Genomic DNA, 113,432 nt, shown 5'->3' on the forward strand with positions numbered 1-113,432 from the left:
CCCTTCAAGCAGGCCGTGACCCCGACCGGATATCGTTCGTCGCAGCCCTCCGCATCTCCCGCCGGTCCATCGCCCAGCAGGGAGCTTTTCCCCCCTGACGTAACTGACCCCGTCGAACTGCTCTGGTGCCACGCCATCCGTGAACTCGTACGCCGCCTGCTACCCCGACGCCGACCCAGGTCAAACCCCCGCGTCGTCAAACGCAAGTACACCAAATGGCACGTCAAACGATTACGTCACCGCGAATGGCCCCAACCGGATCGGACTCCCGAACAAGCTGTAATGATCTAATTGAACGGTATTGGATCTAGCCCCCCGTCCGCCACCGCGCACCATTAGCGCGCGGATGCACCACGCGCGCATGGCGCATGGGCGCGCAGGTGGCGCGTGCTGCTATTCGAGCGTGGTTCCCTGAGCAAGCGCGAGGATGCCGCGCGCCCGGCCGACCATCGCAGCGTCGACCATCTCGCCGCTGGCAAGCGTCGCCACTCCCCCGGTCGCGGTTGCAGCGAGCACCTCGCGAGCCCACGCTTCCTCAGCGGTGTTCGGCCGGAACACCTCCACGATCACGGACAGCTGACTCGGGTGCACCGCGGTGCGCCCCACCCAGCCGAGCGCACGGCCGCGTTCGGTGTCCGCATGCAGACCGTCCAGGTCACGGATGCCGGTGAACGCCGACAGCATCGGTGCGCCCAGGCCGGCGGCGCGAGCTGCGAACAACACCCGCACCCGCGCATAGTCCATCGCTTCGGGAGCGGAGGTGCCGAGGTCACTGGCGAGATCCGATTCGCCGAGGGCAAGCCTGGTGACCGACGGATGCCGGGCGATGGCGGCAGCGTTCTCGACCCCGAGCGCCGTCTCAAGGAGCGCCGTCACCGGATGCCCCGGTGCGGCATCGACAACCAGATCGACATCGTCAGCCGATTCAACCTTCGGCACCCGCAGTTCGAAGTTCGCACTCACCCGGGCGAGCGCCGCCAGGTCAGCAGCGCCGACTGCGCTCGTTGATTCGGCCGTAGCAGTTGAATCGGCGTGCAGCGGGTTGATCCGCACCTGCACGACCGGTGACCGAGCGCTGACCTCACGCGCGGACAGCCAACGCACCACCTCGTCGCGGGCGAGTTGCTTGTTGTCGCCAGCCACCGCATCCTCGAGATCCAGGATCACCAGGTCAGCGCCAGTCGCCACTGCCTTCTCGAATCGGTCAGGGCGGTCGCCAGGCACATACAAGCCGGTTATCAGCGGGCGTCCGGTGGCCGGAGATGGCCCGGCGGCCGGCCGTCTGGCGTCACTCATATGACACCCTTCTCCCGCAACGCCGCCAGTTGCTTGCGTGTCACGCCGACCTGTTCGAGCACCTCGTCGGTGTCGCGTCCGTGCGGGCGTCCTGCCCAGCGGATGTCACCTGGCGTCCCCGACAGCCGGAAGAGCACGTTCTGCATCTTGATCGCCCCCAGCTCGTCGTCGTCGATGGTGCGCACGGTTTCGAGTGCAGCATATTGCGGGTCGGCGAGAATGCCGCGCACGTCGTAGACCGGAGCCACGGCGGCTTGCGCCTGTTCGAACGCGGTCAGCACCTCGCTCGTCGTACGCGCCCCGATCCAGGTCGAGACGGCGCCATCGAGTTCGTCGGCGTGCTCTGCCCTGGTGTGGCCGGAGGCGAACCACGACTCGTCCACCAGCTCGGGCCTGCCGACCAGTCGCAGCACCCGCTCGGCGATCGACTGCGAGCTTGTCGACACCGCAACCCAGTCGCCGTCTGCCGTTCGATACACGTTGCGCGGGGCGTTATTGACTGACCGGTTGCCGGTGCGCTTCTGCACCGTTCCGAGCTGGTCGTACGCCGTGATCTGGCCGCCGAGCAGCATCAGGATCGGCTCGATGATCGCCATGTCGATCACCTGCCCGGTACCGCCCTGGCCGGTACCGCCCGTTTCAACGGCTCGCAACGCCACCATGATCGCGTAGCTGGTCGCCAAAGCTGCGATACCGTCTGCGAGCCCGAATGGCGGCAGTGTCGGTGGGCCGTCCGGTTCGCCGGTGAGCGCCGCGAAACCGCTCATCGCCTCGGCCAGACTGCCAAATCCCGGTCGCCCGGAGTACGGCCCCACCTGGCCGAACGCGGTCACCCGCGCGATCACCAGACGCGGATTCACCGCGTGCAGTTGTTCGGGCCCGAGCCCCCAGCGTTCGAGGGTGCCAGGCCGGAAATTTTCGATGAGCACGTCGGCCTCTGCGACCAGCGCGAGCAGGAGCTCGGCGCCGGCCGGCGCACCGAGGTTGATGGTCGCTGCGCGCTTGTTGCGCCCGAGGGTCTTCCACCAGAGGTTGACGCCGTTTTTCGCGGGCCCGTGTCCGCGCGATGCGTCTGGCTTCGCCGGGTGCTCGATCTTGATCACATCAGCACCGAAGTCGCCGAGGAACGTCGCTGCCAACGGACCCGCAAAGAGCGTCGAGATATCCAGGACACGGATGCCGGTGAGCGGCCCCGTAGCACCGCTCGCGTCTTCTGCCGGCCGGCTCTGCTCACTCATTGCTGGTCCTCCGCACTGCGCTGGCCTCTCCGTCGCTGCCTTCACCACCGGTCACCGGCGTTTCTTTCAGGTCCCATGCCAGGCGGAACCCGATGCTCGTCGAGCGTTCGATTCCGAGTCCGGCGAGCAGGTACTTCAGGCTGAATTCTGGCGGACGCGCTCCCCCGTCGACGTACCAGTCCGAACCGCGCGACACGTGCTCGCTCCCGCCCTTGAGCATGACGAAACGGGTCACGCCGTCGCTGTGTTCGCTCTCCGTCCAGTTCCAGACGACGGGTTCGAGCCGCCGGAAGTACGGATCACTCGCCGCAGCCTGCCACTCGAACTCCGTGGGAAGCCGCGCACCAGCCCAGGCCGCATACGCCCGGGCATCGTCGAGGCTCACGAGGGTGGCCGGCGCAGAGGTCGGCGCACTTGCCGGCCCGGAGTGAGCTGCAGTGACCGGCGTCGCAGCCGCACCGGAGGCATCCGTCACCCGGAATCGGTTGACGCTCGTCGGAACATACTCGCGCTCCCGCACGAACCCGTCGAACTCGGCAGCGGTCACCTCGGTCGCGGCCACCGCCACCCGGCCGAGCGCCACCTCCACGACCTTCTCCCGATCATCGTGAAGTCGCGGCGGCAGCGGCTTCCACTCCTCGACGTACGGAGCTCCCTGGTAGAGTCCGGTCTCGCGGCGCCGGTAGGTCACCGTCAGCTCGCGCGTGCCAGGCGAGACGTCGATCGCGCCGGGCGGCACAACCTCCACCGGTGCCGGCACGACGGCCAGACGATCGGCGAGCCGTGCCGGAAACGCGGCGTCTGTGATTTCTCCGGAATCGGTGTCAGCGACGGATGCCGCGTCGGCGGCGGCTTCGGAGAGCAGTGCGTCGAGCCAACCAGGACGCGCTCCGCTCACCGCAAGGATGCCCGCGATGCCGCGAGCGGGCACCGTGACCGAAACGGATGCAGCAGCAACGGATGCCGCATCAACGGCGGCACCACCGCGCACGGCAGTGCCCGCCGTGACGTCGAACAGGTCCGCCCTGTCGAGCCCGGCAGCGCCAGCTTCGAGCACCGGCCCGGTGTAGTCGGTGTCGTGCCGGTTGACGATGGTCCAGAGGGTGAGGTCGCCGAGCGAGAAGCGTGAGACGTAGACACCGGCGGCGAGTGCCTCCGGTGCAGCATCGGTCAGCGGGGTCCATTCGCCGTCGACCAGTACCTCGTTGAACGCCCGCTGCACCCGCAGCATCCGTCGCAGTGTTGCCTTGTCTCGTGAGTTCCAGCCGACCCAGACACCGAAGACGGTGTCCCAGACCAGCATCCCGGTGCCGTTCATCCAGGCGGACTGCAGTTCGGCGCTGTGGTCGTGGTTCCAGCGGCGGGTGGAGTGCATCATGTGGCGGCGTTCGTACCAGTGGGCGCGCATCACGCCGGGGGCATCGCTGTCAGAAAACCACTGCGCCCAGCTCAGGTGGTGGTCTTCGATGCGCTGGTTGGGCACGCGCGACTCTCCCTCGAGCACCTGCGGCGGCTCGGCCGTCTGCAGCGCGCGAATAAGCCCGGAATCGCCCTCCTTCATGGTGTCGAGGAAGACGCCGTCAACACCGAGTTCGCCGACGATCATGGCGAGCTCATCCGCGTCGTCGTGCGGAGCGCGGCGGGTGCCGGTATCCCACGGGTTGTAGTCGATGAAGACCTTCAGGCCGTGCTCGTGCAGGCGGGTGACGACGTCGGCAAGGCCGGGTACGTCGCGGTAGAAGTCGAACTGGTTGCGGTCGTCGATGCCGATGATCGGGTAGGCGTGCCAGAGCACGATGCCGTCGAACCCGCCGTGGTCGGCCGTCGCGTCGAGGAATGCGTCGACGGTGAAGCACTGGTTCTTGTGATCGAAGAGGCGTTCGTCCCACAGCCAGACCAGCGCGACGCTGTAGCAGGACCGCGTCCAGCGGGAGCTCTCCGCCTCGTAGGCTGCGCCGCTGTAGCCGAGTCGTTCCTGCGCCTCGGCACGCCACTTTGCCAGCGCCGTGCGCCATGCCGGCCAGTCTTCCGGGTCGTCAGGCGCCGCGAAGATCTTCGCGATATCGCCTGTCGCTGGGTCAATGCGCCCGTGCGGTGGAAGCACCGTCGGCAGGTCGATCGCCCGCGGCACCAGCGGGTTGAACTCGTTGGTGTTTGCTTCGTCAGCATCAATCGGTGCAGCGGACGATGCGGCGGACGGAACGGTTGGCTGGGCGGAAATCGTCTGGCTCCTTGATCGTTCTGGATGATCATCGTTCTGAATGAATCGGATGCGGCTGGTGGGTTCAGATGGTCGCTACCGCCACGGTACGCCGGGCGAGCTCGTCGAAGCCGAGACGGTCGAAGCCAGGCACGCTCGACGCGAGCTGGTTGCCGAGCGGGTCGATCCACCTGGTAGGCAGCGCGGATGCGCCGGCGAGCGCACCGCAGATCGAGCCGGCCGTCGCGCCGGTCGAGTCGGTGTCCCAGCCGCCGGTCACCGCGAGCGTGATCGCGGTTTCGAAATCACCGCGGCTGCGGGTGAGCGCGAAAGCCAGCAGTGCTGAGTTGTTCAGCACGTGCACCCAGTGCAGGTGTCCGTACTCGGCGTAGATCGCGTCGAGTGCGGCCTCGGTGTCCAGGTCGCCACGGCCGAGTTCGACGCCGTAGCGAATCGCCGCCGCGTACCGACTGTTCGACGGAACCACACAGAGCCCGGCCTCGATCACGTCGTCGACCGAGTCGGCGACAACCGCTGCGCTGCTGGCCGCGGCTGCGAACATGCCACCGTAGAGCCCGTTGCGCCCGTGGCTGAGGCGCCCATCGGCCCAGGCCAGCCGTGCAGCCTGGTGCTGGTCGCCTGGGTTCGCCCAGCCGTAGACATCCGTTCGGATCTGCGCGCCGATCCAGTCGCGGAACGGGTTGCCGACCGTGCCGGCGACGTCTGGCTCGTAGCCGTCGAGGAGATTGCGGTAAACGATGCGCTCGGCTGTGAAGACCCGCCCGCCAGGAAGGTTTGCCAGCCAGGACTGCGCAACATCATCTGTGCTGATTTGCGAGTCGGTGCTGAAGCCGTCGCCGACCCGTTCGAGCAGGTCGAGGGCGATCAAGGGAAAGTTGAGGTCGTCGTCTTCCGGCATGCCGTCGATGTTCTCGGCGAGGCTGGTCGGACGGCTCCGCCGATTCCATGGATACGCTGCCGCGACCGCGGGGTCGAGGCCGACGTCGGTGAAATAGCCGCCCAGCGGCCAGTTCCCGGTCGACTGGGCGATCGCGCGAATTCCCTCCCTCGGGATCTTCTCCACCGGCTTGCCCAGCAGGCACCCCGCCGCACGGCCGAGCCAGGCACCGTGCACCCGGTCGACCAAGTCGTCACTCGCCCTGCCATTGCTTGCCGACTGCACAGTGGAGGCCGCTGCGCCGGGGGCCGCCGCAAAGATCGCGTCGAGGTCATCCGGTTCGTTCCGCAACAGCTCCGCCGGAACCGGCACGGTGTCGATGCGCGCGAGCAGCTCCCTGGCCAGCGTGCGCAACTCGGCGGACGCCGGTGTCGGCGTCGCCCCGCTCACCGCGGCCGTTGCGGCGCCGCCGGCCTCGATCCACCGCGCGCGAATTGCAGACACGTCCCGGCCGTCGAGCTCCGCCGCCACCAGTGCGTGCGGAAGCAGGTCTTCCGGCTGGGTCCAGCTCAGGCGAAGCACTAGGCGCGGCTCCCGACTGCCGCGTCACCGACTGCCGCCAGGTCATCGATGGCCGCACTTCGCGCGTCGAATCGCGCGCGGTCCTTGGCCAAGATCTCCCTGGTGACAGTAGCCATGACGGGCCCCGATGCCGTGATGTCCATGCGGCTGCCCTCGTGCACACCAGCGATCCAGTCGGACGGCACGCTCGCGAGACCCCCGAGTGCACCGGCGAGCGACCCGGCCATGACGGCGATCGAGTCGGAGTCGCGGCCGTAGTTGATCGAGCCGAGCACGGCCTCTCGATAGTTGCCGCGGGCGGCGATCAGCATGCCGAGCGCGATCGGCAGTTCTTCGATGGACTTGGTGCGGCTCGGGATGCGTGCATCGCGGGCCGGCGCCCGGTAGTCGGGTCCGACGGTGTCGAACGGTATGACGGCCGACCGCAGGGTCGCCAGGCCGCTTCGCCAGTCGGTGACGGATGCCGCGGCCGTCACCACGGCGTCGATCGCGTCTCTCGTGCCGTCCTTGGCCAGCCGCAGTGTGATGTCGACGATGGAGTCGACGCTCGCACCTGGGCGCATGGCTTCGGCGACGGCGGCCGCGTACACGCCGGCGGCCTCCCGTCCGTAGCTGGACTGGTGGGCACCGGCCACGTCGATCGCCTCGGCGTATGCGCTGTCTGCGGAACCGGCGTTGGCGATGCCGATCGGTGCGGCATACATCGTTGCGCCGCAGTTGACGATGTTGCCGACTCCGGCCTCACGCGGGTCGATGTGGCCGTAGTGCAGCCGGGCGACCAGCCACTTCTCGGCGAGGAAGATGCGGTGCAACAGCAGCGCCTCGCCCTCGAGCTCCGGTATCCAGCGCCGTTCCCCGATCAAGAGCGGCACCAGGTGCTCAGCGATAGCGTAGGCGTCGAGATGATCACGCACCGTGGCATAAACCTCGACGAGCGCGTTCGTCATCAGGGTGTCATCCGTCACATGCCCGTCACCCTTGTGGTACGGCGCAATCGGCCTGGCGTTCTTCCAATCGGCCAGGAACGGGGGAACGATGCCGGTGATGAACCCGTCGTAGCGCTCCTGGATGGCCTCCGGCGTGTTGCCTTCAGCCGCGCCGCCGAGCGCGTCTCCGACGGCAGCGCCGGCCAGGGCGCCGGTCGCCTTATCCTCGAGCAGGTCCATTGGTTCTTCTCCATTCGTTGGTCGAGCGTGTTCGGGGCCCCGGCGGTCGAGCCTGCCTTCGCTGGTCGAGCCTGTCGAGACACGCTCGACCAGCAGTTGCCGTTAGCCGCCGACGGATGCCCAGCCATCGGTGAGCTGCTTCTTCAGGTCCTCGAGCGAGATCGAGTTCGCGAAGTACTGCTGCAGGCCGGGGGTGGCGTACTGGTCTTTCCACTGCGGGTAGTTGGCCGCCTTCTGGAACGGAGCGCCCTTCAGGTCTTCACCGCTGGCCAGGATCTCGGCCCAGCCGTTCTGCCCGTCGGTCTGCGTGGCGACCTCCTCGCGGGCAGCACTCGACGCGGGGATCAGCCAGTCGCCCTGCGCCAGCTTCGCCTGGTTCGACGCACCCATGAAGTAGTCGACGAACTTCGCCGACTGCTCCACGTGCTTGCTCTCCGCCGCGACCGACATGGTCTGCGGGTTTGCGGCCTGCACTGGTCCAGCTGAGCCGGCCAGCGGAGGCAGTACCGCCCAGTTGAAGCCCTCCGGAGCGGACTCCGTCAGCTGCTGGGCGAGGTAGTTGCCGCCGATGTACATTGCGTACTGGCCGCCGAGGAAGCCGGGCATGACGTCGCTGCCGCTCTGGGTCAGCGTGACCGGGTCGAGCGAGCCGTCGTCGAACGCCATCGCGTGGATGCGCTCTGGCACTTCGAGTTCGTTCTCGCCGACGTCGATCGTGGCCTCGGCGCCGGTTCCGTCAAAGAACGTGCCGTCGAACCCGAGCGCCGTGTTCATGATTGCGGCGGTGGGCTGCTTGAGGCCCCAGCCGACGCCGAATTTGCCGTCGGCGGTGAGCTTCTTCGCGGCGTCGGCCAGGTCATCCCAACTGAGTTCTTCACCAGCTGGAACCTCCACGCCTGCCGCGGCGAACGCATCCGTGTTGGCGAAGACGACGTAGGTCTGCAGCAGAGTCGGAGCGGCGATGATCTGGCCGTCGTCTGTGGTGACCGTCTCCCAGACGTCATCGGAGACGGAACTCTTCGTGTCGTCGCTGAGGTACTTTCCGATGTCGGCGAGGTAGCCCTGGTCGGCGAACCCGAGGATGTCGGAGGACTCGTCATGGATCACGTCTGGAGCAGTGCCGCCCTGGAACTGGGTGACCAGTTGGTCGTGCACGTTGTCCCAGCTGCCCTGAGTGAGCTTGACCTGGATGTCGGGGTTGTCGGCGTTCCAACTGTCGACGATCTCCTCGGTGGCGGCGATGGTCGTGTCCTGGAACGCGAGGCTCTGGAAGGTGATGGTGACCGGCCCGTCGTCGCCTCCGCTGTCGTTCGCGGTTCCTCCCCCGCCGAACGCGCAACCGGCCATGAGCCCGACGACGGCGAGTCCGCCGATCGCTAGTGCAGCCTGTCTTTTCATTGTTCTGTCTCCTTCTTGTGATCGCACTGCTGTGTGCTGGGTTCTGTGTGGGTGTGTCTGGATGCCGTGGGCTAGCCCTTGACCGCGCCGCTGAGCAGGCCAGAGGTGAGGCGACGCTGGATGATCGCGAAGAACACCAGGCTGGGGATGGTGGCGAGCAGGGATGCCGCGGCGAGCTGACCGAGTTGCACCTGTCCTTCGGCGCCGACGAACCTCGCCAGGGTGAGCGGGAGCGTCTGCAGAGCCGGGTCCTGGATCAGGACGAGCGCGAAGAAGAACTCGTTCCAGCCGGAGATGAAGGTGAACAGGCTGGTGGCGACCAGACCGGGAGCGAGGAGCGGCAGCACGATCCGGCGCAGGATGAGCAGGCGGCTTCCTCCGTCCATGGCGCCGGCCTCCTCGAGATCGACCGGAATGCCGGCGACATATCCCTGCAGCATCCAGAGCGCGAAGGGCAGTGACCAGACCGTGTAGACCAGAATCAGCCCGATCAGGTTGTTGACGAGGCCGATCTGCTTGAGAACCAGGAACAGCGGAATGATGATCAGGATGAACGGGAACACCTGGCTGAGCAGGATCCAGCCGGTCGCGATTCCCCGCAGCCTGGTGCGGAACCTGGCCAGCGCGTAGGCGGCCGGTAGTGAGATCACGGTGACGATCACTGTGGTGCAGACCGCGACGAACAGGCTGTTGCCCGCCGCCTGGATCAGGTTGGCCTTGTCGATCGCGGCCAGGAAGTTGTCGAAGTTCAGCGTCGACGGCAGGAAAGTCGGGTTCGGGGACTGGAGTTCCTGCTGCGACTTGAATGCCGTCGTGAGCAGGAATAGCAGCGGGAATCCGAGGAAGACGATGTACGCGGCCAGTGCGAGGTACTGCAGGGGGCGCGCGATTCGCCTGGTGCGGGTCGTCGACCCTGCCATCTTTCGCCTGGCCGGCTTCAGGGAGACTGCCTGGGTCATCATCATGACAACCGACTCCTTGACTGGCTGCGGAGGTAGAGGAAGAGGAACACCGCGATCACAATGACCATGACGTTGCCCATCGCCGCCGCGTAGCCGAAGTTGCCGTATCGGAATGCCTCGTTGTAGGCGAAGAGCATCGGGAGCATCGTCTGCCCACCCGGCCCGCCCGCGGTGAGCACAAACACGAGGGCAAACGAGTTGAAGTTCCAGATCAGGTCGAGCGTGGTGATCGCGACGATGATCGGCCGGAGGGCTGGGAGCGTGACGTGCCAGAACCGGTTCCAAACGCCCGCTCCGTCGATCGACGCCGCTTCGTGAAGCTCGGCGGGCACATTCTGGAGGCCGGCCAGCAAAGTGATGGTGGTCTGCGGCATCCCTGCCCAGACTCCGACGACGATCACCGCGGGCAGTGCCGTCGAGAAATCGCCTAGCCAGTTGATGTCACTGGGCAGGCCGAGGAAGCTGAGCGATTCGTTGATGGGGCCGTAGGTGGGGTTCAGCATCAGGCGCCACATGATCGCGATGACGACCGGCGGCATGGCCCACGGCACCAGCGCGAGGGTGCGGGCGAGCCAGCGCATCTTGAGGTCGAGGTTCAGCAGGAGGGCAAGGCCGAGCGAGGCCAGGAACTGCAAGATGGTGACGCCGAACGCCCAGATCAGGCCGATGCGGAACGAGTTCCAGAACAGTTCGTTGCCGGCGAGGCGCACGTAGTTGTCGACCCCGTTGAAGGTGACGACGGCGTTCAGGCCCGCCTTGGCATCCGTGAAGCCCAGCAGGAGGCCCTGCACCAGCGGATAGACGCTGAACAGGACCACCGGGATGAGGGCGGGCAGCACCAGCATCCACGCTTCGCGGCCGCCACCGGTGTGGCCCATGTTGTGCCGCTTGCGCCTGGTCGGGGTGGGCGGGGCGGTCAGGGTTGTGGTGGTCACCGGGCGCCACCTCCTTCGGCATGGCCGGCGGTTGCGGAGGAAGGTGGTGCCGAGGCCCGTTTGGTCTCTGTCGCGTCGTGGGTGACGACCGACGATTCTCGCACGGTCAGCTTCGGTTCGATCACAACCCGTTTCACCGGCGCATCCGGGTCGGCGAGTCTTCTGATGAGCAGCTTCGCGGCGGTGCGTGCGCGCTTGATGGATCCGAGGTTCACGCTGGTGATCGAGGGCGTCGTCAGTTCGGCGATGTCGGTGTCGTCCATACCGACCAGGGCGATGTCTTCTGGAACCTTCAAGCCACGTTTCAACATGACCTTGAGCGCTGCGACGGCGAGCAGGTCGTTGGCGCAGACGATCGCGTCTGGCGTCGCCTGGTCGAGGAGAGTGGTGGTGGCAGTGAGTCCGGCTGCGAAGGTGAAGTCGTCGGCGTTGACCTGCAGGTCGCCGTGCATGGCCATGCCGCGCTTGTGCATGGCACTGGTGTACCCGCTGAGCCTGGCGGCGCCCGGGACGGTGTCGACGGGGCCGTTGATGAAGGCGATGCGCGCTCGCCCGTGCTTGGCGAGGTGCTTGATCGCAAGCCCCATGCCGGCGGCGGAGTCAGCGCGAACGCTGTCGAGTTCCACGTCGGCGGGAAGCGAGCCGATGACCACGATCGGCAGACGGCTGGAACCCAGCTGGTCGATGAGCGGCTCCGTCACGCGCAGGGGGCTGAGGATGAGGCCGTCTGCGTACCCGCGATTGAGGCTCGAAAGCAGTGTGATCTGTTCGTCAGGGTCACTTCCGGTGGAGGACACGACCAGCCGGTAGCCGGCATCCGTCACCACGCGGGAGATCTCGTGCATCATCGCGACGTACACCGGGTTGCCGACGTCGGCGACCGCGAGGGCGATCTGCTCGGTCTTGCCGACCTTGAGGGAGCGGGCAGTGGCATCCGCGACGTAGCCGAGTTCTTCGGCCGCGCGCTGCACCCGTTCGGTGACGCTCACCGACGCGGGGAGCCCGTTCAGAACGCGCGACACCGAGGCGATTGATACGCCGGCGCGTTCGGCAACCAGCACCAGGGTGGACTTCCGGTTCTCGGCCATCGTGCTCCCATGCGTCGTTGGAGGGGTGTTCGGTTGTTCTTGCAGATTTCCTGTAAACGTTTACGAGAACGTTTACAGCGACTGTACTGGCGAGAGTCGCCGCAGCGCAAGTGGCCCGCGAGAATTCGTCGCGCGCCTCCGCCGGCCGCCGCGCACCTCTGCCTCGCCACGCGCCAAATACGCGCGTATGCGCCACGCGCGCAGGGCGCATACGCGCGTTAATGGCGCGTGATGGACAGAGTGGGAGGATGGGGCATGGCACATACGCGACTGACGGATGTCGGCCTCCGGCACTTCGAGGAGCTGCTGCGAGCGCAGCGGGCCGACATCGACACGGAGCTGCTCCAGCTGACCGGCACGCTCGACGACGTGCGTTCGGCGCGTGGCGATACATCGGCCGACGACGAGCACGACCCGGAGGGGCCGACCCTGTCGATGGAATGGTCGAAGATCTCGGGTATCCAGAACGAACTCGCTCGCACGTCCGCCGCCATCGACGCGGCTCTGGCCCGCATCGATGACGGCACCTACGGCATCTGCACCCGTCGCGGCGAGGTCATCGGCCGCGCTCGGCTCGAAGCCCGCCCAGCCGCCGAGCTCTGCATCGATTGTGCCCGCGAACTCGAGTCACAGCGCTAAAGCACCCTCACCACTGAATCTCTCCCGGCGCTGAACCACGGCATCAGGAGCGGCCGTCAGGCCAGGCGAACGGGAAGCCAGCGCGACCTCACCCGCTCGGTGACGCGCCAGGCCAACGGCTCGGCAACGGCATCCGTCATCTGTGCGACATGTCGCCCGATCTGCACCGCGAGTTCGGCGTCGTCCGCGGTGAATCGCACGATCATGCGGGCCATGCCAGACGCCACGGTGACATCGGATGCCTCGACGGTAGTCAGTTCCGCTGCAGCAGCTGCGGCGGCGGGCAGCACCGCATCGGGTGCTACTCCTGGCCGAAGCGCGCCGATGGTCAGCGTGACGCGGTACGAGGGCATGCGGCAAGCATAATCACGGCTGCCGAACGATGGGGAGCGCGGTCTGGCGCTTGAGGCGGCAGGGGCGTACGGTCAGCATCAGGAAGCCGGAAACACGCGTAGCCGCTGATGAGCGGCATCGTTGACAGATGGCGTCGTTGAAATTCGCCGCCGCATGGCGAGGAGGTCCGATATGCCGTACCAGGACGACCCCGATCAACTCCCAGAGCTGCCGGACCCGGGACCTCGCGACGGCCGGCACGGTGTGGACCGTGATGCCGAATTCGATCCATACCCGTCACGGCATATGGGCGAAGACACCGCCGGCGGCGTCCTCCACGTCAGCCTCGAAGACGCCAAGTGGCACCTGGCAAGAATCCTCGACCGGGTCGAGACCGGCGAGGAGATCATCATCACGCGCCACGGGCATCCTGTCGCACGCCTGGTGCCGGCCCTGGTGCCGGCCCACGTGCCGGCCGACGCGCCCGCCGACACTGTCGTCGCCGAGCTGGAGGTCGACACGGTCACCGTGACCGATACGACAGTTTTCGACGGCCGAACGGATGCCGCGGTCACCGTCGAACGCACACTGGTGTCCAGCACGGTCACCACCTATAACGAAGATGATCAGCTCCCCGAACTGCCTGACCCCGGGCCGCGCGACGGCCGTCACGGGGTTGATCGCGACGCGGGCTTCGCTGATCGGTAGGATCGCTCGACGGTGCCGGAAACGCCTGGCGCCGAACCCCGGGCGGCCGAACCCCGGTCAGCCGAACCCGGGTCAGCCGAACCCCGGTCAGCCGATCTCGATCAGCAACGCGCGGCACGCCTTCTGACAGCGGCGGCACGCTTCACCGCAGATGCGGCAGTGCTCGTGCATGTCGGCGTGACTCTCACACTCGTCGGCGCACGTGGAACACGCCGTCACACAGGCGGCCAGCAGTGCGGCTGTGAGGTTGTCGTCTGACGCGCTCTGCCGAGAAAGCACAGCTCCTGTCGCGACGCAGACGTCCGCGCAATCGTGGTCTGTGCCGATGCACCGCACGAGGTCGGCGACCGTGTCTTCGGCCAGGCAGGCGTCGGCGCAGGCCGTGCCCGCCTGCGCGCATTCGTAGCAGGCGTCGATCGCTGTGATCAAAAGGTCGGAGGCCGCGACATCCGCTCCCGGGTGGCTGTTCAGCATCTCCTCTGTAACCGTCATGATCCGCTCCATTCCTTCTGCCATTCGCCGACCGGGTTCCGACGGATGCGGCGCCACCGCCTGCGACGTCGCACGCGGTCATTCCACGCTACGCCGCTCCCCCGCGCACGACCAGTGGCGTCTGCCGCGCGAACGGCGCCGTTGTTCGCCAGGCGTGCCACCCGCGCTCGGGCGTAAGCACGGTGGGAGCGGAGGCGGGAAGGGGGGTGGGAAAGAATTCCTCGCACCGCATAGGGTTGCACGGTGCCTCAACGACCCAGCCTGTCCACCCCATCCGCTCGGGGCTCGTCGCTTTCCGCGCCAACGGTGCGCGCCACCCTGCGCAATCCGAAGGCGCTCAGCATCGAGGTTCTGGCCGGCATCGTCACCACACTGGCGCTGATTCCCGAGGTCATCTCGTTCTCGGTGATCGCGGGAGTCGATCCCAAGGTCAGCCTGATCGCATCCGTCGTTCTGGCGATCTCGATGTCGATTCTCGGTGGCCGTCCGGCGATGATCACCGCCGCCGCAGGAGCCGTCGCGCTCGTGGTCGCCCCGCTGGTGAAGGAGCACGGCGTCGAGTACCTGTTGCCCGCGGTGGTGCTCGCTGGCCTGATCCAGGTGCTGTTCGGCGTGACCGGGCTGGCGCGGTTGATGCGATTCATCCCGCGGTCGGTGATGATCGGTTTCGTCAATGCGCTCGGCATCCTGATCTTCGTCGCGCAGGTGCCGCACCTGCTGGGCGTGCCGTGGCTGGTATACCCGCTGTTTGCGCTGACCGTGCTGATCGTCGTGCTGCTGCCACGCCTGACGACCGCGGTGCCTGCGCCGCTGGTGGCGATCGTCGTCGTCACCGCGATCACCATGATCGCCCACCTGGCCGTGCCGGACGTCGGCGACCAGGGCGACCTCTCCGGTGGCTTGCCCGGCATCACTCCGCTGCTGGTGCCGCTCGACCTGGAGACTCTCGGAATCATCTGGCCCACCGCCCTCAGCGTGGCGTTCGTCGGGCTGATGGAGACGCTGCTCACGGCAAAACTGGTGGACGACATCACCGACACCCGCTCACCGAAGGGCCGAGAGTCCTGGGCGCTCGGCATCGCGAACATCCTCGCCGGGTTCTACGGCGGCATCGCCGGGTGCGCCATGATCGGGCAGACCATCGTCAACGTGAAGCTCGGCCGCGCGCGCACCCGCATCTCGACGTTCATCGCCGGTGCCTTCCTGCTGCTGCTCGTCACCGTGCTGAGCGGAGTGATGGCGCAGATTCCGATGGTGGCACTCGCCGCAGTGATGATGATCGTGGCCATCACCACCGTGAACTGGCACAGCGTTCGCCCGTCAACGCTGAAACGGATGCCCCTGCCGGAGACGATCGTGATGCTCACCACGGTCGCGGTCGTTGTTGCGACCGGCAACCTGGCGATCGGAGTGGCCGGCGGCGCCCTGCTGGCGATGGTGCTCTTCGCACGGCGGGTGGCGCACGTCATCAAGGTTGCCCGGGTGGTAGCGCCCGACGGCGATTCTGTGCGTTACGTCGTCAGCGGACCGCTGTTCTTCGGCAGCAGCAACGACCTGGTCGAGCAGTTCTCGTATGCCCAGGATCCGGCGCAGGTCATCGTCGACTTCAGCGGGTCGCAGATCTGGGATGCCTCGACGGTCGCCGTGCTCGACTCGGTCGAGACGAAGTACCGGGAGCACGGTGCATCCGTGACCTTCGAGGGTCTCGATGCGCGCAGCGCGGAGTTCCACGGGAAGCTGACCGGCCGGCTGTAGCGGGCCGACGCTTCGCCGAGAGTCGCCGTTCGCGCCGACAGTTCCCGCTGCTGCGGCGATTCTCGGTGCAAACGGGGACTGCGGGCGCGAACTCAGTCGCGGTCAGGCCCCGGCGAAGAAGCCCCCGATCGCTGCGGAGAGCGCCACCGGATCGTCAACGTGCACCAGCTCGCGTGCCGAGTGCATCGACAGCAGCGGCACGCCGACGTCGACCACCCGAATGCCGAGCCGCGTCGCCGTCAGCGGTCCGATCGTCGAGCCGCACGGCACCATGTTGTTCGACACGAACTCCTGGTAGTCCACACCTGCAGCAGCGCACAGCCGCGCCCACAGGGCCGCGCCATGGGCATCCGTCGTATAGCGCTGATTCGCATTGATCTTCAGCAGCGGTCCCCCACCGGCCACCGGGTGGTTCACGGGGTCATGCCGCTCCGGGTAGTTCGGGTGCACCGCGTGCCCGGCGTCGGCCGACACGCACCAGGACTCCGCATACGCCTGCAGCCGCTGGCCGACGGATGCCCCGAGCCCGGCCCCGATGCGGGTCAGGATGTCGTCGAGCAGCGGACCACTCGCACCAGAACGGGACTGCGAACCGAGCTCTTCGTGGTCGAATGCGGCGAGAACGCTGATGTGGCCGGCGTCATACGGCGCTTCGAGCAGCGCGCGGAGCCCGGCGTAGACCGACGAGAGGTTGTCCATTCGACCGGCGGCGAACAGCGCGGCGTCGAGACCGAACCGCGCCGGAGCGGCGGTGTCGGCGGTCAGAATATCGTAGCCGGCGACATCCGTCGCCTCGAGGCCGGCTACCGCCGCGAGGTGACCGAGCAGGTCGGCCTCGCTGGCGTCACCGACCCCGAACACCGGGGAGAGGTGCTTCTGGCGGTCGAGTTTCAGCCCGTCGTTGACCTCACGGTCGAGGTGGATGGCGAGCTGCGGAATACGCAGGAACGGTCCTGTGCGCACGAGGTGCTCTGTGCCGTCGACGGTGACGATTCGCCCGGCGAGTTCCAGCTCGCGGTCGAGCCAGGAGTTCAACAGCGGACCGCCGTAGACCTCGACGCCCGCCTGCAGCCAGCCATGCGAACCGGTCGTGGGCTTCGGCTTGAGTTTGAAGCCGGGCGAGTCGGTGTGCGCGCCGAGAATGCGGAACGGCGTGGTCGGCCCCGCGCCCTCCGGCTGGATCCAGGCCACGATCGCACCGTCGCGCACGACGAAGAAGCGACCGGATGCCCCGTCCCACTCCTCGGATTCGCCCCGCCGGGCGAATCCCGCCTCTTCAAGCCGCATGGCCGCCTCAGCGGCTGCGTGATACGAGGAGGGCGAATCGCTGATGTACCGGCCAAAACCGTCGATGTAGTCGTGCGTGTAGTCGCTTGTGGCATCCATCCGTCCATCCAATCACGCATCCAATCACGCGCCGTGCCCGTCAACCGCGTCCGGATGCGGCGCCAAGACATCAAGGATTGTCACCCTCTTGCTGTACTCGCGGCGTCACCCCACACCCGGCGACGAATGCACCTGTTGCTGAAGCACCAATTGCGCTGTACTTGACAGTGGCCTTGCGAATCCGGGGCCGTGCATCGCCTCATCCTCATCCACCAGCAGCCTCATCCACCAGCAGCCTCATCCACCAGCAGAGAAACGAGACGCCATGTCAACGATGATCTTCGTCAACCTTCCGGTCGCAGACCTCCAGCGGTCCGTCGACTTCTGGACCGCCCTCGGCTACTCCTTCAATCCGCAGTTCACCGACGAGAACGCCACCTCGCTCATCATCGAAGAAGACCACATCTACGCAATGCTCCTCACCCGCGACTACTTCAAGACCTTCACCAAGAAGGAGATCGCCGACTCGTCGAGCGCCGAAGTGATCATCGCACTGAGCGCCGACAGCCGCGAAGCCGTCGACAAGCTGGCAGACACCGCCCTGGCCAACGGCGGCAGCGTCGCCAGCGACCCTCAGGAGTTCGGCTTCATGTACGGGCGCAGCTTCCTCGATCCAGACGGCCACCAGTGGGAAGTCTCCTGGATGGACATGTCGCAGATGCCGGAGACCCCGGTCGCCTGAGCACCCCTCGTACTCGCGGCGTGCACAACCGCTGGGATTTTCGTCAATCGGCGCGGAATCAGGCTTTTTCACCCGTCATTGGACAAAATCCCAGCAGTTACGTACACAACCACGACCGTCGTCGACCAGCAGGCGACGGATGCCGCACCACGGCCAGTCGGCTGTCACCGGCACCTGACAAGCTGGGTGGCATGACCGATACCCGCGCATCCGCGCTCGAGATCCTGCGCACGCTGGTCGGGCGCGCCGACGCCGATTTCCACGAGGGCCAGTACGAGGCGATCGAGACCCTCGTCGAGAAGCGGCGGCGTGCGCTGGTCGTGCAGCGCACCGGCTGGGGAAAATCGGCGGTGTACTTCGTTGCCACACTGCTGTTGCGGCAGCAGGGCGCCGGTCCGACGATCCTGGTCTCCCCGCTGCTTGCGCTCATGCGTGACCAGGTCGCGGCCGCCGCCAGAGCCGGAGTGCGCGCCGTGTCGATCAACTCGTCGAACGCGCATGAGTGGGGCGAGGTGCTCGGCAAGCTCCAGCGCGATGAGGTCGACGTGCTCCTGGTCTCTCCGGAGCGCCTGAACAACCCGGCCTTCCGCGACGAACAACTGCCCGCCCTGATTGCCCGCGTCGGCCTGCTTGTGGTCGACGAAGCGCACTGCATCTCCGACTGGGGCCACGACTTCCGTCCCGACTACCGGCGCCTGCGCGACCTGATCGCCGAGATGCCGGCCGGGGTGCCGGTGCTGGCGACAACGGCCACCGCGAACAGCCGGGTGGTGACGGATGTCGCAGAGCAGCTAGCACCGCCACAGCGACCGCGCGAGGTCGGGGAAGGCTCGACCTCCGGGACAGATTCGACCGGCGCGGGCTCGACCAGCGGCGCGGGCTCACCCGGCGAACCCGGCAACACCGACGTCGTCACGATCCGTGGCCCGCTGGCCAGGGCATCCCTTCGCCTCGGCGTGCTCCGGATGCCCGACAACAGCGCCCGCCTCGCCTGGCTGCTCAGTCACCTGGCCGATCTCCCAGGCAGCGGCATCATCTACACGCTGACGGTGTCCGCCGCCCAAGACACCGCCAGACTGCTCCGCGAGGCCGGTCACGAGGTGCGCGCATACACCGGCCAGACCGACACTACCGAGCGGGAAGAATCGGAGCAGTTACTCAAGAACAACAAGGTCAAGGCGCTCATCGCCACGAGCGCGCTCGGCATGGGATTCGACAAGCCAGACCTGGGCTTCGTGTTGCACCTGGGCGCCCCGAGCTCCCCGGTCGCCTACTACCAGCAAGTCGGTCGCGCGGGCCGCGCCACCGACAACGCCGACGTTCTGCTCCTTCCCGGCCAGGAAGACCAAGACATCTGGCAGTACTTCGCGACCTCGTCGATGCCGAAGCAATCCAAAGCGGAGGCCGTCATCGCCGAACTGCAGGCCAACGGCGCTCCGCTGTCGACGCCCGCACTCGAAGCCAGGGTCGACCTGCGCCGCACCCCGCTCGAGCTTCTGCTGAAGGTGCTCGACGTCGACGGTGCCGTTCGCCGGGTGAAAGGTGGCTGGAGTGCAACCGGCACCCCGTGGGTCTACGACGCCGAGCGCTACGACCGAATCGCCGCCGAGCGCGTCACCGAGCAGGAGTCGATGCTCGAGTACGAACGCACCGACGGATGCCGCATGGAGTTTCTACAACGCTCACTCGACGACGAGACTGCCGCGCCCTGCGGCCGCTGCGACAACTGCGCCGGCGTGTGGTACCCGAGCGACGTTGCGACGGATGCCGCTGCTGCGGCAGCAAAGTCGCTCGATCGGGCCGGCGTGGTAATCGAACCGCGCGCGCAATGGCCGACTGGCGTGGCCAGCCTCGGGGTGGATGTGCGCGGCAATATCCCGCCGGCAGAGCGGCTCTCCCCTGGCCGCGCCCTCGCCCGGCTCACCGACCTCGGCTGGGGTGGCCCGCTGCGCGAGGTGTTCGCAACCGCGGCTCCGGATGCGCCCGCAACGCCAGCCATGGTGCAGGCCTGCGTACGCGTGCTCGCCGAGTGGGACTGGGACGAGCGACCTGCTGCCGTCGTGAGCATGCCGAGCCGGCGGCATCCGCTGCTCGTCGACTCGGTCGCGCGGGCGTTCTCCGAGCTCGGAAAACTCCCTTGGCTCGGTGCCCTCGAGCCCGTGAACGGCGGCCCGCAGGGCGATCCAGGCGGCAACAGTGCGTATCGCTTGGCGGCGGTCTGGGATCGGTTCGCGGTCGGCGCAGAGCTCGCAGAGTCAATCGACGGATACCGCGGTCGCCCGATCCTGCTGGTCGACGACATCGCGGACAGCCGCTGGACGCTCACCGTCGCCGGCCGCCTGCTCCGCCGAGCCGGAGCATCCGCTGTGCTGCCGTTCGCCCTCGCACTCCGCTCCTGACTCGGACATCTCGCCGCGCTTCCCCGGGCGCAACGCCACCGCCATCCCGACCCTACAATCGAGAGATGACAACAGGCCGTGCCCGACACCACTCACTGAACTACGTCGAACTCACCGTCACCGACATGGCGAAGGCGATGGCTTTCTACACCGATGCATTCGGTTGGCGGTTCAACAACTATGGGCCGCAGTATTCAGGCATCGCGTCTCCCGACCACGAGGGAGAAGAAGTCGGAGGGCTCCTGTTGGCGGAGACGGCGCGGCCTCAGGGCGGTCCGTTTGTCCTGCTCTACTCAGAGAATCTCGACGATACGGCTCAGTCCATCGTGGCGGCGGGCGGTCGCATTCTCCAGGAGCCATACGAGTTTCCCGGTGGTCGACGACTTCATTTCGCCGACCCGAGCGACAATGAGCTGGGCGTCTGGGCACTCTCGTAAGCGCACCACGTAAGCCCCCTCATAAACGGTCAGCGTGAGTGGCCAGCGGTCGACATCCGCCACCGACTATTGGGCAACCGTGATGACGATCTTGCCGCTCGCGTGTTCTTCGGCAAAGTATCGTATGGCTTCGGGCACCTGGCTCAGGGGGTAGGTCCGGTCGATTGCCGGTGTGACCACGCCGGATTCGATGAGATCGCGCAGTTGATCGAGGCTCTCGCTTCCCACGGAGGGCGTGAACGTCCGCAGGTTCTGGCTGACGAACGGCGACATGAGAAGCGCCCTCATGATGCGTCCCATCGGCCCGATGATGCGGCCCCCGGTGCCGCTGGAGAGAACCAGCGTGCCGGTGCGGGTCAAGACTCGGCGTAGTTTTCCGAGAGAGTGGTTGCCGATCAGGTCGAGGATGACGTCGTACTGTCGACCGCTCGCGGTGAAGTCTTCCCGACCGTAGTCGATGACGTTCGCGGCACCGAGCGTTCGCACGAGAGCAGCATTCCTTCCACTGCTCACCGCGGTGACCTCGGCCCCCATCGACGCGGCGATCTGCACGGCGAACGTGCCGACCCCGCCCGATGCACCGTTGATCAGCACCTTCTGCCCTGGCCGCAGCTTCCCGCCATCACGAAGACCCTGCAACGCAGTTCGCGCCGCCAACGGCACCGTGGCCGCCTGCTCGAAGGTGAGGTTTGCCGGCTTGTGTGCCAACAGCTTCTCGGCTGCGACCGCAAACTCTGCGAAGGTTCCGGCCTCCAACTCTGCGTATACCTCGTCGCCCACCCGGAACCGAGTGACATTCGCTCCGACTGAGGCGACCACACCGGCGACGTCCTTTCCGCGAATGACCTGCTTTGGCTTGCCAAGACCGAAAGCCAGGCGGGCGATAAGCGGGCGACCACTGGTGTAGACCCAGTCGGCGTGATTGACCGACGCAGCGCGAACGCTGATGAGCACCTCATCGGCCGTGATCACCGGGGTGGCGACTTCCGACTCCCTGAGAACGTCGGCTGAGCCGTACGCCTGTTGCACGATCGCCTTCATCGTGGCCGCCCGCGCGTCTGAGCGCCCGTGGGGACCGCCGATAATTGTGCTGCTTGTCGTGTTCATTGTTCTTCCGCCTTCGTGTGAGTGATTTCTGCTGGAAATTCGTGCGACCATACGGTGTAAGGTCGATAAGGCGAAACTACCATACGATGTAAGGTATTGTCTAGAGGGTGCCGCGCACGATGCCGCACAGATCGGAGAACGTTGTGACAGGTGTGAACAGTGCTGCGGTTTCCCGGAAACCCGTCACGCGGGAACGAGCGCTCCAGGTGGCGGTCGGCCTCGCCGATGAAGGCGGGATCGAGGCACTCAGCATGCGAAAGCTCGCCGGCGAACTCGGCATCGAGGCGATGTCGCTCTACTATCACGTCAAGAACAAAAACGAGATACTCGACGGGATGGTCGAGATCGTCGTCAGCGAGATGGCCGTCGCCTCCGCCGATACCGACTGGAAGTCAGCACTTCGGGAGCGCGCCTATTCAGAGCGCGACGTTCTCATCCGGCATCCGTGGGCCATCAGCGAAATGGATGCCCGCACCACGCAGGCGACGCTCAGGTACCACGACGCGATCATCGGAAACCTCCGCGCCGCGGGTTTCTCGATGCCGATGGTCGGCCACGCGCTGTCTGTCGTCGACAGTTACGTGCACGGATTCGCGTTGCAGGAGGCGTCATTGCCGCTCGACCCCACCGGCGATATCAGTGCGGTGACAGAAGAGATCATGGCGCAGCAAGAGATGATGGCCGGCACGTTCCCGCACCTCGCCGAGATGGGATCAACGCTCATCCTGCAGCCGGAGTATGCCTACGGCAACGAATTCGACTTCGGCATCGGCCTGATCCTCGACGGCATCGAGCTCGCCCACGCAGCGGAGGTCGCCACCGCACAAACTGACCGTTAGTGCGTGATCACCTTGTCGATGTTCATGACAAGGATGACGCGCACGTCGCTGTCCGCCGGCGCCTGCTGCCCGGCATTGCCGTACCGCTTCCCGAGGCGAACATAGAACGCGCCGGTCGGGTCGGCGATCGCCTCGGTGAGACGGCCGCGCAATTCGATGTATCGGTGCGGCGCTTCCGGGTCGAACACGACCAGGCTCATCGACGGATTGTGCCGAAGGTTGCGGAACTTGGCGCGCTGCGTGGTGTGAGTGAAACGGAGGCTCGCGCCGTCGAATTCGAACCACATGGGATTCACCTGCACGGTGTTGTCGGGGCGGACGGTGCCGAGAACACCGAAGTTCGGCTCCTCGAGCAGGTGGCTGAAATCGGCGGGAATCATTGTCGTCATTGTCTCATTCAACCCGGTTCTGCCGCGGCTTCGAAACGGTACCCCTTTCTGAAACGGTGATTGGGGACTTCACTGGAAGCAACTGGATTCACTGGAACCTGGATTCACTGGAACCTGGATTCACTCGAACACTGTGGAAAGGAACGATCATGACTACTCCCGAGCACCCAGACAGCAACCGCCGTGCGGGCGACGGCAGGCCGGATCCTGCCGATGGCGCCTCCGATTACCGTGACAACGAGCCACCCGCCGCGGTGCCGGTCGAAGAGCGCCCGTCGCTGCGCGAAGACGTCGTCGCGCGCGAAGAGGAAAGCTTCGGCGGAGTGAAGATCGGCTCGGCATTCTTCGGCTGGCTGACGGCAACAGGAACCGCCGTTCTCCTGACCGCTCTCGTGGCCGCCACCGGCGCTGCCATCGGACTCGGCGTCACGGGCGACATCGATGAGGCAACGGATGCCACGGCCGAGAACGCGACGACGGTCGGCCTGGTTGGCGCCAGTGCTTTGGTCGTCGTCGTATTCATTGCCTACTACTGCGGCGGGTACGTGGCTGGCCGGATGGCCAGGTTCGCCGGAGCGAAGCAGGGTGTCGCCGTGTGGCTCTGGGCCGTAGTGATCGCCATCGTCGTCGCTGTACTCGGCGCCATCGCCGGGTCGCAGTTCAACATCCTGGCGAATCTCAACGGATTCCCGCGGATTCCGATCAACGAAGGCACCCTGACGGCCGGCGGCATCATCACGGCCATCGTCGTTGCACTCGCCAGCCTGGCCGGTGCCGTACTCGGCGGTATCGCAGGGATGCGATACCACCGCAAGGTCGACCGGGCCGGACTGGGTCGCTGACCCGGGGCATCCGTTCACCGTTTCGCAGGCACGACCGTATTGCGCAAACAGTCGTCAGACAGACAGGAGTCAACCATGATTTCCACCACCAACCTCGGTGCCTTGATGGGGGCGCCAGTGCTCGGACCGGACGACGAGAAGATCGGCACCGTCGGCCAGATCTTCGTCGACCCGGACGACGGACACCCCAATTGGATGACCGTGCACACCGGCCTTTTCGGGCGACACGAGACATTTGTGCCGCTCGACAACGCCACCTGGGATCACGAGCGCGTGCACGTCGACATCGACAAGGACGTCATCAAGGGTGCTCCTCGTATCGACGTGGATGCACCGCTCGAACCAAGCGCCGAGGCGGGCCTGTACCGGTACTACGGCCTCAGCGACGAGGATGACGGTGATCGTGCGGGTGGTGGCGTTCGCGAAGACACCGATGCTCGCAATCATTCTGACGAGCAGCCGATCAGCGACAGTTCCGTGGCAGACGAGCGGGCGGTCCCCGACGACGATCTGGCGGCAGGCGGAGCGCAGGAGCGTGAAGTCGAGACCGGGCGCGTGCGGTTGCGCAAGTATGTCGTGACGGAGCAGAAGACGATGACCGTTCCCGTGGCGCACGAGGAGGTGCGGTTGGAGAGCGAGGAAGTTTCGACAGACACCGACCCAGACGCCGACTCCAGCACACACTCCCGATCTGGTGCGGCCGACGAACGTCCGGCCGGTCCCCGCCACGCCCGATAGGTGGCATGGCGATACGCACCCGAAACTCAGTAGAGGAAGATCGGCAACCACTCCGGGTTGTGGGCGTGCACCAGCACGAGGAACACCACGAGGTCGAACAGGAGATGCACGCTCACCACGTAGGTGAGCGACTTCACCTGGGAGAAGATCCACGCCTGCACGAGCGCGAACGGGATCGTCAGCAGCGGCCCCCAGCCGCGGTAGCCGAGTTCCCAGAGGAAAGAGACAAAGATCGTCGCCTGCAGCAGGTTGGCCTGCCACATCGGAAAATGCTTGCGCAGGAGCGTGAACACGATGCAGATGAAGAACAGCTCGTCCCAGATGCCGACCGCGTTCACGCCGACGAACAATCGGGCGAGCTCATCGGGTGCGCTGATCGCCGGCCAGTTCTGGTAGGCGCCGGTGCCGATGAAGTATGGCGGCAGAATCAACCAGCCAAGCACCACAACGATCACCAGATACCAGCGCTCCAGGCGCGACCAGCGATGTCCGGTATTCACCGGAAAACGGATGCTGTGCTCACGATAGATCCCGCGCTCCACCAGGTAGGGCACGGCCACGGCGAGCGCCAGAACGATCCCCATGAGCGCGATGTTGGCGTAGCTGATGTTGGCTTCGAGCGAGATGGTGCTGATGATGCCGAGGCCGAGGCCGATCAGCAGCAGACTGCGAAACAGCGCCCGGTCGATGAAGAATGCCGCGACCAAGCTCAGCACGAGAACGAGATAGCCCGCCAGCGGAATCTGCACCCCGAAGAGCAGAACACCGGATGCCGACATCCCCGCAGCGGGAAGCAGGCCCCACGAGAGTGCAGGCTTCACTTCCGCCGCCATGGTCATATCGGTGCCCGTCACAGCGTCCAGCATGCCATCCCCGCCCGGCATCGGCCGGTAACCGCCCGTAACAGGAATACGCGCCGTCGGGCGGGGTTGTTAGTCTGCGAAGGTCATCGCCAATTCGAATCCACACTCAGCAAAAGGGCACCACCATGAAGGCACGTCTCGTCACTGCAGCACTCTTCTCCGTTATCGCGATCTCGCTGGCGGGCTGCGCGGCGGGTGGCGGTTCGACCGGTTCTGACGACGGCGGCACAGCCACCGGCGGGGCCGACGATTCTCTCACCGCAGTGCAGGATGCCGGTGTGCTGACGGTCGGCACCGAAGGAACGTATCGTCCGTTCTCGTTCCACGAGGGCGGATCCGGTGACATCACCGGCTTCGACGTGGAGATCGCCAAGGCCGTTGCCGACAAGCTCGACGTCGACGTGAAGTTCGAAGAGACACAGTGGGACGGCATCTTCGCCGGCCTCGAAGCCGGCCGATTCGACACCATCGCCAACCAGGTGACGATCAACGACGAGCGCAGCGAGAAGTACGAGCTCTCCGACCCGTACACGATCTCGACCGGTGTGATCGTGGTGCCGGAGGCCAACACCGACATCACCTCGTTCGACTCCCTCGCCGGAAAGCGCACCGCACAATCGCTCACCAGCAACTGGTTCACCCTCGCCGAAGACAGCGGTGCAACGGTAGAAGGGGTCGAGGGCTGGGCGCAGTCGGTCGCGCTCGTCGAGCAGGGGAGGGTGGACGCCACCATTAACGACAAGCTGACCTTCCTCGACTACAAGAAGGAGACCGGCGCCAAGGGCCTCAAGGTCGCCGCCGAGACCGAGGAGAAGTCCGAAAGCGCCTTCGCCTTTGCGAAGGGCAGCACAGCGCTGACGGATGCCGTCAATACCGCGCTCGAGGAGCTGCGGGCCGACGGCACGCTGGCCGAGATCTCCGAGAAGTACTTCGGCGACGACGTCACCGAGTAGTTGGCGGTGCGTGTAGGCGGTGCGAGTAGGCGGTGCGAGTAGGCGACTACGAACGACGCCGGGTCGCCCGTTGTCACCGCGCACTGACGCAGTAGAGTCGCGAATATGAACCAGCCCGCCTGGGAACTCTTCCTCACCTCCCTCTGGCCGATCGCGCAGGGGGCGATCCTCGGAACGATTCCGCTCGCCCTGATCTCGTTCGTGATTGGCCTCCTCCTCGCACTCGGCGTCGCCCTGATGCGGCTCTCTCGCCTGAAATGGGTGTCCGCCATTGCCAGGGTCTACATCTCGATCGTGCGCGGCACTCCCCTGCTCGTGCAGTTGTTCGTGATCTTCTACGGCCTTCCGTCGCTGGGGCTGCTCATCGACCCGTGGCCGAGCGCCATCGTCGCCTTCTCGATCAACGTCGGCGGCTATGCGGCGGAGATCATTCGCGCCGCGATTCTCTCGGTTCCGCGCGGGCAGTGGGAAGCGGCGTACATGGCGGGGATGAGCCACCGGCTGGCGCTTCGCCGGGTGATCCTGCCGCAGGCGGCGCGGGTGTCGGTGCCGCCGCTGTCGAACACCTTCATCAGCCTGGTCAAAGACACCTCCCTGGCGTCGCTGATCCTGGTCACAGAGCTGTTCAGGGAGGCACAGCAGGTGGCGGCGTTCAGCCAGGAGTTCATGCTGCTCTACCTGGAAGCCGCGCTGGTGTACTGGGTGATCTGCCTCGCCCTCTCTGGCGGGCAGGGCATGCTGGAGAAGAGATTGGACCGCTATGTCGCCCACTGACCTGCCTGCCGCGGGCGGCGCTTCTGGCGCTGGTGCCGCATCCGCTCTTCTCACCGTGCGCGGGCTGCAGAAGAGCTTCGGCGACAACCAGGTGCTGCATTCAGTCGACCTGACCGTCGAGCGTGGGCAGGTGCTGGTGCTGATCGGGTCGTCCGGTTCAGGCAAGACGACGGTGCTGCGCTGCCTGAACGGGCTGGAGCACGCCGACGGCGGAACTGTCGACGTGGCCGGTGAGCTGACGCTCGATTTCGCCGCGCGGCCGACCAAGAAGCAGTTCAACGCCCTGCGTGACCGTTCGGCGATGGTCTTCCAGCACTACAACCTGTTTCCGCACATGACGGTGCTCGAGAACGTGATCGAGGGTCCGGTGATGGTGCAGAAACGGCCAAAATCCGAGGCGACGGATGAGGCGGTCGCGATGCTCGAGCGGGTCGGGCTGGCCGAGAAGGCAGATGCCTATCCGTTCGAGCTTTCCGGCGGTCAGCAGCAGCGGGTGGGAATCGTGCGCGCCCTGGCGCTGAAACCGCAACTGCTTCTGTTCGACGAGCCGACGTCGGCCCTCGACCCTGAACTTGTCGGCGACGTGCTCCGCCTCATCAAGGAGCTGGCGGCTGAGGGCTGGACCATGGTGATCGTCACGCACGAGCTCGAGTTCGCCCGGGAGGTGGCGCACGAAGTGGCCTTCGTCGACGGCGGCAGGATCATCGAGCGCGGGCATCCGTCACAGTTGTTGCGCGACCCGCAGCAGGAGCGCACCAGGCAGTTCCTGCACCGCCTGCTGTTCCCGTTCTGATCCGTCACACTTCGCCGGTGGCAGTGTCGTGTCGAAGAATGCCAGCGGCCCACTGGTGGTGCGTCACGATGTCGACGAAGCTGAGGAGATGAGCCCTGATTCTGAGTCGACGCCCGTTCTCACCACGAACGCTGCCCTGGTCATCATCGATGTTCAGCGTGGGTTCGCCGACAAGGGTTACTGGGGCGCCCGCAACAACCCAGGGTTCGAGTGGAATCTCGAGCGCCTGATCAACGTCTGGGAACACACCGGCCGCCCGATTGTTGTGGTGCGACACGACTCGCAGTCAGAGAATTCACCGTTGCGAACCGGCCAGAACGGCAACGAGCTGACGGATGCCGTTGGCGCAGTTTCGCCTGCCCTGGTCGTGACGAAGGTGGTCAACTCCTCCTTTCACGGCACGCCAGACCTGCGGGCGTGGCTTGAGGCCGAAGGCATCCGTCAGCTGGTGCTCGCCGGAATCCAGACGAACATGTGTGTCGAGACCACGGCGAGGGTCGGCGGCAACCTCGGTTTTGACGTGCTGGTCGCGCTCGATGCCACTCACACGTTCGATCTCACGGGCTCGGACGGCACAACAATGACCGCCGATGAGCTCGCCACCGCCACCGCGGTGAACCTTTCGGGCGGTGGTTTCGCCCGCATCGTCACCACGTCGAGCCTTGAGGCAGCGTCGGCGGCGCTGGTCGCTCCCCGCGACTGAGAGGAACGGCGCGGGGCGGATCGAAGTACGCTGAATCCCATGACCGTTCCTCCCATCGCCGCGAAGAAGCCCACCGAGCGCGTGCATCACAACGATGTCTACGTCGACAACTACGAGTGGATGCGCCAGAAGGAGAATCCAGAAGTCGTTGAGCATCTGGAAGCCGAGAACGCCTACACGGATGCGCGAACGTCACACCTGGAACTTCTGCAGGAGCAGCTCTTCGAGGAGATCCGCGACCGAACCCAGGAGACCGACCTCAGCGTGCCGGTTCGCCGCGGCGACTGGTGGTACTACACCCGCACGGTGGAGGGATCCGAATACGGCATCCACTGCCGGGCCCCGATCACCAGGTCTGACGACTGGACTCCGCCGGTGCTTCCGGAGGTCACGACCGACGGAGACTCCTCGGCCGACGTAGCCACCGCCCTCCCGGGCGAGCAGATCCTGCTCGACGACAACGTCGAGGCGGAGGGCAACAACTTCTATTCGCTCGGTAGTTTCGACATCAGCACAGATGGCACCCGACTGCTGTACGCGGTCGACACCGAGGGCGACGAGCGCTACACGATCCGGATTCGCGACCTGGTCTCCGGCGAGAACCTTCCGGACGAGATCGCGGGCACCGCCAGCGGCGCCATGTTCGACACGAGCGGCCGATACCTCTTCTACACCACCGTCGACGAGGCGTGGCGGCCCGACACCGTGTGGCGGCACGAAGTCGGCACACCCAGCGACGCCGCAGGCGACGTCTCGATCTTCCACGAGCCAGACGAGCGCTTCTGGATCGGCGTCGGGCGCACCCGCAGCCGCAAGTACCTGATGATCGAGGCCGGCTCCAACGTGACCTCGGAGATCCACCTGCTCGACGCCGCAGACCCAACCGGTGAGTTCACCGTCGTCTGGCCGCGGCGCGACGGCGTCGAGTACGACGTCGAGCACACCGAAGTCGGCGGCGCCGACCGGCTACTCATCGTGCACAACGACGGTGCCGTCAACTTCGAGCTCATCAGCGTGGCCGCAACCGACCCGCGAGGTGAACGGCAGGTGCTGCTGCCGCACCACGACGAGATCCGGCTGGAGGGCATCGACGCCTTCCGCGATTTTGTCGTCGTGGAATACCGCAAGGAGGGTCTCACCCGGGTTGCGATCGCCCGCAACGGCAACAAGAAGTCCGACGGCCTCACTGAGCTGAAGTTCGACGAACCCCTGTTCGCGGTGGGCACGCTCGGCAATCCGGAGTGGGAGCAGCCGACCGTTCGATTGGCGTACACGAGCTTCGTCACGCCGTCGACGGTGTACGACTACATCGTCGCCAGCGGCGAGCTACGGATGCTGAAGCAGCAGCCGGTTCTCGGCGGGTACGACCCGAAACTCTTCGAACAGCGTCGCGAATGGGCCGTGGCCGCCGACGGCACCCGCATCCCGATCTCGCTGGTGTACCGGCGCGACCTGGTCACGCCGGGAGTGCCGGCACCGACGCTGCTCTACGGGTACGGCTCGTACGAACACAGCATCGACCCGGGGTTCAGCATCGCGAGGCTCAGCCTGCTCGACCGCGGCATGATCTTCGCCGTTGCCCACGTGCGCGGTGGCGGCGAGATGGGCCGACTCTGGTATGAGAACGGCAAGAAGCACCACAAGCGCAACACGTTCACCGACTTCATCGCCTGCGCAGAGCAGCTGATCGATGAAGGCCACACCTCCGCCGACCGGCTCGTCGCCGAGGGGCGCAGCGCCGGCGGTCTCCTGATGGGCGCGGTGGCGAACATGGCACCGAAGCTCTTCTCCGGAATCCTCGCCGGCGTGCCATTCGTTGACCCACTGACGTCGATTCTCGACCCTTCACTGCCGTTGACGGTGATCGAGTGGGACGAATGGGGCGACCCACTGCACGACGCAGAGGCCTACGCGTGCATCAAGTCGTACTCGCCGCTCGAGAACGTGCACGACACGCACTACCCGCGCATCCTGACCGTGACCAGCATCAACGACACCCGCGTGCTCTACGTCGAGCCCGCAAAATGGGTCGCGCGGCTGCGCGAGGTGGGAGCGGATGTTCTGCTCAAGACCGAGATGTCGGCCGGCCATGGTGGCGTGTCAGGCCGGTATGCCGCCTGGCGCGAGCGCGCGTTCGACTACTCCTGGGTGATCGACGTCGCCGGTGCACACCCGTCCGGCGAGGGCACGCACGCCGCCACCCGCTGACCCCTTCTGCGCACCCCGACGTTCTGGCAGAACTCCTGCAGATCGGCTCAACGGAAGACGGAAGACGGAATCCGGGCTTCGACGCTGATGCCACCGCGCCCTGCAGGAGTTATGCATGTCGCACACCGTTCGCCGGTGCTGTCCACGACATTGCCTACAGCCATGGTGCTCTTGCGGGCGCGATGCCAGCGCTCTAGAGTGACTATGTGCTTATGTAATGACATAGTTTGAACCTCAGAGCACCCGCCCACCAGCGAGAGAGTTGTACAGAGCCGTATGACGAGCAGAGCAGCATGACAGACCAGACCGGCGCAGAGACTCTCGACGTGCTGACCATCGGCCGCAGCGGCGTCGACCTCTATCCTCTGCAGGACGGCGTCGGACTCGCCGACGTCACCACCTTCGGCAAATATCTCGGCGGCAGCGCCACCAACGTCGCCATCGCCGCCGCCAGGCATGGCCGGGCGAGCGCCATCATCACCCGCACGGGCGCCGACCCGTTCGGCAGCTTCGTGCACTCCGAACTGCGCAGGCTCGGCGTCAGCGACCGGTTCGTCACCGATGTGCCCGACCTGAAGACCCCGATCACCTTCTGCGAGATCTTCCCGCCAGATCACTTCCCGATCTACTTCTACCGCGACCCGATCGCCCCAGACCTGGTCATCAACCCGGAAGAACTCGACCTGGACGCCATCAGAAATGCGGGCGTCTACTGGTCGACGGTCACCGGTCTCTGCCGCGAACCCAGCCGTTCGGCACACCACGCCGCCTGGCAGGCCCGCGCGCGCCGCCCCCTCACCGTTCTTGACCTTGACTACCGCCCGATGTTCTGGGAGTCGCCGGAAGCAGCCACCCGCGAGGTATCGCGCGCACTCGAACAGGTCACCGTCGCCGTCGGCAATCGCGACGAATGCGAGATCGCGGTCGGCGAGACAGACCCGCACCGCGCAGCCGACGCCCTTCTCGACCGGGGCGTCGAACTCGCCGTCGTGAAGCAGGGACCACGAGGTGTACTCGCGAAGACCAGGCACGAAACCGTCGAAGTCGCCCCCTATGAAGTCGAGGTCGTCAATGGCCTGGGAGCAGGAGACGGATTCGGCGGCGCACTCTGCCACGGCCTGCTGGCCGGCTGGCCCCTCGAACACGTGATCCGGTTCGCCAACGTCGCGGGTGCCATCGTGGCCACGAGGCGTGAGTGCTCGACAGCTATGCCGACAACCGCCGAAGTGGATGCCGTGCTGCAGGAGATCTCACATGCTGGCCGCTGACGACTTCGCCCGCCTTCGCGAGCTGCGGGCGACCGACCCCACGCGGCTTCGCGAACTCGTTACCTCCCGCCGCCGGGCGACGCCACACGACGACGGACGGATTTTCATCATCGCGGCCGATCACCCGGCTCGAGGCGCGCTGGGCGTTCGCGAAGACACGATGGCCATGGCCGACCGTTACGAGCTGCTCGAGCGCCTCGCCCTCGCCCTCTCCCGCCCCGGCGTCGACGGAGTGCTCGGCACACCAGACATCATCGAAGACCTCGCGGCGCTCGGCGCCCTCGACGGCAAGATCGTTGTCGGCTCGATGAACCGCGGCGGCCTCAAGGGCGCGGCCTTCGAGATGGACGATCGCTTCACCGCCTACGACGTGCACAGCATGGTCAGCTGCGGATTCGACTTCGCCAAGGCACTCCTCCGCGTCAACCTCGCCGATTCGGGCAGCGCCGCAACGCTGCAGGCCACCGCCACCGCGGTCAACACCGCAGCCGCCGCCGGTCTGCCGATCATGCTCGAACCGTTCATGAGCGACTGGCACGACGGCCGCATCGTCAACGACCTGACAACGGATGCCGTGATCACGTCGATCGCGATCGCATCCGGTCTCGGGTCGACGTCTGCCTTCACCTGGCTGAAGCTTCCGGTGGTAGCCGAGATGGAGCGCGTGATGGCCTCGACCACACTGCCGACCGTGCTGCTGGGCGGAGACCCGAGCATTTCTCCCGACGAGACGTACGCGTCGTGGGGGCGAGCGCTCGGTCTTCCAGGGGTGCGCGGACTGGTGGTGGGGCGCACCCTTCTCTACCCGCCACACGGCGATGTCACGGCAGCGGTCGACACGGCAGCCGCCCTGGTGCACCCGACTGGATAACGTTTGTGCAAATGTCATAACAAAAGATTGACGGCCCGGGTTCGCGGGGCTAGGTTCAGGACCGATAGCCGGTTCTGCTCGAAGTTTCTCAATGTGGAGGTAAGTCAGTGCGAGTTGTCATTCTCGGTGCCGGTCGGATCGGGCAGGCGCATGTGCGCACACTGCTGGATCAGGAGGCGATCACCGAACTGCTGATCGCCGATCTCGACCCGTCGCGTGCCGAGGCTGTCGCGGCATCCGTCAGCGCCGATTCCAACAGCGCCGATTCCAACAGCGCCGATTCCAACCTCGACCTGTCCGGTCGCACCGTGCGGGCGGGCAGCATCGACGACGCGTTTGCCGCGCGACCCGACGCAATCGTGATCGCAGCGCCCACGTCGGTGCACGCCGAGCTCATCGTGCGCTCTGTGCAAGCCGGAATACCGACGTTCTGCGAGAAGCCGCTCGCCGAATCCCTCGCGTCGAGCCTCGCGGTCGTCGACGAGGTAGAGCGTCATGACGTGCCGGTACAGATCGGTTTCCAGCGCCGCTTCGATGCCGGTTATCGCGCGGCAAGGGAAGCGCTCGAGTCCGGCGCCATCGGTGAGCTGCGACGCCTGCACCTGCTGACCTGCGATCCGACGCCTCCCCCGGCCGAGTACATTCCGACCAGCGGCGGCATCTTCCGCGACTGCCACATCCACGACTTCGACATTCTGCGCTGGGTCACCGGCCGTGAGGTCGCCTCCGTCTACGCGACCGGCGCCAACCGTGGGGCGGCCTTCTTCGGTGAAGCCGGCGACGTCGACGAGTCTGCCGCGCTGCTCACCCTCGACGACGGCACGCTCGCCACCCTGCAGGGCTCCCGCTACAACGGCGCGGGCTACGACGTGCGCATGGAGCTGGCCGGCACCGAAGGCAACCGCACTGTCGGACTCGACGAGCGCGTGCCGCTCACCAGCGCAGAACCCGGCGTGGCATTCCCCTCCGACGCGCCATGGCCGAACTTCCAGGAACGATTCGCCGCCGCCTATTCAGCCGAACTGGCGACGTTCGTGCGGGTCGCCACCGGGGAACTGCCCAGCCCCTGCACCCCGCGCGACGCCCTCGAAGCCCTGTTCATCGCCGAAGCTGCAGACCTCTCACTCCGCGAAGAGCGGGTCGTTCGACTCGATGAGATTCGCCGCGGCGCAGCGGTCGGGAGTTGACCATGACACCGTCAACGCCGCAGGCCACTTCCCTCGCCGACCGCATCGCCTCCGCCCCCATCTCCTGGGGAGTCTGCGAGGTTCCGGGCTGGGGCGTGCAGCTTTCGCCCGAGCGCGTCCTCACGGAGATGCGGGAGCTCGGCGTGGTCGCCACCGAGTTCGGTCCAGACGATTTTCTGCCCGCCGCCCCGTCCGAGAAAGCCGAGACCCTCCGCGCACACGGCCTCAGCGCGGTCGGAGGCTTCGTCCCGGTCATCCTGCACGACGCATCCGTCGACCCGGTGCCGGCCATCGAAGCCGAGCTCGAGTCGTTCGTGGCCGCCGGTGCCACACGCCTGGTTCTCTCTGCTGACACCGGCCAGGTCGGTTACGACTCGCGCCCCACACTCACCGACGAGCAGCGGACGACCCTGTTCGCCAACCTCGACCGCCTGGCCGAGGTCGCTTCCGCCCACGGCATCGTCGCCTCCCTCCACCCACATGTCGGCACCATGATCGAGTCGACGGATGACGTCAATCGCGTTCTCGCCGGCTCGTCGATCGGACTCTGCCTCGACACCGGGCACCTCCTGATCGGCGGCACCGACCCCGTCGACCTGGCCGCGCGCCACGCCGATCGCATCGCTCACGTGCACTTGAAAGACGTGCGCGTCGACGTCGCCAAGCGTGTGCAGGCAGGCGAACTGACGTACACGGATGCCGTTGGCCAGGGCCTGTACGCACCGCTCGGTGACGGCGACATCGATATCGCCGCCATCGTGCGCTCGCTTGAGGCGGCCGGCTACACCGGCTACTACGTGCTCGAACAGGACACTATCCTCACCAGCGAACCGGCGACGGATGCCGGACCACTCACCGACGTTCGCCGCAGCCTCGACTTCATGACGGGCATCGCGCTCCCCTGACCCACGTCACTCCACAGCACTATCCGAAAAGCACCATCGCAGTAAGCACCACCGCAACAGGCACCAATCACCGGTATCCAAAGGAGGAACCACAGATGAAGCTCAACAGACGCTGGCTCGCGGCATTGGTCGTTGTCCCGCTCGCATTGGCCGGTTGCACGGCCACCACGCCAACCGGTACCAGTTCCGATGACGCCGCGGCACCCGCGGGTGGAGACGACATCACCATTGCCGTGGTCACACACGGCACTCCAGGCGACACCTTCTGGGACGTCGTCAAGTCCGGCGCGGAACAGGCCGCCGAAGACCTCGGTGTCACGGTCACCTACCAGGGTGATGGCGACCCGGTGAAGCAGAGCCAGCTGATTGACTCTGCCGTCGCCACCAACCCGGATGGCCTCATCGTCTCCATGGCGAACCCCGAGGGCGTGCAAGGAGCCGTGGAAGCGGCCATCGCCGCCGGCGTCCCCGTCATCACCATCAACTCCGGGCTCGACCAGTCCAAGGAGTTCGGCGCCTCGACCCACGTCGGGCAGAGCGAGTTCATCGCCGGGCAGGGCGCCGGTGAGGAACTGGCGACGGCCGGTGCCACCAACGTCATCTGCGTCATCCACGAGGCAGGCAACACCGGCCTCGAAGAGCGCTGCTCCGGAGCCGCGGACACCCTCGGCGGAACCGTGAGCAACGTGCAGGTCGACATCGCCAACGTGGCGGATGCCCAGAACACCATCAAGTCCAGCCTTCTCGCCGACCCGTCGATCGACGGAGTGCTCACGCTCAACCCGGGGATCGCGGTCGCGGCGAACCAGGCGATCGAGGAGGCAGCCAGCAGCGCGCAACTGGCGACGTTCGACGTCTCCGAAGACGTGACGCAGCTCATCATCGACGGCAAGATCCTGTTCGCCGTCGACCAGCAGCCGTACTCGCAGGGCTACCTCCCCGTCGTCTTCCTCACTCTGCAGAAGCGCAACGGCGACGTTGTCGGCGGCGGCCAGCCGGTCTATTCCGGCCCCGGCTTCGTGACGAAGGACAACGCGGAGCAGGTCGCCGAGTTTGCGAAGAACGGAACGCGATGACCACTGCCACTGCACCAGCAGTGACGGATGAGCGGGTCATCAGGACAAATCCGTTCATAGCGATGCTGCGCCGGCCTGAGGTCGGCGCAGCAGTCGCCGCGCTCGCGATCTTCCTGTACTTCTCCCTCTCGACCCAGGCGTTCCTGACCCCGGCCGGCGTCTCCACGTGGCTGTACTCGTCATCGCTGTTCGGCATCATGGCGGTTGCCGTGGCGATGCTCATGATCGGCGGGGAGTTTGACCTCTCCGCCGGTGCCATGACCGGAACCACAGCACTGATCGTCGGCGTGATCACCACGCAGTGGGGAGTCAACATCTGGCTCTCGCTGGTGATCTCGCTGGCAATCGCGCTCTTGGTCGGTGCCGGAAACGCGTTCATCGTGATGAAGACCGGGCTGCCGAGCTTCATCGTGACTCTGGCGACGTTCTTCATCCTGCAGGGCATCAACCTGGCGGTCACCAAGCTGATCACCGGCACGGTCGCCATCCAGGGCATGGGCGCAGTCCCAGGCTTCGACCAGGTCAAGGTCATCTTTGGCTCGTCGTTCCCGTTCCTCGGCATGAACGTGAAGGTCTCGGTCGTCTGGTGGATCGCCTTCACCGCCCTCGCCAGCTGGATCCTGCTTCGCACCAGGGCAGGAAACTGGATATTCGCGGTCGGCGGCCAGATGACCAGCGCCCGCCAGGTCGGCGTGCCGGTGATGAAAACCAAGACCGGATTGTTCATGACCACGGCCGGCGCCGGCTGGCTGGTCGGCATGCTGCAGCTCTTCGACGTGTCGACTGTGCAGGCCACAACCGGCATCGGCCAGGAGTTCATCTACATCATCTGCGCCGTCGTCGGCGGATGCCTGCTGACCGGCGGGTACGGGTCGGCGATCGGCGCGGCCATCGGCGCTCTCATCTACGGCATGACGTTGCAGGGCATCGTGTTCGCCCAGTGGGACAACAACTGGCTGAAGGCGTTCCTCGGCGGCATGCTGCTGCTCGCTGTGCTGGTCAATCTGTATGTGCGCAGACAGGCAGGAGTGAGATCATGACCGAACCCATCGCATCCGCCGCCCCACCGATTCTCGAGGTGAGGGGCATCGGCAAGTCCTACGGCTCCATCATCGCGTTGCGCGATGTGAGCGCGTCGCTCGGAGTCGGCGAGGTGCTGTGCGTGCTCGGCGACAACGGTGCTGGCAAGTCGACGTTCATCAAGATTCTCTCCGGTGCGCACGAGCACACAGAGGGAACTCTGCTCGCCTACGGCAAGGAGCGCACCTTTGGAAGCCCGCGCGAGGCGCTCGACATCGGCATTGCCACTGTCTACCAGGACCTCGCCGTCGTCGGGCTGATGCCGGTCTGGCGCAACTTCTTCCTCGGCTCTGAGCTGACCCGCGGTGTCGGGCCGTTCCGCCGCCTCGACGTGAAGGGGATGCGCCGGATCACCAAGGACGAACTGGCGAAGATGGGCATCGACCTGCGCGACGTCGACCAGCCGATCGGTACGCTGTCTGGCGGCGAGCGCCAGTCCGTCGCCATCGCGCGTGCCGTGTATTTCGGGGCGAAGGTCGTCATCCTCGACGAGCCGACGTCTGCGCTGGGGGTGAAGCAGGCCGGGGTGGTGCTGAAGTACATCGCCCAGGCGAGGGACCGTGGGCTCGGCGTGGTGTTCATCACCCACAACCCGCATCACGCCTATCCGGTCGGCGATCGGTTCCTGCTGCTCAAGCGCGGCACCAGCCTCGGTGAGTTCGCGAAGAACGAGATTACGATCGAGGAGATGACACGGCTGATGGCCGGTGGCGCCGAACTTGAAACTCTCGCCCACGAACTGGAGCGTGCCTGAACCATATGCCTGACACGATGTGTGTGAACCGATGACGTATTTCCACCCGAGCGGAACCCTCGCCGACGACCGAAACGATGTCATCTTCGCGCCGAACGGCACGAGCTGGCTGTACACCGGGCTGGAGGTGCTCACCCTGGCGCCTGGACAGAGTGTCACTGTCGAGCAGGGTGAGCGCGAAAGCATCGTGGTGCCGTTGGCGGGCAGCGTGTCGGTCTCGGTTTCAGCGACAACGGATGCCGGCGCCACCGAATATCGCCTCGCGGGCCGCGACTCCCCGTGGGGCGTGACCGACGTGCTCTACCTGCCGGTGCACACCAGAGCCACGATCACCGGGGCCGCCGGCGCCCGCATCGCGCTGCCGTGGGCGGTGGCAACCGAGGCGCATCCGGTGCAATACCTGGCGGCGGATGCCGTATCTTCTGAACTGCGCGGAGCCGGCATCTGCAGTCGGCAGGTGAACAACTTCGGCACACCAGCCGCGCTCCAGACCGACAGGCTCATCGCCTGCGAGGTGATGCAGCCAGGCGGAAACTGGTCGTCGTATCCCCCGCACAAACACGACGTCGACGGCGAGGCCGAGACCCAACTCGAGGAGATCTACTACTACGAGGTGGCGCCCTCCCCCGCCGGCACAGACGGTTTTGCGCTGCAGCGCGTCTACGGATCTGTCGCCGGCGACATCGACGTGACCGAAGAGGTGCGCACCGGCGACGTCGTGACCATCCCGTTCGGGTATCACGGCCCCACGGTCGCCGCCCCTGGCCACGACCTGTACTACCTCAACGTGATGGCGGGGCCACGCACGGCGTTGCACCCCGACCGGGAGTGGCTGATCAGCGATGACGCCGATCACGCCTGGATCCGCGGCCAGTGGGAACACGAAGCCGTCGACCCGAGGCTGCCGTTCGGCTGAGCCCCAGCCCTTGACTCGCACGACACACCGCTACACCGCTACACCGAATGAAGGCCGATCAACCTATGACATCCACACCGGCGACATCCGTACCCGAGAGTTCCGAAGCCGCGACTTCCACCGTCAGGCTGACCGTCGGCCAGGCCATCGTGCGCTTCCTCGGCGCCCAGCACACGGTGCGCGACGGCGTCGAACATCGTCTCGTCGAGGGGTTCTTCGGCATTTTCGGGCACGGCAACGTGGCCGGTCTCGGTCAGGCCCTGTTGCAGAGCGACCTGAATGATCCCGGCCGCATGCCCTACTGGCTGGCGCGCAATGAGCAGGGTGCCGTGCACGCGGCCACCGGTTTCGCCCGTCACCGGGGCCGCCTCTCCACCCTGGCGGTCACGACGTCGATCGGGCCGGGCGCCACCAACATGATCACGGGTGCCGCGCTGGCCACCATCAACCGCATTCCGGTGTTGCTTTTTCCTGCAGACGTCTTTGCCACCCGTAACCCCGACCCGGTGCTCCAGCAGCTCGAGCGCAGCGACGCGCAGGATGTCACGGTCAACGACGCGTTCCGCCCGGTTTCGGTATTCTTCGACCGGGTCTGGCGTCCAGAGCAGCTGCCCGCCGCTCTGCTTGGCGCGATGCGGGCGCTCACCGATCCGGCGCAGACCGGCGCAGTCACCATCGCGCTGCCTCAGGATGTTCAGCCGGAGGCGCACGATTGGCCGGTCGAGTTCTTCGACAAGAGGGTCTGGCGGGTGATGCGCCAGGGTGCGGATGCGGCATCCGTCGACGACGCTGCGGCCCTGCTCGCGTCGGCCAAGCGGCCGTTCATCGTCGCGGGCGGCGGGGTGCACTACTCCGAAGCCGAGGGCGTTCTGGCCGGCCTTGCGACGCGATGGGGAATCCCGGTCGGGCAGTCACAGGCGGGGAAGGGGGCGTTGCCGTCCGGGCATCCGTTCGACGTCGGCGGGGTTGGGGCAACTGGCACCACGGCTGCCAATGCGCTGGCCGCTGCGGCGGATGTCGTCATCGGCGTCGGTACTCGCTATTCGGACTTCACGACGGCATCCCGGTCGATTTTTGCCAACCCCGACGTGCGATTCATCAACCTCAACGTCGCGCAGCTCGACGCGGTGAAATTCGCTGGCCTGGCCGTGACAGGTGACGCACGCACAACGCTGGCCGCGCTTGGTGATGCACTGCCCAATTACGCGACGGATGCCGCATACCGCGCCGAGATCGACGCACTTCGCGACGAGTGGGCCGGGCACCGCGCGGAGGTGTTCGCGAGTGACTGGCAGGCCCGGGGAGAGACTGGCCGCACCTCGCAGGTGGAGCTGATCGGCATCCTGAACGAGACGCTCGGTGAGCACGACGTGATCGTGAACGCTGCCGGTTCTGCGCCGGGTGACCTGCACAAGCTGTGGGAGCCGGGGTCGGCGAAGCAGTATCACGTGGAGTACGGTTTCTCGACGATGGGCTACGAGATCGCTGGCGCGCTGGGGATCAAGCTGGCCGAGCCGGGCGTGCAGGTGGTGGCCCTCGTCGGCGATGGTTCGTACCTGATGCTCGCGCAGGAACTGGTGACGGCGATCGCGGAGGGCTTGAAGCTCGTGATCGTGCTGATCGACAACGAGGGTTTCGCGTCGATCGGCAACTTGTCGGAGTCGGTGGGGTCGCAGCGTTTCGGCACTCGGTATCGGTACAACGACGCCGGTTCCCCGTCAGCGGGCGGCATGCTGCCCGTCGACCTGGCGGCGAACCTGGAGAGCCTGGGGGCAAAAGTGTTGCGTGCCTCGTCGCCGGAGGAGTTCCGCTCCGCGCTGAAGGCCGCGCTGGCGGCTGAGACCACGACGGCCGTGTATGTGCAGACCGATCCACTGGCTCCCGGCTCGGTCGGCGGTGCGTGGTGGGATGTTCCGGTCGCCGAGGTGTCAGAACTCGAGTCGACGCAGGCCGCTCGTCGCGACTACGAGCGCGACCGACGCGCCCAGCGCCCGTACCTCTGAGCCGCCGCCCGCGCCGCGCGCGAGTCGCATCTCCGAACCTGGGCCGTCGCCGGCCACGAGAGTAGGAAGAATTAGCCTTTGCGCGCGCAAACGAGGAGATATTGCACCCTCAAGCGAGGCATCTCCTACTTTCGCGAGACCACTCAGCACTTGGGCGTGTCTCCCATATCTTTGTCCGAGGCTCACGTGCTGCGGCGACCGCCGAATACCTGAAGGTCAACCTGCTCGCGCATCTGGGCAATCGTCTTCCCGGTGGGTACCTGGGACCTGACCAGGGCGAGGAGCAGGCGTGCGCCGACCTTGCCGATCCAAAAGCGTCGGCGCGGGATGTCGATGCCGAACAGCTCGCGGTGCTCTGGGAGCATGCGCTCGAGGGCGGCATCGTTCATCATGCGTCCGATAAACAGGTCGATCCGCCGCGGCTTCTTGCCATCCTTTGGCGTGACACTCGTGCGGGATGTCATCATGTCGCGGAACCACACCGATTCCGGGATCGCGTGCAGCGTCGGAAGCATCGCCGCCATGTATGCGTCGAGCTCCCCAACGGTGCTGGGTAGCACCGCCGGATCAAGGCTGAGCAGTTCTCCCGCGATCTTCTGCTCGGCTACGTAGGTGTCCCGCTCGGCATCCGTGAGCTTTCCGGCCCCGTACTGCTTGAAAGCCCGCAACCCCGCCCACGTGAGCGAGTTCTGAACCCACAGTAAGAGCTCAGGCACTTCCGCGTTGTACGTGCTCCCGGTCTCCGGGTCAACGGCCTTCACCGCCTGGTGAATACGGCGAAGCGTCGCCCCCGCGTTCCGGGCGGATTCCGCGTCGGCGAAGGTGATCGTCTGCATGTAGAGACCGGTCTGCCGAGCACGCGACTCCGGATTCGTACGGAAGGCGGACGCCTGGTCGATCATTCGCATGACGCGTGGATGGAGCATCTGCGTCGTGGCCGCGAGGATCCCGACCAGCATCATCGCCGGGTCAGAGTGCACCTTCCAGGTCACACTCGCCGGGCCGAACAGACCGTCGTCCGCAGTGTGCCGCCCGGCGGTGATGTGGGCCGGGCGTTCGGTGATCGTCATGTTTTCTCACTCCTCGTCGAGGCAGGCGCCGGGCGCGCATCGTGCCGATACCACCCTGGTGGAGCTCGCATTGCCTCGAACGTTACCTCGATGACGACATCGATGCCCGGCGCCACGCGAGCGGCAAGATCCCCCAAAACAAGGCAGGCCGGTGGACCGGCCACCTTCACTTCGACGCCGCCCGCACAATGAGAACAAGGGCGGCCACAAAGACCAGCACCAGCGCCACGAAACTGACGCCGTAGAGCACCATGCCCCAGGGGGCGTGATCTCCCCCTGACGTGGCGAACGCGTCTGCGATCCCCATGCCGGCGGGAAAGGCAGCGAACCAATGAGACGGCGCCGCGAGCACGATCAGCACCAGGTCGGCAGCGACCACATACTTCGCGCGGGTTTTCGGAATCACCGCGGCAAGCACAACTACAAGCACTGCCAACACCGGCCCGATGATCGCCCAGGTGACGACCCACGGCGCGGCGAGCGTCTCGTTTGCGCGCTCAAGCCCAGCATGGATTTCCTCGAGGCGCGCGCCGGGAACCGCGGCGAGTGGATTCCACACCAGAGTCTGGAGTGCCCCGGCAACCGCGTAAGCGATGACCGCAACGAGCCCAAGAATGCTCGCAGCCACGGCGCACCCCGACCTTTGCGTTGCTCCGTTCCCCATCCCGCGAGCCTAGCGACATCGCTGAATCAGCATCGCGGCTCGGTTTGCAGGCCCTCCGTCGGTCGGCTTCCGGCCATCCCGTATGTATGGTGGGAACCGACGCACGACAATATGATCGATTTGCACGCGGGGTGGGAGAGTTTGGGCATGGGACTTCCACAGTGGATGTGGATCTGGCACCTGTCGCTGGTCACGTCGGTCATGGTGCCTTTCGGCATCCTGGTGCATTACTGGCGGCGTCCGGATGCCGCTCATCTCTTCACTCACGCGTCAGAAGGTTCTCCGTCGGCCGGGGTGTACCGCGCAGTGCGTCGCCAGGTTCTTCTCACGCGGATCGCGAGCGCAATAGCGTTCGTCGTGGTCGTCCTGAGCGTTGAAGGTGTGTGGCTGCCGAGCCGGGTCTCTGACCATTGGACCTCGTTCCTGGTGCCGATGACAGTCGCCACAGCCTGCATCCTCGTTCTCATGCTGGCGCCGACGACATCGCCGCGCGAAACGGCAGGATCGCCGCAACTGGCCGATTCGAGCGCACGCCCCGCATACTCCTTTGGCAAGACCTGGTGGTTCGTCGGCTGGAGCGCCACCGCCGCGATCCTGGCTGTGACCGCCATTGTCGCCGGACTGTTCGCCGGCGTCGACAACGACGGTCGCCACGCGATCTTCACGATCAACGTCGGCGAAGTCTCCGGCAGCACAACATTCCTCGGGTGGTACTTCGGCGTCCCCATCCTGATCGGCATCGCAGTGCTCGCGGCTGTCACGCTCGTCGCGCTCTGGCTGAGCGCGAGACGACGCGTGTCCAGCATCCCTGACCGGAAAAACGCCGACTCCTGGCTGCAACACCACCGGAACCGCACCATACTTCTCGTGGGCGCTGGCGCGCTGGTGGTGACGCTGGGCTGGGCGTTGCTCTCGATCAGCTCTGCTGGGTCGCTCTTCGTCTCTGGCCCATCTGGCACCGTCGGCTCCCCGTTCGCAGCTCTGTCCATTCCGCTCCGCGTTACCGGGCTGGTGCTCCAGGGCGTTGGCGTGGCCATGTTCCTCGTGCCTGCGTTCTCAAAACTACCGCGCTCGGCGCCAGTCGATTCAGACACGCCAGCCGCGGACGATCTCTCCCTCTCCGAGCTGCGTCCATAAACCAACAAAGGTAAGCCACTCGGCTCAGACCCCCGAACGCCGACGTTCAACCTTGGTCGCCGCTCGATGGCTCCGCACGTCTCCAACTGCGGCTGCGGCGTGCACCGCGTCGGTCTCGCCGCCTGCTGCGAGTTGCTGCACGCGTTGCGCTGTGAGTCCGAGCACTGCGCCGGCGTCTTTGAACGTGAGTCCGTCCGCGCGGAGACTTGCAACTGCGCGACGCGCGAGCGCGGCCGCTGCGGCGTTCTCCTGGCGCGCGACCGCTTCGCGTTGCTTGGCCTCCTTCCACGCTTCGCGGGCTTCGCCTGGAATCTCAATCGACACCGCGACATCGAACGTGTCTGGCGGGGCGTCGAGCCAGAGCCCGATGACCTCGCGGGCGACCTCCTCTACTTCGGTCACTCTGCGGGCTTGCCCCACCGTATCGAGTTCGGGAACCTGCACGAGCCACCATCGGCCGTCTTTGCTCGCGGTGACGTCATACGTCTTTCGGTCAATCACGGTGTCGGCCTCCTAACGCCAGTTCTTGGGGGTGTTCGGCAGCTTCTTGATCAGCTGGCCGACGATTCCGGCGCTGGTCTCGCGGTGACCAACAGGGATCGATTCTTTGACTGACTCGTCGGGCAGCCCCCACAATTCGTGGCTGCCCTTCGCGTCACGCAGGTATACCCATCCGTTTTCCTTCACGACCTTCATCACATCTCGAGTCTCCTGCGGTTTCGGCATGATCGAGTCTATCCCCCCTTGACGCCCTCGTCAAGAGGCCCTTGATAGTGCGGTGTGCGAAAAGAACGGAGGCCGTGGAACGGATGCCGTCGGCCCCGGCCCGCTTATTTGTCGACGAGGGTGACCTCGAAGGAGTACAGGTCTGGCCGGTAGCAGTGGCTGCCGAATTCGATCGCCCTGCCGGAGTTGTCGAACGCGGTGCGTTCCATCGTCAGCACCGGGCCGCCCTTATCGATTTCGAGCAGCGTGGTCTCCTCCGCGCTCGCCCGTCTCGCGCCGATCCGCTGCCTGGCCACGCGAATCATCGTGCCTCGCGCGCGAAGCAGCTGGTACAGCCCGTGCTCGGCGAGGTCCTCTTCCGAGAGATCGACCAGATCCCGCGGCAGATAGTTCTCCAGCACCGCGACCGGCACGTCATCTGCCCCGCGCACCCGGCGAATGTGCAGGATGGGATCTCCGACCGGCACACCGAGCACCTCGGCGATACGGGCATCCGCTTCGATAACCTCGTGCAGCAGCAACGACGTCGACGGATGCCGGTCACCACTTGCCAGGTCGTCATAGAGGCTGGTCAGCTCCACCTTGCGCGACACCTGGCCGTGCACAACCTGGGTTCCGATACCGCGCCGGCGCACCAGCATCCCCTTGTCGACGAGTTCCTGGATGGCCCGTCGCACGGTCGGCCTGGACAGTCCAAGCCGCTCCCCCAGAGCAATCTCATTCTCCAGTCGCGACCCGGGCGGCAGGTCGCCTTCGAGGATCGCGTTCTCGATACGACTCGCGATCTGAAAATACAGCGGCACGGGGCCGGAGCGGTCGAGATCCATGAACAACCCGCCAGGCAACGTGCTCTCCGCCTGCTTCACACAGCACCCCGCTCTCCTGGCCGACCTGCCGCGCCTCTGCCGCAGTGCCCTTTGTCATGACATTATCAGGGGTCGCGGTGTGCACCGGCTATTCCTTCACCGCGCCCTCGAGCATTCCCTTGATGAAGTGTCGCTGCAGGATGAAGTACAACACCACGACGGGCAGCGCAACCAGAACCGCTCCAGCCGCCAGCAGCGCCGTTCCCTGCGTGTACTGGCCCTGGAAGAACGCCAGCCCGAGCGGCGCGGTGCGCACGGCCCCGGTCGGCGACATGACCAGCGGAATGAGGAACTCGTTCCACGTCCACATGAACACCAGCACCACCATCGTGGTGATCGCCGGACGCCCCATCGGCACCAGGATCGACCAGAGAATGCGTTTCGGCGACGCCCCGTCCATCCGCGCGGCGTCGAGCACCGAACGGTTGACACCCTTGAAGTAGGTGCGCATCCAGTAGGTTCCGAACGCCACCGACTGCGCGACCTGCGGCAGCGCCACCGCCCAGATGGTGTCGGTCAGCCCCAGGCTCCGCAGGTCGAAGAACAGCGGTACGACGATCGCCTCGGCCGGCACCATGATGCCGAGCAGGAACACGTAGAACAGCACCTGTTCGCCGCGGAATGACATCGTGCCGAACGCGTATCCGCTGAGCACGGACAGCACCACGGTGAGGGTCACGACGATGACGGCGACGATGACGGATGTCGTCATGTATTGTCCGAAACGCCCCTCCTGCCAGGCGTCGATGAAGTTGCCCGGGTGGAAAGGGCCGCCCTCCCTGGCCGCTGAGGCGCTGGGCGGCGCAAAAGCCGACACCAGGATCGTCAGCATGGGCGCCAGGACGATCAACGAGAAGACGATCAGGATCGCGTAGTTCAGGAAACGTTCCGTGTTGCTGACCTTCATGAGGAGCTTCGGTCTCCAATGCGGTTGATGGTGAGGCTGATCAAGAAGATGAGTGCGGTGAGTGTCACTCCGACAGCCGCGGCTGACCCCACCTGCCCCAGCTCGAAGGCCCGGCGGTACACCTCGTAGCTCGGCACCGTCGTCGAGCTGCCGGGCCCGCCACTCGTCGTCACGTAGATGAGGTCGAAGGTCTTGAGGGAGGCGACGACGGTCAGCGTGAGCGCCACGGTGATCTCAGCGCGCACCGCCGGGACGATGATCGAGAAGAACTCCCGCACCGGACCTGCGCCGTCCATCCGCGCGGACTCGAAGTGCTCGAGCGGAATTTTTGCCATGCCGGCGAGCAGGAGCACCGTGACCAGTCCGGTCGACACCCAGGTGCCAATGATGCCGACGGCAGGCAGAGAGAAGGTGTAGTCGCCGAGCCAGGCGCGGGTGAGATCGTCGAGGCCGACGGCGCGAAGCACCATGTTGAGCTGGCCGTCTGGGGCGTAGATCTGTCGCCACGCAACCGCGACGACGACCATGGCGATGACCTGGGGCAGGAAGACGACGGTTCGAAACAGCGACAGGCCGCGCACCCTGGCACGGCTGAGCACAGCGGCGAGCACCAGTCCGATGCTCACGGGCAGGATCGCGTAAAAGAACACGAAGACCAGGGCGTGGCCAAATGCGTCCCGCAGCCGCTCGTCGCTGATGATTGCGGCGTAGTTGTCGAACCCGACGAAGGTGGCGAGGGTCAGGCCGTCCCATTCGAACAGTGACAGGTGCACAGCGCGGGCAAGGGGGTAGAGCAGGAAGGCGGCGTAGACGAGGAACGCGGGCAGGATGAACAGGTACGGGAGGAACCACTTGCCCTGCGTTGATGGACGGCGCCGGGATTGACGACGCGTTGCGCCGCCGCGCGGGGCGGAACGGCCTGTGCCGTTCCGCCCGCCATTCTCGGTTCTAGCCTGCTGCAGTGAACTCGGCATAGTCGGTTTCCAGCGCCTCGGTGAACGCTTTCGGGGTCAGCTGGCCGTCGAGCAGGCCCTGCAGGGACTCGCCGAGGGTGTCACCCATCGTCGGCGTTGCGTAGTCGAGGTACGGCAGCAGCACGCCATCCGTGGTCACCGACCCGAACGAGGAGTACACGTCGCGCAGCACGCCGGATTCCGGGGCGTACTTCTGGGTGTCGATAACCGGAAGGTTGCCGGTGTCCGCCAGGATCGCCATTGCGTCGTCGTTCGTGATGAAGTCGATGTACGCGGCAGCCAGGTCGGGGTTCTTGGTGGCGCTCGTCACCGTGAATGGCAACCCGGTGCCACCTGTGGTGTGGGCACCTTCGCCTGCGGTTGCCGGCGGGGTGAAGAATCCGACGTCGTCACCCATGGCATCTTCGAGGTCGGCCGCGAGCCAGGAGCCGCCCATGAGGAACACGCCCTCACCCTTCGTGAGCATCTGCCAGGCCGCGTCGTAGTCGGTTCCGTTGACCCCATCATTGAAGAAACCGTTGGTCTGCCACGAACTGAGTGTCTCGGTGGCAGCCTCGTTCTCCGGCGTCTCCCACGACGCGCCGGCGTTGCCGAAACCGAGCTTCTCGACCTGGTCGCTCGGCGCGAGGGCGCCCTGAACCGGACCGAAAACGTGCACGGCAGGCCACTTCTCGATGTTTCCGAGAAGAAGCGGCGTCTCGCCGGCACCCTTCGCGGTGGCCAGCGCCGCCTCGAAGCCCGCCCAGTCTTTCGGAAGCTCGACGCCGAGTCCGGCGAGTTTCGCCTTGCTGTAGAACACGCCGACGACCTCGCCGACCTGCGGGAGGCCGTAGGTGGAACCGCTGCCGAAGGTCGTGCCGTCTTCGCTGTACTGCGAGTACTTCAGGATGCTCTCCGGGAACCGGTCCTCCCACCCATACGCCTCAGACCAGGCGTCGAGCGGGAGTAGCTGTCCCGCTTCAACAAACGCGCCCATCGAGCTGCGGGCATTGTTTGCCTGCACGACGTCAGGGGCGTCATCGCCGCTGAGTGCGAGGCGCAGGGTCTTCCCGAGGTCGTCAAACGACTGCGACACCCGCTTGATGGTGATGTTCGGATACGCCTTCTCGAAAGCCGCATTCAGCTGCTTCATCTGTTCGTCCTGGCCGCCGCGAACCTCCTGGTCCCAGACGGTGAGCGTAAGATCGCCCATTTTCGAGACATCCGTCTGCACCGTGCGGTCGGGGTCGAGCGACGGCGCGGCGGTCTGACCGGAGCCCGGCGTGCACGCTGTGAGGGTCATGGCGATGGCGGCCGCTCCGGCGAGGCCAACTGCCAGCGAACGGGATATCCGCGACGTGGCCGTCCGTGATCTGCGCGTGAAGTTCATGCGATTTCCTTTCTCGGGAACCGGGTGCGGTTCAGTGGTGCCTGCTGTGGCCGATGGTGGCCTCCGCGCGACGAACGGCATCGCGTCTGGCCGCGGGAGTCTTTGCTTGAGGAATGAGGTCGCCCAGAAATCCGTAACTCGCGGCGATCCTGGCTGCCTCTGCATTCCGCCCAGAATCCCTCTTGGTAGTTTCCCACCAGTCTGCGATATCCCCCCATCCAGGAGACGCGAGCGAGCCCCCGAAATGCTGCACAGCCAGGGCGGAGCACAGGGTGGAGAACAGGAGCCTCTGTTCGAGCGGCCACTCCCCCAGTGTTCCGACCACGATGCCGGCGGAGAACACATCGCCCGCGCCGGTCGGGTCGACAGGGTCGACGAGAAGGGCGGGTACGGATGCCGTCTCGCCCGTGGTCGCATCCGTTGCGATGGCACCGTCTTTACCTTTGGTGACCACCACAAACGGCACCAGGTCGGAGAGTTGTGCGAGCGCTGCCTCCGGCGTCTCGGTGCGGGTGTATGCCATCGCCTCGACGTGGTTCGGCAGGAACGCGTGGCAACGGCCGAGATTGGCGAGGTCGGCCTGGTCCCACTTCTCAGTGGGGTCCCAGCCCACGGCCGCGAAGACCTTCGCCTGGTCGGCCGCGGATGTGAACCACCACGGCTCGTCTTCGCCCGGTGCGATCAGGTCGGTCACGAGGGCTCGCGACCGGGGTGGCGTGCCGATCAGTTCGAGCTGGCTGACCGGGATGGGATGACCGTGGGTGATCATGCTGCGGTCGCCTTGGGTCGCGATCGACACCGTCACCGCGGAGTGCCAGTCGGGAAAAATACGCGACCTACTGAGGTCGATGTGCTCCTGTTGGCTGAGGAGCGACCATGACCAGTGTCCGTACACGTCATCGCCGAATCCGGCAGCCAGACCGGTGCTGAGACCAAGACGGGATGCCGCGACCGCGAGGTTGGCGATCCCGCCGGGAACTGAGCCCATGCCCTCTGCCCAGACCTCGGTGCCTGGCCTCGGTTCGGAGGGGAGACCGGTGAAGACGATGTCGAAGAACAGTGGGCCGGCGAGGAACAGGTCGAGGTCTTGCTCGAGCGTCGGCTCGGGGTCGGTCGGCGCTTCGACGCGTGGGTGGACGTTTTCCACTGAATCCTCTTCCAGCGGCGCGAAATGCGCGCGGACGGTGTGACGGAATTGCCTGTTGCGGGTGCAGTGGAGTGTGAGCTCCCTTGCTTACGTCAGGACATTATCACGCAGGATTGAGCAGAACAAGCCACAGTTTCTGCTTGAAGCTGCTCACTCCTGCTTGCTACTATGAGCGCATGCTCACCACCACGCGCCAGGCGACGATCTTGCGCCGAGTGAAGGAAACCGGCGAAGCATCCGTCACCGACCTGGCCGAGATCATGCAGGTCAGCCCCTCCACGATCCGTCGAGATCTGAACTCGCTCAGCGCCGACGGACTGTTGCGACGCGTGCGCGGCGGCGGAAGCGTCGAGCCAGACGAGGTCCCCTTCCAGGAGGTGGCAGAGCGGTCCGCCTCGTCCAAGGAGCGGATTGCCGCCGTCGCGGCCTCGCTGGTGGCAGACGGAGACGTCGTCGTGCTCGACATCGGCACCACCACCGCCCTCATCGCGCGGGCGCTCCGCGGCAAGGCGATCACCGTGATCACCTCGAGCATCGCCGTACTCGACGAATTGCGGGCAGACACTGGCATCGAACTCATCATGCTGGGCGGCGTGCTGCGGCGTTCGTACCATTCGCTGGTCGGGTCGCTCACCGAAGGCGCACTGAGCCAGCTGCGGGCCACCATCTGCTTTGTCGGCACCAGCGGAATCCGGCCTGACGGCACGGTTCTCGACTCCACCGGCATCGAGGTTCCGGTCAAACGCGCGATCCTCGCCTCTGCGCCGCACATTGTGCTGGTGGCCGACGAGACCAAGTTCCCCGGCACCGGCATCCTCTCCGTCTGTGAACCCTCAGCCATCAACACCCTGATCACCTCCGATGCCGCGGACCGCGCGACGCTCGAGGTGTTTCGCCAGAGCGGAAGCGACGTGGTTCTCGCGTGAAACTGACCATCATCGGCGGCGGCGGATTCCGTGTGCCGCAAATCTTTGAGGCAATCTCGTCCGACGGCGATCACGCCAGGGTGACCGAGTTGTGCCTGTTCGACGTGTCGCGTGAGCGGCTCGACATCATCAACTCGGTGCTGATGCAGCTGGCCGAGTCGCTGGCTCGTCCGCCGCGGGTCACGCTGACGACCGATCTCGATGAGGCCATCACCGGCGCCCAGTTTGTGTTCTCTGCGATGCGCATCGGCGGCGCCGAGGGTCGGATCAAAGACGAGCGCATCGCGCTTGATCTCGGTGTGCTCGGCCAGGAGACCATCGGTCCGGGCGGTCTGGCCTACGCGCTCCGCACGCTGCCGCACGCGAGGCGCCTGGCTGAGCGAGTCGCCGCGCTGGCACCGGATGCCTGGGTGATCAATTTCACGAATCCGGCCGGAATGGTCACGGAGGCGATGCGTGCATCGCTCGGCGACCGCGTTATCGGAATCTGCGACACCCCGATCGGCCTGATGCGGCGGGCCGTGCACGCGGTCGGTTCGACGCCGGATGCCGTTGACTTCGATTACGTCGGCCTCAACCACCTGGGATGGTTGCGCCGGGTCTCGGTCGGCGGGCAAGACCTGCTGCCGGGATTGCTCGCCAGCGACGAGGCTCTCGGCGGCATCGAAGAGGCCCGCCTGATGGGCTTCGACTGGGTGCGGGCGCTGGGCGCGATTCCGAATGAGTACCTGTACTACTACTACTTCGAGCGGGAGGCGACCGAACGCATCCGTTCGTCTGCGGAAACGCGCGGGCAGTTTCTGCAACGCCAGCAATCGGTTTTCTACCGCGAGGCGCATCAGCACCCTGGCAGCGCGCTGGCGCTCTGGAACCGCACCAAGCACGACCGCGAGTCGAGTTATATGGCGGAGAGCCGGCCGGAGGAGGAGCGCGACAACCGCGAGGAGAGCGACATCGACGGCGGCGGCTACCAGACGGTGGCCCTCGACCTGATGTCGGCGCTGGTGAACGGGCGCGAGTCCACGATGATTCTGAACGTTGCCAATCGCGGGAACGTGGCTGAGCTGCCGGATGAGGCCGTGATCGAGGTGGCGTGCACCGTCGGGGCCGGCGGCGTCGCGCCGCACAACGTTGCGCCGGTCACGGGCGACATGCTCGGGCTGATGCAGCAGGTGAAGGCGGTGGAGCAGCTGACCATCGCGGCATCGGTCAGCCGCGACAGGGCACTGGCGTGGCGCGCGATCGCGGCGCATCCGCTGGTCGACTCGATCAGTGTCGCCCGGAAGCTGTTCGACACGTACCGCGCTGAGATTCCGGGCGTGGCCGCCGCCTTCGAGTAGCGCGCACGTGCGGCGTCTGCACTACTCCTGCAGAATGCGGCTGCCCGCCGGCCGCCACCCCGCACCGACCGGCATCCGTCGCCTCAGCTGCGGACGCTGCAGGAGTTATCCACGGCCGGACGCGTGGCCAACTCAGGAGATTCCGACAGAACAGCCACGATCAGCGCAGTCTCAACCCCACATCCACGAGATCTCCTGAATTACCCACCGGCCCGGCCACAACGGATGCGGCGGGACGGTTGACGACCCCGCCAGGAGCTAGAGCACCGCGCTGGAGGGGGCCCAGAGGTTGATGTCCTGGTCGGTGGCGTGCTCGTCGATCGCTGCAAGCTCGTCGTCGCTGAAGGTCAGGTTGTCGAGGGCGGCGACGTTGGTCTCGAGCTGGGCGACGGATGACGCGCCGACCAGAGCAGACGTCACGCCCTGGTGTCGCAGCACCCAGGCAACCGCGAGCTGCGCGAGTGACTGCCCACGGGCATCCGCTATTTCAGTCAGCGCGCGAATGCTCGCGAGCGTCTCGTCGTTCACCATGTGGCTGCCTGCCGACCCCTCGCGGGCGACGCGGGAATCCTCCGGGATGCCGCCGAGGTAACGATCGGTGAGCAGCCCCTGCGCCAGCGGCGAGAAGGCGATGCAGCCGGCGCCGAGGTCTTCGAGGGTGTCGAGGAGTCCGTCTTCGACCCAGCGGTTGAACATCGAATACGACGGCTGATGGATGAGTAGCGGGGTGCCCAGGTCGGCGAGAATCTCGGCCGCGCGTCGAGTGCGCTCTGGCGAGTACGAGGAGATACCGGCGTAGAGCGCGCGGCCGCTGGTGACGGCGGTGTGCAGCGCGCCCATCGTCTCTTCGAGCGGAGTGTCGGGGTCTGCACGGTGCGAGTAGAAGATGTCGACGTAGTCGAGTCCCATGCGCCCGAGCGACTGGTCGAGGCTCGACAGCAGGTACTTGCGCGAACCGAAGTTGCCGTATGGGCCCGGCCACATGTCGTAGCCGGCCTTGGTGGAGATGACCAGTTCGGCGCGGTGGGCGGAGAAGTCCTCGCGCATCAGCTGGCCGAAGTTCGTCTCTGCCGAGCCATAGGGAGGTCCGTAGTTGTTGGCGAGGTCGAAGTGCGTGATGCCGAGGTCGAACGCCCGGCGCAGGATGGCCCGCTGCGTGTCGAGCGGCTTCACATCGCCGAAGTTCTGCCAGAGCCCGAGCGAGATCGCGGGTAGCTGAAGGCCGCTCCGCCCGGTGCGGCGGTAGGGCATGGAGTCGTATCTGGATTCAGCGGGGAGGTAGGTCACCCCTTAATCATGCCAGCGTTCGGAACCCGCGAGGCACCCGCTCGCCGCGCGCCACTAACGCGCGGATGCACCACGCGCGCATGGCGCATCCACGCCTAATTGGCGCGTCGCATCCCGGCCGGCCAGCGCCGGGTGTCAGTGCTGCGTGAGAACATTAACGGATGCCGACAAACTTTCCCCTGGTGGATGTCGCCGACATCGTGCGCCTGGTCGGAAAGGCCGCCTTCGACCGCGGACGCGCCTACTCCCGCAACGGTGCGGTGCAGGAGATCACCTGGGACGCCGACTCGCAGCGCCTGAGCGGCGCCGTGCAGGGCGGTGAACCGCTGCCGTACCACTGCCGCGTCGACCTCGTCGCGAGCAAGAATGGTTATAGCCGCCCCGGGACCAGCTCGTGCAGCTGCCCTATGAGCTACGACTGCAAACACGTCGCCGCCACGATCCTCGCCAGCAATACCGACCACGTGCGCCAAGGGAGCCCCGGCCCACTCACCGACTTGCATCGCGCCCAGTTAGCGGCTGGCTTGCCGCTCACTCCCCTGGGTAACACTGGGCTGCCGGTTCCCTCCAGAGAGCCAGCGCAGCCGTCCGCGCCGGTTCAACCGGACTGGAAGTCGGCCGTCGGCTCTCTCAGCGGCTCTCGCGACGCATCCGTCGTCACCGCCAACGGCGGTTTCCCCGCAGACAACACACAGAGTGCGCCGATGGGTCTGCAGTTCGAACTGCGGGAGCAGATACCGAGGCCGAACGAGCGCTGGCGTGGTCCGTCTGTGCGCACCGCGACGGTCGAACGCTCCGAGATCGGCACCTTTCGGCTGGGCGTGCGACCGGTCATGCGCAACAGCAGAGGCAACTGGGTACGAGCCAACCTGGCCTGGAACAATATCACCTACCAGCTGAACCGGCTGAACCTGGAGCCGGCGCAGCACCGCTGGTTCTGCCAGTTCATCGCCCTGCACCGGGCCACCCGCGAGGCATACGTCGGTGGCGGGGAGGCCGACTGGGTCTACCTCGATGACTTCCCGAGTCCACTGTTGTGGACGCTGTTCGACGAGGCGGCTGATCTGGGCATCCGCTTCGCCGGGAGTGCGAAGGATGCCGTCGTCACTATCGCCAGAGACGCAACGGTCAGTCTCGATGCGAGTGTGGTTTCAGATGCGCAAACGGATGCCGCTGGCACGGACCCAGCGCGCGACGAGGCTCCAGCGCGCGACGAGGCCGGGCTCCGTCTCACGACCACGCTCACGCTCGACGGTGAGCGGCATCCGCCAGACGCTGCAGGCACGATTGGCGACCACGGCGTCTACGCCTGGAACCTCGTGCCGCACACCTCCATCTCACTCGCACCGACGGCCGAAACGCTCAGCCGGGAACAGCGCCGGCTGCTCGGGCAGCCCTCGTCGGTTGAGATTCCCGCGTCTGACGTCGACGAGTTCCTGACCGAGTACTACCCCGCGCTCCGCCAGTCGATCCTGGTGACCAGCACGGATGCGTCGGTGAAATTCCCCGAGATCGAACCACCGTCGCTGGTTCTCACCGCCACCTACCGGCCGAAGCACACCCTCGACCTCGAGTGGGCGTGGGAGTACCGCAGCGGCTCGGCCGTGGCGCGGCATCCGTTGTCGCCGTCAGCGCCGCACGGATCTCACGCCGCCAGCGGCGGAGCACGGGACGTCGCAGCCGAGGCGAAAGCACTTGACCTCGTGACGGCCACGCTGGGAACGGTGCCTGCGGCGAACGCCACTCTGCAGGGCATCGACGCGGCGGAGTTCACGGAGAAGACACTCCCGCTGCTGCATGGCCTGGGCGGCGTGCGGGTCGATGTTGTCGGCGAGCAGCCAGAATACCGGGAACTGACCGACGCGCCGAAGCTGAAATTCACCACCGTTGAGACCGACCAGCGCGACTGGTTCGATCTCGGCGTCATCGTCACCATCGAAGACAAGAAGGTGCCGTTCGGCCCGCTGTTCAAGGCCCTGTCGACGGGCAAGAAGAAGCTGCTCCTGATCGACAATTCCTACCTTTCGCTCAGCCACCCGGCCTTCGAACAGCTCAAGGATCTGATCGCTGAAGCCGGTGCGCTCGACGAGTGGGAGACCGGCGTGCGCATCAGTCGCTACCAGGCCTCCCTCTGGGAAGAGTTCGAAGACCTCGCCGAGGAGACGGAAGAGGCCCAGTCCTGGCGAGACGCGGTCACCGGGCTCAACCGGCTCATGTCGCTCGACACTGTCATCGAAGCGACCCCGCTCCCGACCGGACTGGACGCCACGATGCGCCCATACCAGCTTGACGGATTCGGCTGGCTGACCTTCCTCTGGAAACACGGCCTCGGCGGAGTCCTCGCAGACGACATGGGGCTCGGCAAGACGCTGCAGACCCTGGCGCTGTTCGCGCACGCGGTCGAGCACAGGCCAACCACGCAGCCTCGCAAGCCGTTCCTGGTCGTTGCCCCGACATCCGTCGTCTCGAACTGGCTCACAGAGTCCGCGCGATTCACCCCCGGCCTGGCCGCTGTCGCCATCACAACGACGCAGGCCAAGGGGCGGATGCCGCTGGCCGAGATCGTCGACGGGGCCGATGTGGTCGTCACCTCCTATGCGCTCTTCCGGCTCGATTTCGAGGCGTACCAGACCGAGGACTGGGCGGGGCTGATCCTCGACGAGGCACAGTTCGTGAAGAACCGTGCCGCCAGGGTGCACATCTGCGCGCGGGAGCTGAAGGCGCCGTTCAAACTGGCCATCACCGGCACCCCCATGGAGAACAACCTGATGGAGCTGTGGTCGCTGTTCGCGATCGTCGCGCCCGGCCTGTTCCCCTCAGCGCGGCGATTCACCGAGGAGTACCAGCGGCCGATCGAGGTCGGCGACAAGGGAGTCAGCAATAAGGGCGAGAAGAGGCCGGCCGGCACGGTGACCAGGGCGGAGCTACTCGCGCGGTTGCGCCGGCGCATCCGTCCGTTGATGATGCGGCGCACGAAAGATCTCGTGGCGACTGAGCTGCCGGCGAAGCAGGAGCAGGTGCTGCAGATCGACCTCGAGCCGCGGCACCGCAAGCTGTACGACACGTTCCTGCAGCGCGAACGGCAGAAGCTGCTCGGCCTGCTGGAAGACATGGACAAGAACCGGTTCATCGTGTTCCGGTCGCTGACGCTGTTGCGGATGCTGAGCCTGGACGCGTCGTTGGTCGACGAGAAGTATGCGGCGATCCCCTCAAGCAAGCTCGACGCACTCTTCGAGCAGCTCGAAGACGTTGTGGCGGAGGGGCACCGGGCGCTGATCTTCAGCCAGTTCACGTCGTTCCTCGGCAAGGCGGCGGCCCGGCTCGACGAACTGGGTGTGCCGTACGCCTACCTCGACGGGTCGACCAGGCGGCGCGCCGAGGTGATCAAAAAGTTCAAAGACGGCGAGGCCCCGGTGTTCTTGATCAGCTTGAAGGCGGGCGGTTTCGGGTTGAACCTGACGGAGGCCGACTATGTCTTTCTGCTCGACCCGTGGTGGAATCCGGCGACGGAGGCGCAGGCGGTCGACCGCACGCACCGCATCGGCCAGACCAAGAACGTCATGGTCTACCGGATGGTGGCGACAGGCACGATCGAGGAGAAGGTGATGGCGCTGAAGGACAAGAAGGCAAAACTCTTCAATGCCGTGATGGACGACGACGCCATGTTCAGTTCCGCGCTGACGGCCGACGACATCCGTGGTCTTCTCGGCGCCTGAGGAGCTGCACCTACCCGGTTATCCGAGCGCCACGATCAGGCACAGCACCGCCAGCAGCAGCGACACCGGGGTCATCACGTTCCGCTCCGGCTTGCTGCGCGAGATCCCGTTCAGCACGATACCCAGGGTGAAATACCCGGTCAGTACCCACATCGCGACGTAGACCACGCCGTCCGGTTCAATGACGTGTGATCCCTGCTCGTTCGAGCGTCACGAACGCGAACAGCGCGTAGAGGACGATGGAGATGGCGCTCCCCACGCGCAGCCGGGTCGGCAGCACCTTGGACTGCCCTCCCCAGGCGAAATGCCCCAGCGGAAGACCAGCGATCAGCAGCACCTGGCCGATGGCGAGTGCGCCGAGTATCACGCAGATGAGCACGGCAGCAGCAGTTGTCATGGTGTTGATCATAGGGAGTCCGGACGCCCTCCTGCGTGCGTCGCGTCGGCAGAATCCCATACCTGGGTATGGGACGGATAGCTCTAGAGATGGACGCGGTGGGGGTCCTCCGATTTCTACTCTGAAACCATGACGTTTCTAAACACCCTGAACGAGTTCGTGGTCTCACTCGCCGGCTCGCCCTGGGTGTACCTCATCACGCTCGCCGTCGTGATCATCGATGGGTTCTTCCCGCCCATCCCGAGCGAATCAGTGGTCGTGGCGCTCGGCGCGCTGGCCATCTCGACGGGGGCACCGAACCTGTTTCTGCTGCTCCTGGTGGCGTCCGTCGGCGCAACGACGGGCGACACCATCGCCTACCTGATCGGCCGACGCATCGGAGTCGACCGATTCAGGTGGATGCGTCATCCTCGGGTCGCGAGGGCGATCGAGCGTGCCCGCTCGGCGCTGGATCGTCGCGCTGCGATGCTGCTGCTGACTGCCCGGTACATCCCGGTCGGCCGCGTCGCTGTGAACATGACCGCGGGCGCGACCGGCTTCCCACTGCGACGTTTCCTCCCACTTGCCATGCTCGCCGGGCTCAGCTGGGCGACGTACTCGATTCTCATCGGAGTGCTGGCTGGCGCCTGGGTGCACGACAACCCGTTGCTCGGTGCCGGGGTGGCCATCGTGCTGGCACTGGTGATCGGATTCGTGGTAGACGCCGTGCTCACCCGGGTCACCAGGCGGCGGGATGCGCGCCGCGAACTCACGCTGGAACTCGAGTCGAGCGAGGTGCGCGAGCCAGAACTCGCTGCAGCCAACCGCTCCTGAGCCCACCCGAATCCGAGCCGCTGGCCCGATATCCCGAACCGTTCGACGGAGATTTTCGCAGAATACGTCAAGCTGACCGCCAGATCGGTCGTTACCGGCAATATCTCCGTCGAACGGTTCAGAAGCCCGGGTGGTGCGGAGGAGTGACGGACGAAGAGGAAGCCGGAACGAACTCGGCAGGCTAAACGAGCGCTCCCGCCTCGGCGATCTCGCTGTGCCCCTGGTCGGTCACCGTGATGCGCAGGTGTGCAGGGATCTGCTCCTTCATCGCGTCGACGTGGCTGATCAGGCCGATCGTGCGCCCGCCTGAGCGCAAGCTGTCGAGCGTTCCCATTGCGATCTCGAGCGTGTCGCTGTCGAGCGACCCGAACCCCTCGTCGATGAACAGCGTGTCGAGCGTGATCCCCCCGGCCTGGTTCGTGACGACCTCGGCCAGCCCGAGCGCCAGAGCCAGCGACGCCAGGAACGTTTCGCCGCCCGACAATGAATGCGTCGCCCGTGCGCGCCCGGTGTGCTGGTCGAGAATCGCCAGCCCGAGCCCCGACTTCGCACCCCGAAACTGCAGGGAGTCATCGTGCTCGAGCGTGTACCGCCCGCTCGTCATCGACCGCAGTCGCACGTTCGCCGCCGCCACGATCTCCTCGAGCTGCGCGGCGAGAACGTAGGTCTCCAACCGCATCCGTTTGGTATTCGGCTCATTGCCCTGCATCGCACTCGCAAGCTCCCGCAGCTGCCTATATTCATCGTGCAGGCGAGCGGATGCCGTGAGTTGCGTGCGCACAGAGGTCACGACCCGAGCCAATTGACTTTGCCTCTCCCTCAGCGAGCTCTCTGTGGCCAGCGCCAGGTCGCGGGCCGACCTGGCTTCTGCGAGAGCCTCGCGACTCGCGTCGAGTTCGACCGACGCATCGGGCAACTCGGCGAGGTCGGGCTCGGCCAGCGTCGACTGCGACGTGCTCACCGCTTGGTCGTGCTGACGAATGCGGTTCTCAAGACCGGTAATTTCGGCGGCGGGCAGTTTGGCCTCCACAGCGTCATCTTCATCGGCAAAACCGTGCTCCTCAAGCTGCGTGTTCAAAGTCTCGCCCGCATCGGCGAGGGTCTTCTCTGCTGAAAGCTTCCCGCCGCTGGCCTCGGCGAGGCGATTCGCGGCCTCCAGCTCGGCTTGGAGCGCCGCGACATGCTCTGACACACTCGAAAATTCGCCGCGGTGCCTGGCAACGCGCTCATCGAGCGCGCTGAATTCAGCCTGACTCACGGCAAGCAACTTCGACACGTCGTCATGCGCAGAGCGCAATTGCGAGAGACTCTCCTGCGCAACCTTGAGCTCGGCTCTGAGACGAACCTGATCGGCCTCGAGCGTTGTTGCTTCCTCCCCTGCTGCGCGCACATCCGCCTGCGTCGCGTGGGCAGCGTCGAGTTCTTCATCGAGCGTCTCGACGCTCTTCTTGCCGGCTGCGGTGCGCGATTCGGTGAACCGGGTGGCGATTCGCTGCGTCTCACCGTGCGCGTCATCGGCGACGGCCTTCGCCTCGTCGGCCGCGAGGCGCGCACGCTCGATGTCGTCGTCGGTGACCGGTTCTGCGTTGGGCTCGGCCGGGGCAGGGTGCGCGGTCGAACCGCACACACTGCACGCCTCGCCGTCAACAAGTTCGGCGGCGAGTTCTGCCGCGTGACCGTTCAGCCGCTGCTGCATCAGGGAGTGCACGAGCGCTGTCGCCGTGGCGTTCAGTCCGCTGGCGTCCGTCGCAGCGCGAAGTGCTTCCGCGTGCTGTTTCTCCAGCTTGGCTGCCGTGGCAGCGGACTTTCGCGCCGCCGCCAGCCGGTCAACCTTGAGGTTGGCTTCGGTCTCCCCAGCGGCCCGAATCTGCGCGGCCGAGAGCCTGACTCCGACGCCATCGATCTGCTCTGGCAGAGATTCGATCCGCTCGGTCGCCGCCGTGACAGCAGACTCCGCTCCCTCGAGCCGCTCCTTCAGGTCGCCAATCTCCGCGACGAATGCGGGCAGGCGCGCTTCCTCCGCCACGACAAATTCGAGGGTACCGAGTTTCTTGGTGACTCGGCCGATCGTGGACTTCAGGGCCGCGCTCGAGACCGAATCCGAGGCCGCTTCCGAGTCGCCTTCCGAGTCGTCAGCGTACGGCGCGTAGGCATCACGAGCGTCGTCCAGAGCGGATGCCGCGGTCGCAAGTGCCGACGCCGCCTCGCGTCGCGTCTTCACCTGCGACCACACCAGGGCGGCGCGGTTGGCAGCGTTGACGCTGTCTCGGTTGCCATCGATCGCCGCACTATCCGCGTTCAGGGCAACGAGCTTTTCCGCCGCACTGTCACGCCGGATTTGCCGCTTCTGTACGTCGGCCAAGTCACGGTGCGCAGCGTCGGCGGCCGTGAAGGTTGCATCTGCCGTGGTGGCGGCGACCGCTGCCTGCACGCGCTCCTCATCGAGGGCGGCGAGAGCGGAGTCGAACCACTCGAGGTCTGGCGACTCGGGCGGGTCACGGTGCACTAGAGCAGCTGCCTGCACTGCCTGTTGCTCCAGCCGTTCCCTTGCCGTGCCCAGTTCTGCTTCGAGCGCTTTGCGACGTTCCACGAGCACCGACTCCATCTGCTCGAAGCGACTCGTTCCGAACAGGTTGCGCAGCACGGATTGGCGTTCCTCGTTCTTCGCGAGCAGAAACTGCTGGAAGCGGTTCTGCGCCAGCAGGATCACCTGCAGAAACTGCTCTTTCGACAGCCCGAGAATGCGATCGAGATCATGGCCGACGTCGACCGGGCGCGCTGACATCCCTTCCCACACCCCGTCAGCGAAGCGGAACAGTTCGGCAGTGGTCTTCTGAGTGGTGGTTCCGGTGCCACGCGCTTTCGGCCGTTCGTATTCCGGGGTGCGGCGCACCCGGTAGTCGACGTCTCCGACCGCAAACTCGAGTTCGACGTAGCTCGGGTCGTCTGCGGTGCAGTAATCGCTGCGCAGCTTCTGCTGCGTGGTGTCGTAGCGTGGGATGCTGCCGTAGAGGGCGTAACAGATGGCGTCGAGAATGCTCGACTTGCCCGCGCCAGTCTTGCCGGTAATGAGGAAGAGACCGTCGTCGCGGAAGCCCTCGAAGTCGACTCGCTGCTCTTCTTTGTATGGGCCGAAACCAGCGATGGCGAGACGTTTGATTCTCACGCGGCCTGCTCCGCGGCATCCGTCTTCGTGTCAGCTGTCGTGTCGGCCGTCGTGTCGGCCGTCGTGTCGGCCGTCGTGTCGTTGTCGCCGGTGGCGCTGGCTGTGGCGACGGCGGACACGTCCAACTCGGACGCCGCAACGCTCGCAATGACCTCGCCGATCAGCTCGCTTTCGAACTCGCTCGGACCGACACCGTTTCGCACGTGCTCGAGAAACCCGGCCACGATCTCGCGGTCGGACTTCTTGTTGATCCGCTCGGCGTAGGTGGCGATGGTGGCTGCGGCCGACACCGCGGGGCGGTGCTCGAGCGTCACGCACCAGGGGAATCGCTGCTGTAGCCGGCGCATGCCGTCCATAGGCCGAACCTGATCGGTGAGCACCGCGGACACCCACGAGGCCTCATGGGCGGCGAGGGCGGCATCCGTCAGCAGTTCGTCGATGTTGCCGGTGATCACGCGCAGCGTGCGGGGAACGGGCAGGTCGACCCAGTCGACGGATGCCAGCCCAGACTCGTCGAGGTCGACCAGCCAGCAGCCGCGCGGTTTTCCGGCCTCGGAGAATGAGTAGTGCAGCGGCGCACCGGGGTAGCGCACCCGCTCACTGAGTGTCGACCGGCCGTGAATGTGACCGAGGGCGACATAGTCTGGCCCGTCGAAGACGCCGAGCGGCACGTAGTCGAGCCCGCCGGCCGTGATGTCGCGTTCGACGTCGGTGGCGCCCGATTCGGCGCCGACGCCCACGGCGAAGCAGTGCGAGAGCACAACCGAACGCCCACCGCGCTCGGCGAGGTCGGTGCGGATGTTGTCCATCGCGAAGCTCAGCACCTGCTCGTGGCTGCGCAGCTCCACCTCGGGATACCGGCTGCGGATAAGAGCCGGCTCAAGGTAGGGGATGCCGTAGAACTGCACCGGCCCATGCTCGTCGCTGAGCGTGACCGTCTGATCGTGCTGCTCAGGCCGGGTGATGATGTGGATACCGGCGAGTCCGGCGAACTCAGACAGGTAGCCGAGGCGGGCCGCTGAGTCGTGATTGCCGCTGGTCATGACAACGGATGCCCCTGCGCCGCGAATTGCGCCCAGTGCGTCGGTCAGCGCCAGGATGTTCTCGGCAGCCGGTGTCGCCGAGTCGAAGATATCGCCCGAAACGGCCACCACATCCACCCGGTGTTCGCGCACGACCTCGACCAGCGCGCCCAGCACGCCGCGCAGGTTCGCCAGCGTCGAATGCGCGTGGAACGTGCGGCCGATGTGCCAGTCCGAGGTGTGCAGGATTCTCATGTTTCCACGGTAACCGCGACCACCGACACCGTCGGCAGCACCCACGGCCAGCCGCAAGTGCGCTGCACTATTCGCTCTCGCGCTCAGCACTCGCGCGTGCAGGCGAGATCGCCAAGTTGCCCTGCGGATGACGCGGCAGAGTCACCTATTCGGCGTGACCCTCCGCCGACTCCGCACCCGACTCCGCACCCGACTCGGTGGGGAACGGTGTTGCCGGAGTATCGGCCTTGGCAGGGTCTTCCTGCGCCATTGCCAGAGCGGAGGCCTCCGGCACCCACGTGATGTCGCCGTGCTCCACGTTCGCACCGCGCGCCATCACGAACAAGAGCGAAGACAGTCGATTCAGGTACACGGCTGTCAGGGGATTCACCGCATCGGGATGCGCCTCGATGGATAGCCACACCGCGCGCTCGGCTCGACGAACCACACACCGCGCCATGTACAACAGGGCAGCCGCGATCGTGCCGCCAGGCAGCACAAAACCACTCAGGTCCTTCGCCTCCTGCGCAAAATGGTCGACCGCTCGCTCAAGCCGTTTAACATGCGACTCGCGAATGCGCGCGGCCGCCTCCTCGTCACTGTCGAACGGCACGGCCAGGTCTGCCACCACGTCGAAGAGGTCGTTCTGCACGCTGGCGAGAGTTGACGTCACCTCGATCGGCAGCCCGCCTCCGGCCATTGCGACGCTGACTGCGGCGTTTGCTTCGTCACAGTCTGCGTACGCGGCGACCCGCACATCCGTTTTCGATACTTCGCCGTGCCGGCCGAAGATTGTGCGCCCGTGATCACCCTCGCGCGTGTAGTAGGCCGGTTCAGCCGCGTCGGAATTCTCGAGTTCAGCCATAACGGCCACTATAGTCACAACCCCGCAGGAGGGTTAGATTGGGAAAATGTCCCACGAGAAATCGGATGACTCAGCAACAGACCCGCAGCCCGAAGACAGGGAGACGGATGACGTAGCCGGCCACTCGGCGCTCGGCGATGCTATTTCGGTGCCGCCACGACAGGGCTGGGCAACGGTGGACAAGACCGTCTTCGGTGTGTCAGCCGGCATCATCCTCGTCATCTGCCTGCTCGGCGTCTTCTTCACCGAGGCCATCGGTGGCGTTGCCGCATCCGCCCTCGCCTGGGTGACGACGAACCTGGGCTGGCTGTTCATCCTCGGCGCGTCGGCATTCGTGGTGTTCGCGCTCGTGCTGGCGTTCGGGCGCTACGGCAGCATTCCGCTCTCCCGCGAGGGTCAGGGCACCGAGTTCTCGACCCTCTCCTGGGTGGCGATGATGTTCAGCGCCGGCATGGGCATCGGACTCATGTTCTTCGGGGTATATGAACCGGTCACACACCTGGCGGACCCACCTCCGTTCGTGGATGCCGCGCCAGGGAGCCCGGAGGCAGCCAATGCCGCGATGGCATACACGCTCTTCCACTGGGGCCTGCACCCCTGGGCGATCTACGCGGTCGTCGGACTCGCCCTGGCATATTCCACTTATCGCATGGGTCGTGGCAACCTGATGAGTGCGCCGTTCCAAGCGCTCTTCGGCCGGGACCGGATCGAGAAGAAGGGCTGGGGCAAGCCGATCGACATCCTGGCGATCATCTGCACCAAGTTCGGGTCGGCAACCTCGCTCGGCCTCGGCGCACTGCAGATCGCCGCCGGAATCTCCCTGTTGCAGACCGGAGAGTTCGTCGACGACCCAGGCACGGGCCTGCCGATCATCATCATCTGTGTCTTGACGGTCGGTGTGGTGTTCTCAGCGGCCAGCGGGGTGTCGAAAGGTATCAAGTGGCTCAGCAACACCAACATGGTGCTCGCTGCCGTGCTGCTGACGTTCGTCTTCGTCGCCGGACCGACCGTGTTTATCCTCGACCTGATCCCGTCGTCGATCGGGTCATACCTGACCGAACTCGTTCCGATGAGCTTCCATTCCGCAGTGTTCGGCGGAACGGACTGGCTCGCCAGCTGGACCATCTTCTACTGGGCGTGGTGGATCTCGTGGACCCCGTTCGTCGGCACGTTCATCGCTCGCATCTCACGCGGCCGCACGATCCGGGAGTTTGTACTCGGCGTGATGCTGGTTCCGACCGGGGTGAGCGTGCTCTGGTTCGCGATCTTCGGCGGCGCCGGTTTGAACCTGCAGCTGAACGGTGTCGATATCGCCGGCACCGGCGATGAGGCGGCGGGCTTCTTCGCTGCGCTGCAGCACTATCCGTTCTTCATCGGCACGGCGCTTGTCGTCATGGTACTGACCGCGGTCTTCTTCGTCAGTGGGGCGGATGCCGGCGCGCTCGTTCTCGGAACCCTGTCGAGTCGCGGCCGCAAGGAACCGTGGAAACCCCTGGTCATCCTCTGGGCTGTGCTGACCGGTGCGGTCGCGGCGGTGTTGCTGTACGTCGGCGGACTCGGAGCGCTGCAGACATTCACGATCCTCGCAGCGACACCGTTTGTGCTGATCATCATCGGTTTGTGCGTGTCGCTCTATGTCGATTTGCGCCGAGATCCGCTGCGGCAGCGACAGCTGGGCCCCGTCCGTACAGCGTCGGAGAACCTGGCGTCGGTGCCATTCACCCGCCCGGTGACAGACGAAGTGACGGATCCGCACCTGACAATAGATACCGACGGGGACGGCATCCCAGATGCGCCGTCGCCGCTTCATCCGGAGCCCTGACGCACCGGGACGGCGAAGCCAGGCTCCAATTTCGCTGGTTGAGGAGCCGCTGAGGAACGAAGCGGCGTAATTTCGAGATGCACGCTTCGCGCGCTCCTCAATCCGGCGCTCGAAACCCTCGCAAGCCGATCTCGAAAACGCAGCTTTCCCGTCGAGCCAGTGGCTCGCCGAAGCAGTTACTGCAGTCGGCGCGGAGCGGCGAGCTCTGCAGGCTAGAGCGGACCATCATCCGTCGGCTGGAACCACGGCGGGTAGACCGACACCTTCGGTCGGTGTGCCGCGGTGGCGAGCACTCCCCTGACCACCTCACGTACTTTGTCGTTCGCGACGCCGATGAGCGAGACCTTTTCGAACGGATACACCTCTGGCACGAGAAATTCGGCCGCCAGAGTCGAGACCGCAGTCAGGTCTGCCCGATGCTTGTTCAGCATCCGTGCGCGCGCTTCGGGTGTCGTCGCGAACCGAGTGAGGGGTCCGACCGCGTCTCCGTCGGTCACCGCAACGGACGCCGACGTGTCGTCGGTTGCCGTGTCAGCAGCGCCGACCGTGCTGACCAGAACAACGAAGTCGAAGATCGTCCATTCCTGGGCGTCTGGGGAGAGCCGCGGGTCAGCCTCGAATGAACGGATGTTGTTCCACACACTCGAATTCGGCGACAGGAAGAAGGGCACAAAGCCGGCGACGTTGCGATCGTCCTGGCCCGCGAGCGGTATTGCGCGCCGCGCGGCGCGGTTCTCAGCGGAGGAGATGTCGACCGTCGGGCGCTGGTTCCAGGCCTCATTCGCGTCGGCGAACAGGGCGTCTGCGCCGAGAATGCCGGGGAGGTTGCTGATGTGGGTGACGTGGTAGATGCGTAGTTCGCCAACATCGGAAGCAGAAGCCGCGCCGGCGCCGCGGCCGGCCCTGGCCGTGCGTGTGGAGGCAGTGCGGCGCGCTGAAGCGGTTGTTGCGACCGGGGCGACCCGTGCCGTGCGAAGCGTGGTGGGGCTAGCCGCTTCCCGCGCACGACTTGCACGCGGCTTGGCCTGCGGAGCGGACCTGGCCCCTTCCGGTACCGCCTTCGGAAAGCAGGTTGCACAGAGTTGATCTTCCAGTCCGTGGATACACTCGTCGCTCAAAGGCGAACCCTCTCGTTGTGCGGCTCCATTCCCAGTTCGGGGAGAAAGGAGTCCACCTCTCCACGTTACGCGGGTTTCGGGTGCTGCGGCGACTCTTTCTCCGTCTTGGGCATCGGAGAGGGGTCATTCTCCCCCGATTCGACGAGTGTGATGAATGCGCTGAGCTCGGCAACCCCGGCCGGAGTCACCGACAGGTACTCGGTGAGCGCCGGCGAATACACCAGGTATGCCGCCCATTTCGCCCGGGAGATCGCCACGTTCAGGCGGTTCTTCATGATCAGGAACCCCATGCCGCGGGGCACGTCGTCTGCAGAGGATGCCGCGAGGCTCACGATGGCGATCGCTGCCTCCTGCCCCTGGAACTTGTCAACCGTGCCCACCCGCACCGTCGGGAATCCGGCGTCGAGGAGCGCATCCCGCACCATCGCGAGCTGTGCGTTGTACGGCGTGACCACGATGATGTCGTCTTCGGTGATCGGCTCATCGAAGCGGTCTTCTGTTGGGTCTATCCACCGCCTGCCGAGTGCGGCCCCCACGAGCGACACCACAACCTCGGCCTCCTCTGGCGACTCTACAGAGTTGCCCGTGTGCACGACCGGCACAACGTGCAAGCCAGGTTCGACGCCTTCAAGCGAACGGGTGGCGGCGACCGGATGCGCGTGCAACTGCCCCTCATACGACAGACGCGACACCGGCGCGGTGACCGCCGGGTGCATGCGACGGCTCTCGGCGAGGAAGTATCCGAGCTCGACCGGCAGCACATCGTGCCCGGCACTCACCCAGCCGAGGGCAGACTGGTCGATCGGCTCCGGGTGTGTGCCCTGGCTGACCTGCGGCAGTTGCTGCGGGTCGCCGAGCAGCAACAGGTTGTCGGCGGCGACGCTCGCGGCGATGGTCGAGGCGAGCGAGAACTGCCCGGCTTCGTCGATCACGAGCAGGTCAAGCGAGTGGCGGGGAACACGAGCCGGGTGGCTGAAGTCCCAGGCGGTGCCGCCGACGACAAACCCAGTGTTGGCGTGCTCGGCCGCGAACATCAGCTGGCCGTCTTTGGGCAGGATCGTGAATTCGGCATCCGTCACATCGGAACCACTCTTCAGCCCTTTGCCGACCAGCGATCGGTCGAGCCCGGCCTTGACCACGGCGCCGAGCAGGTTCTCCACGACGGCGTGCGACTGGGCGACGACTCCGATCTTCCAGCCGTGCTCACGCACCAGCGCGGTGATCACGTGGGCGCCGAGGTAGGTCTTCCCGGTGCCAGGAGGCCCTTGCACGGCGAGGTAAGAGCGGTCGAGGTCCTGGAGGCTCGCCACCACCGCGTCGATGCGGGCGGTTCCGCTGATCAGTGCGGGTGCATCAGCCTCGTCAGGCACCGGTGCCAGCACGCCCGATCGCGTGCGCGGCGGCACACGGCGCAGGATGTCGACCATCGGCTCCTGCGGCCAGGCCGGCTGCGTGTCGACGATGGCCTGTGCCCACTCGGCGATCGCGGGCTTCTGCTGGCCAGGCGGGGGCGGGGCGGCCGGAGCCAGGGCACTCGGCCGACGATTGTAGGGCGCCGTGTCTTTCGCAAGCATCTCTTCAACGAGGATGCTCCCGTCGTCGGCGACCTCGAGCACTCGCACGCGGCAATACGCGCGGGCGTCGTCTCTGGTGTCGGAGTTCTCGAACGGGCCAGGGTGCTCATAGAGAAGGTACGGGCCAGGCTGATTTCCGGGTTTGATACTGCTGCCGGGCGCGAGTCGCCCTCGCAGCCGCAACTCACGGCGGTCGGTGCGCTGGTTGCCTTCGCGATACCAGTCACGCACGACCGTGAAATCGTCTACCACGAGCACGTCGCGGGTGTCTTGCCATTCATCGATCGGATACTCGAGGCGAAAGAAGTGTCCCCACCAGAAGCTCTTGTGCTCTCGCTGGTGATAGTCGATGGCGGCGGCGGCGAACGCGGCGGCCGTCTGATCTGGCGTGCGGTCGGGGATGACCGGCGCGCCAGACGAGATCGGCATCCCGTGTGGCTCGGCTCCGTCCGCTGCACCTTCCGCTGAGCCGCCCGTCCCCCCGGCCAGCACGAGCAGCGCGTCACGCAAGGGTGATGGCAGAAGATCGACGACATCCGTTTCGGGCAGCGGACCGGCGATGGCAACACCGTTCTCACTCGCCCGCTCAAGCAACCAGTCGCGCAGGCGCAGCGTGGACACGCAGTCGTAACGGTTGTAATCGCCGATGGAGTCGAGCATCCGTTGGGCTTCGACGACCGAGCCGAGCTCGTGCCGCTGGCGTGCCGTGGCGTACTCGGTGATCGAATCGGCGGCGTTGGTGACCTCGCCCTCGCGCAACTGGGCACCCATATACAGCGGTTCGAGCTTCTTGATCGAGTAGGAGCGCGACCCGACCCGCACGGTCTTCTTCACCAGCGGGTAGAGGTCGACGAGGGCGTTGTCGCGCAGCAGCTGGTCGATCTCGTCTTCGCCGATGCCGTGGCGGGCGGCGATGCTCAGCAGGTGAGTGCGTTCGTAGGAGGCGTAGTGGTAGATGTGCATGCCCGGGTACCGGGCGCGTCGATCGGCGAGATAGTCGAGAAAATCGCGGAGCGCCTGCTTCTCTTCACGCCAGGTGTGTGCCCAGAAGGCGCGGAATGTGCCGTCGGGTTCGATGAGGCCGAACAGGTAGTCGAGTCCCCATTGTTCGCCGGCGCCCTCGGTGTAGAGCGGGTCGCCCTCGAAGTCGAAGAAGATGTCGCCCGGGTTCGGCTCCGGCAGCACGGCGAGACCGGGTGCGTTGTAGACGACGACCGGCGGCGGTTCGCCTTCGACGGCGTCGAGTTGCAGTCGGGCCTGCACGCTCAGGCCCGTGAGTGTGGAGACGGCGATACCCTCGACGCTGCCGATGAAGGATTCGCCGGCCGTGGCGTCAGAACCGGCGCGGCCGACGAGTGCCGCGAGCTCGTCGATCGTGTGGATCCCGGCTTCGGCGAGCTTTGCCCGCTGGGTGGGGCGCATTCCGGCAACGAGGAGAAGGTCGCGGTGCTCCTGCACCTCGGCTTCGCAGGTGTCGCAGCGTCCGCAGACGGTGTAGCGCGGGTCGCCCCACGCGACGGGCGCGGCATCCGGCGAACTGAGCCTCTCGTCGATGATCTGCAGCAGGCGCTCACGGCGTTTGCGATACACCGGGCGGATGTCGCTGAGCCGGTGGGTGCTGACGGTTCCGTCGCCGAGGAGGAGTTCAACGTTCTCTGAGGGACGCAGCCCGATGCGTTCGAGTTGCTCCGCGTATGCAGCGACCTGCAGCAGCGCGGTGACGCGGGCGGTGCGGGCGAGTTTGGTGTCTTGCACGAGCCAGGAGCCGTCGCCCTGGCGCACGATGAAGTCGGCGAACCCGATGAATGCCGTGTTTGCGACTGAGCCGTTGAAGACCGAGCCGCTGACCCTGCCGAAGGTGTCGTCGAAGAACGTGGCCTGGAAGACGACGTCGGCGTCGCTGGCGAAGGCCTGTTCGGTCTCGCCTGCGGCCGCCTCGAGGAGGTCGCGGGACATCCGTTCTGGGCGTTCGATCTCGGCCACGACGCCGATGGTGTCTCGGGCGCCGGCTGCGCCACCACCGGTGGTGCGGTGCCGCCGATAGTTCTCGAGCACGCGTTCCTCGTGCTCGTCGCCGAGGCGGGCGGTGCGTTCGAGCATGGCGTCTTCCGCGTCTGGCACGGCCTCGATGCGGCCGAGTTTCGCGTCGAGCTTGCGCAGGAAGGCGAACTCACACTTCGAGGCCGCGGTCAGGTCGCTCGCGCTGGTGACAACATCGCCGTCAAGCAGGAACATCGAAAGTCCTCTCGTCTACTCGTCACCCGAGCGTATCCGCAGCCACCGACACCCGCCCCGCCCTCGGCGTCTAAGGTGGCATCATGCAGTCTGATCGAGGCACGCCGCGCTCCGAACCGGAGTGGTCCGAGCATCCGTTGGCCGGCACATTCACGCAGACCGACACGGATGCGTTCCGCCAGCTGAGCGGGCAGTCTGCGAAGGGTGTTGGCGTCGCTTCGACGCGCCACCGCGGTTATGACAGCGCCGCAACGGTCACAGATTACCTGGCGGTCTCGTTCGATCCGCCGACCATGCTGGTCAGCCTCGACTCGCTCTCGCAGATCGCGGAGGCGGTGCAGGGCTCTGGCCGGTGGGGCCTGAGCCTGCTCTCCTCATCGCAGATCTCGGTGGCAGACCAGCTGAGCGGGTCGGGTCGGCCGCTGATCGGTCAGCTGGCACAGGTGCCAACGTTCCGCCGCGAAGAGAACGGCGTGCCGCTGATCATCGGCTCGCTCGCCTGGTTCGAGCTGCGCACGATCGCGGTGCACGAGGCCGCGACGCACAGCCTGTTCATCGGCGAGGTCACCGCGATGGGGAGCTCGGCGGGGCCGGCCACTCGGCCGCTGATACGGTTCCGGTCGGCGTACACGCGACTGTAGTCCGCCGCAACTCGTGCGCGCCGACCCGGCCTGGGCACCCGATCGTGCCCTGGGCACCCGAAATTGTGGGTGCCCAGGGCATTTTCGGGTGCCGGGCTGGCGAGCGCTGCGCGGCGTCGCGCATCGCGCGTCGCTAACGCGACCACGACGACTCGCGAGCAGCAGCATCCGTTGCCATGCTGTTGTGAGCCGTCGCGTCTAGACTTGCCCGAATGAGAACGGTGTTGGCAGCGGTGGTGCTCCTCGGTGCGCTCACCCTCACCGGCTGCACGGGCAGCATCAGCAGCGAACCCCCGCCTGCCGACCGGTCAACGCCTGCTCCCTCTGCGACGGCGCCACCGGCATCCGTCACCCCTACGGCGCTCACGCCGGTCATGCCGGGTGAGCTCACCGACGCCTCCGCGCAGGCGGAATCGACGCGCGTCGCCGATGCGATCCAGGCGCTCGTCGACCCGGCGCTCATCGTCAACGTCGACGACCACTCCCAGCTCGTGGAGAAGGCCGAATCCGACGGGCGCTATTACGGCATCCTGCGCACGATCACGCTCGATCCGGCGGCGGATGCCGTCTCGATTGCCACCGCGCTGGTCGCGTCACTGGAACCCTCAGGGTGGATCACACTCGAGACTTCGAACGACGGCGGCGTCTTCCTCAATGCCATGACCAGCGGCACAGAAGAGGCGTCTGCCTGGTTCGTCGTCGTCGGCGCCGACGCCTCCGTGCCCGGTGAAGCGGTGCTCTCGATCCAACTCGCCAGCCCCGACATTCCCTGACCCTGTTCCTTGCCCTACCCCGGCAGCGTCCCGAATCACTCACGGGCCGAATCAGCCGGAGCGCGTTCGACCACCTCGTTCAGCCGTCTTTCCACCACCGCGCCAACCGGAAGCGCCGCCGCACGCTCGGTCAGTTCGCGGATGAGCGTCGGAACCGGGCGCATCCGACAGCACGAGCACCATCCGTTGGCGTCGAAGCTGGCCCGCATCGCCGCCGCATAGTTTCCCTCCGTGAGCCAGGGGATGTCGCGCACCAGCGCCGTGGTCGTGTACCCGTGGGAGCTCATCCCCGAGAACGAACGCCCACACGCACACGGACCGTCGGGACTGCGCATACTGGTCGGGCACGGATCGAGCATCCACACCAGTTCCCCGTCGACACAGTGGGTGAAATCGCTTTGCCGAGCGCCTTGCGTCTCGCCAGTCGCTACCAGAGCCTTCATGACCTTCTCCATGTTCTCTGGCACGAGCGTCATCGAGTAGATGCTTCAGACAGTAGACACACCCACCGACATCGCCTCCCGCCGGGCAGCGCCGCGCACGCGCCAGTCTGCCGGCTCGCTCCGGTGACGGATGCTGCGGCTCCGGGCATCCGTTCGACGCACGCCGTCGGCTGCACGCGTCTCGAGTTACGCTGGAACCATGGCCAAGGACTTCACCCACGAACCGGATGCCCGCCGTTACGCGCTGCGCATCGACGATCAGCTGGTCGGTGTGCTCGATTATGCGATCAGCGGCAACTCCATCGCACTGACCCGTTCTTTCACGCAGCCGCCGTTCCGGGGCAACGGCTTCGCGTCTGAACTGGTGGAGTACACGGTCAACGACATCGAGGCCACCACCGGGTACCGAGTCGTGCCGAGCTGCTGGTTCGTCGGCGAATGGTTCGAAGCCAGGCCGGAGCGACAGGGGCTGCTCAGCCGCTAGACGCACTCATCTCGTCGGCCACTTCCGGAGAGTCGACCCCGTGTCGACACCGTGTCGACGGCGGCAGGCAAGCGAACGGTCATAGGCTGGGCTGCAACACGACGCCGTGTCGCACACCCCACGCCGAAAGGACGATCATGGTTCCCGAGATCAACTACTGGGCAGTGATCCTGGCCACCCTCTCGAGCATGATCGTCGGCTCGATCTGGTACACGCCGAAGGTTTTCGGCAACTACTGGATGAAGATGTCGGGGTCGAAGCCGTCTGGCAAGACGTCAGACGCAGTCATCCCGATCGTGGTCACCCTCCTGGTGAGCTTCATCACCGCATGGGTGCTCGCCGGCGCCGCCTACATCGCCTGGGACTTCTACGGCGGCAATTTCCTGGTCAACGCCATCGTCACCGCGCTGATGCTCTGGGCCGGGTTCACCGCAGCCCGCTTCGTCACCCACGACGCGTTCGATCAGCGTCCGGGCGGGCTGACGATCCTCAACATCTCGCACGAGCTCGTCACCGTCGTGATCATGGCCATCATCATCGGCGTCTGGCCGGCGTAGCCGGCATCCGTTCTCCAACAGCGCGTTCGTATCCAGCAGGATCACGGCTGCCGGCGACGCTCAGGTGGGGTGGCTCGTCGCCGTAGAACATGGCCTCAATCTCAGGACCTGGCCAGGCGAATGCATCATCGGCGACCCAGACCTGACCCCGCAAGCCTCCGAAGCGCACCACTTCATCGCAGTGAGGCACCAGGTCGGCCATGCTTCCACTTTAGTTAGTCCACTGGACTAGCTCAAGACCGCGAGGCGCCGGACGGCCCTGCATACTCAGGTAGTGAAGGCCACCAGTCGCTCGAGCGCGACCGCCCACGGAATCCGCTCTTGCTCGAGCCGAACGTTTCCCTCGGCCCGAATGCGCTCCAGTGTCTGCTGTTCACTGGCCGCCAGCGTCGGATACGTTCCCACCGCCGCCTTTGGCTCCGGCACCCACAGGTCGCGATACCCGAGCAGCGTCCCCTCGTCCATGAGCACGCTTGTCACGTCAGCACAGCCGGTGCGCAGCACGTGCAGGATGGCGAAGCCGTCGGAATCGAGGTCTCCCCAATAGACAATGTGCCCAGTCTGGATCCACGGAATACCCCGCAGCCGCCGCGCCGCATACCCACCACCGTGCACCACGACGGCCCCCGGCAGCTCGGGCATCGCGAGCACCGTCTCGAGGTTCTCGAACACAAACACGGTGCGCGGCGTGACATGCAGCGCTGCCAGCTCGTCAACGGGTGCGATCACATCGCACAACCCGCCAGGGCGCAACGCCGGGTCGAGAAATCGCACCCGCACCAGGTTCGGCGCCTCAATCAACCCCAGCGATTCCCGCCCGCTGACCGCAGAATGCAGTGCCTCAACGACGGACCGGTGCCCCTCCAGCCACTTCGTGTCGATCCCCCGAATCGGCAACTGCCGAATCCGCCAGCCTGATGCCGGATGCTCGGCCAGCCATCTCACCACCTCGAGAAGGGTCGCGAAGTCCTTCTCGGCCAAGCGCTGTAGCGTGCGGGCATGGGTGCGAATCGCTGCCGCAAGCGTGTCGGGAGGCACCGGCGTCGAAGGGTCAACCGGCACCAAGTCAGCAGACACCGGGTCAGCAGGCACCAAGTCAGCAGGCACCGGGTCAGCAGGCACCGGGGCGACGGATGCCGAGGCGAAGGCCGCGCGCAGCCGCACCGCACGTTCACGCAGCGTTCGCCACTCGCGTGCTGGAGCCGCTCCGGCGAAGGCGGCGATCGCATCCGCTCCCCGCAGCACGCACCGCTCCGGCACACTCTGGGCTCCGATACTCGGCCAGTGCCGGTCTCCCCAGTGCACGGTGACACCCGTGCCGACAGCGGCGCCGCTGTCGGTGGCATCCGACACCGCCCGCCAGGAACGCACCCAGCCGATTGCGCCTGCCTGGTCGGCCAGCGCGGATCGCTCGGTCGGCGGGTGCAACACAATCTCGAGCACCGCGTCGTCACCACCAGCAACGCCGACGGCCGCCCACTCCCGCTGCTTCTGCTCGACTTGTTTGCGAGCCCGTTCCCGCGCCTCGACAACGGTCACCATGGAGCGACCAGCCATGGCGCGACCAGCCATGGCGCGAGCGGCCACCATCAGGCCTCGTCGCCCACCCGGAACGCCACGCTGGCCGCGTGGGATTCCCTGCGGGTCGGGTTCGTGATCGACGTCACCGCGCCGACATACGGTTCGATGGTCTGCAACAGCTTCTCCGGCGTGGCGAGGATCATGTGGAATCCGAACTCGACGAACACGTCCATCGCCATGCGGGTGTAGCGACTGTCTGCCTTGTCGAACGCCTCATCGAGGATAATCGTCGCATACGATGGCAGGTCGTCTTCGTCGGCGGCCAGCTGATAGCGCAACGCTGCCGCGAGGCAGAAGATCACCAGCTTCTGCCGCTGCCCGCCAGAGAGCCCCGCGCTCGAGTCGTGCACGTTCACGGTGCGCCCCGCCAAGTCGACCTCATGCGCCATGAACGTGACGTGCTCGCGGGTGTCGAGGCAGCGTCGTCGCCACGCCGCGTCGGCATTGTCGCCAGAAGCCAACCGCTGCATGATGCCGTTCAATACCGCGAAGCGACGCTCGGCCGAAGCCAGATCTTCATCGTTCCAGGCGCCGTCGACAACCGTCTTCAGGTCGGCCATGAACTCCTTGACCTCCGGCGCACGACGCGTCTTCACCTCGATGCGCAGGTAACGTTCGACGTCGAACCGCGAGCGCCCGAGCGACGCGTTGACCGGTTCAATGCGGTCTTCGACCAGCTTCGGCGCATCACGGATGTCGGAGAGCAGGTGGCCGATCAGGTCGCGCGACTTCTCCCGCAGCAGTTTCAGGAAGTTGCCTTCGTGCTCTGGAAGTCCGCGCGCGACAATGCCCTCGAGTAGGGCACGGTAGCCACCGCGGTCGTCGATCGAGGTTGTCAGGTCGCCGGATGCCGCGGGCCAGTTGCGCTTGAAATCGCCGGCTCCGTCGACGAACGAGGACTGCGCGTCGTTCAGGCGCTTCTGGGCGGCACGCGCCTCCCCGTGCAGGGAGTCACTGACCTTTCGGCCGACGTCACCGATGTTTCGACGGTCGATCTTGCGCTGCACGGAGCGGTAACGTGCCTCCAGCGTGGCCGAGTCGGCACCCGTCAGCGCATCTGCTGCCCATCGGCCGGCGAGCCCGGTTATGAGCTCTTCAACTTCCGCGAGCTGGGCTTCGACCTGGCTGAGAGCCAGCCGCAGTCGGCTCGCCTCCCTGTCTGCTTCGGTGTACCGCTCGCGGGCAGCGTTCTGGGCCTCAATCGCCCCCTGCAGCTCGGTGTTACCGGTGGTCAGTTCGTCGAGCTGGCGGCGGCGGGCGCGCACGAGTTCGTCGGCGGCCGCGCGGTCGAGTTCTGCCCATTCCTGGCTGAGCACACTCTCCAGAACGGTGCGCCGTTTGGTTGCGGCATCCCGCTCGGCCTGGGCTCGGTCGAGACGCCCGCGCGCGCCTTTCAGACGCACTTCCGCGTCGCGGCGCTGCTCAAGCAGCAGGTCGACCTTGGCCTCGTTGTCGGCGCCGAGGATCCACTGGCTGCGGTCGGTGACCGCGTGACGGTCGTTCTTCTCGTAGCGCCTGGCCGACTTCTTGACCTGGCCGCCGATGGTCACGCCGCGCTCGACGCCGTCGAGTTCGTCTGGGTGGTCGACGCAGGCGTAGTCGAAAGATGCGGCCACGCGAGACTGCAACCAGTCACGGAAACCGCCGTCACTCACCCGGATGCGGTGGAGCAGTGAGCGCTCGGTCTTCGCGGCGCGCGGTGCCTCGGCGATTGCGGGAACCGCCTCGAAGACCAGCCGGGCACCGAGGTTGCGCTGCTCGACGTGTCTCCGCACCTCGCGGAGGTGCTCGTCGCGCACCAGCAGGGCGCTGGCCAGCGGGTAGAGCACGCGTTCGATCGCGCCGGTCCATTCGGCAAACTCCGGAAGTACTTCGATCAGTTCGCCGGCAAACGGAAGCGCTGACTCGCTGAGGCCGAGTTCTTCGGCGAGCTTCCGTCGAGCGAGCAGCAGCGCTGCCGGCAGATTGCTCTTGCGTGAGCGCAGCTCCGTGAGTTCGCGGTCGATCCGGTCGAGGTCGGACTTCGCCGTGAAGAAGTGCTTATTGTCATCGTGCTCGTGGGCTGCTGCCGGCGCGGCCTCGTCGAGCGCGCGGCGCGACGACTCCCGCAGTTCGGCGAACTCGGATCCATCTGTCGGCGGCGCATCGATGCCAACACTGCCCAGCTGCTCGGCGAAGCGATTCCACCGGGCAATGGTGTCTGCTGACGCCTTCTCGGCATCCGCGATGCGGTCCTGTAGCTGCGCGGCATCCGCTCCGCCGAGTTTCATCGCCCGTCGTTCGGCGGCGCGCAGGTGCTCCTCAGCTTCTGAGCGCGCGGCATCCGCTCGCCCGGATTTCTGTTCGGCTCGCGCGTGCTGCGCGCGCAGTGCGCCTCGGTCGTCTTCGGCGAGCTGCAGGGTGAAGTGGTCTTGGAACGGGTCGATCAGGCCGCCGAGGCGCTCAGCTTCTGCCGCTGTTGCAGCGGCGCTCTCGTAGTCGCTGATTGAGGTCTCGAGTCGCCGCAGGTGCTCGGCCTGCTTGCGGAGCTCGACGACATGCCGGTGCGCCTCATTGAGCTCGCCGAACTGTTCGACGGCGTTCTTCGCCCGGGCAAAAGTCGCCGGTTCGTCGAGCATGAACGAGCGGAAAAGCTGGTCAAGGCTGCCGAGATTCTTGGCCGACTGGGTCTTGTGCAGCAGGTGCAGGGCATTCTGGTTGCCGATGCCCAGCAGGCGACGGATGCGTGCATAGAACGGCGCATGGGTTCCGGATGTCGTGATCACGGCATCCGGCCACGCGGCCTTGATGCGCCTGGCCTCGATGCCCGCCTCGACGTGTTCGCGGAAGTCGAGAAGTTTCACCTCGCTGCGATCGATGAAGCAGAGGTCTTTGAGATCGCTCTTGTCGACGCTGGAGCCGCGCAGGTGGAACAGGCGTGCGAGGGTGACCGGCGCGTCTGTGCCGTTTTCGTAGCGCAGCAGGATGCCGCTCCAGGTTGCGCCCTTGCGCAGGTAGGTACTGACGGCGCGGTCGAGGGTCTCGTCTGCTTCCTTGCTCCAGGCGCCGCGCACATAGCTGACGAGGCTGCGGTCGTCGTTGCGGGCGGAGGACTCCTGCGCTGCCGCGTTGAAGCGCAACCACTTGTCGGGGGTGAGTACGGTGGCGATTGCGTCGAGGAGCGATGATTTGCCCGAGCCGGATGCGCCGGTGAAGAGGTGCCCCTGCCGTGCGATGTCGATGGAGTAGAGCCCGTGGAAGGTGCCCCAGTTCAACACCTCGAGGCGGGCGAGCCGCCACTGGCCGGGGTGAATAGTGCGATTCGCGTCGGTGACAGCGTGTGGGTCGAGGGTCTCGTCGGCGCCGGGCATTTCGAGCAGAGTCATGATTCCTCCTCCGTGGTGTTGTCGGCGGCGGTGTCGTCAGCCGTTGTGTCGTCAGCCGTTGCGCCGTCAGCCACGTCGTCAGCATCAAACACCGAGCCAGCGCCAAGGTTGACGTCGATCCCGACCTCGTTCCCCTCGCGGGAACTGTCGCCACCGCCCGCCGCGATACGCCGGTACTCGGCACCGATGGCGCTGATTTGGTCGGCGTCGACGATCAGTCGCAGCACCGGCGAGATCTCTGCGCGATCATCCGTTCCGGCCTGGTGGATGACGCGCAACTTGTTCTTCATGTTCATCCACGAGGAGTTGAGGCGTCGGTCGAAGTCGCTCTCGTCGCGGTCGGCGGTGCGGTAGACGCGCAGCTGCTCGAACACCTCCTCCTGCCCGACGATGACGCGGCCGTCGCCTTCCCTGGCGAGCAACATCTGGCGCAGCACGAGCAGCATTGCCGTGTCGAGAAAGGTCAGCGGTGCGGTGCGCACGGTGCGCGGTACAGCCAGTTCGGCGGTGCTGACATTGCGCACGAACGCGAACTCTCCGACTCGGTCGATCACGAGCTCGAGGAACAGTTCGTGCAGGCGCGAACGGATGGCCCCCTCGTCCGCGAGCAACGCCGACCACAGTGCCGACGTCTTGGCGCCAGACAGGTACGGACCCTTGACCAGTTCGAGCAGCGCCCGCCGCGACTGCTCGCCGAGCACGCCGGTATCTCCCTGCCAGAGGGCCGTCGCTGCCGTCGCATCCGTCATCTCGGCATCCGTCATCGCGGTGTCTGCTGTCTCGTCTGTCATAGTTTCGGTGTTCACAGGAGCCTCCCGGTGAAGCGGTGGATGGGAATGGTGGCGGCACGGCCGATGTCGTCTGTGCCGCGCCAGCGCACGGTTTCGCTGCTGAGTTCGGTGTCGGATGTCTCGCCAGACGTTCCCTGCGTGGCCGCGAGCACCAGGAGGCCGACGACGCTGGCCACTCCCTGGCTGGCCGGGTATCGCTCGAGCACCTCGCCGACCGTGCAATGCGCGGCGGTGGCAAGCAGGTCGTTGACGTGGGCGGTGAGTTCGGTGAAGTCGATCTCGGTTTCACGGGCAAGGGCGCGAAGGGCCTCAAGGTCGGCGACTTCGGCGACGTGTTCGGCAATTGGGGCGCTGGCGTCGAGGTCGGCCGGGTCGTGCAGCTGGATGGCGCCGACGCTGGCCAGCGGCATGCCGGAAAGTTCGAGGTGGAGGCCGGTTGGGCGGTAAGGCTTGATGTGGTTTGAGGCGTCGACGCCGGCGCCGAGCGATTCGCGGAGCAGTCCGCGGAGGACGCGGTCGCGCTGGTAGTCCTGCGACTGAACATATCGGCGGAGCCCGCGGGCGAACGCTGTGATCACGTCGTGGATCTCGCCGCTGTTCTCCTTGAGGGTGCCGATGAATCGGCGAAGGAACCGTCGGTCTGACGAGGTGAGTTGCGCAGTGAAATCGCGGCCGAGCACGCGAGAGATGTCGTCGTCGAATGCGGCGCCGACGGCGGGGTCGAGCACGAGGGCTGAGAAGCCGTCGAAGCTGCGACCTTCGTCGGACTCTGCGATGAGGTTGACACCGCGGAAGACCTCGTCGAGCACCACGCGCTGCGTGTCGTCGGATTCGACGATGCGCGCGCGGAGTTCGCGGTTGAGGTTCTCGAAACGTTCGCGCACGCGGGCGAAGTCGGAGGGAATCTCCTCGGCCTGGGCGAGGATGTCGCGCACCCGTTCGAGCGCGCGTGCCGGGTCAAGAGTGTCGAGTTCGCCAGCGTTGATGCGTTCGATCTGGGCGTCGATGCGGTCGCGTTGGGCGTGAAGTTGCTCGAGTCGGCGGGTGGCATCCGGGTCGGTGTCGACGGCGAGCTGGCCGAGTTGGGCGGCGATGCTGGAGAGGCGCGATTCGGTGAGGGTCTGGCGGGGTGCGGCCAGCTGTTCAACAAAACGGATGGCGCCAAGGGCTCCAGGTGCGAGTTCGAAGGTTTCGCCGCGTGCTTCCTCCGCTGGGCGACGGGTGAGGAAGCCGGCCTTCCGCCATTCGGCGCAGTAGCTCTGGGCAACCTGTGGGAGGTCGAATCCGTGCGCCCGGAGGGCGTCGAGGTCGTGGTCTATGAGTTCGTAGAGTTCCGCGGCGGGCAGGCGCCGGTTTTCGCCGCCGAGGTGCTCGCTGAGCAGTGCTGCGATGACGGGGGCGTTGTCTGCGCGAAGGAGCCGCCAGGTGGCATCCGTTTCAACCAGGCTCTTGAGAGCGTGGGTCTGACTCAATGCTGACACGACGGCTCTCCTCCCGTTTCTGCGCTGGCTGGGAACGCCCGATCGGCGCCCGCGATCAATCATCCAACATGCCGCCGACAACCGCATTCTCGCTTCGTGCGTTCCACGCTGTTCCCACCTGCCGGATGGCACATCCATCCGCTCCGGGGAGGGCACGGTCGGTCAGCGCGGGCTATTGATCACGTCAACGGCGAGACCGCGCGAAGCGGATGCGAGGCGACCGTCGTTGGTCCACAGCTGGTCGCACCCGCTCAATTGAGCCACTGCGAGATGAAGCGCCTCGGGAGTCTTCAACCCGTACCGTGCGCGGAGTTCGGCAGCTCGAATGAAATGTGACTCGTCCACCGACAACTGCTGGAATTCATCAAGAGCCGCGAGGTAGTGGTCGTGCAAGCTGAGGTTCTCGTCTCGAAGTGGTTTGACCAGGCATTCCAGGGTGACGAGGGGGCTGATCGCCACCGTTTCGTCAGCTGCGTCTGCCAGGTTCTGACGCACCGCTATTCCGCGTTCCCCGTCGTCTTCGACCGCGTAGATCAGGATGCACGAATCGAGGTAGATCACTCCCAACCCTCGCGTTCGAGCGCGATCTGTTCGTCTAGCTGTGCGGCGTCGCGAGCCGCGTGAGCAGGCACCCGGTGCGATGTCAGCCATTTCGCGGCTTGCGCTGCGGTGTGTCGTGGCTCGTCAGCAGCGATCGGCACCAGTCGCGCAACCGGCTTTCCACGATTGGCAATGACGACTTCCTCGCCGTTGCCGGCAGCCGTCACAAGGCGCGAAAGATTATTGCGCGCTTCAAGAATGTTGATCGGCTCCATGGCGCCTCTCCAATCTGGCTAGATATGCTAGCCATATTACCCGATTTGCGACCTGTCAGCGGCTAAAACGCGAGGCAACGGATGCCGCCGTACACATCGCCGACCCGCCCGTTTCTGCTCTCCGCGGGCACGAATCACAGCAGAAACGGGCGGGTCGGCGCGCATGCACCACAGATTGGCCGACCAGCCGCAGCCGCCGAAGGGCGCAGCCGGCCCCGTTACTCCCCCGCAGTGCGCCGAGGCAGCGCGAACACCAGCAGGAACGCCACGACAGCGAGCCCTGCGCTCACGGCCAGCGCCGCCGCCGAACTGCTGGTGAACGCATCCGCCAGCGCCGCAGGCGACGGGCCAGAGACGTTGAGCGTTCCGAACAGCACGCTGCCGATCACTGCGATGCCGATGGCCGCGCCGATCCGCTGCATCACCCCGATCACACCGCTGGCCGCACCGGCCTCCGAGCGCTCCACTGTCGCCACGATGAACTGCGCGTTCGGCGCGATGAAGAGTCCGTTGCCGAGTCCCGCAATCAACAGCGGCGCCAGCAACACCCAGTTCGTGAGGTCGGCAGGCGGAACCAGCAGCAACTCCAGCCACAACCAGATCAGGCCGATCGCCACGAGAGCGGTGCCGCCCACCAGCACATTGCGGCCGAGCAACCGAGCCAGCCGGTCGCTCTGCGTCGCCCCGATGATGCTGCCGATGGCGAACGGCACCGACACGATGCCAGACTCCAGCGCCGAGTGCCCGAGCCCCGCCTGCCACAGGATCGATATTGTGAAGAAGATACTCGTGAACGCCGCGAAATACACCAGCGCGAGCACGACCCCGCCGGTGAACGCCGGGTGCGTGAACAGGCGCGGCGGCACGAGCGCCGACCCGCCACGGCGATCCACACGCACCTCCCAGAACGCGAACGCCACGATCAGCAGGGCGCCGGCGACGAGGGTCACGAATATCCAAAGCGGCCAACCCTGGTCTTCGCCCTCAATCAGCGGAACCAATAGGGCAACGAGACCACCAGAGAGCAGCGCAAGCCCGACCAGGTCGGTGCCGGCCTTCGCAGACCCCTCGCGCCCGCCGGGGAGCAGAATCGCCGCGGCGACCAGGGCGATCACGCCGATCGGGAGGTTCACCCAGAAGACCAGGCGCCATCCGTTCTCATCGCCGAACCACTCGATGATGAAGCCACCGAGAATCGGGCCGATCGCCGTCGAGACCCCGATCACGGCGCCCATGATGGCGAAAGCCTTGCCGCGCACTTTCAGCGGGAACATCAGCTGGATCAGCGCGGTCACCGCCGGCACGAACACACCGCCGGCCAGACCCTGCAGCACCCGCGAGATGATCAGCTGCAGGTCGTTCTGGGCGAGTCCGCAGAAGAAGCTCGCGATCGTGAACAGGGCGAGCCCGGTGAAGAAGACCCATTTGTGGCCGATGCGGTCTCCGATGCGCCCGGCCGGAATCAGGGCGAGCCCGAATGCCAGCGCGTAGCCGGAGATGATCCACGACAGGGTCGCCTCAGACGCGTCGAGCGTGGTGCGAATGGTCGGCAAGGCCACGTTCACGATCGTGGTGTCGAGCAGCGCCATGAACATGCCGATCAGCAGCACGATGAGTGCGTTCCAGGCGCGGCGGGTGACGACAGATCCTGTTCCGGATGCCGTGGGCTGGGCGGATTCCGCCGTCATCTGAGAGCCTTCCTTGCGTTCGGTGCTGCGCTCACCCTGTCGCCGTCGGTGCAGTGACGAGTCTGCGCGAACCCGGCAACGAGAACTGTCCTACGCTACTCCTTGCGGAGGGTCGAGAAAACGCCATTCACGCTCCAGGCGTGACCAGTTGAAGGCTCGGGAACGCCGTGCGGTACCGGCGGGCATCACGCGTGATCAGCGTGAATCGGGACACAACCGCATGTGCCCCAATGAAAAAGTCGGGCAGGGTCGAGGCTCGGGTACCGCCGCGTTTGCGGTAATCCTGATGCGCTCGAGCGGCGAGAAATCCTGCCGGCCAGGGAAGTGGTGCGCGGCGGAGCGTGTCTGACGGCAGCGCGGCATCCGTCGCATCAATTGAATCGAATGCCAGCGAGACCTCGGAATAGACGATCGGATTGATCCACACCTCACCGCGTCGCGTGGCATCGGCGAGGGCGGATTCCGACCACTCCGCCCAGACCGGGTCGCGGTTGATGATGTCGAGCAGAACGTTCGAATCGATGAGGAAGCCGAGTGGCTCAATCATCGTCGTAGGCGCGGGTGAGCTGCATGATCTCGTTCGTGGTGAGAGATCGCTCGGCCGACCCGCGAAGGCGGGAGAGGAGGAGTTCTGCCCGATCCGGTTTCGACGGGGTCTCCGCTGGCGTGATGGTCACGGTGCCGTCGCTTTCAATGAACTCGACATCTGTGTGAGGCATGAGGCCGTATTTCTCGCGAACCCACTGCGGGATGGTGACCTGCCCTTTCGATGTAATGCGCATGAGTCCAGTGTAAGTCTTACCATTCGAAGTAATACTCACGGATCAGCAAGCGTTGGGCCAAGGCGATTGCGCTATTGAAACGGAACTCGCACCAGGTTAGACCTGCCGTGCCGGGACATCCGTTTCAATCAGGTCTGCGGCGGCAACCGCTCCGTTTCGCGAACGGATGCGTGCTCCCAGGCGAGCGGCGGCCTGCCGATACGGGCTCGGATCCGGCAGCAGGCGCTCAACCGCGCCGCGAATCTCGGCCTCCGTCGCCTTCTTGTCGATCGTCAGGCCGGCGTTCTGATCGGCGATCACGCGGCCGATGACAGGCTGGTCGAAGGCCCGGTTCATCGGCATGATCAGCAATGGCAGGTCATGGGACAGCGCGAGCATGGTGGTGGCATGCCCGCCGTGGGTGATCACGAGAGACGCGGTCGACATGAGTTGGTCATGCGGCACGTACTGATGCACCTCCGCGTTCTCCGGCGCACGCAGGCCAGTCGGGTCGACCGCGGGCCCGGTGGTGACGATCGCGTGCACCGGCATTCTGCTCAGTGCGTTGAGGATCCGTTGCAGCGTTTCCCGCTGGCCTTCGATATAGGTGGTGCTCAGGCTGACCAGGACGACGGGGGTGGATGCCGAATGCGCGTCGCCACGCACGCCAAGGCCTGCGGGCTGCGGAAGCGAGGCCTCCGGCAAAACTGACTCCGGCAACACCGCCTCCGGCAGCACCGGCTTAGGCAGCACCGGCTTAGGCAGCACAGGCCCCGTGTAGTCGACGCCGTCGTGCGGACCGAAGTCGAGCTCCTCCAGCGTCACCGCCAGGATGTGGTCGGCCGCTTGGTAGAGCTGCGCCGGGTTGAACCTCTTTCCTCTGGCGATCAGCGCCAGCGGCCCGCGAGTGAGGGTGTTGTGCATCACTCCATAGAGGGTGTGCACGAGAGCCGTGTACCCAATGCCAGCGCGCCGCGCGCCGTCCAGCGCGCCGATCAGCAGTCCGTCGATGATCACCCGGTCGGTGCGTTCACGTTTGACGGATGCGACGAGGTCGTCGCCTATCCCACGATCAGTGAAGACGGCCGCGTAGCCGAGGGGCGCCGTCATACCTGACCTGGCATCGAGCACCGACCACGGTTTGGCGTGCCGGAACGCTTCCGCAGCGAACCCCGCGGCCTCGATGGCTTGTCGTTGGCTCGGGTGGCCCAGGAAGCGCACCGCGTTCCCTCTCCTGCTCAGCTCAGCGGCGATCCCGAGCGCCGGTGGTACGTTTCCGCCACCGTCCCAGGTGACGAACAGTACGCTGTTCATTTCACTCATCTCCCTGCCTTTTCGACGAACTGGGTTGAGTCGCGCTGGTCACGATTGCCTGAACCAGTGTGCGCATCCGTTGTTCGGTGTCTGCGCGGCCGAGGTCTCGGTCGCGGCGCAGAAGCTTCCACGTGTACACGTCGGTCGCCATCACGAGCAGGTCGACCACGGCCTCGCGATCAGCGACCGGCACGCGTTCGAGCTGAGGGCGGAACGTCGTCGCCACCCACTCGCGATGCACCACTCGCCCCATGCCGACCACGCCGCGCGCCCGGTCGTCTGAATGCTCCTGGCCCAGCATCCGCATCACCCAGTCGCCGCGTTCCTCGTAATGGTCGACGACCGTTGCGATCGCCGCCGGTATGTCGCCGACGGGCGCGACCCGCTCCCGCACGATTTCACCGCGGTTGAACTCGGACGCCGCGTCGAACAACCCCTCGCGGCTTCCGAAATGTCGCAGGATCGTCTTCGTCGTGACGCCCGCTCGCTCGGCGACGTCGGCGAGCACGATCTCCAGCGTGAACTTCTCGGCGCTGAGGGCAAGCACCGAGCTCAGAATGCGGTGCCTGGTCTCCTCGACCGCCGCAGCCCTCGTTGTCATCGCATACCGGCGCTTTATTTTCATGTCCCTATAAGGGGACATCAATTAAGCGTCGGCGTCAAGTGTTTTCTTCCTCGCGGCCGGTCGGCCGGCGCCCAGGCCTTACGCGGCGCAGTCTGATCGCGATCACCCTCCCGGCGACGGCGATAACACCGTCAAGCTGCTTGACGGCAATAACGGCGTCAGGTACCATGAAGGCAATAACGCCGTCAGGAGGACAACCATGGCAGCACGAGGAGAAGTGAGAAGTCCCGAAGGCCTCGGCCGGATGCTGCAACAGGGCCGCCTTGTCAGCGGGCTGACCCAACGTGAGCTCGCCGACAGCCTGGAGACCGACCAGAAGTACATCTGGGCGTTGGAATCGGGAAAGAACACCATCGTTCTTGAGCGCATTTTCGCGATCATGCGAGAGACCGGAGTCAGGATGTATATGGAGGTCGAGAACCCGCCATCCGGTCCACCCACCCAGGACGTGGTGGACGAACTCCATGGCTGATCTGCGTGTAGAGATCTATGGCGAGCTCGTCGGTCACCTCGTCGGCGCAGATCGCCGCACCTTCGACTTCGTCACTGACCCGCACGCGATCGAGGCGTTCGGTCTCGGAAGCACCGTGCTCTCGGAGTCGGTCCCGTTCGACCTCGTCGCCAACCGTGGCCGGGCTGGGCGCCGCCGCAACTTCTTCGCCGAGCTGCTTCCCGAGGGCACCGCACTCGACAATCTCGCCGCTGAGATCCGGGTCGGGGCCGACGACATCATCCCCCTTCTCGCGCAGTTCGGCCGCGACGTTGCCGGTGCCGTACAGATCTACGATCCCGATGCGCCTGGCGAACCCCGCGATCCGCGCCTGGCGGCCGTCGATGCTGCCAGTGTGGGCAGGATGCTCACGAACACCCAGGCTGCTCCCCTCGGAAACCGCCCCAAGTCCGGCCGCACCTCACTGGCGGGAGTGCAAGACAAGATCGTGCTCGCGCTTCGCAAGAACCTCTGGAACCAGGTTCTCGACGGTTACCCTTCTACTCACATCGTCAAGCCCCCATCGCTTCGCCATCCCACCGTCACCTTCGATGAGGAGTACGGGTTCCGAGCAGCCAGGGCGGCTGGCCTCACGACCTATGACGCGTGGATCGAAGACTTCGACGGTATCTCCGGTCTTGTGATCGAGCGGTACGACAGGTCGCCGAATGCGCCGCAGGGTCGCATCCATCAGGAAGACATGAATCAGGCGCTCGGCGCATCGAAGAACGAGAAGTATCAGGAATTCGGCGGGAAAGTCTCTCTCAAACGGATAGCGGATGTTTTGAGACAGAGCGGAGATCAGCAGTCCGTGCACCAGCTGCTTGCGTTGCTAACGGTTTCGCAGGCTCTCGGCAACCTCGACATGCACGCAAAGAACATCAGCATGCTGCACCTGCCAGACGGCGGCACGAGGATCGCCCCGGCCTACGACGTTGTTCCGCAGTCGCACCTCGACAGCGACGGGAAGATGGCGTTGGCCATCAACCGCAAATATCTGCACACGGCGATCACCGTCGACGACCTTGTTGCGGAAGGCGAATCGTGGAAGGTGCGTTCGCCGCGTCCGACTATCGCTGACGCTCTCGAGGCCGTCGAGGCGTTCGTCAATTCCGAGACTCCCGTGGACAGGGCCCATCCCGGCCTTCAGGACGACATCGCCCGCTTCACGCGGAATCTGCTTGACGGACGACCGACCGGCAGCGCCGTCTAGCCGACGACGAACCGGCAGTGACCGCGAGTGCGGTCAGATCGTCGTTCTCAGCGCTCAGAGCGACGAATTGACCGCACTCGCGAGGCGAACGGATGCCGCGGTGCGGCGAGGTCATCCGCTATCGTTCCGCTATGGTCACCAGCTATCGCACCGTCGACGAGTTTCTCGCCGGCCAGACGGATGTTCGCAGGGCCGAGATCAACGCCCTTCGGGAGATCGTGCTCGGCACGAACCCCGACCTCGTCGAGCACATCAAGTGGAACTCGCCGAGCTACGTCTTCGACGGCGAAGACCGGGTCACCGTCAACGCGCACGGTAAGGCGGTGAATCTCATCCTCCACGCCGGCCCGTCGATCGTCGAAGACAAGACGGCGGCGCCCACCTTCGACGGCGGCGCCACGGGCCTGCTGAAGTGGCACTCCAACATCCGTGCCAGCATGTCGTTCGACAGCCTCGACGAGATCACCCTGCAGCGGCAGGCGATCGCCGACATCGTGGGCCGCTGGCTGGCGACCACCGTCTGAGCCCGCCCCGCCCGGACCCGCGAAATGGGCCCGGGCACGTGAAAGAAGGCGGTCCCGGCCCCAAAACGCGGGCCCGCGGCGCCCGCGCCACCTCAGTTCCGTGGTCGAGCTGAGGTTCAGCCCTTCGACAGCGCGTCGCCCTTGTGCATGGCAACGTGGTCGGTCTTGTCGCTCTTGATCTCGTACTGCGGATCGTCGGGGCTGCAGCGGCGGGTGTGACCCTTGTAGTCGACGTCTTTGGTGTGCACCTTGGTGATCGTGCCGCTCACATGGCCGGCTTCGGAGTTCCAGCGCACGTGGTCGCCAACGGAGAATTTCGTGGTCATCGGTCAGCCCTTCATAGTGGGTCGTTCTCTCCAGCTAAGCACCGTGGTGGGAAGAGCGCAGGTGCCCTGACGCAGGCCCAGAGGCGCAGACTGCCGCCTCCCCGAAGGTGAGGCGGCAGTGATCGCAACGACGACAGTAACTTCAGGTAGACGGATGCCGCGGCCACAGGCATCCGTTCGCTACTGCGCGGTGTACCCGCCGTCGACAAGGTACTGCGAGCCGGTGATGAAGCTGGCCTTGTCCGACAGCAGGAACAGCACGAGTTCTGCGACCTCCTCAGAGGTGCCGAGGCGCCCGATCGGGTGCTTGCCGACCAGGCCGTCGTAGGCCTCCTTGGGCAGGTTGCCGAGGAGCGGGGTGTCGATGTAGCCGGGGTGCACGGAGTTCACCCGGATGCCCTTATCGGCGTAACCGAGGGCGGCGGCCTTGGTCATTCCGGCGACGCCGTGCTTGGCGGTGACATAGGGCACGGCGTTGGGGTCTCCGACCACGCCGAGGATCGACGAGGTGTTCACGATCGCGCCACCTCCCGCTTCCAACATCTTCGGGATCTGGTAGTGCATGCCGTAGAAGACGGAGTTGAGGTTGACGCCGATCACGCTGAGGTAGCCGTCGATGTCGACGTCGGCGAGCGGGCCGAGCGGGCCACTGATACCGGCGTTGTTGAAGGCGAGGTGCAGCGCGCCGAACTCGGCCACAGCGGCGTCGACGGATGCCTTCACGTCGTCGGCCTTGGAGACGTCGCCTGCCAGCGCGATGGCTGTGCCCCCGGCAGCGGTGATCTCGTCGGCGACGGCCTGGGCCACGTCGAGCTTGATGTCGTTGACGAGCACGTTGGCGCCTTCTCCGGCGAGTGCGACGGCGACGGCCTTGCCGATGCCAGACCCTCCCCCGGTGACGATGGCGGTTTTGCCTGCGAATTGGTTATCCACGGTGTCCTCCTTCGTGCCCGGTGCCGAGACGGATCTCGGTTCAACAGAGCGGGCGCGTGAACGGCCGACCGTATCGGCCGCTCCTTTAATTCAACTCCGAATCGACGGCAGTATTCCATGCATACGTATATTTATGGCCGCGGGGCGGCGATTCACTGTGAGGCGCACCTCCTCTTAGAGGAACCGCGACAGGAAGGCCCGCGTGCGCTCCTGCTGCGGGTTGTCGATGACCTGCTCTGGCGTGCCCTGTTCAACGATGACGCCACCGTCCATGAACACCACTCGATCGGCCGCCTCACGCGCAAAACTGATCTCGTGGGTGACGACCACCATCGTGAGTCCCTCGCCGGAAAGCTCCTTCATCGTCGCCAGCACCTCCCCGACCAACTCCGGGTCGAGCGCACTGGTCGGCTCATCGAAGAGCATCAGTTTCGGGCGCATGGCCAATGCACGCGCAATCGCGACGCGCTGCTGCTGCCCGCCGGACAGTTGCCGAGGGTAGGCGTCTTCCCTGCCACTCAGGTTGACCTTGGCCAGCAGCGATTTCGCATAGGCAACGGCCTGCTCCCGCGGCTCACCCTTGACACCGGTCGGCGCCTCGATGATGTTCTGCAACACCGTCATGTGAGCGAACAGGTTGAACTGCTGAAACACCATGCCGATGTCCCGGCGACGCATCGCGATCTGGTTGCCCGACAGCTCGTGCAGGCGTTCGCCCCGAACCTCGAAGCCCACGTCGCGGCCGTCCACGAGGATGCGGCCGCCGTTCAGATCTTCGAGCAGGTTGATGCACCTCAGGAACGTCGACTTCCCAGAGCCCGACGGCCCAAGCACGACGACCGTCTCCCCCTGCTGCACCTCAAGGTTGATTCCCGACAGCACTTCGACGTCACCGAAGCTCTTGCGCACATTCTCGGCGACCAGCACCGGGCCGCCGGCCGCGGCATCCGTTTCGTGTTGGATTGGCGATGTCTGGGTCATCAGGCGTCGCTCCTTTCAGTGACGGATGCCTCGGTGTTGGATGCCTCGGTGTTGGATGCCTCGGTGACAGATGCCGGCACAGAGCCGGCCGCACCGGCGGCAGCAACGGGTCGACGCCCGCTTCTGCGAGTGAGGAAGCTCCAGAGGCTGTTGTTCTCCTGCTTGGCGCTGCGCGAGAACCGCTTCTCAATGAAGGACTGCCCGATGTTGAGCAGGCTCGTGATGATCAGGTACCAGATCACCGCGACCAGCAGCAGCGGAATGGTCTCGAAGTTGCGGTTGTAGATGGCCTGCACGGTGTAGAACAGGTCGGACATCGCGATCACCGACACCAGCGACGTCGCCTTCGCCATGCTGATCACCTGGTTGCCGGTGGGCGGAATGATGAAGCGCATGGCCTGCGGCAGCACGATGCGGCGCATGATGCGCGCGTTCGACATGCCCACCGACGCGCCAGCCTCGCGCTGCCCGGGATCAACGGAGAGCAGACCGCCTCGAATGATCTCGGCCATGTACGCGGCCTCGTGCAGGCCCAGTCCGAGAATCGCCACCAGCATCGGCGTGATCACGGTGTTCGTGGCCACCGAGACGAAGGCCGGGCCGAACGGAATCCCGAGCGAGAGCTGCGGAACCAGCGCCGACAGGTTGTAGAAGAAGATCAGCTGCACCAGCAGCGGCGTGCCCCGGAAGAACCAGATGTAAGCAGACGACGTTGCCTGCAGAACCGGGTTCTTCGAGATGCGGCAGATCGCCAGCACAACACCGAGCACGATGCCGAGAATCATGCCGATGATCGTCAGCACGATGGTCATGCCAAGGCCCTGCATCACCTGGATGGAGAACAGGTACTTGGCCACCGTTGGCCACCCGAACCGCTCATTGGTCACGAGCAACTGCACCAGCTGGGCGAGGAGGACCGCAATCACCAGCACGGCAACGATGCGCCACGGATGCTTGCGGCGAACCGAGTTCGCGACGTCGAGACTGAGAGAGCGAGCCGTTACGCGCTCGCCCCCTCGCGTCGCGTCAGCAGAGGTGACAGGCCTGGAGGTGACAGGCATCAAGAGACTCCGAGATTGATTCCGGGCGCCTCGACCATGTTGTCTTCAAGACCGTGGGCCTTCATGATGTCGGCGTATGTGCCGTTGTCGAACAAGACCTGGAACGCCTCAAGCAGCACATCGGCCATCGGGGAATCCTTGGGAACGAGAGCACCCTGGTGCAGGTCTTCGAACCCGTTCTTCTGGCCGGTTCCGGTCAGTTCGAGGGCGCCGTCTGACTGCTCGACGAAGTACGTCAGAGGAGCCTGCGAGGAGAAGAACGCATCCGCTCGGCCAGACTGCACCGCGAGGATCGAGCTGGGCTGGTCTTTGTACGACTGCACAACAAGTTCGGCAGCGCCATCCGTCGCGCACTTCTCGGCCTGGGTCTTGATGACCTTTTCAGCCGAACCGCTCGCCATCACGGCGACCTTCTTGCCGCAGGTGGAATCCAGGTCGCTGATCTCGGTTGGGTTGCCCTTCGCCACGGCGAACACCACGAACTCCTGCACCCAGTCGATGAACGTTGCCTGCGCCTGGCGCTCTTTGAAGTCGCCGGTCGGGCCGACGTTGAGGTCGTAGCGCCCGGCATCCATTCCGCTCAGCACGCTGGCGAGCCCGTCTACCGTGGTGTGCTCGATGGTCACGCCGAGTATTTCGCCGAGGGCGACTGAGATCTCAGCGGTAGCGCCCTGAAGATCGCCGTCGCCTTCCACAACCGTGTATGGCGGGAACGATCCGTTGTTGACGGCCACGATGGTGCCCGCGTCTTGTATCTCCTGCGGCAGGGCGTCGTGGAGTTTCTGGTTCATTTCCTGGGCCTTGGCCGTTGATCCGGCGTCCGGCGTGCCGGTCTCGCCTTCGTCAACGACACAGCCGGTGAGCCCAAGAGCCAACAACACTGTGGCGCCAACGGCAATAATTCGTACTGATCGCATGGTATTTCTCCTAATCAGAGTGAAACGGATGATGGAACGGATGAAACGGATGCGCCGGCGAGCGCCCGCGGGGTGGGATCGACATCGAATCGCCGATTTGCCAGAACCGGCAGACTGCTGCGCGCCGCATCGAGACGTGAGCGTGAGATCGTGGCGGTGATCATCTCCGGGCCGGCCAGGGCCTGCACGATCGGGATGCCCAGGGGGTCGACGATCATGCTGCGGCCGATGCAGGTGGCGCCGGATTCTCCGGAGGCAACCACATAGACGGTGTTGTCGAGTGCCCTGGCGCTGACGAGCGTGCTCCAGTGGAACTCCTTCGAGGGCCCTTTCGCCCAAGCAGCTGGGAGCACGATGACGTCGGCACCCTTGACGGCCAGCAGACGAGCAAGCTCAGGAAACCGTACGTCATAGCAGGTCATGAGCCCGACCTGAAAGCCGTTGACCTCGAGAAGCTCTGGCACCACGTCTGCGGCGAGAATGTTGTCTGACTCGCGGGCATCGAAGGCGTCGTACAGATGGGTCTTGCGATAGAGGTGCACAATCTCGCCGCCTCGCAACGCGACCAGCGTGTTGAACGGGCGCTCGGCATCCGTTTTCTCGTGAATGCCAAGCACGACCGTGACCCGAAGCCCGTGCGTGGCTGCGCGAAGCTCGGTGATGAATGGCCCGTCGAGTGGCTGCGAAGCGTAACGGATGCGTTCCTTCTCGCCCATGAACCGCACCAGTACGCCTTCTGGCAGAACCAGGAGGTCGATGCCGTCGCTCTCTGCCCGCGCAATGAGCGGCAGAATCTGGTCGATGTTGGTGTGCCAGTCGTCGCTCACTGCGAACTGGGCTGCTGCGACCTTCAGGTCGGTCATACGGTTATACCTTTCGTTAACACGGCGTTCGTTGTCACGGCGTCGAATGCAGGAAACAGCTGGTCGACGCCCTGCTCGTTGTAGAGCAGGCCCTGGGCGATCAGTTCCGTTTGGAACGCCGCGATCATGGTGGCGTTCTCCGATAGCCCGTATGACATCCAGTCGGAGCCGAAGACGCGCGTCGCTGTCGCCATCGCTTCGTTCTGCCACGGCGTGATGTCGAGCAGCTTGCCCCGGCGTTCAGAGCTGATGATCTTGGCCGCTTCGAAGGCCGCCACAAGCGCTGTTGCCTGTTCTGGGTCTTCCTCCAGTATTCGGGTCTGCACGGCGAGCACATGGATGCCCGGAATGAACCCGGTAGACGCGTAGTAGTCAACCTCAGCCTGCTGGGTGTTTCGGTAGAGCGGACGGAAAGGCGATCCTTCGTCGTAGAAGCCCGGGGGCATGAACGGAGTCATGACCGCGTCGAGGGCGCCACGCGCCAGCATGTCGACCATGGGCTCGTCGTTCTCGGTGGGGGCGATATTCTCCGGAACGTCGATCGGGCCGATGCGGTCGATGATCGGATGGTTGGCGGTCAGTGCGCCGACTCGCCAATCGGCGTCGGCGATGTCCACGCCGTCCTGGCGAAGGATCGCCCTGGTCCAGGTATTGCCGCTGTCTGCCCAGCCGGTGAGGCCGATCCGCTTGCCGCGCAGGTCGGCGGCCGTCTCCAACGGGCTGTCCGTCGCCGTGATGATGCAGCGGTGCCGGAAGCCGCGCATGATGAAGACCGGCAAGGCCGTCACGCTGTCGTCGCCGGCCGCCCGGGCTCGCACATAGCGGCTGAACGAGGTCTCCCCGCCGTCGAGGTCGCGCTCGGTCCAGAGATCCGGCGTGAGCGCGCGGGTCTCCAGGTCGTAGTTCTCGTAGCCCGAGACTTCTTTGGTGGCAATGGGCATCACGTGATCCCAGTGGCGGGTTGCGAGGCGCAGGTGGCGCATGGTGTCGGTGTCTTCCTCGTGGTGGCTGTGCCCGGTCGACGTCGTTCTACGCGTCGATGGGTAACGCCGTCGATGGGTATTGAGAGGAGAGCATATGCTCAATAGACGAACTAGCACAATATAAGCTATTGTTACTGAACGTAACTCGTAACTTCGACTCCGGAACCGGGAGAATTCGTGGATCGCAATGACGCACCACCGACGGAAGCGTCGGCGACGGAAGCGTCGGCGACGGAAGTGTCGGCCGCCTGGCTGGCCGCACGAATAGACGAGCCATCGGCGCTGGGGATAGCGTCGGCGATCATCAGGATGGTGCGCCAGGGCGAGATAGCGAGCGGATGCCGGCTGCCGACGGTCAGAGACCTGGCCGTGGTTTTGCACGTGAGCCCCGCAACCGTTTCTGCTTCGTGGGCCACCCTGCGAAAGCACGGCGTCGTGGAGGGCACCGGCCGGCAGGGGATGCGGGTTCTCGATGCGCCCCGCATGCTTGCCCCCAAGAGATTTGAGAACGTGGTGCGGCTGTGGGGCGGCAACGTGCTCGACCTGTCGCTTGCCACCCCAGACCCCGATCTTCTTCCCGATCTGCAGAATGCGATCGCGAAGGCACCAGTTGATGAACGACTGAACTGGTATGAGCGGCCGAGCATCATCCCGGCACTGCGTGACGCCGTTGCGCCGACCTGGCCGTGGCAGCCGGAGGCGTGGTTCGTGGCAAACGGCGGCTACGATGCGATCAGGCTGCTGGTCGCGTCTGGCGTCGTGCCGGGCGAATATGTGGCGGTCGCCGATCCGTCGACACCCCGTACTCTCGACATTCTTGAGCTCGCCGGCGCGCGCGTCATCGCCGTGAAGACCGACGCAGACGGGCCGGTGGCCGAGTCGCTGCAGCAGGCGCTGAAACACAGGCCGGTCGCGTTCATCTACGAGCCACGCTCCGGGTCTCGCTCCGGGTCCACTCTGTCCCCCGAACGTCACACCGACCTCGTTGAAGTGCTGGGCGGTTCGGATTGCCTCATCATCGAAGACGACGGTCTCGGCGACCTCAACCTGCATGCCGGCGTCAGCCTGGGAACCGCGTTCCCCGACCGCAGCGTTGTCGTGCGGTCCTACTCGAAATCCCATGGTCCTGACCTTCGAATTGCGGTGATGGGCGGAGCAGAATTGCCCGTCGAGCGCGCCAGGCTCTACCAGCAGTTCGGGTCCGGATGGACGAGCCGGATGCTGCAGAGTGCGCTGGCCTGGATGCTGACGGATCCCGCAACCCGGGCGGGGGTCGATCACGCGCGCGAGGTCTACAAGAGCCGGCGGCTGCACATGGCCTCGCTGCTCGGCGAGCGCGGCCTCGACGTGAAGCCGCGGGATGGCCTCAGCCTGGTCGTCCCGATTCTCAGCGAGCAGCAGGGGCTGCTGGTTCTCGCCTCATACGGAATCGCCACCGAGACCGGCAAAGAGGGCAGCATCCTGACCCACCGACCGGTCGCCCGGCTCGGCATCGGCAAGGAACTGAGCGACCCTGAGCGCGTGGCCGACGCCTATGCCATGGCCGCCCGCGCGCTATAGGCACCACCGACTGGAAGGAACACCGTGACCACCGACATGCCACTAAGGGTGAGCGCCGACGTCGCCCTCACCAACGAGCTGATCGCATTCCGACGTGAGATGCACGCCGACCCGGAGATCGGGTTGCATCTGCCGCGCACGCAGGCGCGCGTGCTTGAGGCGCTGAAAGACCTCGAGCTTGAGATCGTGCTCGGAACCTCAACGACATCCGTTGTCGCCGTTCTTCGCGGAGGCGCCGTGCCTGATCGCGTGATTGCTGGTGACCGGCCGGCCGTGCTACTTCGAGGCGACATGGATGCCCTGCCGATCACCGAGAAGTCGGGCGTGGACTTCGCGTCGGTGAACGGCGCGATGCACGCGTGCGGGCACGATCTGCACACCGCCGGACTGGTGGGTGCCGCGAAGCTGTTGCATTCTGTGCGCGCCCAGCTGCCCGGTGATGTGGTGTTCATGTTCCAGCCCGGCGAGGAGATCTTCGCCGGTGCGCAGGCCATGCTCGACGAAGGCGTGTTGCGGGCCTCTGGCGGCAGGCCGATTGCCGCGTACGGCGTTCACATGGCGTCGGATGCCCCGGCTGGGCTGTTCACGACCCGGCCAGGCCCATACATGGCCGCGTTCGGGCAATTGGATGTCTCTGTGCAGGGGCGCGGAGGTCACGGTTCCCGTCCGTTCCAGGCGTTGGATCCGATTCAGGTTGCGGCGGAGATCGTGGGGTCGCTGCAGACCTACATCACCCGTCGATTCAACGTGTTCGACCCGGTGATTCTCACTGTCGGCGAGTTCCACGGTGGCTCGGCCGCGAACATCATCCCTGATGAGGCGACGTTCAAAGCCGGAATTCGCTGCTTCAGCGCTGAGGTGCAGGGGCGACTGGCCGTGGAGTTGCCGAACCTGGTGGAGTCGATTGCGAGGGCGCATCAGTTGACCGCGGATGCGGTGTTCGACCTGAAGTTGCCGGTGACCGAGAACAACGCCGGTGAGGCGGAGTTCTGGGCGGCCACGGCGGCCGACTTGTTCGGTGAGGAGCGGTTCGAGACGCTGCAGTTTCCGAAGGCCGGCTCTGAGGACTTCTCCAAGATTCTGCTTGAGGTGCCGGGCTCGTTCGGTCACATCGGTGCCGGCTCCCCCGACGTCGACCCGTCCGAGTGGGCGCCGCTGCACTCTTCGCGAGCGCAGTTCGATGATCGAGTGTTAGGCGACCAGGCGACGTTCCTGGCGACGCTGGCGGTGCGGCGCCTGAGCGCCGCGAACATGAGTGCGGGAGTCAGCGCAGGAGGCAGCGCAGGAGTGAGCGCGACCGGCGCCGCCTGACGCCCTGTGGCGAGGTTCACACGGGTGGCCGTCCACGCGAAGACGACGGATGCCGTCGCGCGGAACCGAGGAAGGCCCCGCCGGTTCGCGCTGTAGGCGGTCCGCAGCACACAACGTCATCAGCACCCGCACGATAACCCTGGCGGGTGAAGGGTGACATCAACGCAGCCTGAGTGTCGTGCTCATGGACAGTTGCCGGCTACACCGCTCCCGTTTCACCGGCACGGTCGGCGATCCACGTAGCAACCTGCGTGTGATCGGCACCGGGGTCCAGGTCTTCCCCTGCACTTCGCCACAGGTCGACCGCATCCTCTCCCAGTGCGATCGGTGCACCGACGGCGCGTCCGAGACTGGTGGCGATCATCATGTCCTTCAGCATGAGACTCAGCCCGAATCCGGAATTGAAGGTGCCGGGCTGGATGAAGTTCGGCCACTTGTTCTCGGTGGAACCGCTCCTGCCGCTCGAGCCGTTGAACACCGACAACATCACCTCCGGGTCGAGCCCAAATCGTTTGCCGGCTTCGATTGCTTCGCTGGTCACCCACAGATGCGTGGCCGACAGCAAGTTGTTGAGCGCCTTGAGCGCATGCCCGGCGCCGATGGGGCCGCACTCGACGACGCGACCGAAGGAGGCAAGGAGGGGAATGGCGCGAGTCACATCGACATCGTCGCCTCCGACCATAACGGTGAGTGTTCCCCGCTCGGCACCGCGCACGCCTCCGGACACAGGCGCGTCGACAAGGCGAACCCCCGCCTGCGCCAACCTCTCGTGCAATGCCCGGGTCGCGAACGGCTCCGAGGAACTCATATCGATGACGAGAGCGTCGGTGGCAAGCGCCTCGGCCTCGAGCAGTTCTTCGACGACCGCCGTGACAATCGCGGAGTTTGGCAGCATCAGGATCACTGCGTCGGCTCTCGTCGCGGCTTCGGCCGCCGAGGCGACGCCCACTCCGCCCGCCTTGGTGAGCAGTGCCCTGGCAGACTCGCTCAGGTCGAAGCCGCGAACGGCCTGGCCGGCCTTGAGGAGACGAGACGCCATGGGCGTACCCATATGCCCGAGCCCGATGATGGCGATGGTGAGTGGGTTCTGGCTCATGACTCCTCGCCCCCAGCGACTTCAGTCGTCACTCCGTTCAGTGCGTCCTCACCGAGTTCATCGCGGATGATCTCCTCCGCGATACGGAAGGCTTCCAACGACGCCGGCACACCGACATAGATCGCGGCCTGTAGAAGCGCCTCCTGGATTTCGCTGACGGTGACACCGTTACATATCGCCCCCCGCACGTGCACTCCCAGTTCGTGTGAACGATTGAGCGCGGTGAGGATGCCCAGATTCAACAGACTGCGCTGCCGTCGGTTCAATCCCGGACGCGACCACACCTCACCCCAGCAGTATTCCGTGACCATCTCCTGGATCGGTCGTGAAAAGGAACTCACCCGTGCGAGCGAACGCTCAACGTGCTGGGCGCCGAGTACCTCTTTGCGGATGGCGAGCCCTCGGTCGTAAGACTCCTCATGTGTGCCGTGTGACGTCATGCGATTCCCTCCTGTGGTGTGCTGTCTGATGAGTTCTCTGTGTGAGGCCGCGATGACATCTATCGTCTGCCGATGGTCGCCGCGAGACCGGCGAGCTGCCCGTGTTCGACCGGTGTGAAACGGGCGAGGGTATCCGGATCGTGGCCGGATACGATGTGGCGCACTTCCCCCCGATCGACGAGCCGCCTGATGCGGTCGAATCCGAGGTAGGTGGCCGGAAGGTCGGCAGTGAAGGCGAACGGGACGTCTCCCTCATACTCTTCGTAGTAATGCACGGCGTCGGATGCGAGAACTACCGTGCCTTCCGCTGTGTCGACGAGCACGATGCTCTGACCGGGAGTGTGCCCCCCGATCCTGAGCATGCGAATACCCGGTGCCACCTGTATTTCGTCCTCGAAGGTCGTGAGGCGACCGTCGTTACTGACTCGGCGCAGCGCCTCGATCTCAACCGGCTCAGAGACAAAGCTGAACTGGCGGCGCCCCGCGAGGTGGGAAGTCCAGAAGTCGTACTCGCTGCGCGCCATGACGACCTGGGCATTGCGGAATTCGTGCAGGTTGCCGATGTGATCGTAGTGCGCGTGAGTGACGATGAGTGTCGGTGCGTCCGCCGGAGCGATCCCGAGGGCGGCCAGTGCATCCAGCGGCCGGACGAGGAAAGTGCGGTTCCTGCGACGGCCACCCGCTTCTGAGAATCCGGTGTCGACGACCACCGTGCGCACGTCGTTCCGAATCACCCAGAAGTAGTAGTCCATGCCGATGGGCTCATCGGGTCGGCCATAGATGCTCCAGTTGAGGTACACGTCGCTCTTGAACGCCTGGCGTGTGCCGAACTTGACGATGGTGACTTCATATTCTGCGGACACCGCGTTCTCGCTTTCTGCGCCCACCCTTCGGCGGGCGTCACCCGTGAGGGCGGACAGGGCCCCGGTTCACGGTCATGCCGGGGTGATGCGTGCGTCGTCGCTGGCCTCTGACGTATAGACGGCCTCGTCGACAGCGCCTTCCCAGCTTGTCTTGCCGAGCGAGATCGCCGTATGCGTCATGAAGGATTCCGGCGACGCACCATGCCAGTGACGCTCCCCGGGAGGGCACCAGACGGTGTCACCGGCACGGATGACGCGCACGCTTCCGTCTTCGGCCTGGATGAGTCCGCGACCGGCCAACACCTGCAGGATCTGGCCCCGTTCGTGGGAATGCCAGTAGGTTCGCGCCCCGGGCGTGAAGTTCACCGTATTGATGGTGACGCCGTCTGTTTCGTTCATCGTCAGATAGGGGAATGCCGTGCCGGTGAACTGGGTGCCGCGTTTGCCCGCGATCCCTTCCTGCTGCGGGGGGTGGGTGATCTTCACTTCTGGGTTCCTTCCGTTGTTTTCTGTGGGGTGTGCAGTCGCACTCCCCCGGAGATGTCGCCGATTGCATCCACCACCGTGTTACTGATCGCGTCAGCGTAGCCAAGCGACCGAGCGAGCCCGAAGCATGCAACCGGGCCAGCCGAGTTCAGACTGGCCACGCCGAGCCTGGCGAGGAGGTCGACGTAGAGGGTGACGTCCTTGAGCATGAGGGTGTTGGTGAGGCCACCTTCCATGTAATCGCCCGTGATGATATTGGGGAAGCGATTGATCGTCGCGAAGTTGACGCCGGAGCTTGCATTGAGCACGTCGAGTACGGTCTGCAGGTCGAGATCGGCCTTCTTCGCGGCAACCATGACTTCGGCGGTCGCCGAGAGCGAGATGGCGTTGAGGAAGTTGTTCAGCAGTTTCACCACGTGACCGGAGCCGGAAGCGCCACAATGGTAGATCGTCTTCGCGAAGTAGTCGAGCGCAGGCCTGGCACGCTCGAGTGCTCCGGCGTCGCCGCCGACCATGAGGGTGAGCTGGCCCTTTTCTGCCACGGCGGCTCCGCCCGATATTCCAGCGTCGACGTAGAAACCGCCGCGCTCCGCGACATCCGCTGCGATGCGCTTGGTCGACTCCGGCGAGGCCGTGCTGAGATCCACGATCACCTGGCCGGGACGAACATTGTGGAGGAAGGCCGGTTCACCGTAGACGACTGCCTCGATGACCGTGCTGTCTGGAAGCGACATCATGACGATGTCGGCTTGGGCGACGACCTCGGCCGCGGACGACACGCCCGTCGCGCCAGCGGCTTCAATCGACTCCGCTCGCATGTCGAAGCCGACAAGCGGCTCGCCGGACCGGGTGATGCAACGGGCCATTCGACCGCCCATGTTCCCGAGGCCGATGAAACCCAATCGTGTTCTGTCATTCTCGGCCATCAGGACTCCCTTGCCCATTTGTGTCTTCGTCCCGCCCAGTCAACAGGATTGTCATACGGTATGTCAATCTCACGCAAACGCACTCGGCATGAGGGTGTATTTGGTTTCCAGGTACTCATGGATGCCCTCCAGGCCGCCTTCGCGACCCAGTCCCGACTGCTTGACCCCGCCGAACGGTCCGGCGGCATTCGAAACGGCGCCGGCGTTGAGACCCATCATTCCGGTGTCGATGAGCTCGATCATCCGTTGCCCTCGTTTCGCATCGGCGGTGAAGACATAGCCGACGAGCCCATACTCGGTCGCGTTCGCCAGGCGCACGGCCTCCTCCTCGGTCGAGAAGCGCTGGATACCGATGACCGGGCCAAAAATCTCTTCCGCGCTCACCGCCATCTCGGGTGTGACCCCATCAAGCACCGTCGGCTCGAAGAACGACCCTCCCCCGGCGACGGCATTCCCACCGACGATCAGCGTCGCCCCCTGGGCGACGGCCCCGGTGACGAGCCGAGCGGTGTTCGCCACCGCTTTGTCGTCGATGAGGGGGCCGATTGTCACGCCATCTTCCGTGCCGCGCCCCATCGTCATCGCATTGACCTTCTCAGCGAGACGCACGGCAAACTCGGCCGCAACCGATTCATGCACGATGAAGCGGTTCGCCGCCGTGCAGGCCTGTCCGATATTCCGGAACTTCGCGATGATCGCCCCATCGACCGCGGCATCCAGGTCAGCATCGGCGAAGACCACGAAGGGGGCATTGCCGCCGAGCTCCATGGAGGTCCTGAGCACGTTGTCGGCCGACTGTTTGAGCAACTGGACTCCAACCGGAGTCGAGCCGGTGAACGAGACCTTACGCAGACGTGGATCGGCAATCAGTCGCTCACTGAGCGCAGCAGTTGACGTCGTCGTGATGACATTAACCACCCCCGGTGGCAAGCCCGCCTCCTCCAGAAGCGCAACGAGTGCAAGGGTGGTGAGTGGAGTCAAGGTTGCGGGCTTCACAATGGCGGTGCACCCGGCGGCGAGCGCAGGGGCAACTTTTCTCGTAACCATCGCCAGGGGAAAGTTCCACGGCGTGATCAGGTAGCACGGCCCGACAGGGCGATGCGTCACGATCATCTGGCCTGTGCCCTCTGGGCTGGCGTTGTACCGCCCGGTGATCCGCACCGCTTCCTCGCCGAACCAGCGGAGGAATTCACCGCCGTAGGCCACTTCACCGCGCGCCTCGGCCAGGGGCTTGCCCATCTCCAGGGTCATGAGCAGCGCGAAGTCTTCTGCGCGCTCCTGCAACAAGTCGAAGCTCTTGCGGAGTATCTCCCCGCGAACGCGAGCAGGCGTACGCGCCCACTCCGCTTGAATGGAGCTGGCGGCATCAAGCGCCCGCACTCCGTCTGCCACACTGGCGTTCGCGATGGTGCGGAGGACCTTGCCGGTCGCGGGGTCAGCGACCTCGATCGTGCCGTCCTCGCCGTCGACCCACTCACCGTTGACATAGAGCTGGTTCGGGATCCGTGCGAGCAGCTCGGCCTCCCGCGCGCTCGTCACTTCCTGCGCGATCGTCACTGGGCGATCTCTCCCCCGAGGAAGGTCTCGTCGTCTAGAGCGAGGACAAGCCCGACGATGGCGGCCGCGTAACTGTATTGACGCATTCCCATCATGACGCTGGTCACCTGTGGGCTGAACACCGACTCCCAGGGGCCGATCGGCAACCCGCGGGGAGCGCTCGGCTGTGCCATCACGTTCGCGAAGTGCACCTCGACGACGGGTTTCCCGGTTTCGCTGAGCGCGTGCTTCGTGGGGATGCCGATCTCCGTGAGGCCGGCGGGGTTGATGATGAATGCGTCTGCGTTGGTGGCGTTCGCGTGGATGAACTCGAGGATGGCGCCCTCATAGTTGCTGACGAAGGTCTCAATCTCGACGCCGAGTGACTCGCCCAGCCCTGTGCAGAATTGCTGTAGGTCCTGAATGCTGTTGATCGCCCCATAGACCTTCTTATTGCGCGCGCCGAGATTCGTCATGTTCGGCCCGTCGATGATGACGATGCGGTGGCGCCGCGTTCCGGCGCGCTCGATTGAATGTGCAGTCACTTGTCGTGTCCTTCCGATGGGGCTGTATCAAGGATTCGGCCGATCGCCCACTGGAGGTGAGGAGCGAAAGCCCTGGGGTTCTCCGCGTGCGGAAAATGTCCCAGCTCCGGCATGACCCGGAAACTGGAGTTCGGGATGGCCGCGGCAAGGGCTTCGCTCGCCGTTGTGGGCACACTCGTGTCGTAGGCGCCGGACATCACGACGATGTGCGGGCTCGACCCCGAGAGGAGGTGGCGCACATTGTCGATGTCCCAGCTCTGCGAGTAGTAGCCGAGGTCCGCGTCGTATGCTCCGAACCCGCCCTGTGAGTATCCCCACCAGACGCGGTCGCGCATTTCGAAGGGAGACTCGGGAGACATCAGCCCGTATGTCCACTCAGGAATATGAAGTGCCTGATTCACAACCGGGCTCCGAAGCCACGCGGTACGCCGGCCGGTGACGCGCGGCCCGGCCTGGCACGCTATCGCTCCTCGGAAGAGTTCCGGCCGCCGGGCGACGGCCTCGACGACGACGGCGCCGGCCATGGACGAGCCGACGAGGATGGGCAGGTCGTCGAGATCGAGCGCCTCAACCACAGCGGTGATGGCCCCGACATAACTCGCCGACGTGAGGCTGTATTCGGTCGAACGCCTCCCCCACGCCGGATTCGACTTGCCGTGCCAGGGAAGGTCGAAGGCAATGAGCTCGTGCCGGTCGACAATATCCGTCTCGGTCACTAGGCCGTGATATTGACGAGAGTCGCTCCCGGCCGTGGCGAGACACACCAGTGACACGCCGCTGCCGGCGCGTTCCACAAACACATCACAGATGCCCAGTTGCGGGATCTCGACACGAACATACTCCCCTCGCAAGCTGAGCTCTCGATGGGATGCCTCCGCCTGGTGAGTTGGGAGGTCTCCGCGGATGACTTCGATCAGCCGTCGCACCAGCTGCACATGCTGCGCGAAGGCGAGTTCGTCGCCAATGAGCCGCGCCCTGCCGGTCTTGATCGCGGCCAGGATGCTCTGATCTCCGGGCGAGGGTGACGCTGCGAAGGTCGACCGCCAGTCGTCATCCAACATTTCCAAGGTGAACCACGGTTCGGACTCGGCGCCAGTAATCTCGCCGTCCACGATGTTCACTCCGACGGCCCAATCCTGCCCCCGAAGCTCGAAGGCGACGGTGACACCGCGCGCAAGGTCGGCAAAGGCTCCGTCTGCGCTGGTTCGCACCGCTAGCTCGCGCCCGAATGCGGCGCAGTCAGAGATGATGGATGCCACGGTGTCAATCAATACCGGACCCACCCTCGTGCACAAGGACAGTCGGTTCGAGCCCGTCGGCACCGACCACATCGCGCCAGGCTTCGAAGCCGGCCTGGAACGCGACGATACCCGCCTCTGGCAGGGCAATCTCAATCGCCTCGAGAATCTCAGTCGGAGTAACGCCCAGGTCGAGTGCAACGCGAATATGACTCTGGATGTGGCCTTTCGCCGCCCGCATGACCGTGAGGCTCACGATGAAGATGAGTTCCTTGGTCCGCCTGTCCAATGTGCGCTCATCGAGATAGGCGGCGGACACAAGGCCGTTCGCAGCCTTGAGCACATCAAAGTCCTGCTTGGCCATGACCTTGTGATAGTCGAGCACGTAGCCGCGTTTGGCGGCCATGTCATCGATGTACTGCTGGGCGGCGTTGCTCAAGGGTACCTCCATATTGGACGAGAGCTGTGCGCACTCTTGGACTGCTCACGGCTACTCCGATGATAATACCGTATGACAACATTAAGATCTGGTCAATTGAGTCTCACGAATTTCGCTGATTGACTAATCACGTAATACTGTCATACGATACGACTCGAACAGCAGCACGTGACGATGACCGTCGAACAACGAGTAACCACGTGCGACTTGATAAGGAGACAAAGATGTCCAATACCCTGCGGACTCCGGTCGGCACGCAACCCGAGGCGGAGGAGACACCCGTCCAGCGGTCTGCCTATCGCAAGATCGCGAAGCGGATCATCCCCCTTGCACTCTTCGCGTTCTTCGTGACCTACATCGACCGTGCCAACCTCGGCATCACCGCCACCAGCATGGAAGAGACCCTGAACCTCACGCCGGTTTCCTTCGGACTCGCGGCCGGGCTCTTCTATGTCGGTTATCTCATCATGGAGATCCCGAGCAATATCTTCCTCGAACGTTTCGGAGCCCGAAAATGGATCGCCAGGATCCTTCTGACGTTCGGCATCATCACCATCGCCACGGCCTTCGTTTGGAATGACGGGTCGCTCGTCACCGTGCGCATTCTGCTTGGCCTTGCCGAGGCGGGAATGTACCCCGGCCTCCTCCTCTACCTCGGGTATTGGGCGAGCAAACGCCGGCGCGCCTCGAACTGGCTGCTGTTCCAGATCAGCCTGCCTTTGTCACTCGCGTTCGGCTCTCTCTTCAGCTCTATGTTGCTCAACCTCGACGGCGTCATGGGGTTGGAAGGCTGGCGCTGGGTCTTCATCATCGAGGGCGTAATCACACTACTCACGGCCGTGCTCATCTTCTTTGCATTGCCGGACAAGCCCAAGGATGCCAAGTGGCTTACGGTCGAGGAGCGCACCGCGGTTGAGGGTGCCCTCGATGTCAGCGTCGAGAAGGAGGTCCATGGCTGGAAGGCCACAGCGAGTGTGATCAAGAGCCCGGTCGCGTGGTACCTGACGGCGATGTATTTCTGCACCTTGGTCGGCTTCCTCACAGTGAACTACTGGGCTCCGACGATCATCAACGAGCAGTTCGCCCTGGGCCCGATCGAATCCGGCTTGCTTTCATCGATCCCGTGGTTCGTGTGCACCATCGCACTCGTCCTGGCCTCGATCATCTCCAAGCGGGTGAAACAACCGTCGTGGATCATCGTGGTATCGATGCTCACCTGTGCGTTAGGGATGTTCATCGCGAGCACAGCCGGAAACCCGGTTATTGCTTTCATCGGCCTGTGCCTGGCAACAGTTCAGCAGGCATCGGTGCCTATCGTGTTCGTGCTGGTGCGCTCCCACTTCCCGATCACGATGATCGCCGTCGCATTCGCCTTTGTGAACGCCGTTGCGAACCTCGCCGGTCTCGCCGGCCCGCCCATCCTGGGATGGTTCGTCGAGCTCACGGGATCGACGAACGCCGGGCTGTTGTTCCTCTCGAGCTTCTTCGTCATCGCGGCCATCCTGGCAGTATTCGCACCTCGGTTCATCCGTTTTTGCGAAGCTCGCTCACCGCACTACTTCAAGGACGCGAACCCTGGGGGCGCAATCTCGAACGGCTGACACCTCCGGACTGGTCCCCGTGGTAGCGGCCACGGGGCACCACCGCGTTTACGCGCTGAGCGCGATTACCGGGCCGTGCAACAACCAGGCAAGGAAAGAAGGGGAGCGGACATCCGCTCCCCTTCTTTCCTTGCCTGAAACTCGCTTCAGCTGCCACCGAATGCGTCGACTTCTTCGGCCAGGATCGGCGTAGCCGTTGTCGCCGCATGGATACCGATGCAACTGGCGATCTCCATCACCTCGATGATCTCTTCTGGTGTCGCGCCGTGGTCGAGAGCGTTCTCCATGTGCAGCTTCGCACCTCGGGTGTACAGGTGCGTGGCCGCAATATCGAAAGCGATGTAGACGAACTCCTTCACCTTGGGCTCAAGCACGCCGGTCTTCCACGGCACCGTCGAAAAACGAAGGTATGCGTCGAATATCTCCGGGTCGAGTTCGAGGATCGGGTCCCAGAAGTCAATCCAATAGCCTCGCGCGGCGACGAACTCATCCTTCAGCCGCTGTTGCTCGTCGCCCAGCGGCGCCGGCCCAGAACGGAGTCCACGCTCCTCGAGTACCTCGACAAGCAGCGGGACGCCGATGTTCATGGCGTGGATGCCGAGCGTGGACGCGAGCTCAATGACCTCCATGATCTCGGCAGGCGTCACTCCGAGCCGCAGCGCGGCCTGAATGTGTTGCCGCACGCCGGGAAGGTACATGTGCGTCGCGGCAGCATCCACAGCGATGAAGATCAACTCTTTGACCTTGTCGTCGAGCTGGTTCTTCTTCGACGGAACGGTCGAGAAGCCGAGATACGCCTCGAGGAAGTCTGGATCGAATCGCAGAATCGATTCCCAGGGCGTTCCCCAGGTTCCACGCTGGTCGATGAAATCCTGCTTCACCTGTTCTTGACGCTGATCGAGTGCCACTGTTCCTCCTTACGCTTGAACGTCCATCAGGACGTTGATGACTGATCCTGCCTCGCCGGGCGCGGCAGGAAAGCTGGTTCGAACGGCTGGGTCGTGACCCGGCACGACGGCCCAGCCTGTCGCATCCGCGAGTGCCTTGATCTGCGCCAGGCCTGCGAGCATGTCGTCGAGATCCGTGTAGGCGAAGAAGGGCCAACCCTGCTCGATCTGGATCCCGAAGTGTGCAGCGTCCGCTGCGAGGATGATCCCCTGCCCGCCGTCCACGATGGTGGCAAACAGCTCCCCGGGGCAATGTCCGCCGATCGGAGTGACCGAGAGGCCAGGGAAGACCTCCTCTTCACCGTCCACAAACTGCAGTCGTCCAGCTTCTGCCGCGTCCTCGATGGGCTGCAGCAGCTCTGCGGTGGTGAACTCTCCCGCCAATTCGCCCGCGCGCTTTTTGCCGATCCAATACTCGTACTCGATGCGGGAACAGACGATTCGCGCGTTCTCGAACAAGTGCACCCAGCCGATGTGATCGAAATGGAAGTGCGTGAGCACGACGAGCTCCACGTCTAGTGGGTCGATGCCGGCGAGGCTCAGCCCGGCAGGCACCGGCAGCACGCTGACTTCGCCGAGCCAATCGCGCTCGCTGACGTCATAGCCGGTATCAACAAGAGCAATCCGGCCATCCCGCTCGACAGTCCAGAAGTTGTAGTCCATCGTGACCTCTGCGTCGGGCATCCCGTGGGCTTCGAAGTCGTGGAATGCGTCGCTGAGCCGCACCTGACGCTCTCCGTATTTCACCTGCAGCACTCGGGTGCCCGTGTTCGTTCGGAGGTTCCCGGTTGTCGTCAGCGCGTCTCCCGTTTCAGTGGCCCCGGGTGTCGCATCCGTGGTCACGAGTCCCCTCCCATCGCCGTGCGCACGTACGCGTCTGCCTCACTGGGATCCCATTTGCCCGCGCCGCCCGACGGTCGAACACTGTTCACAAATGCTGATCCCCCGTCGACGGAGATGACATCGCCGTTGATATAACTCGCAGCATCGCTGAGCAGGAAGGAAACCGCTTCGGCCACTTCAGACGGCTTACCCGTTCGCCGCATCGGCACGGTCGCGCCACGCTCAAAAATGTCACTTCCACCGCCCGGCAGGTCAGCTGCGGCGGTGTGCAGTTCCGTCGGTACCAGGCCAGGGGCGACTCCGTTCGTGCGGATTCCCACAGGGCCGCCATACATTGCAGCAGAACGGATGAGACCGAGCGTCGCGTGTTTTGACGTCTGGTATGCGATGACGTCGTGACTGCCGCGCAGGCTGGCGATGGATGCCGTGATCACGATCGACCCCGCCGTGCGCTGAGCCTCGAACTGGCGAAATGCCGCCTGCAGGCCGAGGAACGTACCGCGCACGTTGACCGCCATCACGCGGTCGAAATCTTCCACGCGTACGAGCGGCAGCGGGTCGAATGAACCGATGATGCCGGCATTCAAGTGATAGCCCACGACAGTGCCGAAGCTGTCGACCGCCGTGGCCATATAGTGGCTGACCCCTTCAGGGTTCGAGATGTCGGCTTCGACGGCGATCGATTTGGTCGCGAGAGAGTCGACAGTCTTCTGAGCGGATGCGCCGTCGACGTCGACCGCGACGACCGATGCGCCGAGCGACGCCAGTTTTCTCGCGCTGGCGGCACCGAGTCCGCTTCCGGCTCCTGTGACGATGACTGCTCCTTCTGAGCCGGACAGTGAAAAGTTCATGAATCTGCCTTCGTTTCGGTGCCGCCGATGACGACGGCGAGGTCGGATCGTGCGCCAGGCACGGTCGGGAATCGGCGCATGACCTCCGGATCGTGGCCGGGGACGAGCGTCGCACCATTCGCGACAAGCCCACGAACGGTGTCGAAGGTCGTGAACACGTCTGGGAGATCGTCGAGCTCCACGAACGGACGGTCGAGTTCGAGCTCCTCGTAGTAATGGATGGCATCGGACGCCAACACGACGTCTCCCATCGCTGTGGACACGATGACGATCAGCTCGCCGGCGGTATGACCGCCGACTTCGAGTGCCCGGATCCCGGGGACAACTTCGTAGTCTCCATCTGTGAGCGTCAATCTTCCTGCGGCGATCAGCTCAGACACCGCAGTGATGTCATCGTCTTCGACTGCGGAGGCGAAGAGACGGCGCTGACCCATCGGACTGGTCCAGAAGTTGTGCTCGAGACGCGAGAGATAGAGCTGGCTGTTGGAGCCGAGGTTGAGATTTCCTGCGTGGTCGTAGTGCATATGCGTGATGATCGTGTGCTCGACCGTGCCTGCATCGATGCCGAGTTCCGTCAGGGATTCCTGGGGCGAGATCAGAAGGGTCCGCCCTCGTTTTTCGCCGGACACCGCGTTGAAACCGGTATCGATGAGAATAACCTGATCACCTCGGCGGGCGATCCAGTAGTAGTAGTCCATTGCCAGATCGGCGTCCGGCTCATGGTAGATCTGGTAATTGAGGTAGACACGACTCTTCCGCGCCATGCGAGTCCCGAAGCGAACTGCGATGACCTCCCAGTGGGTCTGGTCTGCCTGGGTACTCACGACGCCTCCTCGAGCCATGTCGGTGCCGGCGGACGCCAATCCACCTCGCATCCAACTATTGTAATACGATACTACAATCGTACTCAATGCAGAGGGCCGCCCCTCAGCGCCACGCGGTGATCAGACCGCTTCGAGTTCGCTCTGTTCTTGCTTCGCGCTCAGGTGACTGAGAGCGATCTGCGCCGCAGACTGCACATGGGCGACACTCGCCGCCTGGGCGGACTCCTCGTCCTGATTGATGATGGCGTCGATCACGCTCTGCAACTCTTGGGTGGTATCGTGCCCGCGCCCTGGGCTCGACAGCGTCACTGTGCGGAGCTGGCTGATCCGAGCCTGCACGTTGGCGAGCATCTCCCCGATGATCGGGTTGCCGCTCGCAGTGATCAGTTCGGCGTAAAACGCGTCTTTGAGTGCGACCATGTCTTGGACCGGTGCATTCTCGGCCATAGCGATCGCTTGGAACGTGGAGGTCAGGGCTTCCAGCTGTTCCTGGGTGCGATTGCGTGCCGCCAGCTTCGCAGCAACGGCCTCGAGCGCCGCCCGCACTTCGTAGAGCTGCGCCGCGTCTTCACGTGTGAGTTCGGCGACGATGGGTCCGACATTGGGCGTTATTCGAATGAGCCGTTCTGCTTCAAGCTGCCGGAGAGCCTCTCTCACCACCGTGCGGCTCACCCCGAGGCGTTGCTCGAGTGACTTCTCGGTCAATCTCATCCCAGGGTGGAACTCGCCACGGATGATATCTTGCCGAAGTACTGCGACCGCCTGCTCTCGCAGGGGCGCGGCCTGACGCTGAAGCATGAGTTCCTCCAAACGCTTTCAAGTGTCATACAGTATTACGTGAATCTCGGGTATAGCCTACCCGCGCCAAGGGATATGCGTCTGGAGGCGCCGCCTGTGCTCTGAATGGAATCCGACCGAGGAAGGCCACCGTCGGTTCGCGGTGCGCTGGTAAAATTCGAGCCGAACCTGCAGCGCTTCGCGCCGGCGACATCCGGCATCGTGTTAACCAGCGCTGCGGCGCTGCGGCGCAGCGTCACCGACCGCCCGGAGGAGCCCATGTCTCACACGCCCGCGAAGCCGCCCTATGACCCAGAGCTGACCGCGAGCCTGGCCGCGATGGGCGACCTCGCTTACATCTCGGTCACCCTCGAAACGCTTCCGGCGGCTCGCGCCTCGCGGCCGACGCAGTCCGTCGATGAGCTGCTCGCCGGTAGGGCCGTCGACCATGTCGAGCACACCGTTCCCGGGCAGGGCGGCGAGCCAGACGTCGTGCTTTCCGTCTTCACTCCGCGTGGTCTCGCCGCACCAGTTCCGGTCGTTTACCACGCGCACGGCGGCGGCATGATCATGGGAGACCGCTTCGCCAACATCGGGAGGGTGCTCGACTGGGTGGAGAATCTCGGCATCGTCGCGGTCTCCGTGGAGTACCGTCTCGCTCCCGAAGCGCCCTATCCCGCTGCGGTCGAAGACTGCTATGCCGGCCTGCTCTGGACGGTCGAACACGCCGCCGACCTCGGTATTGACCCGGAGCGCGTCATCATCGGAGGCGGCAGCTCGGGTGGTGGAATCACCGCCGGCCTCGCACTGCTCCTCCGCGACCGCGGCGGCCCGAAGGTCGCTGGCCAGTGGCTGAGCAGCCCGATGCTCGATGACCGTGATGTCACCGTCTCGAGCAAGCAGTACGTCGACGGGGCCATCTGGTCTGGCCGAAGCAACGACACCGCATGGAGGGCGTTGCTCGGCGACGACTTCCAGACAGAGAACGTCTCCATCTATGCCGCGCCAGCTCGGGCCACCGATCTCAGCAACCTGCCGCCCGCGTTCATCGACGTGGGATCGGCAGAGGTCTTCCGCGACGAAGACGTCGCCTATGCGAGCGCACTCTGGGCGGCGGGTGTGCAGGCGGAGTTGCACGTCTGGGCAGGTGCCTTCCACGGGTCTGAGATGTTCGCCCAAGCATCCGTCTCACGTGCTGCCATCGAGGCCCGAACCAATTGGCTGAAGCGAACGCTCGCGCTGTAGGCGGTCCGTAGCACGCAACGTCATCAACGGAAGTCGTTCTGGTCGCGCTTCGTCGCGGAGCCGTGCGGGGTCAGTTGAGCGGGGTCAGTTGTTGAGCAGGGCGGCCTGCACGACGGCGCTGATGATGCTGCTCACGACGCCGAGCGCGAGGACGACGATCGTGACGATGATGGCGACCCTCTTGTTCTGGGCGTATTCAGCGAGCGGCAGACCGTTCTTGTCGCGGGTGGAGCCGGAGAGCACGAGGAAGATGTCGATCAGGGTCCAGACGCCGAATCCGCCCGCAGTGATCAGCTTCAGGATGCCGGTGCCGATCTTGCCCAGGTAGAAGCGGTCGATGCCGAGGGTGCCGAGCAGCAGGGCCAGAATCCAGGTCACCACAAAGGACTTGTGGGAGACCTGTGGCTGTGCAGTAGAGGCAGCGTTGGCAGCGGCGGGCGCGGGGTAGTTGATGTCGGTCATGTTCACTCCATTGTTCGCATGCGAATGTTGGCGCTGGCATTCCGGCGCTTCTGAACCGTAGCGGACGCCGCCGCCTTCGACGCCTCGCGGCGCGATCTGGCCACGCCCCCAATATGGGGCCACGGATGCCTGCCGCACGCGTTCAGCGGCTCATCTGCCGGCGAGCGCTTCTTCCATGCCTGTCCACGGAAGACCGCCAACGGCTTCGCGCTCGGGCGCCGCGTCGAAGGTCATGTCCGTCGTGTTCATGATCACGGACGCCTGCGCCATCCGCGCCAGGAACGGCGAGAAGGGTCTCGCCACGACGGCCATCACGCGCAGAGCGGGCAGCGGGATGCGGGTGGTCTTCCCGTCGGTTCCGGCCGTGGCATGCACCGCGCTCGACAACTCGTTCAGGGTCAAGTCGGCTCCACCCCAGTCGATCAATCGCCCGCGCAGCGTTCGATCGTCGATCGCTCGGCGCACCAGGGCTGCAACGTCCTTGACCGACACAAAGTTGACTGGCACGTTGCCTGCACCGAAGACGATCGTGGAACGACGGCGTTCGATCGGTCCTCCCACCACATCGAGATACGTCTCGAGGCAGGCCGTTGGGCGGATGATCGTCCAGCCCAGCCCGGACGCACGAAGCGCCTGTTCGGCATCATGCTTCATTCGCAGTAGTGGCAGTCGGGCATCGGGTGCTGCGCCGTGCATGGACACCAGGATGAAATGTCGAACGCCGGCGGCTGCCGCGGCACGGATGAGATTCAGATTGCCGTCACGGTCCACGCTCTTCGGCGTGGAGGAGCCCATTGGTCCGAATCCGCTCGCTGCGGAGACCACAACAGTGCAGCCCGCAACGGCACGTGCCACATCGGAGGCGTTGCGCAGGTCGCCAACTGCACAACCGACGCCCATCGCGCGAAGCCGCGCCGCGGCATCCGTGCTGCGGGTGAGGGCTCGCACGGGCACACCATCACGCACCAGCCCGTCAACGAGCACGCCGCCGAGCCTGCCGGTTGCGCCGACCAGGAGGATCATGGCTCCGTCTCCCCCATCGCCTGGCGACGCACCGCGTCGTCGACGCCGCCGCTGCCCGTCTCCACTGGCTCCAGGAAGAAGCGTGCTGCGGTGAAGACGTCGCCGTGCACCGTGAAGATGACCACTCCGGCCATCGTGTGGGCGGAGCCGTCGAGGCGCGTGCCGTTCAAGGACCATTCGCTCCAGACGCGGTCGCCGTCGATGGCTGTGCCGGTAATCGTGCCGTGAAGGTCGGGGATGCCGCTGAAGAGCTGGGCCCAGTTCGCTCGCACTTGCGCGCGCCCGGTGAAGCCGCGCCGCGGGTGCACGGGGGTCTCGTTGACGTACTCTTCGACGAAACAGTCGGCGAGTGTGTCGAGGTCATGGGCGTTGACGGCTGCCAGGAGGCGGTTGACCGGCTCGAGAATGCCGGCTGCGTCCGCGGGGTTCGGGTTCATTGGATCACCAACCCATATTCGATACAGTAGCTGTTATCTAATTTGGAGTGTACGCCTGGTGAAGAAGACGGTCAACAGTTCACGGTCATATGACGCGACCGGTCGCAGGGCTCGCGCTGTGGCCAACCGCGAGC

The 113,432-nt window shown here is 65.3% G+C and carries 110 protein-coding genes (1 of these 110 running past the window's edge); 41 read left to right on the plus strand and 69 right to left on the minus strand.

Annotated features, from left to right (window positions below; translation table 11 throughout):
* Positions 1 to 393: 393 nt before the first annotated feature.
* From K323_RS0119980 to K323_RS27515, 9 genes are all read right to left on the minus strand, one after another.
* On the minus strand, positions 394 to 1,296 hold the full coding sequence (locus tag K323_RS0119980) for an HpcH/HpaI aldolase/citrate lyase family protein (RefSeq protein WP_022887037.1): 903 nt from the start codon (positions 1,294 to 1,296) through the stop codon (positions 394 to 396).
* Complete coding sequence (locus K323_RS0119985) at positions 1,293 to 2,534, minus strand: CaiB/BaiF CoA transferase family protein (RefSeq protein WP_022887038.1); 1,242 nt, start codon at positions 2,532 to 2,534, stop codon at positions 1,293 to 1,295. Before K323_RS0119985 ends, K323_RS0119980 begins: the two co-directional genes overlap by 4 nt.
* Positions 2,527 to 4,665 carry an SUMF1/EgtB/PvdO family nonheme iron enzyme gene (locus K323_RS27510; protein ID WP_022887039.1) on the minus strand — a complete coding sequence of 713 codons (2,139 nt, stop codon included), beginning with the start codon at positions 4,663 to 4,665 and terminating at the stop codon, positions 2,527 to 2,529. The genes K323_RS0119985 and K323_RS27510 overlap by 8 nt, the downstream gene beginning before the upstream one ends.
* Before the next feature lie 154 nt (positions 4,666 to 4,819).
* Positions 4,820 to 6,214 (minus strand): ADP-ribosylglycohydrolase family protein, encoded by a 1,395-nt coding sequence (locus K323_RS0119995; protein WP_026851894.1) that lies wholly within the window; start codon positions 6,212 to 6,214, stop codon positions 4,820 to 4,822.
* Positions 6,214 to 7,380, minus strand: coding sequence for an ADP-ribosylglycohydrolase family protein (locus tag K323_RS0120000; protein ID WP_022887040.1), 1,167 nt, complete (start codon positions 7,378 to 7,380; stop codon positions 6,214 to 6,216). The genes K323_RS0119995 and K323_RS0120000 overlap by 1 nt, the downstream gene beginning before the upstream one ends.
* 102 nt (positions 7,381 to 7,482) lie before the next feature.
* A complete protein-coding gene (locus K323_RS0120005; protein ID WP_022887041.1) occupies positions 7,483 to 8,778 on the minus strand; it encodes an ABC transporter substrate-binding protein in 1,296 nt (431 codons plus the stop codon).
* A 71-nt stretch (positions 8,779 to 8,849) separates the two neighbouring features.
* Positions 8,850 to 9,743: a carbohydrate ABC transporter permease gene (locus tag K323_RS0120010; RefSeq protein ID WP_022887042.1), complete on the minus strand. Its 894-nt coding sequence runs from the start codon at positions 9,741 to 9,743 to the stop codon at positions 8,850 to 8,852.
* Complete coding sequence (locus K323_RS0120015) at positions 9,740 to 10,675, minus strand: carbohydrate ABC transporter permease (protein ID WP_022887043.1); 936 nt, start codon at positions 10,673 to 10,675, stop codon at positions 9,740 to 9,742. The genes K323_RS0120010 and K323_RS0120015 overlap by 4 nt, the downstream gene beginning before the upstream one ends.
* Complete coding sequence (locus tag K323_RS27515; protein ID WP_022887044.1) at positions 10,672 to 11,763, minus strand: LacI family DNA-binding transcriptional regulator; 1,092 nt, start codon at positions 11,761 to 11,763, stop codon at positions 10,672 to 10,674. Before K323_RS27515 ends, K323_RS0120015 begins: the two co-directional genes overlap by 4 nt.
* A gap of 255 nt (positions 11,764 to 12,018) precedes the next feature.
* Between K323_RS27515 and K323_RS0120025 the strand changes: the two genes are divergently transcribed.
* A complete protein-coding gene (locus tag K323_RS0120025) occupies positions 12,019 to 12,402 on the plus strand; it encodes a TraR/DksA family transcriptional regulator (protein WP_022887045.1) in 384 nt (127 codons plus the stop codon).
* A 56-nt stretch (positions 12,403 to 12,458) separates the two neighbouring features.
* On the opposite strand, the gene K323_RS0120030 is transcribed toward K323_RS0120025, so the two are convergent.
* A complete protein-coding gene (locus tag K323_RS0120030; protein ID WP_022887046.1) occupies positions 12,459 to 12,755 on the minus strand; it encodes a hypothetical protein in 297 nt (98 codons plus the stop codon).
* 172 nt (positions 12,756 to 12,927) lie between these two features.
* Between K323_RS0120030 and K323_RS27520 the strand changes: the two genes are divergently transcribed.
* Positions 12,928 to 13,443, plus strand: coding sequence for a type II toxin-antitoxin system Phd/YefM family antitoxin (locus K323_RS27520; RefSeq protein ID WP_022887047.1), 516 nt, complete (start codon positions 12,928 to 12,930; stop codon positions 13,441 to 13,443).
* Positions 13,444 to 13,530: 87 nt separating this feature from the next.
* On the opposite strand, the gene K323_RS0120040 is transcribed toward K323_RS27520, so the two are convergent.
* Positions 13,531 to 13,935: a four-helix bundle copper-binding protein gene (locus K323_RS0120040; protein ID WP_026851898.1), complete on the minus strand. Its 405-nt coding sequence runs from the start codon at positions 13,933 to 13,935 to the stop codon at positions 13,531 to 13,533.
* 243 nt (positions 13,936 to 14,178) lie between these two features.
* Here K323_RS0120040 and K323_RS0120045 point away from each other — a divergent pair, with 243 nt between their 5' ends.
* On the plus strand, positions 14,179 to 15,690 hold the full coding sequence (locus K323_RS0120045) for a SulP family inorganic anion transporter (protein WP_051147452.1): 1,512 nt from the start codon (positions 14,179 to 14,181) through the stop codon (positions 15,688 to 15,690).
* 102 nt (positions 15,691 to 15,792) lie between these two features.
* Here K323_RS0120045 and K323_RS0120050 read toward each other — a convergent pair whose 3' ends face one another.
* Positions 15,793 to 17,076, minus strand: coding sequence for a M18 family aminopeptidase (locus tag K323_RS0120050; RefSeq protein ID WP_022887050.1), 1,284 nt, complete (start codon positions 17,074 to 17,076; stop codon positions 15,793 to 15,795).
* Between the two features lie 265 nt (positions 17,077 to 17,341).
* Between K323_RS0120050 and K323_RS0120055 the strand changes: the two genes are divergently transcribed.
* The 3 genes from K323_RS0120055 (at position 17,342) to K323_RS0120065 (ending at position 20,594) form a co-directional block, all read left to right on the plus strand.
* Positions 17,342 to 17,758, plus strand: a complete 417-nt coding sequence (locus K323_RS0120055; protein ID WP_022887051.1) for a VOC family protein — start codon at positions 17,342 to 17,344, stop codon at positions 17,756 to 17,758.
* A gap of 191 nt (positions 17,759 to 17,949) precedes the next feature.
* A complete protein-coding gene (locus K323_RS0120060) occupies positions 17,950 to 20,157 on the plus strand; it encodes a RecQ family ATP-dependent DNA helicase (protein ID WP_022887052.1) in 2,208 nt (735 codons plus the stop codon).
* 65 nt (positions 20,158 to 20,222) lie between these two features.
* Entirely contained in the window at positions 20,223 to 20,594 is a 372-nt protein-coding gene (locus tag K323_RS0120065; RefSeq protein WP_022887053.1) for a VOC family protein, read from the plus strand.
* Positions 20,595 to 20,660: 66 nt separating this feature from the next.
* On the opposite strand, the gene K323_RS0120070 is transcribed toward K323_RS0120065, so the two are convergent.
* Positions 20,661 to 21,701, minus strand: a complete 1,041-nt coding sequence (locus K323_RS0120070; RefSeq protein ID WP_022887054.1) for an NAD(P)-dependent alcohol dehydrogenase — start codon at positions 21,699 to 21,701, stop codon at positions 20,661 to 20,663.
* A 143-nt stretch (positions 21,702 to 21,844) separates the two neighbouring features.
* Between K323_RS0120070 and K323_RS27525 the strand changes: the two genes are divergently transcribed.
* On the plus strand, positions 21,845 to 22,540 hold the full coding sequence (locus K323_RS27525) for a TetR/AcrR family transcriptional regulator C-terminal domain-containing protein (RefSeq protein WP_211219882.1): 696 nt from the start codon (positions 21,845 to 21,847) through the stop codon (positions 22,538 to 22,540).
* Here K323_RS27525 and K323_RS0120080 read toward each other — a convergent pair.
* Positions 22,537 to 22,929 (minus strand): PPOX class F420-dependent oxidoreductase, encoded by a 393-nt coding sequence (locus tag K323_RS0120080; protein WP_022887056.1) that lies wholly within the window; start codon positions 22,927 to 22,929, stop codon positions 22,537 to 22,539. The two genes, K323_RS27525 and K323_RS0120080, sit on opposite strands and share 4 nt — an antisense overlap.
* 149 nt (positions 22,930 to 23,078) lie before the next feature.
* Between K323_RS0120080 and K323_RS0120085 the strand changes: the two genes are divergently transcribed.
* A complete protein-coding gene (locus tag K323_RS0120085) occupies positions 23,079 to 23,771 on the plus strand; it encodes a hypothetical protein (RefSeq protein WP_033373763.1) in 693 nt (230 codons plus the stop codon).
* Between the two features lie 75 nt (positions 23,772 to 23,846).
* A complete protein-coding gene (locus tag K323_RS27530) occupies positions 23,847 to 24,509 on the plus strand; it encodes a PRC and DUF2382 domain-containing protein (protein WP_022887058.1) in 663 nt (220 codons plus the stop codon).
* Between the two features lie 26 nt (positions 24,510 to 24,535).
* Here the strand turns inward: K323_RS27530 and K323_RS0120095 are convergent, their stop codons facing one another.
* The gene (locus K323_RS0120095) at positions 24,536 to 25,342 is read right to left on the minus strand and encodes a CPBP family glutamic-type intramembrane protease (RefSeq protein ID WP_157509522.1); all 807 of its coding nucleotides are present in this window, start codon (positions 25,340 to 25,342) and stop codon (positions 24,536 to 24,538) included.
* A gap of 155 nt (positions 25,343 to 25,497) precedes the next feature.
* Here K323_RS0120095 and K323_RS0120100 point away from each other — a divergent pair, with 155 nt between their 5' ends.
* The 14 genes from K323_RS0120100 to iolD all read left to right on the plus strand — a co-directional run bounded on the left by K323_RS0120100 (position 25,498) and on the right by iolD (position 40,863).
* Positions 25,498 to 26,325, plus strand: a complete 828-nt coding sequence (locus K323_RS0120100) for an amino acid ABC transporter substrate-binding protein (RefSeq protein ID WP_022887060.1) — start codon at positions 25,498 to 25,500, stop codon at positions 26,323 to 26,325.
* Positions 26,326 to 26,430: 105 nt separating this feature from the next.
* Positions 26,431 to 27,099 (plus strand): amino acid ABC transporter permease, encoded by a 669-nt coding sequence (locus K323_RS0120105; protein ID WP_022887061.1) that lies wholly within the window; start codon positions 26,431 to 26,433, stop codon positions 27,097 to 27,099.
* Positions 27,086 to 27,892 carry an amino acid ABC transporter ATP-binding protein gene (locus tag K323_RS0120110; protein WP_022887062.1) on the plus strand — a complete coding sequence of 269 codons (807 nt, stop codon included), beginning with the start codon at positions 27,086 to 27,088 and terminating at the stop codon, positions 27,890 to 27,892. Before K323_RS0120105 ends, K323_RS0120110 begins: the two co-directional genes overlap by 14 nt.
* A 28-nt stretch (positions 27,893 to 27,920) precedes the next feature.
* The gene (locus K323_RS0120115; protein WP_022887063.1) at positions 27,921 to 28,595 is read left to right on the plus strand and encodes a cysteine hydrolase family protein; all 675 of its coding nucleotides are present in this window, start codon (positions 27,921 to 27,923) and stop codon (positions 28,593 to 28,595) included.
* A 39-nt stretch (positions 28,596 to 28,634) separates the two neighbouring features.
* Complete coding sequence (locus K323_RS0120120) at positions 28,635 to 30,803, plus strand: S9 family peptidase (protein ID WP_022887064.1); 2,169 nt, start codon at positions 28,635 to 28,637, stop codon at positions 30,801 to 30,803.
* Between the two features lie 293 nt (positions 30,804 to 31,096).
* Positions 31,097 to 32,071: a 5-dehydro-2-deoxygluconokinase gene (gene iolC, locus K323_RS0120125; RefSeq protein ID WP_022887065.1), complete on the plus strand. Its 975-nt coding sequence runs from the start codon at positions 31,097 to 31,099 to the stop codon at positions 32,069 to 32,071.
* On the plus strand, positions 32,058 to 32,942 hold the full coding sequence (locus K323_RS0120130; protein ID WP_022887066.1) for a Cgl0159 family (beta/alpha)8-fold protein: 885 nt from the start codon (positions 32,058 to 32,060) through the stop codon (positions 32,940 to 32,942). Before iolC ends, K323_RS0120130 begins: the two co-directional genes overlap by 14 nt.
* Positions 32,943 to 33,049: 107 nt before the next feature.
* Positions 33,050 to 34,129 carry a Gfo/Idh/MocA family protein gene (locus K323_RS0120135; RefSeq protein WP_022887067.1) on the plus strand — a complete coding sequence of 360 codons (1,080 nt, stop codon included), beginning with the start codon at positions 33,050 to 33,052 and terminating at the stop codon, positions 34,127 to 34,129.
* 2 nt (positions 34,130 to 34,131) lie between these two features.
* Positions 34,132 to 35,034 carry a TIM barrel protein gene (locus K323_RS0120140; RefSeq protein WP_022887068.1) on the plus strand — a complete coding sequence of 301 codons (903 nt, stop codon included), beginning with the start codon at positions 34,132 to 34,134 and terminating at the stop codon, positions 35,032 to 35,034.
* Between the two features lie 95 nt (positions 35,035 to 35,129).
* The gene (locus K323_RS0120145) at positions 35,130 to 36,110 is read left to right on the plus strand and encodes a sugar ABC transporter substrate-binding protein (protein ID WP_022887069.1); all 981 of its coding nucleotides are present in this window, start codon (positions 35,130 to 35,132) and stop codon (positions 36,108 to 36,110) included.
* Positions 36,107 to 37,150 carry an ABC transporter permease gene (locus tag K323_RS0120150; protein ID WP_022887070.1) on the plus strand — a complete coding sequence of 348 codons (1,044 nt, stop codon included), beginning with the start codon at positions 36,107 to 36,109 and terminating at the stop codon, positions 37,148 to 37,150. Before K323_RS0120145 ends, K323_RS0120150 begins: the two co-directional genes overlap by 4 nt.
* On the plus strand, positions 37,147 to 37,944 hold the full coding sequence (locus K323_RS27535) for an ATP-binding cassette domain-containing protein (RefSeq protein WP_022887071.1): 798 nt from the start codon (positions 37,147 to 37,149) through the stop codon (positions 37,942 to 37,944). Before K323_RS0120150 ends, K323_RS27535 begins: the two co-directional genes overlap by 4 nt.
* A 31-nt stretch (positions 37,945 to 37,975) precedes the next feature.
* On the plus strand, positions 37,976 to 38,860 hold the full coding sequence (gene iolB, locus K323_RS0120160) for a 5-deoxy-glucuronate isomerase (protein WP_022887072.1): 885 nt from the start codon (positions 37,976 to 37,978) through the stop codon (positions 38,858 to 38,860).
* A 65-nt stretch (positions 38,861 to 38,925) separates the two neighbouring features.
* Positions 38,926 to 40,863 carry a 3D-(3,5/4)-trihydroxycyclohexane-1,2-dione acylhydrolase (decyclizing) gene (gene iolD, locus K323_RS0120165; protein ID WP_022887073.1) on the plus strand — a complete coding sequence of 646 codons (1,938 nt, stop codon included), beginning with the start codon at positions 38,926 to 38,928 and terminating at the stop codon, positions 40,861 to 40,863.
* 182 nt (positions 40,864 to 41,045) lie between these two features.
* On the opposite strand, the gene K323_RS29125 is transcribed toward iolD, so the two are convergent.
* The gene (locus tag K323_RS29125) at positions 41,046 to 41,933 is read right to left on the minus strand and encodes an oxygenase MpaB family protein (RefSeq protein ID WP_022887074.1); all 888 of its coding nucleotides are present in this window, start codon (positions 41,931 to 41,933) and stop codon (positions 41,046 to 41,048) included.
* A gap of 166 nt (positions 41,934 to 42,099) precedes the next feature.
* Complete coding sequence (locus K323_RS0120175) at positions 42,100 to 42,561, minus strand: hypothetical protein (RefSeq protein ID WP_022887075.1); 462 nt, start codon at positions 42,559 to 42,561, stop codon at positions 42,100 to 42,102.
* 183 nt (positions 42,562 to 42,744) lie between these two features.
* Between K323_RS0120175 and K323_RS0120180 the strand changes: the two genes are divergently transcribed.
* Positions 42,745 to 43,734 (plus strand): hypothetical protein, encoded by a 990-nt coding sequence (locus K323_RS0120180; RefSeq protein WP_022887076.1) that lies wholly within the window; start codon positions 42,745 to 42,747, stop codon positions 43,732 to 43,734.
* Between the two features lie 24 nt (positions 43,735 to 43,758).
* Here K323_RS0120180 and K323_RS27545 read toward each other — a convergent pair whose 3' ends face one another.
* The 7 genes from K323_RS27545 to K323_RS0120215 form a co-directional block, all read right to left on the minus strand.
* On the minus strand, positions 43,759 to 44,235 hold the full coding sequence (locus K323_RS27545) for a hypothetical protein (RefSeq protein ID WP_022887077.1): 477 nt from the start codon (positions 44,233 to 44,235) through the stop codon (positions 43,759 to 43,761).
* A 12-nt stretch (positions 44,236 to 44,247) separates the two neighbouring features.
* Positions 44,248 to 44,460 (minus strand): type II toxin-antitoxin system HicA family toxin, encoded by a 213-nt coding sequence (locus K323_RS0120190; protein WP_022887078.1) that lies wholly within the window; start codon positions 44,458 to 44,460, stop codon positions 44,248 to 44,250.
* 104 nt (positions 44,461 to 44,564) lie between these two features.
* A complete protein-coding gene (locus tag K323_RS0120195; protein WP_051147459.1) occupies positions 44,565 to 45,287 on the minus strand; it encodes a GntR family transcriptional regulator in 723 nt (240 codons plus the stop codon).
* 127 nt (positions 45,288 to 45,414) lie between these two features.
* Positions 45,415 to 46,233 (minus strand): carbohydrate ABC transporter permease, encoded by an 819-nt coding sequence (locus tag K323_RS0120200; RefSeq protein ID WP_022887080.1) that lies wholly within the window; start codon positions 46,231 to 46,233, stop codon positions 45,415 to 45,417.
* A complete protein-coding gene (locus tag K323_RS27550; RefSeq protein WP_022887081.1) occupies positions 46,230 to 47,207 on the minus strand; it encodes a carbohydrate ABC transporter permease in 978 nt (325 codons plus the stop codon). The genes K323_RS0120200 and K323_RS27550 overlap by 4 nt, the downstream gene beginning before the upstream one ends.
* The gene (locus tag K323_RS0120210) at positions 47,182 to 48,576 is read right to left on the minus strand and encodes an ABC transporter substrate-binding protein (protein ID WP_022887082.1); all 1,395 of its coding nucleotides are present in this window, start codon (positions 48,574 to 48,576) and stop codon (positions 47,182 to 47,184) included. The genes K323_RS27550 and K323_RS0120210 overlap by 26 nt, the downstream gene beginning before the upstream one ends.
* Positions 48,577 to 48,607: 31 nt before the next feature.
* On the minus strand, positions 48,608 to 49,723 hold the full coding sequence (locus K323_RS0120215; RefSeq protein ID WP_022887083.1) for a carbohydrate kinase family protein: 1,116 nt from the start codon (positions 49,721 to 49,723) through the stop codon (positions 48,608 to 48,610).
* A 176-nt stretch (positions 49,724 to 49,899) separates the two neighbouring features.
* On the opposite strand from K323_RS0120215, the gene K323_RS0120220 reads away from it, so the two are divergent.
* Positions 49,900 to 50,649, plus strand: coding sequence for a DeoR/GlpR family DNA-binding transcription regulator (locus K323_RS0120220; RefSeq protein WP_022887084.1), 750 nt, complete (start codon positions 49,900 to 49,902; stop codon positions 50,647 to 50,649).
* The gene (locus K323_RS0120225; RefSeq protein WP_022887085.1) at positions 50,646 to 51,989 is read left to right on the plus strand and encodes a 6-phospho-beta-glucosidase; all 1,344 of its coding nucleotides are present in this window, start codon (positions 50,646 to 50,648) and stop codon (positions 51,987 to 51,989) included. Before K323_RS0120220 ends, K323_RS0120225 begins: the two co-directional genes overlap by 4 nt.
* Before the next feature lie 258 nt (positions 51,990 to 52,247).
* Here K323_RS0120225 and mgrA read toward each other — a convergent pair whose 3' ends face one another.
* Positions 52,248 to 53,276 carry an L-glyceraldehyde 3-phosphate reductase gene (mgrA, locus tag K323_RS0120230; RefSeq protein WP_022887086.1) on the minus strand — a complete coding sequence of 343 codons (1,029 nt, stop codon included), beginning with the start codon at positions 53,274 to 53,276 and terminating at the stop codon, positions 52,248 to 52,250.
* A 161-nt stretch (positions 53,277 to 53,437) separates the two neighbouring features.
* Here mgrA and K323_RS0120235 point away from each other — a divergent pair, with 161 nt between their 5' ends.
* Positions 53,438 to 56,992 (plus strand): DEAD/DEAH box helicase, encoded by a 3,555-nt coding sequence (locus tag K323_RS0120235; protein WP_022887087.1) that lies wholly within the window; start codon positions 53,438 to 53,440, stop codon positions 56,990 to 56,992.
* An 18-nt stretch (positions 56,993 to 57,010) separates the two neighbouring features.
* On the opposite strand, the gene K323_RS30785 is transcribed toward K323_RS0120235, so the two are convergent.
* Positions 57,011 to 57,160, minus strand: a complete 150-nt coding sequence (locus K323_RS30785) for a hypothetical protein (RefSeq protein ID WP_342663018.1) — start codon at positions 57,158 to 57,160, stop codon at positions 57,011 to 57,013.
* 10 nt (positions 57,161 to 57,170) lie between these two features.
* Positions 57,171 to 57,389: a hypothetical protein gene (locus K323_RS30790; protein ID WP_342663019.1), complete on the minus strand. Its 219-nt coding sequence runs from the start codon at positions 57,387 to 57,389 to the stop codon at positions 57,171 to 57,173.
* Between the two features lie 129 nt (positions 57,390 to 57,518).
* Between K323_RS30790 and K323_RS27560 the strand changes: the two genes are divergently transcribed.
* Positions 57,519 to 58,202 (plus strand): DedA family protein, encoded by a 684-nt coding sequence (locus K323_RS27560; RefSeq protein WP_022887088.1) that lies wholly within the window; start codon positions 57,519 to 57,521, stop codon positions 58,200 to 58,202.
* 181 nt (positions 58,203 to 58,383) lie between these two features.
* Here the strand turns inward: K323_RS27560 and K323_RS0120265 are convergent, their stop codons facing one another.
* The 3 genes from K323_RS0120265 to K323_RS27570 form a co-directional block, all read right to left on the minus strand.
* Positions 58,384 to 61,368, minus strand: coding sequence for an AAA family ATPase (locus K323_RS0120265; RefSeq protein ID WP_022887089.1), 2,985 nt, complete (start codon positions 61,366 to 61,368; stop codon positions 58,384 to 58,386).
* Entirely contained in the window at positions 61,365 to 62,645 is a 1,281-nt protein-coding gene (locus K323_RS27565) for an exonuclease SbcCD subunit D (RefSeq protein ID WP_084697546.1), read from the minus strand. The genes K323_RS0120265 and K323_RS27565 overlap by 4 nt, the downstream gene beginning before the upstream one ends.
* Before the next feature lie 145 nt (positions 62,646 to 62,790).
* Positions 62,791 to 63,489, minus strand: a complete 699-nt coding sequence (locus K323_RS27570) for a cob(I)yrinic acid a,c-diamide adenosyltransferase (RefSeq protein WP_022887091.1) — start codon at positions 63,487 to 63,489, stop codon at positions 62,791 to 62,793.
* Positions 63,490 to 63,535: 46 nt separating this feature from the next.
* Here K323_RS27570 and K323_RS27575 point away from each other — a divergent pair, with 46 nt between their 5' ends.
* Positions 63,536 to 65,311: a BCCT family transporter gene (locus tag K323_RS27575; protein ID WP_022887092.1), complete on the plus strand. Its 1,776-nt coding sequence runs from the start codon at positions 63,536 to 63,538 to the stop codon at positions 65,309 to 65,311.
* Between the two features lie 212 nt (positions 65,312 to 65,523).
* Here K323_RS27575 and K323_RS29130 read toward each other — a convergent pair whose 3' ends face one another.
* Positions 65,524 to 66,429: a DarT ssDNA thymidine ADP-ribosyltransferase family protein gene (locus K323_RS29130; RefSeq protein WP_022887093.1), complete on the minus strand. Its 906-nt coding sequence runs from the start codon at positions 66,427 to 66,429 to the stop codon at positions 65,524 to 65,526.
* Between the two features lie 65 nt (positions 66,430 to 66,494).
* Positions 66,495 to 70,238 carry a TM0106 family RecB-like putative nuclease gene (locus K323_RS0120290; RefSeq protein ID WP_022887094.1) on the minus strand — a complete coding sequence of 1,248 codons (3,744 nt, stop codon included), beginning with the start codon at positions 70,236 to 70,238 and terminating at the stop codon, positions 66,495 to 66,497.
* A gap of 83 nt (positions 70,239 to 70,321) precedes the next feature.
* On the opposite strand from K323_RS0120290, the gene K323_RS27585 reads away from it, so the two are divergent.
* Positions 70,322 to 70,879, plus strand: coding sequence for a flavin reductase family protein (locus K323_RS27585; protein WP_022887095.1), 558 nt, complete (start codon positions 70,322 to 70,324; stop codon positions 70,877 to 70,879).
* 212 nt (positions 70,880 to 71,091) lie between these two features.
* Entirely contained in the window at positions 71,092 to 71,652 is a 561-nt protein-coding gene (locus tag K323_RS0120300; protein WP_157509518.1) for a hypothetical protein, read from the plus strand.
* A gap of 35 nt (positions 71,653 to 71,687) precedes the next feature.
* Here K323_RS0120300 and K323_RS0120305 read toward each other — a convergent pair whose 3' ends face one another.
* Positions 71,688 to 72,128 (minus strand): DUF7715 family protein, encoded by a 441-nt coding sequence (locus K323_RS0120305; RefSeq protein ID WP_022887097.1) that lies wholly within the window; start codon positions 72,126 to 72,128, stop codon positions 71,688 to 71,690.
* 166 nt (positions 72,129 to 72,294) lie between these two features.
* Between K323_RS0120305 and K323_RS0120310 the strand changes: the two genes are divergently transcribed.
* Positions 72,295 to 72,579: a GNAT family N-acetyltransferase gene (locus tag K323_RS0120310; protein WP_026851912.1), complete on the plus strand. Its 285-nt coding sequence runs from the start codon at positions 72,295 to 72,297 to the stop codon at positions 72,577 to 72,579.
* A gap of 137 nt (positions 72,580 to 72,716) precedes the next feature.
* Entirely contained in the window at positions 72,717 to 73,136 is a 420-nt protein-coding gene (locus tag K323_RS0120315) for a DUF1761 domain-containing protein (RefSeq protein ID WP_022887099.1), read from the plus strand.
* Here the strand turns inward: K323_RS0120315 and K323_RS30300 are convergent.
* The 12 genes from K323_RS30300 to K323_RS0120375 all read right to left on the minus strand — a co-directional run bounded on the left by K323_RS30300 (position 73,114) and on the right by K323_RS0120375 (position 85,533).
* The gene (locus tag K323_RS30300) at positions 73,114 to 73,338 is read right to left on the minus strand and encodes a hypothetical protein (RefSeq protein ID WP_022887100.1); all 225 of its coding nucleotides are present in this window, start codon (positions 73,336 to 73,338) and stop codon (positions 73,114 to 73,116) included. The two genes, K323_RS0120315 and K323_RS30300, sit on opposite strands and share 23 nt — an antisense overlap.
* A gap of 65 nt (positions 73,339 to 73,403) precedes the next feature.
* Positions 73,404 to 74,726 carry a Wadjet anti-phage system protein JetD domain-containing protein gene (locus K323_RS27590; protein WP_022887101.1) on the minus strand — a complete coding sequence of 441 codons (1,323 nt, stop codon included), beginning with the start codon at positions 74,724 to 74,726 and terminating at the stop codon, positions 73,404 to 73,406.
* Positions 74,726 to 78,082, minus strand: coding sequence for an ATP-binding protein (locus tag K323_RS0120330; RefSeq protein WP_022887102.1), 3,357 nt, complete (start codon positions 78,080 to 78,082; stop codon positions 74,726 to 74,728). The genes K323_RS27590 and K323_RS0120330 overlap by 1 nt, the downstream gene beginning before the upstream one ends.
* A complete protein-coding gene (locus K323_RS0120335) occupies positions 78,079 to 78,873 on the minus strand; it encodes a DUF4194 domain-containing protein (protein WP_022887103.1) in 795 nt (264 codons plus the stop codon). The genes K323_RS0120330 and K323_RS0120335 overlap by 4 nt, the downstream gene beginning before the upstream one ends.
* An 11-nt stretch (positions 78,874 to 78,884) precedes the next feature.
* Positions 78,885 to 80,354, minus strand: coding sequence for a DUF3375 domain-containing protein (locus K323_RS0120340; RefSeq protein WP_022887104.1), 1,470 nt, complete (start codon positions 80,352 to 80,354; stop codon positions 78,885 to 78,887).
* 162 nt (positions 80,355 to 80,516) lie between these two features.
* The gene (locus K323_RS0120345; protein WP_022887105.1) at positions 80,517 to 80,915 is read right to left on the minus strand and encodes a type II toxin-antitoxin system VapC family toxin; all 399 of its coding nucleotides are present in this window, start codon (positions 80,913 to 80,915) and stop codon (positions 80,517 to 80,519) included.
* Positions 80,912 to 81,169, minus strand: a complete 258-nt coding sequence (locus K323_RS27595; protein ID WP_022887106.1) for a type II toxin-antitoxin system Phd/YefM family antitoxin — start codon at positions 81,167 to 81,169, stop codon at positions 80,912 to 80,914. The genes K323_RS0120345 and K323_RS27595 overlap by 4 nt, the downstream gene beginning before the upstream one ends.
* A gap of 218 nt (positions 81,170 to 81,387) precedes the next feature.
* On the minus strand, positions 81,388 to 82,857 hold the full coding sequence (locus K323_RS0120355) for a DHA2 family efflux MFS transporter permease subunit (protein ID WP_026851915.1): 1,470 nt from the start codon (positions 82,855 to 82,857) through the stop codon (positions 81,388 to 81,390).
* A 127-nt stretch (positions 82,858 to 82,984) separates the two neighbouring features.
* Positions 82,985 to 83,404: a type II toxin-antitoxin system VapC family toxin gene (locus K323_RS0120360; protein ID WP_022887107.1), complete on the minus strand. Its 420-nt coding sequence runs from the start codon at positions 83,402 to 83,404 to the stop codon at positions 82,985 to 82,987.
* Entirely contained in the window at positions 83,397 to 83,639 is a 243-nt protein-coding gene (locus K323_RS0120365) for an AbrB/MazE/SpoVT family DNA-binding domain-containing protein (RefSeq protein ID WP_022887108.1), read from the minus strand. Before K323_RS0120365 ends, K323_RS0120360 begins: the two co-directional genes overlap by 8 nt.
* Positions 83,640 to 83,735: 96 nt before the next feature.
* Positions 83,736 to 84,941, minus strand: a complete 1,206-nt coding sequence (locus K323_RS0120370; RefSeq protein WP_022887109.1) for a glycosyltransferase — start codon at positions 84,939 to 84,941, stop codon at positions 83,736 to 83,738.
* Positions 84,934 to 85,533: a TetR/AcrR family transcriptional regulator gene (locus tag K323_RS0120375; protein ID WP_022887110.1), complete on the minus strand. Its 600-nt coding sequence runs from the start codon at positions 85,531 to 85,533 to the stop codon at positions 84,934 to 84,936. The genes K323_RS0120370 and K323_RS0120375 overlap by 8 nt, the downstream gene beginning before the upstream one ends.
* A 223-nt stretch (positions 85,534 to 85,756) precedes the next feature.
* Between K323_RS0120375 and K323_RS0120380 the strand changes: the two genes are divergently transcribed.
* From K323_RS0120380 to K323_RS29135, 3 genes are all read left to right on the plus strand, one after another.
* Positions 85,757 to 86,029 carry a helix-turn-helix domain-containing protein gene (locus tag K323_RS0120380; protein WP_026851917.1) on the plus strand — a complete coding sequence of 91 codons (273 nt, stop codon included), beginning with the start codon at positions 85,757 to 85,759 and terminating at the stop codon, positions 86,027 to 86,029.
* A complete protein-coding gene (locus tag K323_RS0120385) occupies positions 86,022 to 87,260 on the plus strand; it encodes a type II toxin-antitoxin system HipA family toxin (RefSeq protein WP_022887112.1) in 1,239 nt (412 codons plus the stop codon). The genes K323_RS0120380 and K323_RS0120385 overlap by 8 nt, the downstream gene beginning before the upstream one ends.
* 131 nt (positions 87,261 to 87,391) lie before the next feature.
* The gene (locus K323_RS29135; protein WP_169515700.1) at positions 87,392 to 87,784 is read left to right on the plus strand and encodes a DUF1801 domain-containing protein; all 393 of its coding nucleotides are present in this window, start codon (positions 87,392 to 87,394) and stop codon (positions 87,782 to 87,784) included.
* Positions 87,785 to 87,900: 116 nt separating this feature from the next.
* Here K323_RS29135 and K323_RS0120395 read toward each other — a convergent pair whose 3' ends face one another.
* The 7 genes from K323_RS0120395 to K323_RS27615 all read right to left on the minus strand — a co-directional run bounded on the left by K323_RS0120395 (position 87,901) and on the right by K323_RS27615 (position 93,806).
* Positions 87,901 to 88,110: a hypervirulence associated TUDOR domain-containing protein gene (locus K323_RS0120395; RefSeq protein ID WP_022887114.1), complete on the minus strand. Its 210-nt coding sequence runs from the start codon at positions 88,108 to 88,110 to the stop codon at positions 87,901 to 87,903.
* Between the two features lie 180 nt (positions 88,111 to 88,290).
* The gene (locus K323_RS0120400) at positions 88,291 to 89,043 is read right to left on the minus strand and encodes an SDR family NAD(P)-dependent oxidoreductase (protein ID WP_022887115.1); all 753 of its coding nucleotides are present in this window, start codon (positions 89,041 to 89,043) and stop codon (positions 88,291 to 88,293) included.
* A 174-nt stretch (positions 89,044 to 89,217) separates the two neighbouring features.
* Positions 89,218 to 90,024: an amino acid ABC transporter ATP-binding protein gene (locus tag K323_RS0120405; protein ID WP_022887116.1), complete on the minus strand. Its 807-nt coding sequence runs from the start codon at positions 90,022 to 90,024 to the stop codon at positions 89,218 to 89,220.
* A complete protein-coding gene (locus tag K323_RS27605) occupies positions 90,024 to 91,085 on the minus strand; it encodes an amino acid ABC transporter permease (RefSeq protein ID WP_022887117.1) in 1,062 nt (353 codons plus the stop codon). Before K323_RS27605 ends, K323_RS0120405 begins: the two co-directional genes overlap by 1 nt.
* Positions 91,085 to 92,002, minus strand: a complete 918-nt coding sequence (locus tag K323_RS0120415) for an ABC transporter substrate-binding protein (protein WP_026851919.1) — start codon at positions 92,000 to 92,002, stop codon at positions 91,085 to 91,087. The genes K323_RS27605 and K323_RS0120415 overlap by 1 nt, the downstream gene beginning before the upstream one ends.
* A gap of 14 nt (positions 92,003 to 92,016) precedes the next feature.
* Entirely contained in the window at positions 92,017 to 92,865 is an 849-nt protein-coding gene (locus K323_RS27610) for a nitrilase-related carbon-nitrogen hydrolase (protein ID WP_022887119.1), read from the minus strand.
* Complete coding sequence (locus K323_RS27615; protein ID WP_169515702.1) at positions 92,862 to 93,806, minus strand: ABC transporter substrate-binding protein; 945 nt, start codon at positions 93,804 to 93,806, stop codon at positions 92,862 to 92,864. The genes K323_RS27610 and K323_RS27615 overlap by 4 nt, the downstream gene beginning before the upstream one ends.
* A 219-nt stretch (positions 93,807 to 94,025) precedes the next feature.
* On the opposite strand from K323_RS27615, the gene K323_RS27620 reads away from it, so the two are divergent.
* On the plus strand, positions 94,026 to 95,408 hold the full coding sequence (locus tag K323_RS27620; RefSeq protein ID WP_022887121.1) for a GntR family transcriptional regulator: 1,383 nt from the start codon (positions 94,026 to 94,028) through the stop codon (positions 95,406 to 95,408).
* 24 nt (positions 95,409 to 95,432) lie between these two features.
* Positions 95,433 to 96,719, plus strand: coding sequence for a M20 metallopeptidase family protein (locus K323_RS27625; protein WP_245571035.1), 1,287 nt, complete (start codon positions 95,433 to 95,435; stop codon positions 96,717 to 96,719).
* A gap of 199 nt (positions 96,720 to 96,918) precedes the next feature.
* On the opposite strand, the gene K323_RS0120440 is transcribed toward K323_RS27625, so the two are convergent.
* The 9 genes from K323_RS0120440 to K323_RS0120480 all read right to left on the minus strand — a co-directional run bounded on the left by K323_RS0120440 (position 96,919) and on the right by K323_RS0120480 (position 104,288).
* The gene (locus K323_RS0120440) at positions 96,919 to 97,815 is read right to left on the minus strand and encodes an NAD(P)-dependent oxidoreductase (RefSeq protein ID WP_022887123.1); all 897 of its coding nucleotides are present in this window, start codon (positions 97,813 to 97,815) and stop codon (positions 96,919 to 96,921) included.
* Complete coding sequence (locus K323_RS27630) at positions 97,812 to 98,255, minus strand: carboxymuconolactone decarboxylase family protein (protein ID WP_022887124.1); 444 nt, start codon at positions 98,253 to 98,255, stop codon at positions 97,812 to 97,814. The genes K323_RS0120440 and K323_RS27630 overlap by 4 nt, the downstream gene beginning before the upstream one ends.
* 59 nt (positions 98,256 to 98,314) lie before the next feature.
* Positions 98,315 to 99,118 (minus strand): N-acyl homoserine lactonase family protein, encoded by an 804-nt coding sequence (locus K323_RS0120450; protein ID WP_026851920.1) that lies wholly within the window; start codon positions 99,116 to 99,118, stop codon positions 98,315 to 98,317.
* A 72-nt stretch (positions 99,119 to 99,190) separates the two neighbouring features.
* Complete coding sequence (locus tag K323_RS0120455; protein ID WP_022887126.1) at positions 99,191 to 99,604, minus strand: cupin domain-containing protein; 414 nt, start codon at positions 99,602 to 99,604, stop codon at positions 99,191 to 99,193.
* Positions 99,601 to 100,530 (minus strand): NAD(P)-dependent oxidoreductase, encoded by a 930-nt coding sequence (locus tag K323_RS0120460; protein ID WP_033373797.1) that lies wholly within the window; start codon positions 100,528 to 100,530, stop codon positions 99,601 to 99,603. Before K323_RS0120460 ends, K323_RS0120455 begins: the two co-directional genes overlap by 4 nt.
* A gap of 69 nt (positions 100,531 to 100,599) precedes the next feature.
* The gene (locus K323_RS0120465) at positions 100,600 to 102,069 is read right to left on the minus strand and encodes an NAD-dependent succinate-semialdehyde dehydrogenase (protein ID WP_026851922.1); all 1,470 of its coding nucleotides are present in this window, start codon (positions 102,067 to 102,069) and stop codon (positions 100,600 to 100,602) included.
* Positions 102,070 to 102,083: 14 nt separating this feature from the next.
* Positions 102,084 to 102,611: a type II 3-dehydroquinate dehydratase gene (locus K323_RS0120470; RefSeq protein WP_022887129.1), complete on the minus strand. Its 528-nt coding sequence runs from the start codon at positions 102,609 to 102,611 to the stop codon at positions 102,084 to 102,086.
* Complete coding sequence (locus K323_RS0120475; protein WP_022887130.1) at positions 102,608 to 103,870, minus strand: alpha/beta fold hydrolase; 1,263 nt, start codon at positions 103,868 to 103,870, stop codon at positions 102,608 to 102,610. Before K323_RS0120475 ends, K323_RS0120470 begins: the two co-directional genes overlap by 4 nt.
* Positions 103,871 to 103,874: 4 nt before the next feature.
* A complete protein-coding gene (locus K323_RS0120480; RefSeq protein WP_022887131.1) occupies positions 103,875 to 104,288 on the minus strand; it encodes a carboxymuconolactone decarboxylase family protein in 414 nt (137 codons plus the stop codon).
* A 224-nt stretch (positions 104,289 to 104,512) separates the two neighbouring features.
* Here K323_RS0120480 and K323_RS27635 point away from each other — a divergent pair, with 224 nt between their 5' ends.
* Positions 104,513 to 105,889, plus strand: a complete 1,377-nt coding sequence (locus K323_RS27635; RefSeq protein ID WP_022887132.1) for an MFS transporter — start codon at positions 104,513 to 104,515, stop codon at positions 105,887 to 105,889.
* A gap of 146 nt (positions 105,890 to 106,035) precedes the next feature.
* On the opposite strand, the gene K323_RS0120490 is transcribed toward K323_RS27635, so the two are convergent.
* From K323_RS0120490 to K323_RS0120510, 5 genes are all read right to left on the minus strand, one after another.
* Complete coding sequence (locus tag K323_RS0120490) at positions 106,036 to 106,797, minus strand: carboxymuconolactone decarboxylase family protein (protein ID WP_022887133.1); 762 nt, start codon at positions 106,795 to 106,797, stop codon at positions 106,036 to 106,038.
* A 9-nt stretch (positions 106,798 to 106,806) separates the two neighbouring features.
* Positions 106,807 to 107,679 (minus strand): N-acyl homoserine lactonase family protein, encoded by an 873-nt coding sequence (locus tag K323_RS0120495; protein ID WP_022887134.1) that lies wholly within the window; start codon positions 107,677 to 107,679, stop codon positions 106,807 to 106,809.
* Positions 107,676 to 108,530, minus strand: coding sequence for an SDR family NAD(P)-dependent oxidoreductase (locus K323_RS0120500; protein WP_157509520.1), 855 nt, complete (start codon positions 108,528 to 108,530; stop codon positions 107,676 to 107,678). The genes K323_RS0120495 and K323_RS0120500 overlap by 4 nt, the downstream gene beginning before the upstream one ends.
* Entirely contained in the window at positions 108,527 to 109,354 is an 828-nt protein-coding gene (locus tag K323_RS0120505; RefSeq protein ID WP_169515706.1) for an N-acyl homoserine lactonase family protein, read from the minus strand. The genes K323_RS0120500 and K323_RS0120505 overlap by 4 nt, the downstream gene beginning before the upstream one ends.
* A 120-nt stretch (positions 109,355 to 109,474) precedes the next feature.
* The gene (locus tag K323_RS0120510; RefSeq protein WP_022887136.1) at positions 109,475 to 110,152 is read right to left on the minus strand and encodes a GntR family transcriptional regulator; all 678 of its coding nucleotides are present in this window, start codon (positions 110,150 to 110,152) and stop codon (positions 109,475 to 109,477) included.
* A gap of 258 nt (positions 110,153 to 110,410) precedes the next feature.
* Between K323_RS0120510 and K323_RS0120515 the strand changes: the two genes are divergently transcribed.
* Positions 110,411 to 111,376 (plus strand): alpha/beta hydrolase, encoded by a 966-nt coding sequence (locus K323_RS0120515; protein WP_026851928.1) that lies wholly within the window; start codon positions 110,411 to 110,413, stop codon positions 111,374 to 111,376.
* Between the two features lie 84 nt (positions 111,377 to 111,460).
* On the opposite strand, the gene K323_RS0120520 is transcribed toward K323_RS0120515, so the two are convergent.
* The 3 genes from K323_RS0120520 to K323_RS0120530 form a co-directional block, all read right to left on the minus strand.
* Positions 111,461 to 111,838, minus strand: a complete 378-nt coding sequence (locus tag K323_RS0120520) for a TM2 domain-containing protein (RefSeq protein ID WP_084697552.1) — start codon at positions 111,836 to 111,838, stop codon at positions 111,461 to 111,463.
* Between the two features lie 150 nt (positions 111,839 to 111,988).
* Positions 111,989 to 112,861 carry an SDR family oxidoreductase gene (locus K323_RS0120525; protein WP_022887139.1) on the minus strand — a complete coding sequence of 291 codons (873 nt, stop codon included), beginning with the start codon at positions 112,859 to 112,861 and terminating at the stop codon, positions 111,989 to 111,991.
* Positions 112,858 to 113,298 (minus strand): nuclear transport factor 2 family protein, encoded by a 441-nt coding sequence (locus tag K323_RS0120530; protein WP_022887140.1) that lies wholly within the window; start codon positions 113,296 to 113,298, stop codon positions 112,858 to 112,860. The genes K323_RS0120525 and K323_RS0120530 overlap by 4 nt, the downstream gene beginning before the upstream one ends.
* 58 nt (positions 113,299 to 113,356) lie before the next feature.
* Between K323_RS0120530 and K323_RS0120540 the strand changes: the two genes are divergently transcribed.
* Positions 113,357 to 113,432, plus strand: partial view of a TetR family transcriptional regulator gene (locus tag K323_RS0120540; RefSeq protein ID WP_022887141.1) — the 5' end (the start) only. The gene runs 569 nt beyond the window's last position; 76 of the gene's 645 nt are visible here — the first part of the coding sequence; its start codon is at positions 113,357 to 113,359; the stop codon falls past the right edge of the window.

Source organism: Glaciibacter superstes DSM 21135, assembly GCF_000421145.1.
In the GTDB taxonomy this organism is placed as follows: Bacteria; Actinomycetota; Actinomycetes; order Actinomycetales; family Microbacteriaceae; genus Cryobacterium; species Cryobacterium superstes.

Coding starts and splice junctions, on each gene's coding strand:
- K323_RS0119980 (WP_022887037.1), bottom strand. CDS start 1,296: ATGAGTGACGCCAGACGGCCGGCCGCCGGGCCATCTCCGGCCACCGGA.
- K323_RS0119985 (WP_022887038.1), bottom strand. CDS start 2,534: ATGAGTGAGCAGAGCCGGCCGGCAGAAGACGCGAGCGGTGCTACGGGG.
- K323_RS0120000 (WP_022887040.1), bottom strand. CDS start 7,380: ATGGACCTGCTCGAGGATAAGGCGACCGGCGCCCTGGCCGGCGCTGCC.
- K323_RS0120005 (WP_022887041.1), bottom strand. CDS start 8,778: ATGAAAAGACAGGCTGCACTAGCGATCGGCGGACTCGCCGTCGTCGGG.
- K323_RS0120010 (WP_022887042.1), bottom strand. CDS start 9,743: ATGATGATGACCCAGGCAGTCTCCCTGAAGCCGGCCAGGCGAAAGATG.
- K323_RS27515 (WP_022887044.1), bottom strand. CDS start 11,763: ATGGCCGAGAACCGGAAGTCCACCCTGGTGCTGGTTGCCGAACGCGCC.
- K323_RS0120025 (WP_022887045.1), top strand. CDS start 12,019: ATGGCACATACGCGACTGACGGATGTCGGCCTCCGGCACTTCGAGGAG.
- K323_RS0120030 (WP_022887046.1), bottom strand. CDS start 12,755: ATGCCCTCGTACCGCGTCACGCTGACCATCGGCGCGCTTCGGCCAGGA.
- K323_RS27520 (WP_022887047.1), top strand. CDS start 12,928: ATGCCGTACCAGGACGACCCCGATCAACTCCCAGAGCTGCCGGACCCG.
- K323_RS0120040 (WP_026851898.1), bottom strand. CDS start 13,935: ATGACGGTTACAGAGGAGATGCTGAACAGCCACCCGGGAGCGGATGTC.
- K323_RS0120050 (WP_022887050.1), bottom strand. CDS start 17,076: ATGGATGCCACAAGCGACTACACGCACGACTACATCGACGGTTTTGGC.
- K323_RS0120055 (WP_022887051.1), top strand. CDS start 17,342: ATGTCAACGATGATCTTCGTCAACCTTCCGGTCGCAGACCTCCAGCGG.
- K323_RS0120060 (WP_022887052.1), top strand. CDS start 17,950: ATGACCGATACCCGCGCATCCGCGCTCGAGATCCTGCGCACGCTGGTC.
- K323_RS0120065 (WP_022887053.1), top strand. CDS start 20,223: ATGACAACAGGCCGTGCCCGACACCACTCACTGAACTACGTCGAACTC.
- K323_RS0120070 (WP_022887054.1), bottom strand. CDS start 21,701: ATGAACACGACAAGCAGCACAATTATCGGCGGTCCCCACGGGCGCTCA.
- K323_RS0120080 (WP_022887056.1), bottom strand. CDS start 22,929: ATGACGACAATGATTCCCGCCGATTTCAGCCACCTGCTCGAGGAGCCG.
- K323_RS0120085 (WP_033373763.1), top strand. CDS start 23,079: ATGACTACTCCCGAGCACCCAGACAGCAACCGCCGTGCGGGCGACGGC.
- K323_RS27530 (WP_022887058.1), top strand. CDS start 23,847: ATGATTTCCACCACCAACCTCGGTGCCTTGATGGGGGCGCCAGTGCTC.
- K323_RS0120095 (WP_157509522.1), bottom strand. CDS start 25,342: ATGGCGGCGGAAGTGAAGCCTGCACTCTCGTGGGGCCTGCTTCCCGCT.
- K323_RS0120100 (WP_022887060.1), top strand. CDS start 25,498: ATGAAGGCACGTCTCGTCACTGCAGCACTCTTCTCCGTTATCGCGATC.
- K323_RS0120105 (WP_022887061.1), top strand. CDS start 26,431: ATGAACCAGCCCGCCTGGGAACTCTTCCTCACCTCCCTCTGGCCGATC.
- K323_RS0120110 (WP_022887062.1), top strand. CDS start 27,086: ATGTCGCCCACTGACCTGCCTGCCGCGGGCGGCGCTTCTGGCGCTGGT.
- K323_RS0120120 (WP_022887064.1), top strand. CDS start 28,635: ATGACCGTTCCTCCCATCGCCGCGAAGAAGCCCACCGAGCGCGTGCAT.
- iolC (WP_022887065.1), top strand. CDS start 31,097: ATGACAGACCAGACCGGCGCAGAGACTCTCGACGTGCTGACCATCGGC.
- K323_RS0120130 (WP_022887066.1), top strand. CDS start 32,058: ATGCTGGCCGCTGACGACTTCGCCCGCCTTCGCGAGCTGCGGGCGACC.
- K323_RS0120140 (WP_022887068.1), top strand. CDS start 34,132: ATGACACCGTCAACGCCGCAGGCCACTTCCCTCGCCGACCGCATCGCC.
- K323_RS0120145 (WP_022887069.1), top strand. CDS start 35,130: ATGAAGCTCAACAGACGCTGGCTCGCGGCATTGGTCGTTGTCCCGCTC.
- K323_RS0120150 (WP_022887070.1), top strand. CDS start 36,107: ATGACCACTGCCACTGCACCAGCAGTGACGGATGAGCGGGTCATCAGG.
- K323_RS27535 (WP_022887071.1), top strand. CDS start 37,147: ATGACCGAACCCATCGCATCCGCCGCCCCACCGATTCTCGAGGTGAGG.
- iolB (WP_022887072.1), top strand. CDS start 37,976: ATGACGTATTTCCACCCGAGCGGAACCCTCGCCGACGACCGAAACGAT.
- iolD (WP_022887073.1), top strand. CDS start 38,926: ATGACATCCACACCGGCGACATCCGTACCCGAGAGTTCCGAAGCCGCG.
- K323_RS29125 (WP_022887074.1), bottom strand. CDS start 41,933: ATGACGATCACCGAACGCCCGGCCCACATCACCGCCGGGCGGCACACT.
- K323_RS0120180 (WP_022887076.1), top strand. CDS start 42,745: ATGGGACTTCCACAGTGGATGTGGATCTGGCACCTGTCGCTGGTCACG.
- K323_RS0120190 (WP_022887078.1), bottom strand. CDS start 44,460: ATGCCGAAACCGCAGGAGACTCGAGATGTGATGAAGGTCGTGAAGGAA.
- K323_RS0120195 (WP_051147459.1), bottom strand. CDS start 45,287: ATGGATCTCGACCGCTCCGGCCCCGTGCCGCTGTATTTTCAGATCGCG.
- K323_RS0120200 (WP_022887080.1), bottom strand. CDS start 46,233: ATGAAGGTCAGCAACACGGAACGTTTCCTGAACTACGCGATCCTGATC.
- K323_RS27550 (WP_022887081.1), bottom strand. CDS start 47,207: ATGCCGAGTTCACTGCAGCAGGCTAGAACCGAGAATGGCGGGCGGAAC.
- K323_RS0120210 (WP_022887082.1), bottom strand. CDS start 48,576: ATGAACTTCACGCGCAGATCACGGACGGCCACGTCGCGGATATCCCGT.
- K323_RS0120220 (WP_022887084.1), top strand. CDS start 49,900: ATGCTCACCACCACGCGCCAGGCGACGATCTTGCGCCGAGTGAAGGAA.
- K323_RS0120235 (WP_022887087.1), top strand. CDS start 53,438: ATGCCGACAAACTTTCCCCTGGTGGATGTCGCCGACATCGTGCGCCTG.
- K323_RS30790 (WP_342663019.1), bottom strand. CDS start 57,389: ATGACAACTGCTGCTGCCGTGCTCATCTGCGTGATACTCGGCGCACTC.
- K323_RS27560 (WP_022887088.1), top strand. CDS start 57,519: ATGACGTTTCTAAACACCCTGAACGAGTTCGTGGTCTCACTCGCCGGC.
- K323_RS27565 (WP_084697546.1), bottom strand. CDS start 62,645: ATGAGAATCCTGCACACCTCGGACTGGCACATCGGCCGCACGTTCCAC.
- K323_RS27570 (WP_022887091.1), bottom strand. CDS start 63,489: ATGGCTGAACTCGAGAATTCCGACGCGGCTGAACCGGCCTACTACACG.
- K323_RS27575 (WP_022887092.1), top strand. CDS start 63,536: ATGTCCCACGAGAAATCGGATGACTCAGCAACAGACCCGCAGCCCGAA.
- K323_RS0120290 (WP_022887094.1), bottom strand. CDS start 70,238: ATGTTCCTGCTTGACGGCGATGTTGTCACCAGCGCGAGCGACCTGACC.
- K323_RS27585 (WP_022887095.1), top strand. CDS start 70,322: ATGCAGTCTGATCGAGGCACGCCGCGCTCCGAACCGGAGTGGTCCGAG.
- K323_RS0120300 (WP_157509518.1), top strand. CDS start 71,092: ATGAGAACGGTGTTGGCAGCGGTGGTGCTCCTCGGTGCGCTCACCCTC.
- K323_RS0120305 (WP_022887097.1), bottom strand. CDS start 72,128: ATGACGCTCGTGCCAGAGAACATGGAGAAGGTCATGAAGGCTCTGGTA.
- K323_RS0120310 (WP_026851912.1), top strand. CDS start 72,295: ATGGCCAAGGACTTCACCCACGAACCGGATGCCCGCCGTTACGCGCTG.
- K323_RS0120315 (WP_022887099.1), top strand. CDS start 72,717: ATGGTTCCCGAGATCAACTACTGGGCAGTGATCCTGGCCACCCTCTCG.
- K323_RS30300 (WP_022887100.1), bottom strand. CDS start 73,338: ATGGCCGACCTGGTGCCTCACTGCGATGAAGTGGTGCGCTTCGGAGGC.
- K323_RS27590 (WP_022887101.1), bottom strand. CDS start 74,726: ATGGTGGCCGCTCGCGCCATGGCTGGTCGCGCCATGGCTGGTCGCTCC.
- K323_RS0120330 (WP_022887102.1), bottom strand. CDS start 78,082: ATGACTCTGCTCGAAATGCCCGGCGCCGACGAGACCCTCGACCCACAC.
- K323_RS0120335 (WP_022887103.1), bottom strand. CDS start 78,873: ATGACAGACGAGACAGCAGACACCGCGATGACGGATGCCGAGATGACG.
- K323_RS27595 (WP_022887106.1), bottom strand. CDS start 81,169: ATGGAGCCGATCAACATTCTTGAAGCGCGCAATAATCTTTCGCGCCTT.
- K323_RS0120355 (WP_026851915.1), bottom strand. CDS start 82,857: ATGACGGCGGAATCCGCCCAGCCCACGGCATCCGGAACAGGATCTGTC.
- K323_RS0120360 (WP_022887107.1), bottom strand. CDS start 83,404: ATGATTGAGCCACTCGGCTTCCTCATCGATTCGAACGTTCTGCTCGAC.
- K323_RS0120365 (WP_022887108.1), bottom strand. CDS start 83,639: ATGCGCATTACATCGAAAGGGCAGGTCACCATCCCGCAGTGGGTTCGC.
- K323_RS0120370 (WP_022887109.1), bottom strand. CDS start 84,941: ATGAGTGAAATGAACAGCGTACTGTTCGTCACCTGGGACGGTGGCGGA.
- K323_RS0120375 (WP_022887110.1), bottom strand. CDS start 85,533: ATGACAACGAGGGCTGCGGCGGTCGAGGAGACCAGGCACCGCATTCTG.
- K323_RS0120380 (WP_026851917.1), top strand. CDS start 85,757: ATGGCAGCACGAGGAGAAGTGAGAAGTCCCGAAGGCCTCGGCCGGATG.
- K323_RS0120385 (WP_022887112.1), top strand. CDS start 86,022: ATGGCTGATCTGCGTGTAGAGATCTATGGCGAGCTCGTCGGTCACCTC.
- K323_RS29135 (WP_169515700.1), top strand. CDS start 87,392: ATGGTCACCAGCTATCGCACCGTCGACGAGTTTCTCGCCGGCCAGACG.
- K323_RS0120395 (WP_022887114.1), bottom strand. CDS start 88,110: ATGACCACGAAATTCTCCGTTGGCGACCACGTGCGCTGGAACTCCGAA.
- K323_RS0120405 (WP_022887116.1), bottom strand. CDS start 90,024: ATGACCCAGACATCGCCAATCCAACACGAAACGGATGCCGCGGCCGGC.
- K323_RS27605 (WP_022887117.1), bottom strand. CDS start 91,085: ATGCCTGTCACCTCCAGGCCTGTCACCTCTGCTGACGCGACGCGAGGG.
- K323_RS0120415 (WP_026851919.1), bottom strand. CDS start 92,002: ATGCGATCAGTACGAATTATTGCCGTTGGCGCCACAGTGTTGTTGGCT.
- K323_RS27610 (WP_022887119.1), bottom strand. CDS start 92,865: ATGACCGACCTGAAGGTCGCAGCAGCCCAGTTCGCAGTGAGCGACGAC.
- K323_RS27615 (WP_169515702.1), bottom strand. CDS start 93,806: ATGCCCATTGCCACCAAAGAAGTCTCGGGCTACGAGAACTACGACCTG.
- K323_RS0120440 (WP_022887123.1), bottom strand. CDS start 97,815: ATGAGCCAGAACCCACTCACCATCGCCATCATCGGGCTCGGGCATATG.
- K323_RS27630 (WP_022887124.1), bottom strand. CDS start 98,255: ATGACGTCACACGGCACACATGAGGAGTCTTACGACCGAGGGCTCGCC.
- K323_RS0120460 (WP_033373797.1), bottom strand. CDS start 100,530: ATGGCCGAGAATGACAGAACACGATTGGGTTTCATCGGCCTCGGGAAC.
- K323_RS27635 (WP_022887132.1), top strand. CDS start 104,513: ATGTCCAATACCCTGCGGACTCCGGTCGGCACGCAACCCGAGGCGGAG.
- K323_RS0120500 (WP_157509520.1), bottom strand. CDS start 108,530: ATGAACTTTTCACTGTCCGGCTCAGAAGGAGCAGTCATCGTCACAGGA.
- K323_RS0120510 (WP_022887136.1), bottom strand. CDS start 110,152: ATGCTTCAGCGTCAGGCCGCGCCCCTGCGAGAGCAGGCGGTCGCAGTA.
- K323_RS0120515 (WP_026851928.1), top strand. CDS start 110,411: ATGTCTCACACGCCCGCGAAGCCGCCCTATGACCCAGAGCTGACCGCG.
- K323_RS0120520 (WP_084697552.1), bottom strand. CDS start 111,838: ATGACCGACATCAACTACCCCGCGCCCGCCGCTGCCAACGCTGCCTCT.
- K323_RS0120525 (WP_022887139.1), bottom strand. CDS start 112,861: ATGATCCTCCTGGTCGGCGCAACCGGCAGGCTCGGCGGCGTGCTCGTT.
- K323_RS0120530 (WP_022887140.1), bottom strand. CDS start 113,298: ATGAACCCGAACCCCGCGGACGCAGCCGGCATTCTCGAGCCGGTCAAC.